Here is a 101,683-nt window from a genome sequence, read left to right as displayed (position 1 = left end):
TGAAGCGCGGTCAGCAGCCGATGCATTCGTCCTCCCGCTGACGTCCCGAATTCGAAGTCCGCTTGTCCTTGCGAAAACCTCTCATGCGAACTTGGAATCCAGCGACACCAGGTACCTCGTTATTCTCAGTCGGTCAGGAGCGGTTTGCTGTTCGCTTGAAAAAGCGAACGTCTCAACCAGCGCACCCAAAATCACGACACGTTTCGAGCCGATTGGGGAGAAGAATGGCAAGCGGCTGTTAGGTCACTCATACGCGAAAAATTCCACAAGACAAAACGGCGGGTTGGTCTAAGGGGCGTCGTCATGGTCGAATGCGGCCTGCGCCATCATCGATCGAAAAGTCATCAGGACAGCACCTGCTGCAGTGGCGCGCAAACGATCACCCGTGCATATAGGCATAAAACCCCGCCGGTTCCATGGCCGTTTTGAGCCTCGTTCCATGCGGACATGCAAGGTGGCAGCATTGATGTATCGGTTGAATGACATGTTGCGCCGGGAAACAATCCGTGAAGGGTCGCATGACAGGTCATACCCGGGTCGGCAATAACCAAAACCATGCGCCATCATGTCTTGCGTAGCGCGAAATATGCGCCGCAGAAAGCCATCGCTGTGCCAAGGCCGAGCACGGCGAGCCCGGCGACGAGGCTTGCAAGCGTCGGCACCGCGGTTGGCGCCGAGGCGGCCTGTCCCGCACTCGCCAGAAACAGCACGGCGATGGCGATCAGGAATTGCCGCAGCCGTTGCTGAATGCGGCCCGAGGGTGCGCTGTGCATCAGCGTCGCGACAAAATAGCTGCCGGAGAAGCCCGCCGTTGCCACCAGCCACCAGGCAATCGCGGCGCCCGCCGGCATGAAGTCTTTTGAATCGGTACGCCAGAGGCCGCCGAGGTCGAAGCCGATCTGCGCCCCGAGCATGTGCACCGCAAGCGCGAGCAATATGCCGGACACCATCGCGCTGCCGAGAATCAAGTGGCGCGGAAAATTAGCCGTTTCAGCCATGAGGGATTTGTAGGGTAGAACCCGCACCACGAGCAAGAAATTGTATGCAGGAAATCGAGCGAAGGATCGCAATCGTGCCGCCGCCCGAAATTTCGCCAGCCGGCCTCGGCTACGCCTACAGGGCATCCCTGATGGGATCGGCGCACCGGTTCAAGCTCGAGGACGATGGAATATCCTGGCAGGTGGGCCGCAGATCGGGGACATGGCGGTATGCGGACATCGCAACGGTGCAGATGTCGTATCGGCCGATGTCGATGCAATCGCGGCGATTCCGCGCCGACATCAAGCATCGCGACGGCGGCCGTATCGTCGTGATGTCCACCACCTGGCAGACGCTGGCGCTGATGGCCGCACAAGATAACAGCTATCGCTCCTTCATCGTCGAACTGCACCGGCGGCTCGGCGAACATGGCGGGCGAGTTTTGCTCGTTGCCGGTCTCAATCCCGTACTTTATTTTGCCGGCGCGGGCGCGCTGGCGTTGCTGGCGGCGGCGTTGGCCGCTCTGCTGGTGCGGGCGCTGGTCACGGGCGAATGGGCAGGCGTGCTGTTCATTGCCGGACTGTCGGCGCTGTTCGGCTGGCAGATCGGCGGCTTCATGCGTCGCAACCGGCCGCGCGCCTACGCCTTCGACGCGTTGCCGCAGGATCTGCTGCCGTGAGAGCCGACGCTAAGCCTCCTTCAGCAGTTTCGGGCTGACGAATTGTGCGAGTTGTCCGCCTCCGAACGCGATGCCATCCCACCTCTCGATGGGAAAATCGATCACCACAAGTCCCGACGTCGGCAGGTTGCGGGTCAGCGCTGCACGCCCGGTTACGGTCCCGCCACCGATCAGGCCGAGGGAGAGTTCGTGCAGGCCGGGATTGTGTCCCACGATCATCAGGCGTTTCGAATTCCGCGCGGCAGCAGAGCGAATGAGCGTCAACAGTTGCGTCGGCTGGGCGCCGTAAAGATCCGGCAAATGCGCTGCAAGCTCTTGCGGCATCTCGTCCGACATCTGTTGCTGGATGATATCCCAGGTCGCGCGCGCCCGCACGGCGGTCGAAACGAATGCGAGATCTGGCAGCAGAGGTTGCTGTCCGGCGAGCCAGGAGCCAAGTTCGGCGGCATCCTTGCGGCCCCGCGCGGCGAGGGGACGATCCCGGTCCCTGCCGCTCGGGGCATCGCTCTCGGTCTTGGCGTGTCGAAGCAGCAACAGGCGGCGCATGACGCGGTCCCGATTCGGCGTTGAAGCATGACCCGGAAGGCGGGATGCAGGTTCCGACTCCTGCGGCTTAATCCACAACCTTGCGTCGGACAAGGTGACGGGGGTAGTGGAGAGGACCCCGCTTCGCCGCAAGCACGGACGCCAATGTCAAATCCAGAACTTCGGAAGGAAACCCGATGACTTCGGAGGGCACAGGTGCGGCCGATGGTCCCGGCGGCACAGAGTCCACCGCTGCTGCGCTGCAACGCGCCGGCCTGACCGTCGATCTCGATGTCGAGGTTTGCGTCGTGGGAGCAGGTCTCGCCGGTCTTACCGTGGCGCTGGAGGCGGCGCGGGCGGGCGCGAACGTCGTCGTGCTCGAGGGACGCCATGTTGGCTGGAATGCGTCCGGCCACCATCTCGGCACGGTGATGCCGGGTTATGCGCTTCCGCTTTCCGATCTGATTGCGCGAGTGGGGTTCGACGACGCCTACGAACTCTGGTCGCTGTCGCGAGCGGGCCTCGACTATGTTCGCACCCATGCCGCCGAGCACGTCATTCCCGGCCTCGGGCTGACTGAAGGCGCGCTTGAAGTATCCAATGTCGATATCGGTGACCGGCTGATCAGCCGCCTGCAAATGCTGGCTGAAGATTTCGCGACCGAGGTGGAGGGATGGCAGGTCGATCGCGTCCGCGACACCCTGCGCACCGGCCGGTATTTTCATGCGGTGCATTATCCGCGCGCTTTCCAGATCGACGGGCGCAAATACGTTCATGGCCTTGCGGAGCTTGCGCGCAACGCCGGCGCGCGCATCTTCGAGGACACGCCGGTGGTCAGTATCGATCCGTTCGGGATTCGTAAGCGCATCGTCACGCCGAAGGCCCGGCTGCGGGCATCCCACCTCGTGCTTGCCGGTAATATCCATCTCGGAGATGCGTTGCGGCGATTGTCCGGTACGCTGGTGCCGGTCTGGCGCCATGCCGCCGTCACCGCTCCGCTGGGCGCGCGGCTCGCCGAGGCTGTGACGTTTCAGGGCTCCGTCGTCGATACCGACGGGATCGACCATTTCCGGATTGTCGGCGGCGACAGGCTGATGTGGGCCAGCCCGGAAACCACCTGGGATGCGCAATCCGAGCGCCAGACCGGGGCAATCTGCAGACGCATCCGCACGATCTTTCCGCAGCTCGGCGCGGTGGAGATCGCGAAGGTCTTCTCCGGCGCGATCGGACAGACCGTGCACGGCATGCCGCAGATCGGCCGTCTGTTGCCCGGACTGTGGGTCGCGAGCGGTTTCGGCCGGCAGGGATTGAGTACGTCTGCGATGGCGGGGCAACTGATCGCCGGCGGCATGCTGGAAGGCGACGACCGCTGGAGACTGTTTTCACCATTCGAACTGGTATGGGCTGGCGGAAACATCGGACGTGCCGCCGGCTACGCCATCGGCCTGGCGGAGCGGACGCGCTCCGCTGCTGCCGGCTCGCTGGCGCGCTATCGGGAACGCTCGCGCATCAGGGCGAGAGAGAAAGAGACCAGACTCGCCGAGGCCAACCGTCGAGCGGGAGCGCGCCCGCCGCGCTCCGCCGCTCGCCAGCCGCAGCCGGAGCGCCTCGAGGAAACGGCCGATACTCCCTCCCCATGACAGGAAAGGGTTGGAGTGGGGTCATGCTCGGATCACGCCGGTTTGCGCGACGCGCGCAAGAGTGCGGCCATGGCAATCGACCGTTCCGCCCGGGGGAGGTGAGGCGGCTCGCAGGAAAGTGAGTAAATTCCCGGCGTGTCAGTGTGGTTTCGGGGCAGGTGAACCCGTATTTGGTCCATTGACCCGGTTTGATTGTCACGGAGGTAAGGTAGCCATGATCGACCGCCGTATCCTGCTCGCATCCACCGCCGGTCTCGCGGGCCTGCTCGGCTTTCGCTGGTTGCGCGGAGAGCCCGCCCGCGCCGAGACAAAACCCGCCCAAAAGTTCGAAATCGAAAAGACCGACGCTGAATGGCGGACGCAACTCACGCCGCAACAGTACCGCATCCTGCGTCAGCACGGCACCGAGCCGCCTTTCACCAGCCCGCTGCTCAAGGAGCATCGCAAGGGCATCTTCGGGTGCGCCGGCTGCGACCTTCCACTCTATTCGTCGGAAACGAAATTCGAAAGCGGCACCGGCTGGCCGAGCTTCTGGAAGCCGCTGGACAACGCAGTCGGCGAAACGCGGGATACGACGTTCGGGATGGCCCGCACCGAGATCCACTGCCGCCGCTGCGGCGGGCATCTCGGCCATGTCTTCGACGACGGCCCGAAGCCGACCGGCCTGCGCTACTGCATGGATGGGCTGGCGCTGGTCTTCCACCCGGCATCGCCGTCGGCGACGTAGCGATCTACCAAAAGTCGCTCGAAAATACTGCGATCCCCCGGCAAGAGTTGCCCCGCCGGGCAAGAATGCCCCGGTTCACGGACCGGCGCTTTTTGTTTAAAGAGCTGAAATAGCTCGATTATTTCAGTTGGCATGGAGCTTGCGACGTCGTTTCCGACTGCGGCCGTGGTTTTGGCTGACCTCCGGCGGGGCCGCCCGGATCGAGTTGGAGACGATGTCATGGGTATTTTCGACGCATTGAATACGTCTGTCGGTGGTTTGCAGGCGCAATCCTTTGCGCTGCAAAACATCTCCGGCAACATCGCGAACGCCCAGACCACCGGCTACAAGGGCATCGCCACTGCCTTCAGCGATCTGATCCCCGACTCGACCACCCCGAACCGTCAGGTCGCCGGCGGCGTGACGGCCTATTCGGTCGCGACCATCAGCAGCCAGGGAACGGTATCGGCCTCGACGGTCGGCACTTACATGGCGATCACCGGCGACGGTTTCTTCAATGTCCAGTCGCCGACGGGGCGGGTGGACAACCAGCCGGTGTTTTCGGGTGTGACCTACTACACACGGCGCGGCGATTTCCAGGTCGATGCCAACGGCAACCTCGTCAACAGCGCCGGCTACTACCTGATGGGCGTGCCGGTCGATCCCAAGACCGGCAATCCGCTGGGCAATGTGCCGCAGGTGCTGCAGTTCCAGAACAACTTCGTTCCCGCGCAGGCCACGACGACGCTGCAATACGCCGCCAATCTTCCGGCCGTGCCGACGACGCTTGCGAGTTCGACTGCGACCGCCGGCACCATCACCGCGGCCGGCGGATTGAATCCGTCCGACTTCTCTACGAATTTCAATCCGCTTGTGGTCGGCACGCCCGCGCCGCCCTATACCGACAGTACCACCACCGGTTCTGCGGCGACCAACCAGCAGACGCCGCCGGTCGCGATCACGAGTGCGACGCTGCTGTCCGGCACGGCGCCGAGCAACTCGCTGCCCACCGGTTTCGCGGTCGGCGATACCATCACCGTCGATGGCACTACGATCACATTCACTACCGCTGCAACAGGTTTGCAGGATGCCACCCACGTCCGCATCGACGACACGGTCGGCGATCTTCTGGGCAAGATCGGCGCGATTACTGGACAGGCTCCGACGATCGATGCCAGCACCGGCGCGATCACGCTGCATACCGGCACCGCGCAGAACCTCTCGGTGACGAGCGCCTCCGCCGGCTGGACGGCGATGGGTTTTGGCGCCACCACCAATATCGCGCGCGGCGGCGGCGGCACACCCGGCGCGGGTGTCGTGATTGCCAACGATCAGACCGTCTTCCAGCAGCAATCGATCAGCGGCGGCGCGGTCACAGTCTATGATGCGACCGGCACCGCGGTGAACCTGCAATTGCGCTGGGCCAAGTCCGACAGCGCCTCGCTGGGCGCCGGTCATTCCGATACCTGGAACCTGTTCTACCAGGCCAATCCGAACGCCACCAACACGCAGGCGGCATGGATTAACGTCGGCACCAATTTCACCTTCGGCACCAACGGCCAGCTGTCGAGCCCGGCCGGGTCGTCCATCACCATTCCCAACGTCAGTGTCGGAACTCAGTCGCTCGGCAACCTCTCGCTGAATTTCGGCTCCGGTGGCCTGACCCAGTATGCCAGCAGCGGCGGCAACGCCACCGTCAACGCGATCAACCAGAACGGCTACGCCGCCGGCCAGTTGCAGTCGGTCGCCGTCAATAATGACGGCGTCGTGGTCGGCACCTTCTCGAACGGGCAGAACCTCTCCCTCGCGCAGGTGTCTCTGTCTCACTTCAACGGCACCAACTACCTCAAGGCGCTCGACGGTGGCGCATATGCAGTGACCGACGAGTCCGGACCTGCGATCGCGGGCGCGGCCGGACACATCAGCGGCTCCTCGCTCGAGGGCTCCAACACCGACATCGCCGACGAGTTCACCAAGCTGATCGTGACCCAGCAGGCCTACTCGGCGAACACCAAGGTCATCACCACGGCGAACAGCATGGTCCAGGATCTCCTGAACGTGCTGCGCTAGAGCGCGATCCCTGAAAAGTGGATTGATCCTTTTTCGAGGCGGGCAATAAGATGAGTTTGAGTTCGGCCCTCTCCATCGCGATGTCAGGCCTGCGTGCCAATCAGGCGGCGCTCTCGATCGTCTCGGGCAATGTCGCCAATGCGAACACGCCCGGCTACGTCTCGCAGACGCTGGTGCAGGACGAGATCATCACCGGCAGCACCGGCGCCGGTGTTCGTGTCATCGGCGTCAACCGCACGCTCGATACCTACGTGCAGTCACAGTTGCGCACGGAGAACGCCGGCGGCGCCTATGCCGACCAGATCGCGAACGTGCTCGGCCAGTTACAGAATGTCTATGGAACGCCCGGCAACGACGGAACACTGGAAGCGGCCTACAATAACTTCACATCGGCGTTGCAGGCGCTGTCCGCGAGTTCGGGCAACACGGCGGCGCAATCCTCGGTGCTGAACACCGCGCAGGCGCTGGCGCAGCAGCTCAACGCCACCACCAGCGGCATCCAGACGCTGCGCTCCAACGCCGAGCAGGACCTCTCGGTATCGGTGTCGCAGGCGAACGCGGCGATGCAACAGATCGCTGCGATCAATCAGAAGCTGCAGGGCATGACCGCCCAGGATCCGGCCGCCGCGACGCTGATGGATCAGCGCGACAGCGCGGTCGACCAGCTCTCCCGATTGATGGACATCCGCGCCGTCACCGACGGCTCCAATCAGACGTCGGTGTTCACGACCTCAGGAATCCAGCTTGTCGGCGGCGTGCAGGCTTCGACGCTGTCGTTCAATGCGCAGTCGTCGCTCACCGCGAATTCGCAATGGAACGCCGATCCGGGCAAGTCGAGCGTCGGCACCATCATGTGCCAGCTTCCGAACGGCGCCAAGATCGACATGATCGCCTCGCAAGGCATCAATTCCGGCCAGATCGCAGCCGACGTGCAGTTGCGCGACAAGACGCTGGTGCAGGCGCAGAACCAGATCGACCAGATGGCGGCGACGCTCGCCAGCGCGCTGTCCGATGTTACGACCGGCGGCACGCCGGTCGCCGGTCCTCCATCGGGTTTCGACCTTGATCTGTCGAACGCGCTGCCGGGCAACTCCTTCAACGTCACTTACACCGACTCGAGCAACGTATCTCATACAGTAACTGTCGTGCGGGTGGACGATCCCACGGCGCTGCCGATACCGAACACGGCCTCGAATCCGAACGACAAGGTGATCGGCGTCAATTTCTCGGGTGGGCTCGGTTCGATCGTGGCGCAATTGAATGCGCAAGTCGGCAGCACGGCGCATCTGACGTTTTCCGCGTCGGGCTCGCAGTTGCGCGTCACCGGCGACGGCTCGGGTGTCTCCACCGTGACAGCGGCCTCGACCACAACCACGGCGCAATCGCTGACCTCGGGCAATCCGCAACTGCCGTTCTTCACCGACCGCGCCGCGCTCTATACCGGCGCGATCTCCGGCACGGCATCGCAGATCACGGGGCTGGCCGGGCGCATCCAGGTCAATGCTGCGCTGCTTGCCGATCCCTCGAAACTCACGGTCTACAGCACTTCGCCGGTGACGCCCGCCGGCGACACCACACGCTCCGACTTTCTCTTCAACCAACTCACCTCGGCGACGTTCAGCTACGCGCCGAATACCGGCCTCGGGTCCACGGCTTCGCCCTTCAAGGGCACGCTGCCCGCGTTCCTGCAGCAGTTCGTCAGCGTGCAGAGCAGCGCGGCAACGACGGCGAAGCAGGTGGCGCAGGGTCAGGATATCGTCGTCAATACGTTGCAGGAGAAATTCAACGCCAAAGCGGGCGTGAACATCGACACCGAGATGACAAACCTGATCGCGCTGCAGAATTCCTACGCGGCGAACGCGCATGTGATGTCGGTGGTGCAGACCATGATGCAGACTCTGCTGCAGGCTCAAGTGTAACGTGTAAGGGCGGTTCGCATGGCGATCAACGGCATCAGCTTCGGCAACACCATCCTCGGCAGTTCGGTCCAGAATCTCAAGGCGCAGATGGCCGATCTGCAGAACCAGCTCACGAGCGGAAAGAAGTCGACGACCTATTCGGGCATGGGCGCCAACGAAGGGTTTGCGATCGCGGCGCGCGCGCAACTGTCGAACATCGCCGCGTATACCGATACGATGACCAAGATCAACACCAACATCGGGGTCGCCAATACCGCATTGCAGGCGCTGTCCGATATCGGTACGCAGTTACAGAACGCGGCAAACAGCGGATCGCAGGCGCTGAACAGCACCGGCCAAACCGCGGGTCAGCAGACCGCGGTGGCCGAGTTCTCGTCGGTCGTCGGCATCCTGAATACGCAGGCCGGCGACCGCTACATCTTTTCCGGCAGCACGATCTACACCCAGCCGGTCGCTTCGTCTGACCTGATCCTGAACGGCAACGGAGCAGGGCAGGCCGGCTTGAAGCAGGTCATCTCAGAACGCAACCAGGCCGACCTTGGCGCGAGCGGCCTCGGCCGCCTTGTTGTTTCCTCGCCGACCGCGACATCGGTGTCGGTTGCGGAGGATGCGTCGCCCTCGATCTATGGCATGAAGCTCAGCAACGTCACCTCGACGCTGACGGGCGCGACAGTCACCAACACGCCGGCGACGGTCAACCTCGCGACCAATCCGGCGGACGGCGACACCTTCAATTTCACTTTCCTGCAACCGGACGGCAGCAGCACGACCGTTCAATTGACGGCGACGACAACGGTGCCGGCGCCGGCGGGATCGTTCGAGATCGGTGGCTCCGCCGCGGCGACCGCCACCAACCTGAATGCGGCGCTGACCGCCGCGGAGGCGACCGCGTCTCCTTACGGCGCGCAGTTGACCGGCGTCAGCTCGACGAGCGCGGCGGGCGTCACGATCACGCCGGCGCAAGCCTCCATCGACCTCGCCGCCAATCCGGCCGACGGCGATACGGTGAGCTTCACCTTCAACCTGCCGGACGGGACCAGCGAGACCGTGAAACTGACGGCGTCAAGCGCGGTGCCGACGCCGGCCGGCAGCTTCGCGATCGGCGCGACACCTGCGGCGACCGCAGCCAACCTCAACACTGCCCTGACAAGCTCGATCGGAACACTGGCCAAGACGTCGCTGGTTGCGGCCTCCGCCATCCGCGCGACCCATGATTTCTTCGACCAGCCGCCGCAGCGCGTCGACCTCACGCCGCCGGCGACGCTCGCCACGGCAACGGCCGCGGTGAACGGCACGGCTGCGAACACCGTGCAATGGTATACGGGCGATGCAGGTACGGGCTCGGCACGCGCGACCTCGACGGTAAGGGTGGATCCGTCGGTGACGGTTCAATACGGCATCCGCGCCAACGAGGATGCTATCCGTTCGCTGATGGAATCGGTTGCGCTGCTCGCGGCTGTGACGACATCGCCGACCGATCCGAACGGTGCGGGGCAGATCTCGGCGCTCAATTCGCGCGTGGCGCAGAATCTGACCGTCACGCCCGGCAAGCAGAACATCCAGGACATCCAGTCCGATCTCGCCAATGCGCAGACGGTGATGAAGGACGCCACCGCGAGACAGAAACTGACGCAGGCGACGATGCAGAACATCGTCGATCAGGCCGAAAACGTTTCCACCGACGAGGTCGCGAGCCAGTTGCTGGCGCTGCAGACCGATCTGCAAGCCTCCTACCAGACCACCGCGATGCTGTCGCAACTCAGCCTGGTGAAATTCCTCTGACAGCGGCAGTCTCTGCTAGCACGAGGGCGACGCGCGGTCGCGAAGTACCGGCAATAATCGTTCCAAAACCGGCTGCGTTACGCTAATCAGTCGCCTGCGATAGGCGGGGAATTCGGCCGCGCTCCCGCGCCTGGCTCTCGGGCTGGCGGGCAGGATACCGCCAATCATGTCATTAGCCGGCCGGGATGCGGATGCCAGCGATGGCCCGCGCGCGGCGAGGAAGACCATTTCATGCTCAGTTTCGATATTTCACGCGCGTCCAGTCGCCGCGCTGCGTCGCGCGTGAGGCGCGGTGCGCTCGAAGGCGTGCCGCCGCGCGCGTGCAGGGTGTTATCGGCATGACCAAGGCGCGGCCCGACACGCCGCCGGACGCCGGCGAGACGCTCGATCCGGATGACTGGGACGCACTGCGCGCGCAGGGGCACCGGATGCTCGACGATATGTTCGATTACATCGCCGGCGTCCGCGAGCGCCCGGTGTGGCGGCCGATTCCTGCGGACGTGCGCGCGCGTTTTCGCGAGGAGTTGCCGCGGGCAGGGGGCGACCTCGACGAAATCTATCGGGAATTTTCCGACTACATCGCGCCCTACGCCCCCGGCAATATTCACCCCGGCTTCATGGGATGGGTGAACGGGGGAGGCACCGCTGTCGGAATGCTTGCCGAAATGCTGGCTGCGGGCCTGAACGCCAATCTCGGCGGCCGGGATCACATTCCGGTCGAGGTTGAGCGCCAGATCGTTCTGTGGATGCGGCAGATGTTCGGATTTCCCGATACCGCGAGCGGCATCTTCGTCACGGGAACGTCGATGGCGAACCTGATGGGGATCCTGGTGGCGCGCTCGGCGCGGCTCGGACCGTCCGTGCGCGAGCGGGGGCTGCCTGACCGCGGCGGGGGTCTCACCGCCTATACGTCGGTTGTGACGCACGGCTGCGTGGCGCAGGCCATGGACCTTGCCGGATTCGGCACCGACGCCCTGCGGCGGATTCCGGTCGATCGGTGCCATCACATCGAGATCGATGCGCTACGCGCGCAGGTCAGGGCCGATCGCGCGGCGGGTCTTGCGCCGTTTCTGGTGATCGGTTCGGCCGGCACCGTCGACATCGGCGCGATCGACGATCTGGCGGCGTTGCATGCGTTGTGCCGCGAGGAGAATCTGTGGCTGCATGTCGATGGCGCATACGGCGCGCTCGGCGTGCTGTCGCCGGAGATCGCGCCGCGTCTCGCCGGTCTCGAAAGCACCGACTCTATCGCTTTCGACTTTCACAAATGGGGACAAGTGCCTTATGACGCTGGCTTTCTCCTCGTTCGCGACGGCGAGCAGCACCGCCGGACCTTCGCGGCGCCTGCGGCCTATCTGCGCCGGGAGACGCGCGGCCTCGCGGCCGGCTCGCCCTGGCCCTGCGATTACGGACCCGACATGTCGCGCGGCTTCCGCGCGCTGAAGACTTGGTTCACATTGAAGGCCTACGGCACTGAAAAGCTTGGCGAGATGATCGCCCGCACCTGCGCGCTGGCGCGCTATCTGGAAACGAAGATCGCCGCCGAGCCGAAGCTCGAACTGCTTGCGCCGGTGCAACTCAACATCGTGTGTTTCCGCTATCGCGCCACTGACGCCGACCGGGTCAACGCGGAGATCGTCGCGTCGCTGCACGAGTCGGGGATCGCGGCGCCGTCCGCCACCATGCTCGACGGCCGGCTGGCGATCCGCGCGGCGATCGTCAACCATCGCACGGGAATGCGCGATATCGACGTCCTGGTGGCGGCTGTGCTTGAATTCGGCGCGCGCGAAACCGAAGCTCGCACATCTGGAAGCTGAGGCGATCCGCTCGCGGCGCGAGAACTACGCCGATCGCTTCTGCATGGCGTCCGGGCGGGTTGCCGTGGCCTCGCTCATCTCCATCAGCTTCTTTTCGTAGGCGATCAGCTTCTTGACTTCCTTGAGCGCCTTGTAGAGGTCGCCGTTGAGGATGTCGTTGTTGATGCCCTCGATGATCGGCCACGCGCCCGGCATGGTCGTGATGACGTCGCGCAACAGGCTGAAATAGGTGCCGTGGTTGATCTGCGGCTCCGGCGACAGATACATCAGTTGCACCGAGAGGTAGACCAGCTTGGCGGGCGTATCCGCCGTCTCGGGCGTCAGGATGTCCTTCTCGCGAAGGATCGGAATCTTGTCGCCGTCGATCAGAAGGCGCGCGCGTTGATCCGTGTTGGTGACGACACAGGCGCCGATGATGATGCGTTCATGCGGCTTCAGTTCGACTTTCAGCGCCATGGCGGTTTTCCTGCCTTGAAAAGGAGCGTTTCCGGAATGGACGGTAGCCCCGTTCGCCGCGCAAAAATGTGGCGGACGGCCGAGACGCAGCGAGCATCGCGGTACGCTCTTGCCGCGATCCTTTCCCATTGTAGTTAACGATTGGTAAATGGCCCTTGCGGCCTTCGCTGCCAGATTCGTCTAAGCCACGGCTATGACGTCGCAATCCGGCCGCGCGCCTGCACCTGGAAAGGCTTGCGAGTCCGCTATTGGCTTCATGCTTTCTTAGAGTCTTCACATCACTGTGGCGCCTCGTCCGAAGGAATAACTTCGGCGTATGTGCGTCAGTGTATTCACACCAGAAAGGTATGAAAAAATGTCCGATATCGTTCTCTCCGCATCGGTCCGCCAGAATCTGCTCTCCCTCCAGTCCACCGCCGATCTGCTCTCGACCACGCAGAACCGCCTTGCCACCGGCAACAAGGTCAACTCGGCGCTCGACAATCCGACCAACTTCTTCACCGCGCAGGGCCTTAACAACCGCGCCAGCGACATCAACAACCTGCTCGACTCGATCGGCAACGGCGTGCAGGTGCTCCAGGCCGCCAACACCGGCATCACCTCGCTGCAGAAGCTGGTCGACACCGCTAAGTCGATCGCCAACCAGGCGCTGCAGGCGACCACGGGCTATTCCACCAAGTCGCAGGGCACCACCGCCGCCATCACCGGCGCGACGGCTGACAACCTGCTCGGACCGGGTGGCGCTCCGACCGATGCGGCCGCTGCCGCTGGTACTGTCGTCAACAACAGCCTGACATCGCCTGCTCCGATCACCGCGGCGACAACGTTGTCCGGTGGCACCAATACTGACTCGGTTGCGACGGACTTCGTTGCCGGCGACACCATCGTCGTCAACGGTACCACGATCAATTTCGTGGCTTCGGGCGCCACGGGCAACGACCTCAACATCACCGATACCGTCGGCGATGTGATCAGCAAGATCAATTCGATCACTGGCGGTACGTCGACGATCTCCGGCGGTGCGATCACGCTTCACACCGGTACAGCGAGCGACCTGACCGTGAGCGGTACCGGTCTTGCCAAGCTTGGTCTCAGCGCCGGTACCACTGCGCGCACAGCCGGCGCTCCGGCCGCGCTGGAAGGCAAGACGCTGACCATCGCTGCGACCGATGGCGGCACCGCGACCAGCATCACCTTCGGTGCCAGCGGCGTTCACACCCTCGACCAGTTGAACACGGCGCTCGCCGCGAACAACCTGACGGCGTCGATCAGCTCGGCCGGCGCGCTAACCTTCACCACCACCAACGATCACGCCCATGCGACGATCGGTGCGTTTGGTGGTACGGCGGTTGCTGCTGGTGCGGGCCTGTTCGGCGCATCCGTCACCGTCAGTGCGCCGGTGGAAGACGCCAACGCGCAGAACAACCGCGCCACGCTGATCGACCAGTACAATGCGGTGATCGACCAGATCAAAACCACCGCCCAGGATTCGTCCTTCAACGGCGTCAACTTGCTCAACGGCGACCAGCTCAAGCTGGTGTTCAACGAGACCGGCAAGTCCACCCTGACCATTCAGGGCGTGACCTTCGATCCGGCTGGTCTCGGCCTGGCGTCGCTGACGAAGGGCACCGACTTCCTGGACAACGCCTCGACCAACAGCGTTCTGACCTCGCTCAACAACGCATCCGGGACGCTGCGCTCGCAGGCTTCGACCTTCGGCTCGAACCTGTCGATCGTGCAGATCCGTCAGGACTTCTCGAAGAACCTGATCAACGTGTTGCAGACCGGCTCGTCGAACCTGACGCTCGCCGACACCAACGAGGAAGCGGCGAACAGCCAGGCGCTGTCCACCCGCCAGTCGATCGCGGTGTCCGCCTTGGCGTTGGCCAACCAGTCGCAGCAGAGCGTGCTGCAGCTGCTCCGCTGATCCAGCGACATCATCAAACGACGGAAACGGCGGGGGAAACCCCGCCGTTTTTGCATTCGCTGATACCAAAACCTTGCACTGAGGCGTCGTGTCAGCGACGGTCGGCAAGCCATTGATGGAGCAAGCTAGAACCGTTGCGAGACGCGATTTCGAATTTTCGATCCCGTACCGAGCATACTGCGCTAAAGTATTCGGCTGCCTTACGTTTTGTCACCCGACTTCAGGTAGCGCATTCAGATGCACCAAACGGAGGCGAAGGCCCGCGGGGATGATCGGTTAATCTCCTGTTAACCATAAATTAAAACGTCTCGTTCACCTTTCCGGCCAGGAAACGGCGCTCGCCCCGGAGTCGGCGACCGTCCACGGTATGGAAGGGCCAGACATGACCGACATCGTTCTTTCGGCATCCGTTCGCCAGAATCTGCTCTCGCTGCAGTCAACAGCCGACCTGCTGGCCAGAACACAGAACCGGCTCTCCACCGGCAAGAAGGTCAACACGGCGCTCGACAACCCGACCAACTATTTCACCGCTGCCGCACTCGACAACCGCGCCAACGACATCAGCAGCCTGCTCGATGGCATCGGCAACGGCGTGCAGGTGCTGCAGGCCGCCAACACCGGGCTGACGTCGCTGCAGAAACTGGTCGACACCGCCAAATCGGTCGCCAATCAGGTTCTGCAATCCCAGGTCGGCTATTCGCAGAAATCGTCGGTCGACAGTCTGCCTGTCACAGGCGCCACCGCGCTGGACCTGAGGGGCACCACGGCATTTACGAGTGCCGCAGCCACGCCCGGCACCGCCCTGAAGACCGGCACTGCCAATGCCCTCGCAACCGGTGCGACCCTCATCAGCGCGCTGACCAATGGTGCGGTCGCGACGCCGACCGGCCCGGTGGCCGGCGACAGTTTTTCCGTCAACGGCAAGACCATCACATTCGCCGCCTCCGGCGCGGCAACAACCGATCCAAGCGGCAACGTCACCATCGGCATCGATCAGACCCTGAGCGCGCTGGTAGGCGTGATCGATACTCTGCACGGCAATACCGCCGCAGCGTCGGCGGTCGACGGAAGCGGCCAGATCGCGCTCAATACCGGCATCGCTCAAGATCTGACGCTGACGGACTCCACGCCGGCTGGCGTGCTCGCAAAGCTCGGCTTGACCGCTGGGACGACGGCGCGCGGCGGCGGCGCGGGAAACCTCGATGGCAAGACGTTGACGATTGGATCGACCGGCGGCGGCGTCGCCACCACCATCACGTTCGGCGACGGCACCAACGGAACCGTCCGAACCCTTAATGACCTGAACGCGCAGCTTGCCCCCAATAATCTTCAGGCCACCATCAACTCGGCGGGTGTGATCACGATCTCGACCACAAATGAAGCCGCCGCTTCGACCATCGGGGCGATCGGCGGGACGGCGGCCGGCGCAGGCTATGCCTTCAACGGCCTTGTCGCGGCAGCGCCCGTGCAGGATGCCGGAGTCCAGGCGTCACGCGCCGGCCTCGTCAATCAGTACAACAACATCATTCAGCAGATTAACACGACCGCGCAGGACTCGTCCTTCAACGGCATCAACCTGCTCAACGGCGACACGCTGAAGCTGATCTTCAACGAAACCGGAAAATCCGTCCTCACCATCAACGGCTCCAACATGAATGCAGCCGGTCTCGGGTTGTCGACCTTGTCGGTGGGCATTGACTTCCTGGACAACGGTTCGGCCAACAAAGTGATCGCGAGCCTCGATACCGCGTCCAGTACGCTGCGCGCACAAGCCTCGACGCTCGGCTCGAACCTGTCGATTGTGCAGATCCGCCAGGATTTCTCGAAGAACCTGATCAACGTGCTGCAGACCGGCTCCTCGAACCTGACGCTTGCCGACACCAACGAGGAGGCTGCGAACAGCCAGGCGCTGGCCACCCGCCAGTCGATCGCGGTGTCCGCGCTTGCACTGGCGAACCAGTCGCAGCAGAGCGTGTTGCAACTGCTCCGGTGATGGCGGAGCTTTCGGCGTAGCGGCAGTCTCAGGGGACGACGAGGCAGCGCTGCATCCATAGTGCGGCGGCGACGCAGGCTGCTGCATCTGCCTGCCATTTTTTAGACGCATATGAAAACGCGGGGTAACCTATTTTAAAGGCGGTGCTGCTAGATATGAGCGGCGCCGAAGTCCCCGCGCTCGCTGTTTCCCCGAGGTTCTGAATGTCGAACGCTGCTCAAGCCTACGCCCGGACGGCTCATACCTCGTCTTCCCCACGCGAAATCGAAGCCCAGGCATTGCTAAAGGCGGCGCGGCAGCTTCAGGAAATCCACGACAATTGGAGCGGCCCGGACAAGAACATGCACAGCGCGCTGCTGTTCAACCGCCGCCTTTGGTCGATCTTCATGAGCGCGGCGGATAGCGGCAACAACCAGCAGCCGCTGGAGGTTCGTCAGAACATCGCCAATATCGGCGTCTTCGTGATGAAGCAGACGGTCGATATGCAGATCAATCCCGATCCCGCTAAACTGAAGCCGCTGATCGACATCAACTGCAATATCGCGGCAGGCCTGTCAGGGCGGGCATAACGCCGAGCGTCAATGACGGAGCCGTGGCATGGCCGACGTCTTCAGCATTCTGGCATCGAACTACACGACGGTCGGTCAGAACGTCAATCTGAACACCGGGAAGTACGTCAACGTCGATCCCAAGGCGTTTGAAGGCACCTGGAGCGGCAAGTACGCCAACCAGAAGCCATTCTCGGTGACGGTCTCGAACGTCAACGGTTTCCGCGCCAAGGCCAAGTATCAGTACGGCAGCACCGTCAAGTATCAGGACGTCCTGATCAAGAACAACGCGTTCCGGGTCGGTGATTCAAAATTCACGCTGACAAAGGCCGGCACCGCGCAGGTCAACACCGTCATGACGAATCCGGTGACGGGTGCGAGCACGCTCGAAACGGCCTATGTCCATCAGAACTGATCGTCGTGGGGTCACGCCCGCCGGTCGGTGGCCATCGACTGTTGGCGTTCGGCTTTCACCATGTCGAGCGTGCGAAAATAGGCGCGGCGCCGTAGCATTGCCTCGTCGGGGAATTGCTTCACGACCAGACTGGTTCGATTGTCGACGACCTGGTAGACCATCGAGGCGGCATCCCGATCGACGATCACCTGATGCGACAGCGTATCGCTCAAAGCCTGCGGCTGGTTCCGGACGCGCGCACTCACGTCCGCCGCCGTGACGCTCTGGCTCGGCGGAAGTTGAGTCGCCACCGCGTCGACAGCCGCGCTGGGTGCCGGCGCAACGGCAGGCGCTGCAACCGGTGCACCAACCGGCTTGATACTAAAATCCGTGCCCATGGTCGCCTCCTAAGGCTACCTTCGAGTCAAATCCCAACCCCCTTTTGATCGCAAGTCTAGCGGCCGTCTCTCAACGTTGCGTTAGAGAACGTGGTGAACGCGCCGGTTCCATGTCTGCGCTGGTTTGATTCAAATGCGCGGAATTTTCGGCCCCGCATGCCGCGCAGCGCGTCAGCGGTGCGCTGCTGATCCGGAGCCGTCGCGACGGCGGCATGGATGACGGCCCCGCTTTGCGAAGCGGGTCTTCGATTCCGCATCGCACTTGGGAGCGAGCCGGTCGATCGCCGGAGGCTACAGCGAGCGGCTGACCGCGATCGGGCTTGTATGCTGACGCGGTGGCGCGCTGCGCTGTCCGCTCGCCGTGTAGGTTTGCGGTATGGTGCGGCGCTGCGCCTCGGCGCTGACCCCGCGCACGATGCCTTCGGAAACTGCATGCGCCGTCGCAAGCACCGTCAGGTTCACTTGCAGTATCGCGCGGAACATCTCGTGGTGGCGTTGCAGGGCGGCGAGCAACTCCGGTGTCGATCGCGTCATGTAGGCCTGGCTGCCCTTGAACTGGCTGATCGCGCCGGCGTAGCGGCGCGACAACTCGCTTTTCTGCTTCTCGAGCGATATGCCCTCGCGAATCTTGCCTGCGCGCACCAGTTCGGTTTCTCGCTCGATGACGGCGAGCAGCGCATTCATGATGTCGAGCATGCCGTCGGCAAGCCTGCGTGCGTCGGCTGGCGTGGCTGCGGGCGGCAGGGCAGGGGACGCCTGCGTCCCCTCGGATCTCGGCGTCATTCGGCCTCCTTCGGCGCAGGCTTGGCTTCGCTGGCCTGTTGCATGATGAGAGCACGGAACACCGCGTCGGACACACCGACGCCGCCGGCCTTGGCGAATGATTTGGAGTACTGCTCGGTCAGCATCGAACGCCACACCCCGGTGCCCGGCGTGTCGCCGAAAGGACCTTCCCCCTTCAGGCCGGCGGTCATCTGCGAGAACATCGAATTGAGGAACATCGCCTCGAAGTCCTGCGACGTCGTCGTGGCTTTTTGAATGGCCTGCGGAGAAACTTTCTCAAGCGCCTGCTGGAGCTGCGGGTCGGGGCGGCCGTTCAGCATCGGCATCACTGCCTTGCGCGGCATGCTGCGATAGGCGCTTGTGATCAGGCTGCTGTCGATCTGAGACTGCATCACATCACCTCGATATCGGCTTCGATCGCGCCGGCCGCCTTGATCGCCTGCAGAATGCCGATCAGATCGCGTGGTCCGATGCCGAGGCCGTTGAGGCCGTCGACCAGTTCCTGAAGCGACACGCCGTTCTTGACCAGCGCAAGTTTCTTGCCGTCCTCGCTGACGCCGACGGCGCTGCGCGGCGTCACCACCGTGCGTCCGCGTGACAGCGGATTGGGTTGGCTGACCTGCGGACTCTCGGAGATCGATACGGTGAGGTTGCCTTGCGCCACCGCGACGGTAGCGACGCGGACGTCGCGTCCCATCACGATGATGCCGGAGCGCTCATCAATGATGATTTTTGCCGCGATGTCGGGTTCGACCTGCAACTGTTCGATCTCCGTCAAAAGCGCAACGACGTTGCCCTTGAATTCCGACGGGATGGAAAGCTGTACGGTGGAGGGATCGATCGGCTCGGCGGTCTTCGTGCCAAGGAAATCATTGACCGCGGCGGCGATGCGCTTGGCGGTGGTGAAGTCGGCATTGCGCAGCGCCAGCCGGACGTTCGGCATCCTGTTCAGCGCGAATTCGATCTCGCGCTCGACGATGGCGCCGTTGGCGATGCGTCCGTTGGTCGGCACGCCCTTGGTGACGCTGGCGGCGGCTCCTTCCGCCGAGAAACCGCCGATCGCGAGCGAGCCCTGGGCCACCGCATAGACGTTGCCGTCGGCGCCGAGCAGCGGCGTGACGAGGAGAGTGCCGCCTTGCAGGCTCTTGGCGTCGCCCATCGCCGACACGGTCACGTCCATGCGCGTGCCCTGGGTGGCAAAGGCCGGCAGGTTGCCGGTCACCATCACGGCGGCGACGTTGCCGGTGCGGATAGTCGCGCCGCGGATGTTGACTCCCATGCGTTCCAGCATCGCCTGCAGCGACTGCTTGGTGAAGGGAATGTTGTTGAGCGTGTCGCCGGTGCCATTGAGGCCGACGACCAGACCGTAACCGATCAACTGGTTCTGGCGCACGCCTTCGATGTTCGCGAGGTCCTTGATCCGCGAGGTCGCGTGCGCAGGCGTGCCCAGCGGCGCCAGCGCGACAACCGCCGCGGTGACGATCCGGACAATTTTTGAAATACCGACGCCAGGCATCCTCTGCTCCCCGCTGAGGGTTCGGTGCGGAGTGCCGCCACTCCCATGACGGCACTCCGCTGTTAACCATGCGAAGTCCATGCCACCGCCGCGCCGGTCTCATGATGTTGATATCTTTGGATGATCGGCGCCGCAGCGGGACGGGGTGCCAGGGAAGGCGGCGACGAAGTTGCCGTGACCGGGCAGTTTTTGCCGGGTGTTCACGCTTCGTTAACCATAACGGTCCACGGTTCCGTCGTCGGCGTTATTTGTGGCGTGACACTCCGCCCGGTGGCAGTCAGACTCGCGCGCGCCGGCTTAAGTTGTTCGTTCTCATCACAACTCTGTGAGCATGCGATGCGAATTTATGGCCCCAACGGAACGACGTCTGCGTCGCAAGGCACGACGGCGCGGCGGAGCGGCGGCAGCGAATTCTCCTTACCGGATCCGACCGCGGCCACGGAGAACCGCGCCGCCACGGCGCCTAAGCCTGCGGCGACCATCGATGCGCTTCTGGCATTGCAGGGCATCGAGGAGGATCCTGCGGAGCGGCGCAAGCGCTCTGTGCAGCGGGGCAGGAGCGCTCTCGATGTGCTCGATGACCTCAAGATTGCACTTTTGTCCGGTAATTTCGATCCTTCGACAGTGACGCGGCTGCGCACCGCTGCGGCCGATCTGAAATCGTCTTCGGGCGACGCCGGTCTCGATGCGGTGTTGTCGGAAATCGAACTGCGCGTCGAGGTCGAACTTGCCAAGGCCGGTCATTACTGAAAGCCGCAGCGTGCGGTGGTAATGGCGATACCTCGATTATTGTCTCGGCTGGGACTGAGGCTCTTACAGACAATCGTACACGGCGGCGGAGGTGCGCCGGGCCGGTTCCGGTTCCATACCCCGGAAGTCCTCTAATCGGGGGACGAAATGACGGGATTCCGTTCCGGAGTTACGGTCTTTCGACGCGACGATATTGTCTGTCACAAAAGGCCGCTATATAAGCTCGGCCCCAGCCGGCCGGTCCGGCCGCGGCCGAATCGTCCGGCGCTTTGCACGACCATGGAATGCATTTGGAAAAGCTGAAAAATTACAGGCCATCCGAAAAAGAGCCGTTCATGAACGAGCGCCAGCGCGAATATTTTCGCGCCAAGCTGCTGGCATGGAAGGACGAAATCCTTCGTGAATCGAAGGTTACGCTGCAGACGCTTCAGGAAGAGAACGTCAATCATCCTGATCTTGCCGATCGCGCGTCATCGGAAACCGACCGGGCCATCGAGCTGCGGGCCCGCGACCGGCAGCGCAAGCTGATTTCCAAGATCGACGCCGCTTTGCAGCGGATCGAAGACAACACCTACGGTTATTGCGAGGAGACCGGCGAGCCGATTTCGCTGAAGCGGCTTGAGGCGCGGCCGATCGCGACCCTTTCGGTCGAGGCCCAGGAACGTCACGAAAAGCGGGAAAAGATCTATCGGGACGAGTAGGCCGAAGGGTCGTCGGCTTGGGAACCGGAAACAAGCCGATCCCGCCCTGATGCCATCAAAGCCGTAAGCTCCCCGAACGGCGCGACAAGGGAATGGCCCGCGCCGGGGCTGCATTTTCTGTCAGCACCGCTCGCTTATCCGACACGCGCAGCGCTAACCGCTACAACGCCGCCGCTTGAATCAGGCGAACCTTCGCAGAGCGGCGGCCCAAGGCCGCCGCAGCCGCATCGGGACGCCGCCGTGAGGCGGCGGATCGTCGTCGTCCTCGCCGCCGAGACGGCGCAGCGCCGCGAGGATGTCGGCGAGTCGGATCGTGTGATCCATGCCAGGGACATCGCGCAGCGCTGGACAGGATTCGACGGCGAACATGTCGGATGCCCAGGACGACAGGATGATCCGCTTCTCCTGCGCGTTGAGTTTGTTATCGCTCAGAACGTCATCCGGAGACGCGTAGTGCGCAGCCGGATGAAACAAGGGATCGAGATAGCCGGTATTGGTGTTGGCGTTCGTCATGGTGACCTCCCTTCGCGCTCCTTTCCTCGGGATGGCTTTCCAGGATGTTCGGGCGACGGAACGGACCGCCGCCCGTGATCGTCATTGCGTGTTGATCGCGATGCGCTTGATGCCTGCGCGCGGGTTTTCGGACTTCTGCAGCGAGACGGTCAGGACTCCATTCTTGAAAGAAGCCTGGGCCTTGTCCTCATCGACATTATCGAGAGGAATTTGCCGCTCGAAAGAGCCGTAGTAGCGCTCGGAAAAGTACTTGCCTCCGTCTTTATCCTCTTTGTGCTCGCTCTTCTTCTCGCCGCGGATGGTCAGCACGCCGTTGGCGATTTCGATCTGCACGTCCTTCTCCGTCATGCCAGGCAGTTCGGCAGAGACCGTCAGCGTTTTTTCCGTATCGTTAAGCTCGATCTTGGGCCAGCTGAAGCGGCCTTCCATGAGCGGGGTCTGACCGGAGTCGAAGTTGCGGAAGACGTCGTCGAACAGCCGATTCATCTCGCGATGCAATGTCAGGAACGGGTCGAGACTGCCGCGTGCCGGGGCAAGTTCCTGACTTCTCGACCAGGGAATAAGATCACGGATTGCCATGGTTTTCTCCTTCCTCATGTGGAATATGGAACGCGGGCCTGCTTCTGCGCGGCCGCGTTCCGCTGAACCTCGATCGGGCGTCAGGCCGCTTTCTTCTGCCCGATCTTCGAGGAGGAAAACGCTCCGGTGGCGATGTTGATCCGACGCGGCTTCATTGCTTCCGGCACTTCGCGAAGGAGATCGATGACCAGCAAGCCGTCGCGGAACGAAGCCTCTTTCACCTGCACGTAATCTGCCAGGTTGAACACGCGCCGGAACGGACGTGCGGCGATGCCCGGTACAAATACTCGTGAGCGGCGCCTTCCGGCTTTCTGCCCTCGATGGTGAGCGTGTTCTGCTCGGCCGTCACGGTGATGTCATCGACGCCAAAGCCTGCAACGGCGAGGCTGATCCGGTAGTGGTCTTCGCCGAAACGCTCGATGTTGTACGGGGGATAGTTGTCCTCATAGCCAAGTCCTCCAAAGAGCAAGATGGATACGAAGGGAGCACCAGAGGGAGGCTTCGGGTATGATCGCCGACTCCGATCCCAGGGCCCTTGCCGGACCCGTACGTTAAGGCGTCCGGCACACCGCCGTAGCGGTGAAAAACGACTTAGAAAAACCAAAAGCCGTTTCAAGAGGGCGACGAATAAAAAATTTCTGCGACGTCGGGGCTTGCCCGGCGCCAAGAAACTAAAATTCCCCAAGTCTCACGGATGTTCTTCGCTTCGCGCCACCACCCTTGTCGGACTTATCGAAACATCATCCGCTGCTCGTCGGTCAGCCCGGCCAGTACCTGGCTGGCGTGGCTGTAGCCCGCCGCGACCATCTCGTCGAAACGGCTCCAGTCCAGCAGGCGGCCATCGGGCACACGCGGCTGGAACAACAGGTCGGTGAACTTTCCCATTTCCTTCTGCTTCGAAACCGAGGTGATGAATGACGATCGCAGCATCGTCTCCGGCACGCTCGGCAGGCGGTAGCGCCGCTTCGCGCGCGGCCTCAGTCTGTCGCGCAGCAGCGCGAGCGTTCCCGGCATGCAGTCGATATCGAACACCTGCTCGCGGTTGACCGAGAGATCGACGCCGATGATGCGGCCGGCGCCGAGCCGGGCCATCACGTCCGCCGGGAAATTGTTGAACGTGCTGCCGTCATACATCATGTGTCCGCCAACGAAGACCGGCGGCAACGCGCCCGGAATCGCATAGCTCGCGCCGACATTGCGGGTGAGGTCGCCGCGCGACAGCACCGCTTCGCGGCCGATGGAAAAATCCGACGCCATCGTGAAGAAGGTGATCCAGCTATCCTCGCTGTCGATTGCATCCCGGCCGGTGGCGTCGCGTACGGCTTGCGTCATTGCGCTGCGCGTCCGCGCGCCCTTGATCAGCGAAACCAGCGGGATGAAATTGTAGTCGCCTGTTACGTTGCCCCGTGGATGTTCGAGGAACGCCTTGCGGACGGCGGCTGCGACCTCGTCCGCGTTGCGGCCCAGCGCAAGCACCAGACCCATGACCGCACCGATCGAACTGCCGCCGAGCATGTCGACGGGAATGCCGGCTTCTTCCAGGGCCTTGATGACACCGACATGGGCAAAGCCGCGCGCACCGCCGCCCGACAGCACCAGTCCGATGCCGCGCCCCGAGATGATGCGGGCGATGCGCGCCATGTCGCGGGGTGACTGCGGGCGGAGATGGAAGTGCCGCGCAGCCGGCCGCGCATCCAGCCATCGCGCCGTGCCGGTCGGAATTCTGGTATCCGCTTCATGCAGCAGGATCAGCGTCTGGCGCGCGATCGAGATGGGAGCTGCGGACGACAGGCAGGCCTGCTCGACTTCGGACAGGCCGGGATCGCGCTCGGCGGCGGCAAGCAGCAGGATCTCGTCGGCATGGCGCAGGCAGAACCGGGTCCAGTTGGTATCCCCACCGTCGGCCGCAAGATAGACCGCGCGGCTCCGCGCCTCGATCTCGTCGATATAAGCGGCAAGCGCATCGTGGCGTCGTCCGACCTGGTGGATGGGGGCGGCACCGAAGCGTGCGGCGATCTCGTCTGCGGTAACCACCGTCGCCGGCTGTGCTCGTCCGGCTTGCGCGTCGCGCAGGCGTTGGGCGAATTCGACCGCGTCCAGTCCCGGCGTGATCGGGAGGATGCAGACGTTCACCGGAACCATGGGCGGCCGACGCTCGCGCTCATGGTGACGGAATCGCCGGATCACGATCCGCATCATCGACATCTCGATGTCGGGATCCTGCGCGATGGTACGCTCGATCATCGCGCGCGTCACCTTGACAAGCAGGGTATCGCGCACCGCCACGATGGTCGCCGAACGCGGCTCGCCGGTGAACAATGCGAGTTCGCCGATGGTTTCACCGCGTCCGATCTCGCCCAGAATTTTCCGCGTGCCGGACTCGGTTTCGGAAAAGGCGTGCAGTCGTCCGGACAGGACGAAGTAGACGTCATCGCTGATGTCGCCCTGGCGCAACAGCGTTGCGCCGGAGGCGAGATCGACATAGACGGCCTCGGACTGGATGGTTCGCAGGATCCCGGCGTTACCGGATCCGAAGTAGTTGCGAAGCACGGTCTGGAGCAGCGCCTCGCGTTGCTGAAGATCGGGATCGGGTTTCGGCGTCAAACCGCAACTCCTTGCCGGCACATGCCGTCGCGAATTCAGGCCGATCGAGCATAGTTTCTGAAAGCCGCCGGATGAACGAAATTCTTGTCGCAGCCCGCCTCATCGTCGGCTGGGTGGCGAACCCGCGTTCCGATGGAACGCATGTGGCCAATGCGCGACGACATCGATTCTAATCACGCCCGACCCGGCCGGGGAATCCGGGAGCGATGGGGCTGTCGCCGCTGAGGCCGCTCGGCACGGCGCCGGTGCCGATGGTTCCGGGTCGCGATGTGTTTGGTACCCCTGGCTGGTTGACAACGCTGGTGTTGAGGCGGGGCGAGGGGGTTGGAGTCACGACTGTTGCCGATGGCATCTGTCCGTGGATGTGCATGCGGACTTTGCGGTGACGCGCCTGCGCCGCGTCCGAAATCACGCTCAAAGATATGACAAGGACGATCAGGATACGAACGAGCGATGACATGGAAGGCTCCGGCGATTGCGCACGATGTCGTGGGTACGTGGTGTCATCGACATAGGTATTGTCAATGCCTGCGGGCAGACCGGTTTCATGAATTTTTATCAAGAAGATGGCGGATTGGTCGACATGCGCGAAACGATAACGGCCTCCGGCAGGGGAGCTACCGGAGGCCGCAAGGCCGGACGATGCGCAGCATCGCCGGGTCGTCGCCGCCTCGCGCCTGGGGTTCGCGAAACGGCGGGGAGCTCGTGAAAGTCTAGCGGCGTGGATTTGACATTCGCTATTTCCCTTACCGCTAGAACGGCAGCAGCACGTCCATGACCTGCTGGCCATAGCGCGGCTGCTGCACGTCGCTGATCTGACCGCGACCGCCATAGGAAATGCGGGCCTGCGCGATCTTGCTGGAGTCGATGGTGTTGTCGCTCTGGATATCCTCGGGACGGACGATGCCGGCCACGATCAGTTCGCGGATTTCAAAATTGACGCGGATTTCCTGCTTGCCTTCGACCACGAGGTTGCCGTTGGGCAGCACTTGCGTGACCACCGCGGCGACGCTGGTCTGGAGATTCTCCTGGCGCTGCACCGAGCCTTTGCCGTCGCTGGACGCTGTGGAATCCGTGGTCAGAAGGCGGCCCGGCAGGATCGAGGTTGCCGGATTTTTGATGACCTTGCTGCCGATGAAATCCGTGATGCCGGAGTCTTCCTTGCTGGAGCGGCTGCGCTGGGTCTCGTTGGCGATGTTGGCCTTGTCGGTGAAATTCACGGTGACGGTCAGGAGATCGCCGACGCGCGCAGCGCGCTGGTCCTTGAAGAACGCGCGAGAACCGTTTCGCCACAGTGAGTTGGCGTTGTAAGACACCGTCTCGGGCTTCGGCATCGGCATCTGCACTGGCTTGTAGCCCGGCTGTGTCGTCGGATTGTCGATCGCGGTCAATTTGGGTGACTCGCCGATCTGCGAAAGCCGATCGATGGATGAACAACCGCTGGCGAGGCCGGCCGCGGCCAATAGCGTGCCGGCGAGAGCGAGGCGGTTGATGTTCGCGGACTTCAACATGAACGTTACTCGGATCCTGGAGATACAGATGCGCCGTCGCGGACGAAATCAGGAGAGGACGCGCCAGCCATCCCCGGCGCTTCGGCGACCGGTGCGGCGCTCGCGAGCCTGCGCGGGACGACAGGCGCAACTGGAGAAGCCGACACCTGGCCGCGCCCGACCACGAGACCCGACACGGTGCGTTTCGATTGGAGATTGACGACACTCACGACGTCACCTTCGGTGCCGGCCTCGGTCGCCTTGCCTCGCACGGTGAGATAGATTCCCGCAGCCTGATAGATCAGGGTCACGGCCTGGTCGCGCTGCACCAGGTCTGGCTTGGTGAGGTCGGCGCCATGCAGCGCCTGACCGGCGCGCATCTGCCGCCGCATCTGCATCCCGATGACACGGTCGCGGTTCGCGGCATCGTTGCCGACCTCGGCTTTGGGGCGACGCTCCATCACGACATCAGAGAACTTCAGCAGCGTGTTGCGGTCGACGTCGCGGGCAAGCACCGGGGTCTCGATGGTCTCGATGGCAGTGCCGGTGAAGCGGAGACGGGCGGGGGGAGCGCCTGAGCCGTTGCCGATCTCGAGAGTGACGTCGAAACGTCCGTTGCGCGGGTCGAACCGCGTCACGACCGGAGTAACGGCGCCGTCGTTCGCCGCATCGAGATGGATCGTTCGAAGGTCCTTGTCGAAAGCCAGCGACAGATTTTTGGCGTCGCCGAGCCCGTTGCGGTGCTCGAGCGCCACGGCGATCTGCAGTTCGATGTCGTCGGCATCGAGGGTGCGCGCGAGCCGCGTCACCGAGACGTTGCGAATGCCGTGAGCATCGACGCCGATCACCTGATGCGCACGGAGGGCGTCGAGCACCTGCGTTGCCGCCAGGGTGCCGGTGGTGCCGGGCTCGGGCGCGCGATAGATCGCGATTTGCGCAGCGCTGCCGGCATTGTCGATGACGTCGCCGATCCGCACCACATCGCCGGTGACCTTGACGTCGGCGCGCAGCAAGGGAAGGGGAACGGCGGCCGCGGTCTGGATCACGCTCGCCAGCGTGGTGTGCGGCGGAGCTTCGTTCGCGGCCAGCGCCGGAGCGGATGCCGCCATCAGCGTCACGGCGAGGAGAGACGAGCGGATGGCCATGGTCAGCCTCCCTAGCGGAACAACGCGGCTGCGGATTGCAGCATCTGATCGGCGGCGCTGATGACCTTGGCGTTCATCTCGTAGGCGCGCTGCGCGGCGATCAGATCGGAGATTTCGGAAACCACCTCGACGTTGGCCTGTTCGAGGTTCGACTGCTGCATGTCGCCGTAACCGTCGATGTTGGCGACGCCATCCTGCGGCGGCCCGGAGGCCGGCGTCTCGGTGAAGTTGTTGTCGCCGACGGGTTGCAGCCCGGCCTTGTTGACGAAGCGGGTCAGGCCGATCTGGCCGAGCACCGTCGGTGTCGTCGAGCCCGGCAGCGTCACCGACACCTGACCCTGCGCGTTGATGGTGATGCCGGACGAATTCTGTGGGATCGTGATCGTCGGCTGCACGGGGTTGCCCTGTGCGTTGACGATGCGGCCCTGGTTGTCCATCTGGAAGGTGCCGTCGCGCGTGTATTGGTAGGTGCCGTCCGGCATCTGGATCTTGAAGAAACCTTCGCCCCGGATGGCGATGTCGAGATCGTTGCCGGTCATCGAGAGTGTGCCCTGGCTCATCAGCCGCGGCGTGCCGACGGTCTTGACGCCGCCACCGAGATCGATGCCTACGGGAAGGATCGTGCCCTGATCGGAGGCCTGCGCGCCGACGCGGCGGACGTGATCGTAGATCAGGTCTTGAAACGCGGCCCGCTGTTTCTTGTAGCCGGTGGTGCGCAGGTTCGCGATGTTGTTGGAGATGACCTGAACGTTCAGCTCCTGAGCCGCCATTCCGGTCGCTGCGGTATAGAGGGCGCGCATAATCTCTTTCCTTATGCCGGAACGTCGGCAAGCTTTTCGATAGCCGATCGCTGCAGCTCGCTTTGCTGCTGCAGCAGCGTCGCCATCTGCGTGTAGGCGCGGGACACTTCGACCATGCGGCTCATTTCGCTCACCGCGCTGACGTTGGAGCGCTCGATGAAGCCCTGGCGGACCCGCGCCTTGGTGTCGGGTTGGGCAATGTTGCCTTCGCCCGCGGCGTAGAGGTTGGAACCTTCCTTGAGCAGCTTTTGCGCCTGCGCGAACGAAACCAGTCGCAGCTTGCCGCGGATCGAGTCGGCCGCGTTGTTGGTGCCCTCGATCACCGTCACGGTGCCGTCGTCGGATATCGCGATGTCGTGGTCGGTCTGCTGGAACGTGATTGGCCCGCTGGTGCCGAGCACCTGATTGCCCGAGGCCGTCACCAGTTGCCCCTGCGCGTTGATCTGCAGCCCGCCGTCGCGGGTATAGCGTTCGCCACCCGGCGTCTGCACCACCAGGAACGCCTTGCCGTCGATGGCGACATCGAGGGGGTTTTTGGTCTGCTCGGCGGGTCCGCCGGCGAAGTCATGGAAGGTGGCGCGATCCTGCACGAAGCTGAGGCGGCGGTCGCCGCCGACGAAGTTGTCTTCGTGGGCGACCGGCATCAGGTATTCCTCGAACAGCGAGCGGTCGGCCTTGTAACCGTTGGTGTTGACGTTCGCGACGTTGTTCGCAACGACATCCATCTGCCGTTCGAGCATCATCTGCCGCGATAGTCCGATGAGAAGCGTATTCTCCATCGGTGGTTCTCCCCTCGAAGATCCGCGTCAGGCCCTCCCAGGCATCGGCGGATCGTTTCCGACCTTCAAGCTCTCCCAAGCCCTGCGGTCGTCCAGGGATGTAGCGAAAGCCGTGCCATGTCTGAAAATTGCGTATTTTCAATTCGTTATGAAAACGAACGGGCGCCGGCAGGTCGGCAATAAGATCTTGTTGACCATAACGGCCCGGCAAAATCTTCCTACCGCATGGTTAAAAGAAAGAAACCATTAACCATTGCGAACCTAGTGTTAACGCCTGTGGGGCGCGCCGTGCGCCGGGGCACCGTTTCGCGTCGTTAGCCTGCCCGGCGGCATCGGACAAACCCTCTCAACGGGCGAACTGACGATGGCAGAAAAAGATCAGGCCGAGAAAGCGGCAGCCGAAGGCGACGCACCGCCCGCTTCCAAGAAAAAGAAATTGATCCTGATCGCCGCGGCCGTTGCGGTGCTTTGCCTCGCGGGCGGAGGCGGCGCCTGGTTCTTCTTCTTTCACGGTCACGGCGACGAACAGCACGCGGAAGCGCCGCCGCCGAAGCCGCCGGCTTTCATCGAAGTCCCCGATATGCTGGTCAACCTGGTCGGGGCGCCGGGCGAGCGCGTGCAATATCTCAAGGTGAAGGTGGTTCTCGAGGTCAAGGACGAGCCGCAGGTCGAGAAGATCAAGCCGGCGCTGCCGCGGGTCACCGATCTGTTTCAGACCTACATGCGCGAGTTGCGCCCCAGCGACCTCAACGGTTCGGCCGGGCTGTTTCGACTCAAGGAAGAACTGACCAGGCGGGTCAACACGGCGATCGCGCCCAGTCATGTCAGTGCCGTGCTGTTCAAGGAAGTCGTCATCCAGTGACGGAACGAGGGCAGGGGCATGGCGGACGATAACGATCAGTTGGACCAGGATGCGATCGCAGCCCAATGGGAGGCGTCGCTTGGCTCGGAAGACCCCGAGGAGGCCGCGAAGTCGGCTGCCGCCAATGAACTCACGGAGACGATGGCGGAACAGTGGGCCGCCATGGTCGAGGACGGAGGCCGCAATTTCGGCAACGCCAAGAACGGCGGTGAACGGGTCCTCTCGCAGGAGGAAATCGACAGCCTGCTCGGCTTCAGTGTTGGCGAGATCAACGTCGACGACAGCTCCGGCATCCGCGCGATCATCGACTCGGCGATGGTGTCTTACGAGCGTCTGCCGATGCTGGAGATCGTGTTCGATCGCCTGGTGCGGCTGATGACGACATCCCTGCGCAATTTCACCTCCGACAACGTGGAGGTCTCGCTCGACCGCATCACCTCGGTCCGGTTCGGCGACTACATGAACTCGATTCCCTTGCCCGCGGTGCTCAGCGTGTTCAAGGCGGAGGAGTGGGAGAACTTCGGGCTGGCGATGGTCGATTCCAGCCTGATCTACTCCATGATCGACGTGCTGCTCGGCGGCCGCCGCGGCCAGACTTCGCTCCGGATCGAGGGCCGGCCCTACACGACGATCGAGACCAATCTGGTGAAGCGGCTGGTCGAGGTGGTGCTGGCGGACGCCGAGCAGGCGTTCCGGCCGCTGTCGCCGGTGTCGTTCACGATCGATCGGCTCGAAACCAATCCGCGTTTCGCGACGATCACCCGCCCGGCCAACGCCGCGATCCTGGTCCGGCTCCGCATCGATATGGAAGACCGCGGCGGCTACATCGAACTGCTGCTGCCCTATGCCACCATCGAACCGATCCGCAACGTGCTGTTGCAGATGTTCATGGGTGAAAAGTTCGGCCGCGATCCGATCTGGGAAAGCCACCTCGCCACCGAGATCGCGCAGGCGCAGATCGCCGTCGATGCGGTGCTGTACGAGGCCGAGATCCCGCTCAAGCAGCTCATGACCCTGAAGGTCGGCGACACGCTGCCGCTGGACATGCGTCCCGATGCGTCGGTGGCGGTGCGGTGCGGCAGCGTCACGCTGACGGAAGGCCGCATGGGACGCGTCGGCGACCGCGTCGCCATTCGCGTATCAAGACACTTGCGCAAACCGAACACGACCTTTGCCATGTTCGAGAGAGCGGACGAACAGACCAAGATGATGGAGGCCCAATGAACCACTCTTTCGGACTAGCGATCGAGAGTCTTGTCGCGGTTCTTCTCGTCTTGACAATCGGTTATTGCATGCTGCTGAACAAGCGGCTGAAGCGGCTGAGGGCGGATGAGCAGTCGCTCAAGGCGACCATCGGCGAATTGATCACAGCGACGGAGATCGCGGAGCGCGCCATCGGCGGGCTGAAGCACACCGTGCGCGACGTCAATGACAATCTCGGCAATCAGATCGTCTCGGCCACAGAACTGTCGCGGCAGTTGGCGAAGCAACTGGCGGAGGGTGACGCGGTCGTGCGGCGGCTGACCCGGATCGCGCTCGCGGCGCGTCCCGCGACGGCTGCGGAACCGGAGCCCGCGCCCAGCGATGCCCGCTCGGTCGCAGCCGCGGCGCGGGCATTTTCCGAACGTAGAAGGGCAAGCGGCATCGCTGCATGAATGCTTTCAGGGACATCCGGGTTATTCCTGTCGTCGTGGTTGCGATCTTCGGCCTCGCGGTGCTCAAGATCGCGGGCCTCGTGGTCGATGGTGGTTACGTCTTCGACGACCAGCCGAATTCGACCCACCGGTCATGGGCACAGGAGAACCTGAACTTTCCGGGGGCGACTTCCTACGCCGGCGACGTCACGGGCTCGGTCGAGACGAAGAAAAAGGAGGACCCCGGCAAGGAGGGGGGTGCCGAAAAGACCGAAAAGAAAGAACCTGACGGACAACCTAAGCCGGCAGACGGCGCGCCGGGACTGTCGAAGGCCGGCGTTGTCACCATTCCCGAGCCCGGGCAGTCGGTGTCGCCGTCCGAACGCGCGATCCTCGAGCGGCTTCAGAGCCGGCGCCAGGAACTCGAAGCACGCGCACGGGAAATCGACATTCGCGAGAGCCTACTGAAGTCCGCTGAAAAGCGCATCGAGGGCCGCGTCGAGGAGATGAAGGGCATCGAGTCACGGATCGCAACCGCCACCGACCAGAAGAACGAGGCCGAAGCCGCCCGCTTCAAGGGACTGGTGACGATGTACGAGAACATGAAGCCGAAGGACGCCGCCAAGGTGTTCGACCGACTGGAAATGTCGGTACTGTTCGAACTCGCGTCGAAGATCGCGCCGCGCAAGATGTCGGACATTCTCGGTCAGATGTCGCCTGCGGCTGCCGAACGGTTGACGGTCGAGATGGCGCGCCGTGCCAGCGGCGGCGATGCCACCACCGCGGACGCCGATCTTCCGAAGATCGAGGGCAAGCCAACACCGCAGAATCCCAATTAATATCCTTGTTTAATAGGGCCTTAATTCCACAATTCTAGAGTTCGTCTGATCGGCGTGCAGCCGCCGGTCAGGAGTTGACAGCGTTTTTCAGCGAAGCATGTCCTCGGGCTTGACCGAGGGATGACGGTTCGCGTGAAGGAAACGCGTCAAAGCAACAATCAGGCTTCGCTTCAAAAGCGAAGTTCTGGAGTCGAGAGACGATCTGGAATGGCGCGGACGACTGCCGCTGAATGTTGGTCGCAAGCGCGCTCTCGCGCGTGGCGGCTTTCGCGCGGCTGCATTCCGGTGCTCGCAACCGCGTTGCTGCTGCTCGCGCTGGCTTTTCCCGATGCGAGCCGCGCACAGGCCATCAGAGGCGAGGCGAGCTTTGCGGCGGCGAAAGGTTATGCCCGGCTCGTGCTCAAGCTCGACGACGACGTCGATTCCGAAGTGACGGTTGCCGGCACCATCCTTGTGATCCGCTTCAACCGGCCGGTCGACATTCCCGTCGACAAGCTGTCGGAGGCGGTGCCGGATTATGTCGGTTCAGCGCGTCGCGATCCGGATGGTCTGGCCATTCGCCTGGCGCTGGCACGCAAGGTCTCCGTCAACACGATGACGGCGGGCGAGCGCGTGTTCATCGACCTGATGCCCGATGGCTGGAAGGGTCCGCCGCCGGGTCTGCCGCAGGAGGTGGTTCGCGACCTTGCCGAGCGCGCTCGCGCTGCTGAGCGCGCGCTGCGCGAAGAACGCACCTTGGAGGCGTCGAAGAAACGCCCGCCGGTTCGCGTACGTGCTTCGGTGCAGCCGACCTTCGTGCGCTACGTTTTCGAACTGCCGGACGGAGCCGGTGTGTCGTCCGCCCTCAACGAGCAGAAACTCGCGCTGCTGTTCAAGCCGGCGCTGACTTTCGATCTCGCGGACGCCAAGCTGGTGGCGCCCGCCAACGTCGCCTCGATCGCGCAGAAGATGGAAAGCGGCGGCTCGCGGATCGAGATAAAACTGATCGGCGATGTCGACGTGCATTCGTTCCGCGAAGAGAAAAACTACATCGTCGATATCGGCTTCCATCAGACCGGCAATACTCTGTCGGCGGCGCTTGCCGAAGCGCAGTCGGGCAAAGCGGACGCGGGACAGCCGACAGACGCCGCTGCCACGTCCGAAAAGCCTGCCGGGATTCCGCCGCCGACGTCGGAGACGATTGCCGAACAGGCCGGGCTGACGGTCGGGCCGCCCCCGTCCGACGCTAAACCGGCCGCGGCCGCGAAAACGCCCGAACCTTCGCCGGCCGCCGCACCCGATCAGCCTGTGGCCGATCAACATGCGCCTGAGAAGCCCGCAACTGAAAAGCAGGCCACCGTCGAAACACCGCCCGCGCCAGCGGTCAAGACGGCCACGGCGGTAACGCCGGCGAAGCAGGCGCCGGGCGGAGACAATCCCGCCGTGCAGGGACCGCTGGTCGCATCAGAAAAACCGACGGCGTCGCCGCCGCCGTCGTCCATTAAGGGGAGCGCGAACGACGCCGTGACGCTGAGCGCGGTGCGGCGCAGCGACGGCTTTCGTCTGATGTTCGGTTTCGACCGTCCGACACCTGCCGCGCTGTTTCGCCGCGCTGATGCGGTGTGGCTGGTGTTCGACTCGGAGAAGTCGGTCGACGTCGACGCGATCCGGAAAGAGGGCGGATCGCTCATCACCGACATCGACCGTCGTCCCGTGGAGAACGGGCAGGCGATCCGCATCCGTTTGACCCGTCCGCAACTGGTATCGATCTCGGCCGGCGAGCCCGACGGTCTCGCACCCGTCGCGCCGGGGCAGCGCTGGATGGTGACGTTCGCCGATGCCGTGCAGAAGCCGTCGCGTGCGCTGACCGCGCAGCGCAATGTCGTCGATCGCAATCATGCGAGTGTCACCGTGCCGCTGGCTGGCACCGGCATGCTGCACCGGATCGTCGATCCCGACTCTGGCGACGCGCTGATGGTTGTCACCGCGCTTCCGCCCGCGCAGGGTTTTGTCAGGCATCAGGAGTTCGTGGAGTTCTCGCTGCGCGAGTCGACCCATGGCGTGGTCGTCGAGCCGAAGGCCGATGATATCGCCGTCGAGGTTGCGCCCGACAAGGTTACGGTGACCCGGCCCGGCGGTCTCACTTTGTCGGCGGCCAACTCCGGTCCCGAGCGCGCGACGACCGCGGCGCGGCCGATCTTCGATGTCGAGACATGGCAAAAGGACAGCAACGCGAATTTCTTCCAGCGGCTCGACGAACTGGTCGACGCGGCGTCGGCCGCAGGTAATGATGACGCGCGGACCGCGGCGCGGATCGATCTCGCTCGATTCTATATGGCGCGCGGCTTCTATTACGAAGCCAAGGCTGTCCTCGACCTGGCATTGTCCGAGCAGAATCCCGGACAGGAAGATCCGGTGCTGCTGATCGTGCATTCGGTCGCGAGTTCGCTGACGAATTATACAGCGGCGGCAACGCGCGATCTCGCAAATCCGGCGATCGGCGCCAACTACGATTCCCAGCTCTGGAAAGCGCTCGCGCTCGCGCGGCAGCGCAAATGGGCCGAGGCGCGCGAAAAATTCAAGAACGCCCAGTTCGCTATCTCCGCGTTGCCGCTCGGGCTGCAGCGCCCGATCGTCGCCGATGCGATGCGGGCATCGCTCGAGGTCGGCGACTATTCGGGCGCTGCCGCGCGCAGCAGCGACCTCGACGCCATCGGCATTCCCGACGAGATGAAGCCCAACGTCACGGTCATGCGCGGGCGGCTGTCTGAAGCGTTGGGGCGCGACAAGGACGCGCTTGCCCAATACGAGGAGGCGATGGCCTCGGCGGATCGCGAAGCCGCGACTGAGGCGCAGATCCACGACATCGCGCTGCGGCAGAAGCGCGCCGAAATCAAGCCGGAGGAGGCGCTGCGCGATCTCGAAACACTATCGGTGACGTGGCGCGGCGATCGGCTGGAGGTGCAGACGCTGAAAATGCTGATGGCGCTCTACACCGACGCGGGCCGTTATCCCGAAGCGCTGGCGGTTGCGAAGACCGCCACCAAACTCGAGCCGGATTTCGTTGTGTCGCGCCAGATTCAGGACAGTGCCTCGGCGCTGTTCGCCGAGCTTTTCCTCGGCACCAAAGGCGACAACCTTCCACCTGTCGATGCGCTGGCGATGTTCTACGACTATCGCGATTTGACGCCGATCGGCCGGCGCGGCGACGAAATGATCCGTCGGCTTGCCGATCGCCTTGTCGGCGTCGATCTTCTCGACCAGGCGGCAGATCTCCTGCAATATCAGGTCGATCATCGGCTGGAAGGCGCGGCGCGCGCGCAGGTCGCCGCACGGCTCGCGATGATCTACCTGATGAACCGCAAGCCGGACCGTGCGATCGCCGCCCTTCGCACCACGCGCATCGCCGATCTCGCCGGAGAATTGCGGCAGCAACGTTTGCTGCTCGAGGCGCGCGCGCAGAGCGACATCGGCCGGCGCGATCTCGCACTCGACATCATCTCCAATCTCACCGGGCGTGAGGCGATCCGCCTGCGGTCGGACATCTACTGGGCGTCGCGGCGCTGGCGCGATGCGTCCGAGCAGATCGAACTCTATTACGGCGACCGCTGGCGCGATTTCAAGCCGCTCACCTCGAGCGAGAAGAGCGACATCATCCGCGCGGTGATCGGCTATGCGCTTGCCGAGGATGCATTGGGGCTGGCGCGGTTCCGAGAAAAGTATGCGCCGCTGATGAGCGGCGCTGCCGACAAGATCGCTTTCGATACCGCGAGCAAGCCTGCCTCCGACAACAGCGCCGAATTCGAGCAGATCGCTAGGATGGCGGCGAAGGTTGACACGCTCGACGGCTTCCTGCGCGAAATGAAATCGCGCTTTCCCGACATGACGGGAAGGGCGCCGCTGCCGCCGGAAGCTGCGAAGACGGATTCCTCTCCGACCGGTGCGCTGCCGCAGGTTGTCGGACTGAAGAACGTCGAGGCGTCGCGCTGAGGGGACTCGCGACCTGCGGCCTGGACCGCGTCGTTGCCTAGAGCCTTCCGCTTCAAATGGAATCAGAAGCGAGACTCTTTGATTTTGAATGGAAGCGTTTTCTTCACGCGAACCGTTATCCATCCTTCGCGGGTCAAGCCCGAGGACATGCTTCGCTCGAAAACGCCATAGCCGACAGTTCCGCGTGTCGACGATATCAAAAAAGGCCGGCGATCGTTCCAACACCAGATCCGACATGAACTGGCTGTGAGAGTTCGATCAGAACCCACAGCAATTCTGCACATGGAATAGCAAGACCCGGGTTGTTCTTGCCCGGAGATCGCCGAGGATATGCCCGGATATTGACATCATGGGATATCGATATATACATCTGGATATATCCATAGGATTATATACAGATACATATATCCATAGGATATGGCCGTGGAGGGGGGCACCCCCAGGGCGTCGTTTAATGGTTCGTTTGGGCCTCTCGCGTCGAGCGGGAGCGTCCGACAGTGCGAACGGCTGGGCGGTGAGTCAGGGACTGAGGGGACTCTCTCTTCGAGTGCTTGCGTATAGCGGATCCGAGAACCTGCCCTACCAAGCAACTTGGAGGTTTGAGATGAAATTGATGAAGAGCCTTTTTTTCGGCTCGGCGGCGGGTCTGGCCGTCATAAGCGGGGCACAGGCTGCCGATCTTCCGTTGAAGGCCAAAGCGGTCGAATACGTGAAGATCTGCTCGCTGTATGGCGCGGGCTTCTACTACATCCCCGGCACCGACACCTGCATCAAGCTCGGCGGCTATCTTCGTAGCGATCTTGGTGTCAACACCAACGCGATCTTCGGCGGCAACACCTCGGGTCCCGCCGGCGCGCAGAACCGCTTCAGCAACGCTTTCACCTGGCGCTCGCGTGCAGACCTGACCATCGATACCCGCACCGCCACCGAATACGGTGTGGTCCGCACCTACATGGAGACGGCCTTTTCGTGGACGTCAGGCGGCTATGCCGGTTCAGCTACCGGTGCGACGACATATAACGCTGCTCCGGCAGGCGCGAGCGGCAACGGCGCTGTTTCCGGCGGCCAGCTCGGCGTGTACTTCGCCTTCATCCAGTTCGCCGGCTTCACCATGGGTAAGGCCGTCTCGCAGTTCAGCGCTCCCTGGACGGAGTTTCCGGGCAAAAACATCTACACGGGTCTGGTCGGTGGTGGTGGCACGAACACGGGCGTGAACCAGTTCACCTATACGGCGGAGTTCGGCAACGGCGTGTCGGCCTCGGTCGGCGTGCAGGATCCGAGCGCGTACTATCAGCCTGGCATTTTCAACCTCGCTACTGCGACGCAGAGCAACTTCGGCTATGGCGCCAGCGCCTATGGTGGGACCACCGTTCCTGACATCGTCGGCCAGCTCCGCATCGATCAGGCCTGGGGCTTGTTCCAGGCGTCGGTCGCGGCGCACGACAACAATCCCGCTTACTATGGCGCCACGCAAAATACTGGCGGCCCTGGAGACAAGTGGGGCTGGGCCGGTCAGCTCGCTTTGTCGATCAAGAACATCCCGACCGGGCCGGGTGACACGATCAACATTCAGGGCGTCTACACCAACGGTGCGACCCGTTACAACATCCAGGATCAGGCCTCCCCGGCGAGCGCTGCCACGATCTATTCCGGCGTGACCGGCGTCGGATATGGCTTTGCGCCGGATTCGGTGTATGGCCCGGGCGGCTCGCTCCAGCTGGTTTCGACATGGGGCATCCACGGCGGTTTCAACCACAACTGGAACCCGTACTGGAGCAGTTCGGTTTTCGGCGGCTACGCATCGGTTCGGTACACCGGCGCGGCCAAAGCTGCGATGTGTGGCCTCGGCGGGACGGTTTTTACCGCGCTCGGCGCGGGGGTCACCACCTGCAACCCGGACTACAACATCGGTCAGGCTGGTGCGAACCTCCGCTGGACTCCGGTCAAGAACCTGACCTTCACAACGGAAGCGGTTTATACCATGTTGGATCAGAAGTACGCCGGCGTGGCGGCTCTTGCTGCCAACACCGGCGTTGCCAAGCCGGCGGGCAACTATGCCCTGAAGGATCAGGACACGTGGACCGTCATGTTACGCGCGCAGCGCAACTGGTAAAACGGATCATCTGACGACATCCCGAACCCCCGGCAGAAAACTGCCGGGGTTTCGTCTTGCCGGCGTCCTGGAAGTGGCTTCCGGTTCGCGTGAAGAAAATGCGTCAAACTTAGACATCCTGAGTGAGTACCCTTGCTCAACTCCCGTAGCTCTGCACCAGGCTGCCTGCCACCAGCGACCAGCCGTCGACCAGCACGAAGAAGATCAGCTTGAACGGCAGCGACACCACGACCGGCGGCAGCATCATCATGCCCATCGACATCAGGACCGATGCCACGACGAGGTCGATAATGAGGAACGGCAGGAACAGCAGGAATCCGATCTCGAAGGCGCGCTTCAGTTCGGAGATCATGAAGGCCGGCATCAGGATCCGCAGCGACAGGTCCGCCGGCGTCGCTGGCGGCGGCTCGCCCGACAAATCCATGAACAGCTTGAGGTCCTTCTCGCGCACGTTCTTCTGCATGAAGCCGCGCAAGGGGACAGACGCACGCTGCAGCGCGTCCTCCACGGTGATCTCGTTCGCGATCAACGGCTTGATGCCGTCGTCATAGGATTTCTGCAGCGTCGGTCCCATCACGAATGCCGTGAGAAACATCGCCAGCGCAATGATGACAGTGTTGGGCGGCGCGGTCGCGGTGCCGAGCGCCGTTCGCAGCAACGACAGCACGACCACGATGCGCGTGAACGACGTCATCATGATCAGGATCGACGGTGCGATCGACAGCACGGTGAGCAGTGCGATCAGCTGGATCGCACGCTCGGTCACGCCGCCGTTGCCGGCGCCGCCGAGATTGATGCTGATATCCTGCGCGAACGCCGGACCTGCGAGTGATCCGGCGGCTATCAGAACGAGAAGGAATAAAACTCTACGCGGGTGGGCCGCCGGCCTCACGAAGGCGACTTTGGGCGCCCGAGCAGCGACGCCATCTCGTCTTCAAGGTGCTCGAAGCCGGACTTCGAACCGGGTGGGGGGACTGGTGCCGCCGCTACAGGCGGCTCGCTGCGCGAAGCGGGAGCGGCCGAACTTTCCACGGTGCGCGGACGGGGCGGCGGCTCGGGGACAACCGGAGGCGCGACTGCCGCGGGCTTGCCGTCGTTGGCTGGACGGCGGAGCGCGGCTTCGAGACGCTGCGCCATCTCGGCAAGATTTTGATCCGCGTTCGACGCAGGTGGCGGCGATGCGGGGGGCGACGGCGGTGGTGGCGGGGGCGGCGGGAACGTCGGCCGCTCGACAGGCCGCGGAGGCGATGCGCTCGCGGGTTCGGCTGGGCGAACGGGTGGACGCGGCGGCATCGTGGGCTCGCTGCGCGCGGGGCGGGTGCCGCGAATGTCGGTCCGGCTCATGGGTTCGGGCGTGAAGCCCGCCAAGGGATCATTGCGGCGCTCGGGGGTGGCCGGACGTCGCGCCGGATCGGGGAAGGGGGAACGCAGGACCGGTCGCGCCGGCTCCGGCATCTCCTCGGGATGATCGAGAGGATCCGAATGCGGGCCATCGGACTCCGCCCAGCCTGTTTCGGCCAGCGGCGGCAGGCGCGGCAGCGACGGCTCGTTGCCGGGAGAAGGACGTTGCGGAATCTGATCACGGCCCGGCGCGCGAACGATGTTGGGTTCCACGACAATATCGGACGGTCCGCCGATCATCAGCAGGTGTTCGACGTTGTCGCGGCGGACCAGGACGAGCCGTCGGCGCCCATCCACCGCGGCGGCATCGATGACCGCCAGGCGGGGCATCCGTCCGCGATTGGCGGTGGTGCCGAGCCGGTTTCCCGCAAATCGCCGCACCAGCCAGGCGGTCCCGGCGATCAGCGCCAGGACCACAATGAATGCGATGACGAATGTAATGGCCTGCATTTCTGTGTCCCTGACAGAAAGCGCCTTTATTACAGCTTCGGATCGTCGAATGCCTTTCGGCACCCTCCCGTGACGACCGAGCCTTGGCCCAATCTGTTAACCCCGTCCGGCAAAAGCTGCCGCTGACGTCCTTAATAACCTATGAATCGACCAGACCAAAACAACTTCTGAGCATCAGGCGTTCCGGTTAATGCGGGTGGTTAACGCAGCGTTCCTGGCAAAATCGCCCGGTCTGGATCAAAAACGTCCTCGGCCTGGGAAGTAGAGGCTCGATTCCGATCGCGCTCCCGCTGTTCTTAACCGACTGTTAACCATAAAGGCGGCAAATTCTGCCTACCCTCGGCGGCGCGTCGTCCTCGGGGGCGGAGCGGGAGGTCGCCGTGCCCATCAACGATATTTCCGCGCTCGCGGCACTTCGCACCCGGATGCAATGGCATCAGGAGCGTCAGCGCGTTCTCGCCGAAAACATCGCCAATTCCGATACGCCCAATTTCAAGCCGCGCGATCTCATCGAGCCGAAGTTCGACGCCCAGGGCCGCAACGCGTCCTCCGGAGCGACGCTGGCGATGATGAGCACGACCTCCGGCCTGAATATCTCGGGTTCGGGCCCGGCTTCGAACTTCGACCAGAATCGTCATGCCGGTTTTCAGACCCGTCCCGCAGGGAACGCGGTCAGTTTGGAGGACCAGATGCTCAAGGTATCGGCCAACCAGATGGACTACGCCGCCGCAACCTCGCTCTACAGCCGCAGCCTTCGGCTGCTGAAGATGGCGGTCGGCAAGGCATGATGCAGAACTGAAGGGAAGGACACCGCAGCATGGCAGACAACGGCGCCGACTTCATGCGATCGATGGGCATCGCGACATCCGGTCTGCGGGCGCAGGCCGGGCGGATGCGGGTGATCTCGGAAAACATCGCCAACGCTGATTCCACCGCGCAGACGCCGGGGGGCGATCCCTATCGGCGCAAGGTGCCGACCTTTTCATCGGCGCTCGATCGTGCGCTCGATGCGAAAGTGGTGACGCTTGGCCGGGTGAAGCCCGACATGTCGTCGTTCCGCGTCAAGTACGAGCCGGGCAATCCGGCTGCCGACGCCAGCGGCAACGTCAAATATCCCAACGTCAACTCGCTGGTCGAAATGACCGACATGCGCGACGCGCAACGGTCATACGAGGCGAACGTCAACATCATCAGCGCGACGCGCCGGATGATCCAGCGCACGCTCGATATCCTCAAGTCCTGATCGGAGACCTGACCATGGCATCACCCACAGTCGCAGCAAACGCCTATGCGAGCCTCGCAAAAATGATGGGCTCCGGCGCCGCCGCCGGCAAGGCTCCGGAGGGCGACGGCCCGTCGTTCAGTGCCGTGCTCAAGGATGCGATCGGCAGCGTGATGGAATCGGGTCGGAAGTCCGATGCGCAGACGGTGGCGATGGCGTCGGGCAAGGCAAACCTGATGGATGTGGTGACCGCCGTGGCGGATACCGACGTCGCGGTGTCGACGCTGGTCTCGGTGCGCGACCGTGTCATCCAGTCCTACGAAGACATCATGAGAATGCCGATCTGATCGCATGGATGTCGCTTCAATTCAAGTTGTCGTTCGGGGGCGCGCAAGCGACGAACGCCTAGCGTTCGCGCCGGAAGCGCGAGCCCTGAATCCATAGCTGAAGCGGGAAGAATGAATTTCGGGGCGTCTGAAGGCCGCACGTCCCAGCATGAAGAACAAAGTACATGGGAGATGGCAATGACCGGCGCTGAAACACTGGATATCGCGCGCGATGCGATCTGGACCATCGTTCTGGTCTCGGCGCCTCTGCTCGGCGTCGGCCTGATCGTCGGCGTCGCCATTTCGCTGATACAGGCGTTGACGCAGATCCAGGAGCAGACACTGGTGTTCGTGCCGAAGATCCTGGCCATTTTCGTAACGCTGGTGCTGGCGCTGCCGTTCATGGCCGATGCGCTGCACGCCGAAATGATACGGATTTCGTCGCGAATCATCGGCGGTTGATGCACAAGATCGCTGGGGTGGATGCGGTATCGCGATCCGCTCGCTGCAAGTTCCCGACGAGAATGTCGGGATAGCACCTCAAGGGCATCATGCGTATCGATATCTCGCTTCTGCCCGCTCTTGGCGCCGCCTTCATGCTGGTGTTTGCCCGCATCGGCGCGATGGTGATGCTGTTGCCGGGCTTCGGCGAGGTCTTCATTCCGGTCCGGGTCAAGCTCGCCATCGCCCTGCTTCTGACTCTCATTATCCTGCCGCTGCATCGTGCCGCCTATCACGTCGACCTGCAGTCGGCCGCGCCGCTGGCGGTCCTGCTGGTGCATGAGATCATCATCGGCGTGGTGCTGGGTGCCACTGCGCGCGTCACGCTCGCGGCGCTGCAGGTCGCGGGCTCGATCATTGCGCAGCAACTGGGGCTTGGATTCGTTACGTCGATCGATCCGACCCAGGGGCAGCAAGGCGCACTGATGGGCAACTTCCTGACGCTGCTTGGCATCGCGATTCTGTTCGCGACCGACACACACTATCTGGTCATCACCGCGCTGAACGAGAGCTACAGGATTTTCTCGCCGGGCGAACTGATGCCGAGCGGCGACGTGGCGGCGCTGGCCACGCGGGCCTTCGCTGCTGCTTTCAAGATCGGCCTGCAACTGTCGGCGCCGTTTCTGGTTTTCGGGCTGGTTTTCAATATCGGGCTGGGCGTGCTGGCGCGGCTGATGCCGCAGATGCAGGTCTATTTCATCGGCGTGCCGCTCTCGATTCTCATCGGCTTCATGATTCTCGCCGCCGTGCTGGTGTCCATGATGGGGACCTACATGGATTATTTTATCGGCGTGATGCGCGATCTGACGTTGTCGAACTAGTGTGGTGGTTCAGAAGTTCGCTTCATTGCCCAATCGAGTCCGTCAAGCGAACTTCCGAACCTAAACCACACTAGAATCATAAAGTTACTAGTGCCCCTTTGATTCCGAAGTTCGCATCAAAGGTTGCTGCAAGGGTATGCGAACTTCGGAATCGGGACACTAGTGGAGTGAATTTGACATTCGCTACCCACTTTGCAGCGAACCTGTCAGGCGAATGTCAAATTCAAAACTCCACTAGAAACCTGATAGTTGCTAGTGGTCCTTTGATTCTAACATTTGCAAGAACTCCCTGCGGCAACAGGATGCAAATGTTAGAATTGGACCACTAGTGTGGTGGTTCAGAAGTTCGCTCTCAGTGTCTCTGCGAGTCCGTCAAGCCAACTTCTGAACCCAAACCACACTAGAATCATAAAGTTGGTAGTGTCCCTTTGATTCCGAAATTCGCATCAAAGGTTGTTGCGAGCGTATGCGAACTTCGGAATCGGGACACTAGGACGCAGCGACGATGGCCGACGAGAGCGACGATACCGAAAAGACAGAAGACCCGACGCAAAAACGTCTCGACGACGCGATCGAGCGCGGCGACGTCGTCAAGAGCCAGGAGGTCAATACCTGGTTCGTGATCGCCGGCGCGACGCTGGTGCTGTCGACCTTCGCGGGCTCCGTCGGCGGCGGATTCGAGATGCCGCTGCGCAACCTGATCGCCAACTCCTGGCAGATCCGGACCGACGGCCCTGGTCTGCTGGCGCTGGCCGTGCAGATCGAATACGTGCTTGTCGCCGCGCTCGGCGTGCCGCTGCTGATGCTGGTGCTGGCCGCCGTTGCCGGCAATATCGTCCAGCACCGCTTCGTCTGGTCAGGGGAGGCGCTGAAGCCGAAGCTCAGCAAGATTTCGGTGGTGTCCGGCGCCAAGCGGATTTTCGGCAAGCAGGCGGCCGCGAACTTCGCCAAGGGACTTTTCAAGGTGCTGGCGCTCGGCGCGGTCATGACGGCGGTGTTGTGGCCCGAGCGCTCGCGGCTCGACGCCATGGTGCGGCTCGATCCGAACGCCATCCTCGGCACCACCAGAACCCTGACTCTGCAATTGCTCGGGGCGGTGGTCGGGATGCTCGCGCTGGTCGCGATCGCAGACTACCTGCTGCAGTACCGGCAGTGGTTCGAACGGCAGAAGATGTCGCTGCGGGAGATCAAGGAGGAATTCAAGCAGTCGGAAGGCGATCCGCACATCAAGGCCCGGATCAGGCAGTTGCGGGCCGTGCGCATGAAGAAGCGCATGATGGCCGCGGTGCCGAAGGCCTCGGTCATCATCACCAACCCGACGCACTATTCTGTCGCGCTGTCCTACGAGCGCGGCATGTCGGCGCCGGTCTGTGTGGCCAAGGGCATGGACAACATCGCGCTCAAGATCAGGGAAATCGCCCGCGAACACGACATTCCGATCGTCGAAAACGTGCCGCTGGCCCGCGCGCTGTATGCCACCGTCAAGGTCGATGACGAGATACCGGCGGAGCACTATCACGCGGTCGCCGAAATCATCGGTTATGTCATGGGCCTGAAGCGCGGCTTTGCGGGGCGCCGCGCGTGATGCCGGCTTAGGATGTCCGGAATAGGGTATCCGGACGGGGAAAATGGCGGGAAATGAGCCCATGAGGTGCTTGCGCTGCCGGGTCCGATTCAGGCACTCAGGGCCCGGCGCACGCGTATTCCGCGCCCGCTGTGACAGGCCCCGCCGGATGCCATGACCTCCAATCACGATATCGATTCGCCGCAGGTCGCGCAGGAACCGGCGCGGCGGAGCGGCAGCATCCTGCTGGTCCTGCTGGTCGCGGGCGCAATCGTCGCGGCCGCCGTGGGATTCATGACGCTCGGTCATGCCAACGCCCAGCCTTATATTCTGGCACTGCTGGCGCTACTGGCGATGGTCGGCCTGTTCACGCTGTTCGCATTCGCGGCCGGCATCGTCCGCTTCGCCGATCGCACTGCCGATGATCCACTGATGCGCCCGGTCGTCGATCACGCCTTCGACGGCGTCGCGATCACCGACGCCGGCGGGCACATCGTTTATGCCAACTCTGCCTATCTCACCCTGACGGGCGCCACCTCGATGCAGGATGTGCGGCCGGTGGAGCGCGTCTTCATCGGCAACCCGGACGTTTCCGAGGCGGTGTTCCGTCTGCTGAAGGCCGCGCGCGAAGGCAAGCGCCAGCAGGAAGAGGTGCGCGTCGCCGCCGCCGATGGCGAGCACGGTCGCTGGCTGCGGCTGCGGGTCCGCCCGCTCGGACAGGCGAAGAGACAGTCCCGACATGCGGTGTGGTCGATTGCCGACATCACCCGCGACCGCGAGCGGCAGGAAGACGTCTTCCAGGAGTTGCGCCATGCGATCGAATATCTTGATCATGCGCCATGCGGTTTCTTTTCGGTCAATCCGTCGGGCGATCTCGCCTACGTCAACGCGACGCTGGCCAACTGGCTGGATCACGATCTTGCGGAGATCGGTTCGGGCGGCCTGAAACTCACCGATGTCGTCTCCGGCGACGGCGCGGCTTTGCTGACGTCGATCGTCGCGGCGCCCGGCGAAGTCAAAACCGAAGTTTTCGATGTCGACCTGCGGATGCGCAACGGCAAGACCATGCCTGCGCGCCTTTATCACAAGCTGGCGTTCGGCGCCGACGGCGTGCCCGGTCCCTCCCGGACGCTGGTGATCAGCCGCGCCCGTGACGAGCGCGTGGATCCGCAGCGCGCGGCGGAAGTGCGCTTCATGCGCTTCTTCGATCATACGCCGATGGCGATCGCGACCGTCGACAAGTCCGGCGCTGTGGGTCGAGCCAACGCGCGCTTCGCGAAGCTTGCGCAAAGTCTCAGCTCTGACGGCGCGACGGCCAAATCGATTCTTGCCGCGGTCAACGAGCGCGATCGCAGTCAGTTGAGCGCGGCCATTCATGCCGCGGCGGACGGGCAGGGAGATATTCCGCCGGTGGAGTTGATGCTCGTCGGCGCGCGCGAGCGCTGGGGGCAGTTTTTCGTCACTGCGGTGGAGGACGACGATCGCGACGCTGAGGCGGCGATCGTGTACGTGCTGGAGACGACCGAGCGACGAACGCTGGAAAACCAGATCAATCAGTCGCAGAAGATGGAATCGGTCGGCCAGCTTGCCGGCGGCATCGCGCATGATTTCAACAATGTGCTGTCCGCGATCATGATGGCCAACGACTTCCTGCTGAATGCGCACAAACCGACCGATCCGTCGTTCCAGGACATCATGCAGATCAAGCAGAACGCCAACCGCGCCGCGGCGCTGGTGCGGCAGCTTCTGGCGTTCTCGCGTCGGCAGACCTTGCAGCCGAAGGTGCTCGATCTCGGCGACACCCTGAGCGACATCGGCATGCTGCTCAAGCGCCTGATCGGCGAGAAAGTCACGTTCCCTGGAGTCGTGCATGGGCGCGACCTGTGGCCGGTCAAGGCTGACGTCTCGCAGTTTGAGCAGGTGATCGTCAACCTCGTGGTCAACGCACGGGACGCCATGCCGAACGGCGGCAAGCTCGCGATCCGCACCGCCAATGTCGCGGCGGCTGAGGTCGCGACGTTCGGCCACAAGGGAATGCCGGCCGCCGATTACGTGCTGGTCGAGGTCAGCGACACCGGGACCGGCATCCCGCCCGACATCGTCGATAAAATCTTTGAGCCGTTTTTTTCCACCAAGGAGGTGGGCAAGGGCACGGGGCTCGGACTGTCGACGGTCTACGGGATCGTCAAGCAAACCGGCGGCTTCATCTACGTCGATTCCAGGGCGGGCGAGGGGACCACGTTCCGCATCTTCCTGCCGCGGCATCATCCCGAGACGGATGCCCGGCCCGAAGCCGCAGCCGGCGGGTCTTCAAGGGACTCGTCCACTCCGGCCAAGCCTACGTCCGGCGACCTGACCGGGCAGGGCACCATTCTGCTGGTCGAGGACGAAGACGGCCTGCGTTCGCTGAATGCGCGCGGTCTGCGCTCACGCGGTTACAGCGTCATCGAGGCCGCCAATGGCATCGAGGCGCTGGAGGCATTCGACGAGAAGAACGGCGCCGTCGATCTCGTCGTCTCGGATGTGGTGATGCCGGAGATGGACGGCCCCGCGCTATTGCGCGAAATGCGCAAGCGCAACCCCGATCTCAAGATCATCTTCGTGTCGGGCTATGCCGAAGAAGCGTTCGACAAGAGTCTGCCGGAGAACGAGCAGTTCGCCTTCCTCGCAAAACCCTTCGCGCTCAGCGCGCTGGTTGCGAAGGTCAAGGAGACGATGGCGTCGACGTAATATGGACCTTCTCGCTTCTGATGGAATCAGAAGCGAGGCTCTAGCCGCCCGATCCGTCGCGGCCGTTCCAGCGAAGTGGAGTCGTTCCGGGCTGTGCGCCGTCAGGATGGGTCTGCGCTGGGACCGCGCGGGCGCGGTGGCGTTCTTCATGATAGAGCGCGGGGCGGTATTTGGCCCGCACTTCGGACATCGTCGCTCCGCGCCAGGCCGCCAGCAGGATCCGCGCGGAGCGTTCGTCGAGCAGGTCGTAGAGCCGCGACAGCCGATACACCGCGATGACGGACGTGCCGATGGCCGGATCGAGAAACAGTAGAATCTGCTGGTAGATTTTCGAGGACATGCCGATGACCTTGACGGCGCAGGCGAGCGGTTCGCCTCCCGGATCCTTCACCACTCGTTCGGCGGTCCGGGCGGGAAGGATAAGCGTCTCGCCGAGTTCGGTCACGAAGTTGTCGACGTCGGATGCAAATGCGGCCATGTGAAGGGTCTCGATCGCCCGCGCGGCCCGCGACGGATGGATGCGCGGCGACGGCCGCAGCGGCGCGGTCGCCAGATTCTGCAGGATCAGGGCGCGGTCCCTGGCGTTCGCGGCGAAGAACATCTGGCTGATTTCGGAGCCGTCGCGAGGCTCCATCGACAGTGTCGCGATAGCCTGGGGCTTTGTCTCCGCAGCCGGCGAAAAGGCCGGCGGCGAGGGCGGCGCAGTTTTGGTCGCTCGCGGCTGAGCGGCCGCATGAAGCCGGAGCTTGTTCATGATCGCCGCCGGTGTCTGAGGATAGATCGACAGGCGGGCGCGCACCGCGGCACGGGTGGCGTCGTCGACCTGATCGATCAGGCGCGAGGTGAGCTCGACGAAGTGTTGCTCCTCCTCGGCGGTGTGCGCGGCAGTCTGCACGTACAGGTCGGTCAGAACCCGCAGCAGAGTCGGACGGATGTCGACGCCTTCCCTGCGGGACAGCGTCAACAATCCGTCGAAGCCGGGAAACATCTGAAGTGAAGTCATGTCGGCGCAGGGCTTGCTGAGAACGATTGGTCTCAATCTAGCGAGCCGGCTTTAACAGGCCGTTAACCATGGCCGGTTCTAAATCCCGGCGCGGCGCTGCCGAAATCGGTCTGGCGCCGGACGAGGAGACACTGGGGATGGGCACCGTTATCGCGTTTCCGGCCGATGCGGCTTCGCGGCCGGGATCAACGATGGATCGCGCGGCGGACCGCGCGATGGGCGTCGTTGTGATTCTGCCGGTCATCCGCATCGACCGTGACAGTGAGGAAACCAGCGGGGGACACGGTCCCGAGGAGGGCACGGCGCCGGGGCGCCGTCGTCGCCGTCGCGCTCGATCCTGATCATTCGGATAGACGCCGATGCCGGGGAATCCGCTGGAGCGTTTTCGAGCGAAGCGGATCGCGGTTCGCTTTAAGAAAACGCGTCAAATAAAAGGACTGCAGCCCGGTTTTGATCGCGTCAATGCCGGAACGGCTCCCGCGACGCCAGCAGGTTCATTACTCCCGCGGCTCATTTCCCTGATAGTTCTCGGCACCACGCTGGCGGCATGCAGCGGCGGAGACTTCGGCCGCGTTCGCCAGGACGTCCGCAATGACGACATGCATCGCTGGATGGGCGCGGAAGCGACCGGCAGCATCGGCCGACCGCCGTCGCGATTCCAGTTGACCGATACCGAGCGGATGTTGCGCGATCTCGCCTATCCTCTGGTCGAGCCTCCGCATTCGCGGCCGGCCTGGAAGAGCGTGTTCGGTGACTATGACCCGTTCGCACCGCCGTGGCGGCAGAAACCCGCATTTGACCGCAGCGCCTACGGCCGGCAGTTGATTGATGAGCCGCACCGGTCCCACGCATCGCGCTACGCGCAACTGATCGATGACGTCCGCGACGATATCACGCGCTTCGATCCGTTCTTCAACACCGCGCGGCAAGTCTTTGATCTCGATAGCAAACGCAAGGCGAGTCTGAATCTCGTGGCTGACCTGTCGCGACGCGAGCGTTCGGACGCCGTCGCGCGGATGGAAGAGAACACCCTGATCGTGCAGTGGGTGCAGCAGTGCCTGGAGCAACGGATCGCGTCCTATAGATGGGCGCTCGAGCATCTGGTTATTCAAGCGCCGGATGGCGTGGCGGCCGATGCCGATCGTCTGATAGGACAGCTTGCGGCGCTGACGGCCAACCCTCCGGTCACCGCCGCGCCGGTGGTTGGCCGCGCCCTGCGCACGCGGGGATAGATCCGGCGTCATTCGCGGGCATAGCCGTTCGAACAACGGCGTCGCTTTCGCTCGCCTATGACCCGCGCATCCCTCTCTCTTCAAGGAGGATGGATTGCCGGCCAAGTCCGGCAATGACGATCGAGATGTTCACCTGGAGCATGCAACGATCCAGCGATCGCCGTCGCCTACCGCTTCGCTTCAGGCTTCACCATGGGCGGTTCGGTCTGCAGCCGACACGTCGCGGCGGCGAGAGAGGCCTTCACCTGCTCCATCATGCCGGGCTCCGGCGCCAGGGCCTTCAGCACGATCAACCCTGTCGTCGAGGGCGAATCGATGATGAGCCGATCCGCCGCCGTGACGTCCTCCTCCTCGGGCAATTCCGCGTGCTGGGCTTCGGTCATCAGGTTGAGTTCGATCACCTTGCGTCCGGCGGAACGGTCGTTGATGGCGTAATAGGCGACGTCGCTGCGGGTGTAGAACGACACCGAGGTGTAGGCCTGGCTTACCGGCACTGTCAGCTTGATCGATCCGCCGGACAGGTCGTAGCGGCAGACCGCGACGGCAAAGGCCGGATCCATGAACGGCATCGGCGAAACGCCGGGATCGGCCGGCGGCAGCGGGGTCACCGCGTTCACCTTGGTCATCGCCATCAGCCGCGAATAGGCGTCCTGCGAGGCGATCCGCGGCAGCGCCAGCACGCTGACGAGATGCACGACGCCGCCAAGCAGGATGCCACCGACCACAGCAAGCAGCACGCGGATCATGAACACCCTCCAGTCGTGACGGAGGGCATCGGCGCGTCGCGCTGGGTTCGCGTCGCGACCCCAACAGGCGTGTCGTAGAGACGAAGCATCAGCACGTAGCGCTCGATGCCGCCGGTCGGCAGCCAGTTGCCGGCACGCGCCCGCGCGGCCACGTTCACCGCAAACGAGCCGTCGGAATTCCGCACGATCTCCTCGCTGGTGAAGCCGTAGCGTTGCAGCGAGTTGGCCACCAGATGGCCCTTCCGGTCGTAGAGCGTCAGCGTCCAGAACCGTGCCGCCGGGGTCACGCCGCTGACAATGACGTCGCAGCGGCCATCGAGCGGTTGCTTGTCGTCGGAAGTGGCCGCGAGGAACGCAATGCCGTCGCCGGTTCCGATCGGCAATTCGCCGCTACGCGCAATCGCGGCGCGCGAATAGGGATCGATGTCGGCGGATCCGCTTCTTGGCCTTGCGGTCCACGCGCCGATGGTAAGCGTGCCCAGGTCCGTGCCGCGCGTTGCGGTGATCCAGGTGGCTCCGAGTCCGACCGCGGTGGCAAGCCCGAACGCCAGCAAGGTGATCAAAATCAGCCGCACGGGTCGGCGCTCCGGTTTCGACGTTCGCAAACGATCGCTCGGCTCCTTTGATGCGAACTGCAGAATCAAAGGTGCGTAATGATATTAGGCTTCCGGTCCGGTTTCGAGTTGAAGTTCCAAGTTGAAGGTCACGGAGCCTTTCCGCCTCATGAAGAGGCGGGGCTCCGTTTCAACAATGTGCTGTCCGCACGCGAACCGGTCTTCCGTCCCGGGTCAAGCCCGGAGATATGTGTTTCGCTCGAAAACGATTGGCCATGGGAGCATGCGTCAGTTCTTGCGTGGCGCGGGGGCCGTCCGACCGCCGGACGTCGCGGCTGCCAGGCTTTCGGAAAACGCCGCGGCGCCGGACGAATAGGCAGCAGGCGAGGCGGAGGGAGCCGCCGAGGTTTTTCCGATCGTCTTGGCCGTCTCATCCAGCATCTTTTCCACACGTACCAGAATCTCGGCCCCCCGCTTGGTCAGGATGGGCGGCGGCGCGGGACTTGCGTTGTCGTCGCCTGCGACTTTGGCGCTGTCGGCTGCGGTCGGCTTCGCCGGCGCAGCGACACCAGGGATGTCCTTGATTTCGACGCCGCGATGCGCGGCCGTCATGATGTCATGCCAGGTCTGGGCAGGCAGCGCGCCGCCGGTCAGGCGGTTGGTCGGCGAGTAGTCGTCGTTGCCGTACCAGACGCCGCACACGAAGTTGCCGGTGTAGCCGACGAACCAGGCGTCACGATAGGCGTTGGTGGTGCCGGTCTTGCCCGCCGCCGGAATGCCGTCGAGGATGGCACGGCGTGCGGTGCCTTCGCTGACGACGTGGCTCATCATGCCGGCCATGTCGGAGGCGACCGACGCTGGAATGATCTGGCGCGGCTTGGGGCCGTCACGGTCGTAGCGCCAGACCAGATCGCCTGCGCCGGTGCGGACTTCCAGAACCGCATGCGGCGTAACCGCCCTGCCTTTGTTCGGAAACGCCACATAGGCGACGGCGTGCTCGAGCACGTTGACCTCGTCGGCGCCGATCGGCAGCGAGGGCGTGTCCGGCAGCGGCGTGACGATGCCGAACTTGCGGGCGACCGCGACAATCTTGGCGCGTCCGGCCTTGGCCGGGTTCTTCTCGCCCTTGCCGAGCGCGATGGAAAGCTTCACCGGCACCACATTGATCGAGCGCGTCAGCGCCTGGGTCAACGTCACCGTGCCGGAATAGGAATGTCCGTAGTTCTGCGGACACCAGTTGCCGATGCAGACGGGGCCGTCGACGATCGTGGATGTCGGCTTGAAGCCGTTGAGCAGCGCGGTGGTGTAGACATAAGGCTTGAACGACGATCCGGGCTGGCGCATGGCGTCGGTCGCGCGATTGAACTGACTGGCGCCGTAATCGCGGCCGCCGACCATCGCGCGCACGCCGCCGTCGAGATCGGCGACCACGGTTGCGGCCTGGGTCGCGTGATAGTCGCGGCCGAACTGCCGCAACTGGTTCTCGATCGCTTCCTCCGCCGCGTGCTGCACGTTCATGTCGATGGCGGTGCGCACCACGAACACGCGCTCTGTATAGGAGCGCGGAAACGTATCGACCAGCTTGCGCATCTCGTCGAACGCCCAGTCGAGATAATAGTTCGGCGAGTTCTCGTCGCGGCGGTCGACCGCGGTGGCGGGATTGCGCCGCGCGCCAAACACCTGGCCCTCGGTCATGAAGCCGGCGTCGACGAGATTGTCGAGCACCTGGTTGGCGCGGGCGCGGGCGGCGGGCAGGTTAATGTGCGGCGCGTATTTGGTCGGCGCCTTGAACAGGCCGGCGAGCATCGCGGCTTCGGCGAGATTGACGTCACGCACCGACTTGTTGAAGTAGAAATGCGCCGCACCGTCGACGCCGAAAGTGCCGCCGCCCATATAGGCGCGGTCGAGATACAGCTTCAGGATCTCGTTCTTGGTCAGGCGGGTTTCCAGCCAGATCGCGAGGAAGGCTTCGTTGACCTTGCGCTCGATGGTGCGCTCGTTGGAGAGGAACAGGTTCTTCGCAAGCTGCTGGGTGATCGAGGAACCGCCCTGCCGCACGCCTCCGGCCTGCGCGTTGGTGACCAGCGCGCGGAAGGTGCCGCCGACGTCGATGCCGAAGTGATCGTAGAAGCGGCGGTCCTCGGTCGCGAGCGTCGCCTTGATCAGGTTGTCAGGAAATTCCTCGAGCGGAATCGAATCGTTGTGCTTGATGCCGCGGCTGCCGATCGGATTGCCATAGCGGTCGAGGAACGTCACCGCGAGATCGGATTTCTTCAGCCAGTCCTCATCGGCGGTCTCGCGGAACGCCGGCTGCGCCAGCGCCAGCAGGACGATGAGCCCGCCGAGGCCGAGCGTCGCAGCTTCCGATAAAGGCTCGATGAACACCCAGCGTTTCCAGCGGCCGACATAGAAGCGGTCCATGTAGGTGGAGAAGCGTTCATACAGTTCGCGCGCGCCGACCGCCGACGAGAACAGCGTTGAATCGACACGTGCGTCGAAATCCAGCAGGAAATGCCGGATTCGTTTTTTCCAATCGGAGGGCAGGATATTTCGCACTAAGGGCCTGTGACCGATCTGCGGCGCGGCGGCGACCCGTCCGGCGCCGTCGGCACGTCATGCAAGAGTGTTGCGGCAAACCCAAGGCACATCAAACCCAACGGATGGAACATCATCCGCGTGCTCGGGAAAGCGTTTCTTTCTATCCGAGCAGAGGTGATAAACCAATGGCCGGCTGCGCGTTCGGACACACGGCCCAGCGCAGGTGAAGCCGCTTGCGCTGGACACAGCCACGCCCCATAGACATTGCGATTTCTGAAATTACGATTTTCACTAGAAGAAGCGAAGCATGACGCAACGATCCTCGCGCTCGTCGGAACAGGCCGGATTCTTCTGGAAGACCAAGACCTTGGAAGAGATGTCCGACGCCGAATGGGAAAGCCTGTGCGATGGTTGCGCGCGCTGCTGCCTGGAAAAGCTCGAGGACGAAGACACCGGCGACATTTATTTCACCCATGTCTCCTGCCGGCTGCTGGATGCCGGGCTCTGCGCCTGCAAGGATTATGCGAACCGCTCCGAGCAGGTTCCGGACTGCGTCCGCCTGACGCCGGAAAACGTTCGCAGCCTGAACTGGTTGCCGCCGAGCTGCGGTTACCGGCTGGTCGCGGAGGGACGCGATCTCTATTGGTGGCATCCGCTGATTTCCGGTGACCGTAACACGGTGCACGAGGCGGGGGTCTCGGTGCGGGGCCGGGTGCGCGGGACCGAGAACGAGATTCCCGATTCCGAGCTCGAGAATCATATCGTTCAGTGGCCGATCCGGTTGTCCAAACTGGCCCGGCTGAAGAATCGGCCGCGAAGCTGATGACTTATCCATCACATGTTTGCGATTGAGCATCTGCAAATGCTATTCGGCCGCCGACCACGCTGTCCGAACCCGACAGCGCGCGTTATAATGTCGTTATAGACAATATAAGATGACGCAGCCTTTCGCCCTCCGTCCGTCTCTCTCGCCATTTCAGCTGAAAATTTTGTTTCCCGCACATGAACAAGCTCGATCCGTCCGGTCGGGATCCGTCCTTTCCGCAGAATTCAGCCGGTGACAACCCCCGCGAAGTCGCGGCGGGTCCGGCTGCCGGCGATTCCGATGCGCCGCCGATCTCGCCTTCCGTTCCACTGAGCCGGAGCGAAGTCCGCACCATTCTGGTCAGCCTGATGCTGACCATGTTCCTGGCGGCGCTCGACCAGACCATCGTCGCGACCGCGCTGCCCACCATCGGCCGCCAGTTCCACGACGTCACGACGCTGTCGTGGATCATCACGGCATATCTGCTGGCCTCGACCGCGGTCGCGCCGGTGTTCGGCACGCTGAGCGACATCTATGGCCGTCGCGCCATGATCATCACCGCGCTCAGTCTCTTCATTGCGGGATCGGTGCTTTGCGCGCTGGCGCCCAATATCGCGACGCTGGTCATCGCGCGCGGTGTGCAGGGTCTCGGCGGCGGCGGCATCCTGCCGGTGGTGCAGACCGTAATCTCCGATGTGGTGACGCCGCGCGAGCGCGGCCAGTATCAGGCCTATTTCAGCGGCGTGTGGACCGCGGCGGGCATCGCCGGCCCGGTCCTGGGAGGGGTGTTCGCCGAGCACCTGCATTGGTCGATGATCTTCTGGATCAACCTGCCTCTGGGCATCGTCTCGCTGGCGATGCTGCTGCCGAAGATGGAAAAAATCCCGGTGTTCCATCGCCGCCGCAAGGTGGATTGGACAGGCGGAGCGCTGCTGATGGCCTCCGCCGTGGTGTTCATGCTGGTGCTGACCTGGGGCGGCAACCGCTTCGCCTGGCTGTCGCCGGCGATCGCCGCCATGCTTTGCGCCTCGCTCGTGCTTGCCGCCGGTTTCGTCTGGCACGCGCGCACGACGCCGGAACCGTTCCTGCCGCTGTCGCTGATCGGCGGCCCGGTGGTCCCTTACGCCATTGCCGCCGGTGCCTTCGCGCTCGGCGCCATCATCGGGATCACCGTGCATCTGCCGCTGTACTATCAGGTGGTCCATCACCTCAGCGCCAGCGAATCGGGACTGGCGCTGATTCCGATAGCAGCGATTTCGACCGGCGGCGCCGCGCTTGCCGGCCGCACCATGACGCACGCGGTCCACTACAAGCGGGTCGCGATTATCGGGACCGGGTTCGCCGCGGTCATCGCCGCGATCCTGGCGGTGGTCGCGATGCCGCTATGGCCGCTGCTGACGCTGCTCTCGCTGTTCGCTTTCGGGCTTGGAACCACGTTTCCCGTCAGCGTGGTGGCGCTGCAGAACGCGGTGGCGCGGCCGCAGATCGGCACCGTCACCGGCGCGATGAATTTCTTTCGGGCGCTGGCCTCGTCATTCACCGTCGCCGCCTTCGCCGCCATCCTGCTGATGATGCTGGGTTCGGATATCTCGATCAGCCAGGAGGGCGGTCATCCGTTCCACGCGATCTCCGCATCCGATCTCACCACGGCGTTCCACTATGTGTTTGCCGCCGCCGCAGCGATGCTGGCGGGTACGGCACTGCTGCTGATGCGAATGGAGGAGCGGCCGCTTGCAGGACCGGCGGCATGATCGGTGCCGGTGGAATTCGTCAACGGATTTAAGCATTCGTTGAGGGTATCGCTTAAGGGTCTGTGCAATCATTCGCCTATAGGTTGCCGTTTCCTGGCCCGCGCGGAAATCCGCGCATCCATCGATCGGAGTTGGCAATGCGTTTCATTGCAAAGCTTGCGTCGGCCTTTTTGCGCGACGAGTCCGGTGCAACTTCGATTGAGTATGCGATAATCGCCGGCAGCCTCAGCATCGTCATCCTGATGGCGGTCACCGGCATCGGCCGGACTCTCAACGAGTGGTTTGTCGGGGTGAACGACGCGTTGAAGTAAGGCGGCACAGGAGCGGTAAATATTCCTAGGAAAATATACCTTGACAGCGTGACGCTGCCGAAGTATGTTTTCGGCATGCTCCAGAGTTGCGCCAAGAGATAACGGCGTCGTTCACACTCTCCGTTCGAGCCCCACACCACCGCCGCCGGGCAGGATCCGTCTGAGGATCACGTATCGCACTGACCCCGCATGCATTTGCAGGAACATCGCTAGCGATCTGGCGTTGCTTCAACCCATGCAAGAGCACGCGATCCGCGTGGATCGCTGGGGAAGCAGAGAGATGTGGATGGCAACCAACGAGGATGATCGGATCGTGGAAACTCCGACCGAGGCGCGACAGGGCGAGCCTGGCCCCTCCGTCTTTATGCTTCTCGCCATCAGTACTGGCCTTGCCGTGCTGATCCTGGGCGGAACCTGGTTGGTATTTTTCCGCTAGAGCTTTTTCGCTTCTGGACGACGAAGTGTGATGCGGTTTTCCACCCGCATCCATTTCGAATATTGGAATGGCACGTTCATGATTTTGGATCGATCGATCCAAAATCATCCTGCAGTGTATTCGGCTTCCGGCGATTGTCGGGAGGGCCGGGTTCGGCAGTGACGATTTCGCGACGAGGGGCTTTTCGACATCCATGGCTGTGAGGCGAATTGCCAGACCGGGACGAAAACCGGCGGCGACTCGCGTTGCGTCGCGAACGAAGACATCTCCGGCCGGAACCGTAAAGCGAATCGCCTCGAAAAAAACGTCATCCCCTGCGGCGAAAAAAGCGATGCGGCCGGCGGCTCGCAAGACGTCGCTGGCGCAAGCAGACGGGGCCGCGAAAACCGTCAAACAAGGTCACGCCGCCGCGAAGCCCGGCAAAATCGCAGCCGCGGCCGCGCGCAAGGCGACGATGGCCGCCACCACGCGCTTCATCGATGACAAGACGCCGATTGCTGTCGATGAGCGCGACGAAGCGGCAAAAGCCGGAGTGAGCAGGCAACGCGCGCGGCGCGCGGCCGCCCGGCGCAAGGATGAGCCCAGTCCGCGCGTCAAGCGCACGGCGGTCGAGCGGATCGATGATCCACCGCCCGCGAGCGGCGCGATGCTGATCGAACGGGTGACGCGCGCGATCGAGCGCGAACTGTCGCTGATCGAGGTCATTGTCGGCGGCAGTCATCTGAAGCCGCAGCAGCGCACCGAAGCGGAACGTCGCGCGCGCACGCTTGCGAGTCTCGCGCGCACGCTCGGCGAAGTGACGCGGCTGCGCGCCAGTGAGGAGAAGGTGAAGCCCGCCGATGACGACGCCGTGCCCCGCGATCTCGACGAGTTCCGGCGCGCGCTTTCGCGCCGACTGGAGCAAGTGGTCGCTGCGCCAGCGGCAACTCCTGCTCCAGAGCATGAGTGAGGCGGAACTCGGATTTCTCGCCCGGCAGTGGGATATTTTCGCGCACGACCATCAGCGTCCGCCGCAACTTGCGCCCAACGGAGCGCCATGGCTGATCTGGCTGATGATCGGCGGGCGCGGCGCTGGCAAGACTCGCGCCGGGGCCGAATGGATTCGCGCGCAGGCGCTCGGGCTGCCGCCGTTCGCGAATGAAGCGGTGTCGCGCATCGCGCTGGTCGGGGAAACCGAACATGACGCGCGCGAGGTGATGATCGAAGGCGTTTCCGGCTTGCTCGCTGTGCATGCCGCCCACGAGCGGCCGTCATGGTCGCCGTCGCGCAAGCGGCTGGAATGGAATAACGGCGCGGTGGCGCAGGTTTTTTCCGCCGACGATCCCGAAAGCCTGCGCGGACCGCAATTCGGCTGCGCCTGGTCCGACGAAATGGCGAAGTGGCGTTACGCGGAGGCGGCGTTCGACATGCTGCAGTTCGGTTTGCGGTTGGGATCGCAGCCGCGCCAGCTGATCACCACGACGCCGCGGTCGACCGCGCTTCTGAAACGCCTGATGGCGGATGCGGCGAGCGTGGTCACGCGCGCGCCGACGCAGGCCAACGCCTTCAACTTGGCGCCGACCTTTCTGCAAGGCGTGATGGCGCGCTACGCCGGAACGCGGCTCGGGCGTCAGGAGCTTGACGGCGAGATCATCGAGGATCGTCCCGATGCGCTGTGGTCGCGCGCGCTGCTTGAGAAATGTCGCGTGCGCGAAGCGCCGCCGATGCAGCGTATCGTGGTCGCAGTCGATCCGCCCGCGACCTCCGGCAAGCGCGCCGACGCCTGCGGCATCGTCGCGGTGGGGTTGGCGGAAGGCGGCATCGTTTATGTGATCGCCGACGAAACGGTAGCGGGCGCGACGCCGGCACTGTGGGCGGCGAAGGCGATCGCGCTGTGGCGGCGGTGCGAGGCTGATGCGCTGGTGGCGGAAGTCAACCAGGGCGGCGACATGGTGAAGGCCGTGATCGCGGAGGTGGATGCCGCGGTGCCCGTTATTCCGGTGCGCGCGACGCGCGGCAAGTGGCTGCGCGCCGAACCGGTGGCGACGCTCTACGAACAAGGCCGCGTCCGGCACGCCGGCAGCTTCGCCGCGCTGGAAGATGAAATGTGCGACTTTGCCTTGTCGGGCTTGTCGTCCGGGCGCTCGCCGGACCGGCTCGATGCGCTGGTGTGGGCGGTGACGTCGCTGGCGCTCGCGCCGCGCGCGCAGCCGCGGGTGAGGGGATTGTGAGAGAGAGCTTCCGCTTCCCACTGTCGGGAAGAGGTGAAGAAAGGGTCGTTGATGTTCGATCGTTTTAAAGCCTTTTTGATTCCGCCCGAGACGAAAGCCAGCCGCACGGCGAAACTGCTTGCCTTCGAGAGCGGCGGCCGCGCGCGGTGGACGCCGCGCGACTATGCGGCGCTGGCGCGCGAGGGTTATCTCAACAACGCCATCGTGCATCGCGCCGTGCGGCTGATCGCGGAGAACGTGGCCTCGTGCAGCTACCTCGTATTCGAAGGCGCGCAGGAGCGTGAAGCGCATCCGCTGTCGCTGCTGTTGTCGCGGCCGAACCCGCGGCAGGACGGCGGCGCGTTTCTCGAGATGCTGGTGTCGCATCTTCTGCTGTCCGGCAATGCTTATATCGAGGCGGTCGCGCTCGACGGCGCGGTGCGCGAACTGTTTGCGCTGCGGCCCGATCGCATGAAGGTGGTGCCCGGCGTCGATGGCTGGGCGGAGGCGTATGAATATGCAGTCGGCGGTCGCAGCATCCGCTTCGATCAGGCATCGTCAGCCGTGCCGCCGATCCTGCACCTGACGTTCTTCCATCCACTCGACGATCATTACGGCCTCGCGCCGATCGAACCGGCGGCGGTGGCGATCGATACTCACAACGCCGGATCGGCCTGGAACAAGGCGCTGCTCGACAACGCCGCGCGGCCCTCCGGCGCGCTGGTCTATTCCGGCCCCGAAGGCGCGGTGCTCTCGGATTCGCAGTTCGACCGGCTGAAGAGAGAACTCACTGACACTTATCAGGGTGCGGTGAACGCGGGACGGCCGCTGCTGCTCGAAGGCGGGCTCGACTGGAAGGCGATGTCGCTGACGCCGAAGGACATGGATTTCCTGGAAGCGAAGCATACCGCCGCGCGCGAGATCGCGCTCGCCTTCGGCGTGCCGCCGATGGTGCTCGGCATTCCCGGCGACAACACCTACGCGAATTTCCAGGAAGCCAACCGCTGCTTCTTCCGCCAGACCGTGCTGCCGCTGGCGTCGCGCATCGGTAACGCGTTCGCGCAGTGGCTGTCGCCGCAGTTCGGTGAAACCATCCGCATCGTGGTGGACGCCGACAGGATCGACGCGCTCGCCGCCGATCGGGCAGCATTGTGGGAGCGCGTCAGCAACGCGGCGTTTCTCACGCTTAACGAAAAGCGCGAGGCGGTCGGCTATGCGCCGATCGAGGGTGGTGATCGGCTGGAGTAGGGGCGCGCTCAACTCGTCTGGCGCTCGCGTATCAATTCAATTTCTCCGGACGATTTTCATGACCGAGCACGAATCTGCGTGGCTCGCGCATCAGCGCGCGCGGCGGCAATCTGGGCCCGCCGCTTGATCCGCCGCGGGAAAGTCTGCCGTCGATGCGCCCGTTCGACGGGCAGGGTTGGATCAATGCCTATCGCACCATCTATAATGAGCCCAATCTTTTCGGCGAGCCGATGTGGCGGCCGGATAACGGCACGGTTGCGGCTGCCGAGATCGATGGAAAGCTATATTTCGGGGTGAACTCCGGGACGCCGGGATATGGTGCGGCCGATCGTTTTGAGGCTGATGGGTGGAGGTGGAGCCTCGTCAACAAATATCCGGGGACTGTGGAAACTGGTAACATTGGAAAAGCGCCGAACAACTCACTCTACCATGCTGAGGCGACAATTTTGATGAGAGCGGCTAGAGACAATGGTGGGTCGCTCGCCGGCAGGACAATTACGGTCGAGGTCGATAGGGAAGTCTGTTGGAACTGCGGTGAGGTTCTTCCGCTGCTCGGAATGGAGTTGGGAAATCCTGCCGTGACTTATGTGGAGCGGCCAACGGGAATAACGAGTGTCATGACAAACGGCAGATGGCTCGTTTGGAGACGTAGATGAAGAAAACCACGAATTTTCCTGGCTGTGACTGGCATAGCTGGCCTTCCCCGGACGACCTTGAGCGGTTTGCTCGGGCGCCCAAAGGGCAGGAATGGCCGTATCGCGGAGGCAACGATAACTGGGGTTTGGCGGCCGCCGGTCTCTGTAGCACAGATCATCTGCCTGCGTCGGAGCAAGTTACTGTAAATCTGTCAATGACTGGCAATCCCGATCTCGGTGTCACACTTCTTTATCGAAAATGGGACGGGCGTATCCGGCGCAAACAGACATATAATTCCAAAGGCGACCTCCGTCGTCTCGGCGAGTTCGTGCGGTCGCTGCATGGCGATCCGTTGTCGGTCGGACTGTTCGTGCCGTTCCCTGTCGCCTGGAAAGCGGTGAAGGAATTCATCGAGACCGACGGCGAGTTGCCGACCAGCATCGAATGGATCGCAGATAGCGATCTGCCGCCGGAGACGTTCCCCGATCCGTAGCTTAGGTCTTGACCCGGTCGGACCTGACTCGCGTTTCACCCCTGCGAACTCTTTTGATGAAGACGATGGATTGGCTGGATCAAGTCCGGTCATGACGTCCGCCATGGGTTCATGCGATGTCCGACCTGATCCGCATCTTCGCAGAGCGCGGCGACCTCGCGCATCTCGCGCTGTTTCTGTGGGCGAGCGCGGCCAGCGCGGGTCTTTTGTTCGCGCTGCGTGAACTGTCGGCCGCCTCGCGCCGCTTCGACGATTTCGTCCGTGAACTGCAGCGGTTCAATCGCAAGGCGCAACGCCGCGCCTTAACCTTCGACAAGGATCAGGATTGATGGACAACCTTCACAGCATGCTGCGCTCGTTCAGCACCGAGACCAAATCCTCGCGGGATCATCTCACCGTGTTCCGTGAATTCCTCGCCCATCTCGATCGCGCGCAGCGCAAGGCGCCGGCTGGGAAATCGTCGCGTCCGAGGCCGGCGGCGCGGCGCAAGCCGGCGAAACGCAGCCGCAAGAGCTGAGCATCGCCAAGTAGCGTCCGCCACAAGCGCGCGCGGCGGGTACCACACGTCGTTTCGAATTTCATCAATCCGTTCCTCCGCTCATTCCGCGAGGTCGATCATGCACGCCCCGTTGTCATCCGTGTCGCGTCTGTCGTTTTCCGGCGACGGCGCGGTGGAAGGCTATGCCAGTCTGTTCGGCGAGATCGACCAGGCGCGCGACATGATGATGCCCGGCGCGTTCGCGCAGACCTTGAAGGCGAAAGGCTTGCGCAGGATCCCGATGCTGTTCCAGCACGATCCGAGTGAGCCGGTCGGCATCTGGCTCGAACTGCGCGAGGATTTTCGCGGGCTGTGGGCGCGGGGAAAGTTGATCCCCGACGTGGCGCGGGCGCGCGAACTGCTGGCGCTGGTCGAGGCCGGCGCGGTGGACGGCCTGTCGATCGGCTACCGCACCGTGCGCGGCCGGATCGAGCCGCGCACGCGCGTGCGCAAACTCTATCAGGTCGACCTGTGGGAGATTTCCATCGTCACCTTCCCGCTGCTGGCGGGAGCGCGTGTCCGCGCCGTGAAGCAGGCGACGCCCCCGTCGCCGCGCTCGCGCGAGCGGACACAGGCCGAGCGCGGCTGGCGGAGCATGACGGAGGCCGCGGATGAACCGGCGCCGCGGCTCCGCCCGCGCCCGGCGGTGGCGTCGCTGCGCGGCAGGGAATCGCGGCGCGCGGCGCTGCACGGCGCGCTGCGCGCGCAGATCGCGGGAGCACGCTGATGTCAAATCATGAAAGCCTATTCGAAGCCACCCAGCGCGCGCGCTGGATGCGGCCCGATGCCTACCGATGGATCCGGCCGGACGCGGCGCGCTTTCTCGTTCCCGGCAACGATCCTCGTGAGGTCTATCCGGCGCTCGCGCGAAAATACAGTCCGAGCCAGCCGCGCGTCCCCGCCGGCAATCCGGACGGCGGGCAGTGGGCGGACGGCGGCGGCGGTCTCGAACGGATTCAATACCGCCCGAACAAGCGACCGATCGACCTGCTGGAAGAGCGCGATCTTGGCGGCCACGCCATCGAAAGACATGTTGGACGGAGCGACGCGTCTCTTTTGAACGCCGTTAACGGCGCGACCGGCTACTATCGCCGGGTTGGCGCCTTGGCGGACGGTTTGAGAGAAGGTTCCTTTCCCTCGCTGGAAGCGGCAAACAAGCTGGTCAATTCGACGATTGCGCGAAATCCGGACAAGGTCGATAAAGTCGTCAACGGGCTTTCAGGGAAGGAGGACCTTGACGCTGTATTCGGCTCGCCGACCGGGAGCGAGGCCTATGCGGCGACCGAGCGCTCGCAGCCTTATATCAGGGAGACCTACGGTGTACGGGTGGTGATCGTGCGTGACCGGAGGAGTGAGAAGGGCTACAGGGTTGAGACCGCATTTCCCCGGAATGAATAGAGCAGACCATGGCAAAGTATAAAATCCAAGTCTACGTTGAGGGCGTTGAGGCATATCTGTCGTGGCCTGACGAGCACGAATACTGGCTGGTACGGAAGTTTCTTGGAGAGCTCGACGGTCTGGAATCGCAGCGCCGGCAGGATCCCAGCCATATCGAATGGTATGATCTGACCCAGGAGCAGCTCGACAAGCTGATGGAATTCAGCAAGGAGCTGCGCGCGAAACGCGGGGGCCGGTAGATGCGGCGCTCGCACGGCTGGTTTCGATAGAGTATTCCCGACCAACCCTGATCGCAGGCGATAAAAGCCATGACATCCCGATATAGTGTCGAAGTTTATTTGCTCACGATGGTGTCTGTACGGTGTTGCAGTAGCGGCGCGAGGCCGAGTTCAAGGATGGCGTCGCCTTCCTGCGCCGCCTGGTCGGTAAGCCCGTGGTCCCGACGAAGCGCTATCCCGATCAAGACTTTTACTACCTCGAGACCGAGGATCAGTTCGTGGCCCTGATGAAGTTCATGCGCGCGCAGGAAGTGAAGCGACCTGACTGACGCTGGAGCATGATCCCGGCCATATCGAGAGAGCGCCGCTGGACGCGGCGTTCACCCGGCTGATGCCGATATCTCTCACCGCTTGTACGCCAGCGCCAGCGACAGGCCAGCGATGACGCCGACGCAGATCGCCGCGCCGCCGGCCGCCATGCCCCAGTTCAGGAAATAAAGCGCGATCGACAGCAGCGATTTTTCGGTGCTGCCGCCCAGCATCATGAAGGATATCGCGAACGCCGCCAGCAGCACTGCGCAGGCGCCGATCCAGAATTGTGCCGGGCCGCGTCGCGACGGCTCCATCGCATACCACGCGCTGGCTGCGGCGGCGACGGCGAGAGTTATCCAGACAAAGATCAGAAAGCGCATGGTTTCGCCTCGACGGTGCTCTCGTTGCGGGAAGCCATTCTAGAGCCATTTCCGTCCCGATGAAATCGGAACGGGACTCCAGATTCTTGTTGTGACGCGGTTTCTTCACGCGAACCAGTATCCATCCTCGGGTCAAGCCCGAGGACATGCTTCGCTCCAAAACGCTCTGGCGCAGTGTCACGCAAGTCTTGGGCGACAAAGCCATGAAACCACGACCACCGAGGAGAATGTGAATGGACTTCGATATCACCGACACCGCACTGGAACACAAATCCGGCGTCGCCGTCCGCGGCGACTATGACGACTTCCGCATCACCTTCGAGGAATTCAAGGCGGCCAATGACGAGCGCCTGGCGCGGCTGGAGAAGAAGCGCGGCGACGTGCTGCTGGAAGATAAGGTCGACCGCATCAATGCCGCGCTCGACGCGCAGCACAAGCGCATGGACGAACTGGCGCTGAAGCACGCCCGTCCGGCGCTCGAAGGCCGCGGCCGCATCGCTGGCGATGCGGCGTCGCGCGAGCACAAAAGCGCATTCGAGGCCTATGTGCGCGGCGGTGAGGTGGGCGCCCTGCGTGGCCTGGAGACCAAGGCGATGTCGGGCGGATCCAACCCCGACGGCGGCTATCTGGTGCCGGTCGAACTGGAGCAGGCCATCGGCGAGCGGCTGGCGGCGATCTCGCCGATCCGCGCGCTCGCATCGGTGCGCACCATCTCGGGCAACGTCTACAAAAAGCCGTTCATGACGGCGGGACCCGCCACCGGCTGGGTCGGGGAGACGGATTCGCGAACGCAAACCACGTCGCCGACGCTGGATGCCTTGAGCTTCCCGGCGATGGAGCTTTACGCCATGCCCGCGGCGACCGCGACGCTGCTCGATGACAGCGCCGTCAACATCGACGAGTGGATCGCGCAGGAGGTCGAACTGACCTTCGCGGTGCAGGAAGGCGCGGCCTTCGTCAACGGCGACGGCACCAACAAGCCGAAGGGCTTCCTGCAATCCGACACCGTGGCCAACGGTTCATGGGTGTGGGGCAAGCTCGGCTATGTCCCCAGCGGTCTCGCCGGCGGGTTCGCGACGTCGAACCCCTCCGATGCGCTGGTCGATCTGGTGTATGCGTTGAAGGCCGGCTATCGCCAGAACGCCGCCTTCGTAATGAACCGCAAGACGCAGGCCGCGATCCGCAAGTTCAAGGATACCGGTGGCTCGTATCTGTGGCAGCCGCCGTCGCTGGCGGGCGGGCGCGCGTCGCTGATGACGTTCCCGCTGGTCGAGGCCGAGGACATGCCGGATGTCGCGACGAATTCGCTGTCGATCGCGTTCGGCGACTTCCGTCGCGGCTACCTTGTGGTGGACCGCGCCGGTGTGCGCGTGCTGCGCGACCCTTACTCCGCGAAACCCTACGTGCTGTTCTACACCACCAAGCGCGTCGGCGGCGGCGTGCAGGACTTCGACGCCATCAAGCTGATGAAGTTCGCGGCGAGCTGAGCTGGCCGATAGTAAGCCGAATAAAAGGTGGTCATGGCCGGACAGAAGCGTGAAGCGGGTTTTCGCGCCAGATGATCCGGCCATCCTTCTTTCAAAGAAGAATGGATGCGCGGGGTCCCAAGAGTGGGAGACGGCGCTTCGCGCCTATGCCCGCGCATGACGGAAAATTCAACGGCGTGTTTCCAGCACGCCGTTTCGCTTTCCAACGCGTGTCGTTCCTCTAGGATATACTTTTATGCCATCGCATCATGACGCCTGGCTGCGCCATCAGCAATCGCGGTGGCTGCGGCCGGATGTGGCCCGCTGGGCTCGTCCCGACGCAGTGCGATTTTTTCCGCCTGGCGTAGATGTCGCCAAAGCGTTTCCCGCGCTGGCGCGCAAATTCAATCCGGACCAGCCGCGCGTGCCGGCCGGCAGCCCGGATGGCGGTCAGTGGACGGACGACGGCGCAGGAGGAGGCAGTCTCGGCCTCTTTCAGATCACGCCGCGCGACAACACGATCGATGGTGTGCAACTTGCTGGCGATTTGCCGCCGGGCATGAGTCACAACCAGGGCCCGCCGCTGGACGAGCCGCCGGAGATTCCGAAGCAGCGGCCAACAACCAGCGTCGAAAGAACGAAATATCTTCGCGCGGCGGCAGGCTGGTTGGCGAGAAACAGCGGGCCGGTCTCGGTTGCCTATGTCGGCATGATGAATAATGTAGAATGGCTCAAAGACTATCACGCCCTCATTCAGGCTGCGCGCGACGAGCCGAAAACGTTAGAAGAGTTGCAGCAGGGTGTCGGTCAGTCTCGGCCAGGTTACGACGATCATCACATCGTCGAGCAGACTTGGGCCGAACGGTTTGGCTTTGTGCGTAGTGAAATCGATGATCCGTCCAATATTGTCAGCATCCCGCGCTTGACGCATTATCGGATCACGGGTTGGTATGGGACGCCGAACGTTGGTTTCAACGGCCTCTCGCCAAGAGAATATCTGCGCGATAAGAGTTGGGAAGACCGTCGACGAGTCGGCCTCGACGCGTTGGTGATGTTCGAGGTTCTCAAGCCATGATTTTCAGGAAAGTCAGCCTCGATGCGATACCCGCCGATCAACTGGTCGGTCGATTTGCGGCAATCACTGCCGCGCAGGATGACGCGCTTCTCGGCCACGAACTCACAAAATTCAATCGTCTCTTTGATCGAATGATGGAAGTCTCGGAAGAATTGAAGCGGCGTCCGGGCGATCAACGGCGCGCGCTGATGGCGCTTTACAGCCATCCCAACATGCAGGTCCAGCTGCAGGCAGCCAAGCTCACGCTTGCTGTTGCGCCCGACGAGGCTCGCCGGAAAATTGAGGCTATTGCATCTTCGCGATGGTTGCCGCAGTCCGGCGATGCAGGCATGTGCTTGATTAACCTCGATCGTGGAATTTTTAAGCCGACCTAGCGCACGGCCTCGTCCAGCTTCGCCACGCGACTATCTCGGCGGCAAGAATTGGGATGAACAAATGAGCGTCGGCCTGGATGCTCTTCGGAACGAGGGGGTGCTGAAATGAACCGTCGTTCAACAGACCGAACAGCCACGATCGAAACGCTGGTCAAACAGTTCTTGTCGGTTGCGCTCGCCCAGTATGATGCGATCTATGTCCTGGACAATGAGAAATATAGTCGCCTCTATGCCCAGATGCAGAAAATTCGCGATGAGCTTAAGCAAAGGGAGGGAGATCAGCGCCGGGCTCTCCTACCATTGCTCGCCCATTCGAATGTGCAAGTGAAATTGATGGCGGCCAATACGTTATTGGCTGTCGACCCGCATTCTGCTCGAAAGGCCCTTGAGGACGTGCGGGAGTCCGGCGTGCCTCCTCAATGCGCGGATGCGTCAGGTATGATCCGTGCTTTGGATGACGGTTCTTTTATTCCGAAATGAGCTAAATCCCCGCACCCCAACTCCTCGCCGTTTTCAAAATCCAGTCGCGGTAGAGTGCGAGCGGCGTGACGCCGGTGAGGCCACCGCAGCCTGACGCGTTGTTCGGCCCCGTCGACCAGCTCACGATGCCGATGACAACGCCGCCGCTGGAATCGAGAAACGCCGGCGCGCCGGAATCGCCGGTGCAGGCGCCGAGTCCGGCTCGTGTGTTGTTTGTTGAAGGATCGACCAGGCGGATCTGCAGGGTGCCGGGTCGTCCGGTGACGGCCAGACTTGCGGCGCGCGCCACGCCGCCGCTGCGGCCGTCGCCGGCGACCGCGACGCCCATGCCGACGACGGTGAGACGCATTCCGACAGTGACCGGCATCAGCGCGCCGCCGAGCGCGGCGGGCTGCGCGGCAAGCGGGGACGCGAGTTGCAGCAGCGCGACATCGGCAGTTGCGCGATGCGCGAGCAGGCTCTGCATGTCGAACTGCGGATGAACGGCGGTGCGCCGGATATCGAGCAGGCGCGGCGGCTGGCTCTTGTAGTCGACTATCTTGGTGGTGGTCCCGGGCGCGATGCAGTGCGCCGCGGTGAGAACGACATCGCGCGCGATCAGCGTGCCGGTGCAGGAGTTGCCGTGCGAGCCGACGATGGTGACGACCGCGCTCGCCGCCGCAGGCGAGGGCGCGCCGCCGCCGCCGACCATGGCGAAAGCGGGCTGCGTTAGCGTCAGGGCTGCCACAACCGCAACCAGGCGAATGAATTGCTGAATCATGCGGCGATGTGAGCCACCGCATCGCGTCTCTGTCAACATATGCATCGTCACAGCGAGGATATCCGATGCCGTCGATACTTCTGAGCGGACCCGCGGTCGAACCGTGGTCGGTCGCGGAGGTCAAGAGCTTCCTGCGTGCTGAAAATGATGACGACGACACCGTGATTGCCTCGCTGCTTGCGGCTGCGCGCAGTCACGTCGAAGCCATGACGCGCTCCGCCCTGATCGCGCAGACCTGGCGTTTCGTGCTGGACCAGTGGCCGAAGGACGGCCGCATCAAGCCGGGCAGGGGGCCGCTACGGGCGCTGGCCGCGGCGCGCGTCTACGATTCCGCGGGCAATGCCTCGGTCATCGATGCCGAAACATTCGTCCTCGATAAAACGGCCGGCGTGATCGCGCCATCGGCGTGGGGCCTGCCGGCACCGGGACGCGCGAGCGCCGGCATCGAACTCGATGTCGAGATCGGCTTCGGCACCGCCGCGACCGACGTGCCGGACGCGCTGCGCCATGCGGTGCGGACGCTGGTGGCGCACTGGTACGAGAATCGCGGCCTGATCGCGATCGGCCAGAGCGTGGCGATGATGCCGGCCAGCGTCAGCGCCATGATCGCGAGCTATCGCGTGCCCGCGCTCTGATCGCACTTCTTGAAAGGACATCGCAATGACCAGCGCCAATTCAGCGCTTCGCGTCGCCGTGCACGATGCGCTTGCCGCCGACAGCGGGCTTCATGCGGCACTCGGCGGCAAGCGGGTCTATGACGAGCCGCCGCGCGGCGCGCTGCTGCCTTACGTCTCGATCGGCGAGGCCCGAGTCACCGACGCGTCCGTCGATGACGGGCCGACCCAGGAGCACCAGATCACGCTGCATGCGCGTTCGCGCCAGGGCGGACAAAGCGAGGCTCACACGATCGCCGGAGCGGTGCTTCAGGCGCTCGACGATGCGCCGCTGACGCTGACGGGCTTTCGGCTGGTCAACTTCCGCTTCGCGGTTGCGGATATCCGGCGTGAGTCGGACGGCCGCACCTATCACGCGCAGGTGCGATTCCGCGCCGTGACCGAACCGACAACCTAGAATCAAGGAGCCGTCATGGGCGCACAAAAGGGCAAGGACCTGTTGTTGAAGATGAGCGACGGCGCGAGCTTCGTCACGGTGGCGGGATTGCGCAGCCGCAGGATCGCGTTCAACGCCGAGATCGTCGATATCACCAACGCGGAGTCGACCGATCGCTGGCGCGAACTGTTGGCTGGCGCCGGCGTCAAGCGCGCCTCGCTGTCGGGACGCGGCCTGTTCAAGGATGCGGCATCGGACGCGCTGGTGCGGCAGGCGTTCTTCAACGGCGCGATCAACGATTGCCAGGTCGTGGTGCCGGATTTCGGCACCATCGAAGGCCCGTTCCAGATCGCCAGCCTCGAATTCGCCGGCGAGCACAATGGCGAGGTGACCTTCGACGTCGCACTCGAATCCGCCGGTGCGCTGGCGTTTACGGCGATGTGAGCTTTTACCCTTCCCTCGAGGGGGAGGGTCGGTGAAGCACAAGCGAAGCGGTGTGCGAACCGGGGTGGGGTGAGGGTACAGAGTCACTCCACTCCGCTCGTCGTTTCACTCCAAGTGACCCTCCCCCTTGAGGGCAGGGTGGAGAAAAAGGAGATTCTATGCCGAACAGACATCGTGGTGAGATCGCCGCCGAGCTCGGCGGGCGGCAGCGCACGCTGGTGCTGACACTCGGTGCGTTGGCGGAGCTGGAATCCGCATTTGGCGCCGACGACCTGGTGGCGCTCGCGGAGCGTTTCAGTTCGGGACGGCCGTCGGCGCGCGATCTGACCCGCATCATCGCTGCGGGGTTGCGCGGCGCGGGCGAAGCCATCACCGACGACGAGGTTGCGGTCATGACCGTCGACGGCGGAGTGGCCGGCTTCGTCAAAATCGCGGCCGATCTGATCGCGGCGACCTTCGATGACGGCGCCACGCGGTGAAACCGTTTCCATGGGCGGAAGCGATGGGCTTCGGCTTCGGCGTGTTGCGCCTTGCGCCGGATGCCTTCTGGCGGATGACGCCGCGCGAACTGGCGCAGGCGATCCGCGCGGTGCGCGGGCCTTCCGTTCCGCCGCTGGCGCGGGCCGATCTCGACGATTTGCTGGCGCGGTTTCCCGATACGCCGCGCAAGGGAGGACACAATGACCGACGACACGAGCTTTGAAGACGCATCGAGTACGCTGGACAACCTTAACGCCAAGACCCAGGCGCTCACCATCAGCGCGGGCGGCTTTGCCCGCGCGATGACGCAGGCGTTCTCGTCGTCGGTCATTGGCGGCAAGCAGTTCGATGACGTTCTGAAAACGCTGGCGTTGCGCGTCTCGAGTCTGGCGGTAACCGCCGCGTTCAAGCCGCTGACGGCGAGCCTGACCAGCGGCATCTCCAGCCTGTTCTCGGGACTCACTGGCAGCATCGGCGCGAGCGGCGTGCAGGCCAACGCGCTCGGCGCCATCAAGCCGTTCGCATCCGGCGGCGTGATCGGCGCGCCGAGCTACTTTCCGATGATGGACGGCGGCGTCGGTCTAGCGGGCGAGGCGGGTCCGGAGGCGATCATGCCGCTCGCGCGCGGTCCCGACGGCCGGCTCGGCGTTTCCGGCAGCGGCGGCGGCAACAGCATCACGATTCAGATCGCTACGCCCGATCTCGATAGCTTCCGTCGCTCCGAGAATTACGTCACCGGCCAGATCGCGCGCGCGGTGGCGCGGGGCCAGCGGAGTTTGTGAAGACGTTAAGCGTGGCACCATCGCTTCACGTCATGCCCGGCCTCGTGCCGGGCATTCACATCTAGATGCGACCGACGAAAAAGACGTAGATGGCCGGATAAGCCCGGCCATGGCGAAAAGGGTTCGTCATGACCAGTTTTCACGAAGTCCTGTTTCCGCTCGATGTCGCGCTGAAGAGCGCGGGTGGGCCGGAACGGCGCACCGATATCGTGAGCTTCGGCTCGGGCCGCGAGGCGCGCAACGCACGCTGGGCACAGTCGCGGCGGCGCTATGACGCTGGCTACGGCGTCAGGACACTGGATGCCTTGCAGGCGGTCGTTGCGTTCTTCGAGGAGCGTCGCGGCCGGCTCTACGGCTTTCGCTGGCGCGACCGGTTGGATTGCTGCTCGGCAATGACGGGCATCGCGATCTCGCCGCTCGATCAGGTCATCGGCATCGGCGACAGCGCGACGGCGTCGTTTCAGTTGATCAAGACATATGGCGGTGCGTACGCGCCCTACGCGCGCGCGATCGCCAAGCCGGTCAGCGGCAGCGTGCGCGTCGCAGTCGCCGACGAGGAAGTCGCGGCGGGCTCCGCGTTCACCTGCGATGCAACGACGGGCGTCGTCACGTTCGCCGCCGGACATATTCCACCGGCGGGGGTCGCCATTACCGCGGGATTCAATTTCGACGTACCGGTGCGGTTCGATACCGACTACCTCGAGGTCGATCTCGCGACTTTCGCCGCCGGCGCCATTCCGAAAATCCCGCTGGTGGAGATCCGCCCGTGAGAAACATTCCCTCCGCGCTTCAGGCAAAACTCGATTCCGGCGCAACCACGCTGGCACGTTGCTGGATCGTGACGCGGCGCGACGGCGTCGTACTCGGCTTCACCGATCACGATTGCGATCTGGTGGTGGGCGGCGTCATCTGTCGCGCTGGAACCGGTTTCACGGCGTCGGAAGCGACCAGCCGGTTCGATCTTTCGGTCGACGGCTCCGAAATCTCCGGCGCGTTTTCCGATGACGTGCTCAGCGAAGCCGATCTCGCCGCCGGACGTTACGACGCCGCCGAGGTCGCGACCTGGCTGGTGGACTGGAGCGATGTCGCGCTGAAAGTCCTGATCGCGTGCGGCTCGCTGGGCGAGGTCCGCCGCGAGGGGGCGGCGTTCACCGCGGAACTGCGCGGACTTGCGGATGCGCTGGCGCAGGACAGTGGGCGTCTGTTCACGGCACGTTGCGGCGTCGATCTCGGCGACGGCAAATGCCGCGTCGATCTGACCAACTCGACTTTTCGCCGCAGCGGTGCGGTGACCGCAATCAAAGGAACGTCGCTGGTCACGGTCTCAGGTCTCGAAGGTCTTGCCGACGGCTGGTTCACAGCGGGGCGCGTGGTGTGGACGACCGGCGCCAATGCCGGCATTGCGGTCGAGGTGAAACAACATCACATCGCCGCGGGCGAGGTGCGGCTGTCGCTGTGGCAGGCGATGGCCGAGCCGATCGCGGTCGGCGACGGTTTTGCGATTTCCGCCGGCTGCGACAAGAGTTTCGCGACCTGTCGCGATCGCTTCGCCAACACCTCCAATTTTCGCGGCTTTCCGCAGATTCCCGGCAACGATTTCATCGTGAGCTATCCGTTGCCCGGCTCGCCGGACAATGGCAGCGGTACCAAGGCGGGCTACGGGGGCGGCTCGTGACTTCCCCGCATACGACCCGCGCCGCCATCGTCGCGGAAGCCCGCGCCTGGATCGGCACGCCCTATTGCCATCAGGCCTCGCTCAAGGGCGTCGGCTGCGACTGCCTTGGCCTGGTGCGCGGCGTCTGGCGCAACTGCATCGGCGACGAGCCGGAAACGCCGCCGCCCTATGCGCCGGACTGGGCCGAAGCGAAGGGCGACGAGACGCTGGCGGCTGCGGCGCTGCGTCATCTCATGCCTGTCGCGGCCGACGGTTTCGGGGCGGGCGACGTGTTGCTGTTCCGCTGGCGCGAGGGGTTCGTCGCCAAGCATGTCGCGATCGCTTCCAGCGAGCGCACCATGATTCATGCGCACGACGGCGCGGCCGTCTGCGAGATCGCTCTCGCGCCGTGGTGGCGGCGTCGGCTGGCTTACGCGTTTCGTTTTCCGGGAGTGTCCGTCTGATGGCAGCGCTGGTTCTATCCGTCGCGGGCGGCGCTGCCGGCGCGCTGTTCGGCCCGGCCGGTGCGATCGCGGGCCGTATCGCCGGCGCGCTGGTCGGCAACGTCGTCGACCGCAAGCTGTTCGGCCCCGGCAACCAGAACGTGGTCGGCCCGCGGCTCGCCGATCTCGACGTGATGGCTTCGACCGAAGGCGCGCCGATCCCGCGCGTCTACGGCCGCGCGCGGCTGTCAGGCCAGGTGATCTGGGCGACGCAACTCGAGGAGGTCGTCAGCAGCCGAACAAGCTCGTCGTCCGGCGGCAAGGGCGGACTGTTCAGCGGCCCCACCACGACCACCACCACCTATAGCTATTTCGCCAATTTCGCGGTCGGCCTTTGCGAAGGCGTGATCGGACGGGTCGGACGGATCTGGGCCGATGGACGCCCGCTCGATCTCCACGGATTGACGATCCGTGTTCATCGCGGCACCGAGGACCAGGCCCCGGACGATCTGATCGTCGCCAGGGAAGGCGCAGGCAACGCGCCGGCCTATCGCGGGCTCGCCTATGTCGTGTTCGAGCGGCTGGCGCTGGCGAATTTCGGCAACCGCATTCCGCAGCTCTCGTTCGAGATTATCCGCCCCATCGGCCAGCTCGAACGGATGGCGCGCGCGGTGACGCTGATTCCCGGCACCAGCGAATTCGGTTACGAGCCGTCCGCTGTGGTGCGCTCGCTCGGCCCCGGTCAGTCCGCGCCGGAAAACCGTCATGTGTCGAATGCCGAATCCGATGTGGTCGCGGCGCTCGACGATCTGCAAGGGGTATGTCCCAACCTCGAACGCGTGGCTGTCGTTGTTGCATGGTTCGGGTCGGATCTTCGCGCCGGAAGCTGCATTGTCCGCCCCGGCGTCGACAGCGCAAGCAAGGTCACGCGCGGCGGCGACTGGTCGGTGGCCGGCGTGACGCGGGGAAGCGCCTATGTGGTGTCGCAGGTCGATGGCCGTCCGGCCTTCGGCGGTACGCCATCCGACGACAGCGTGAGGCACCTGATCGCAGAGTTGAAGGCGCGCGGCCTCAAGGTCACGTTCTATCCCTTCGTCATGATGGATATCCCAGCCGGCAACGGCTTCAGCGATCCATGGAGCGGAGCATCGTCGCAGCCGGCCTATCCCTGGCGCGGCCGCATCACCTGCGATCCTGCACCGGGGCGGGCGGGCTCGCCGCAAGGCGCGCCAGCGGCGGCGACGCAGGTCAACAACTTCTTCTCCGGCGGAAGCTGGAATTATCGCAACATGATCCTGCACTATGCGAACCTGGCGGTTTCCGCCGGCGGCGTCCACGCCTTCATGATCGGATCGGAGTTGCGGTCGCTGACGCGCGTGCGCTCCGGCAGCGGCGTCTATCCCGCCGTCGATGCGCTGACTGCGCTCGCGGCGGACGTCAAGGCCATAGTCGGAGGATCGACGATCGTGACCTATGGCGCGGACTGGACCGAATACGGCGCGGATGTGGTCACGCCGGATGCGTCGGAGGTTCGCTTTCCGCTCGATCCGCTGTGGGCATCGAGCGCGATCGATGTCGTCGGCATCGATTACTACGCGCCGCTGGCCGACTGGCGCGACGAGGCAGGGCATCTCGACTCGAGCATCGCCGCTTCGACCTATGACGTCGGCTATCTCGCAGGCAACGTCTATAGCGGCGAGGGGTTCGATTGGTACTATGCCGATGACGTCGCGCGCGCCGCGCAAGACCGCACGCCGATCACCGACGGCCTCGCCAAGCCGTGGACCTTCCGCGTCAAGGACATCAGGTCATGGTGGTCGTCGGCGCATCACGAGCGCATCAGTGGCGTTGAACTTGCAAGCCCGACTGCATGGCTGCCGCAAGGTAAGCCGATCTGGTTCACCGAGGTCGGCTGTCCGGCGGTCGACAAGGGCGCCAACCAGCCGAGCGTGTTTCCCGATCCCAAATCGTCGGAAAACAACCTGCCGTATTTCTCCGGCGGCGATCGCGACGATCTGATCCAGCGCCGCTATCTGCAAGCGTTTCTCGGCAAGTTCGATCCCGCGTTCGGCGCGGCGGATGCGGACAATCCGGTCTCTCAGGTCTATGGCGGCCGCATGATCGATGCGTCGGCGATCCATCTGTGGACCTGGGATGCGCGGCCCTATCCAGCATTTCCCGCCGCGACCGAAGTCTGGAGCGACGGGCCGAACTGGCAGACCGGACACTGGCTCACCGGACGACTCGGCGCCGCGCCGATGGACGCGCTGGTTGCGTCGCTCCTCGCCGATTGCGGTGTCGCCGGTGTCGACACTTCGGCGCTGCGCGAGGCTTGCGATGGCTACGTGATCGACCGGCCGATGTCGCCGCGCGCGATGATCGAACCGCTTGCCGGCGCCTATGCCTTTGATGCGACCGCCGCCGACGGCACGTTGCGTTTCCTTTCGCGCGGCGGCGCGCCGGTTGCCGAATTCGCGGAGGAAGACCTGGTGCTCCCCGAGGACGGCGCTCCGGCGCGACTGACTCGCGCGCAGGAAACCGAGCTGCCGCGCGAGGCCGGTTTCGGTTTTACCGACGGCACCGTGGACTACAGGCGCTCTGCGGTGACGTCGCGACGGCTCGCAGGCGGCTCGAACCGCAGCGTTCACTCCGACCTTGCAGTCGTCAGCGACGATGCCGCGATGGCGCGGCGGGCCGAGATCTGGCTGCAAGATCTGTGGGCCGGCCGAGAAAGTGCCGCGTTTTCGCTCGGCCCGCAATGCCTGTCGCTGACGGCGGGTGACGTGATCGCGGTGACGATCAACGGACGGCGGCGGCTGTTCGAAATCAGCGGAACCGTCGATGCCGAAGCGCGGCAGGTGACCGGGCGCAGCATCGATCCCGAGGTGTTTTCGGTGCCGCTGTCGACACCGCGGCCGACGCGGCCTGCAATGCCGGCCGCGCTCGGGCCGGTTGAAGCCGATGTGCTCGATCTGCCGACCATCGAATCGTCGGAGCCGCCGATCCTGACGCGGCTCGCCGTCTTCGCCAGCCCCTGGCCGACGTCGGTGACGGTATGGACCTCGCCGGACGGCGCGAGCTTTCAACCGTCCGCGGTGGTATCGGCGCCGGCGACATCGGGCGAAACGCTGGACCCGCTGCCGGCGGGACCCTCGAACCGGTGGGACTGCGGCAACGTCTTTCGCGTGCGGCTCTATGGCGGCGCCCTGACGTCGCTCTCCGATGCCCGCGTGCTGGCGGGCGCCAATGCGGCCGCCATGCAGAACACCGATGGCAACTGGGAAGTTCTGCAGTTCGCCAATGCGGAACTGGTGGACGAGGGCACTTATAAAGTATCGCGCCTGCTGCGCGGGCAGGCCGGCAGCGAATACGCCGTTGCCGACGTGTTGCCGGCGGGCGCGCGGTTCGTCCTGCTCGATACGCATCTTACGCCACTGGCGCGCGGATTGAACGCGCTGGGCCGGCCGATCCTGGTGCGGCTCGCCGCCGCCGGACGAAACCACGACGACCCGACCGCGGTCGCACTGACGGTGACGCCGCAAGCCACCGCGTTGCTGCCGCTGTCGCCGGTGCATGTGAAGGCGTCGCGGGAGAGCGGCGGTGTCCGCATCTCCTGGATACGCAGAACGCGCCTCGATGGCGACGGCTGGGGCGTCGAGGTGCCGCTCGGCGAGGATAGCGAAGCCTACACGCTCGATATCTTCTCGGGCGACGCGATCGTGCGCAGCATTGCGTGCAGCGCGTCCGAGGCGTTCTACGCCAACGCGGACGAAATCGCGGATTTCAGTGTCGCGCAAACCAGCCTGCACATTCGCGTCGCGCAAATGTCGGCGACCGTCGGCGCCGGACATCCTGCTGAACTCACTCTCACCCTTTGAGTTGCCATGACAGACACACCGAATCTCGGACTGCCGTATATCGACGGCAGCCAGGCGCAGAAGCACGTCACCCATAACGAGGCGCTGCGCATTCTCGACGCCGTGGTCCAGATCGGCGTGCTCGATCGGACGCACGCCACACCGCCCTCCAGTCCGGCGGACGGCGACCGGCATGTGGTCGCAAGCAGCGCGACCGGCGTGTGGAGCGGAAAAGACAGCACCATCGCGACATGGCAGGACGGCGCCTGGGCATTCCTCACGCCGAAGACGGGATGGTGTATCTGGTCAGCGGCTGACAGCGGCCTGTTCGTGTTCGACGGCACGGCCTGGCAAAGCGCGGGCGGCACGGCGTCGCTCGATAACCTGGCGCATCTCGGCGTCAACATGGCGGCGAGCAGTCCCAATCTGCTGTCGGTTGCTTCCAACGCGGCGCTGTTCGCCGCCATCGATGCTGCCGATGGCGGCACCGGCGACATGCGGGTTCAGCTCTCGAAAGAAGGCTCGGCCAATACGGCGTCGGTGTTCTTCTCGGATAACTTCTCAGGGCGCGCGGAATTCGGCCTCGTCGGCGCCGACGCATTCAAGCTCAAGGTGTCGCCGGACGGATCGAGCTGGATCGAAGCGTTCACGATCGATCAGAATTCCGGCAACCTCGCGCTGCCCCGCGGGCTGTCGTTGACCGGCGTCATTTCGCCGGCGCAGATCACCGCCGATCAGAACAACTATAACCCCACCGGTCTTGCGGCGGCGGCGGTGCTGCAAATCAATGCGAACGCGGCGCGCAACATTTCGGGCCTGGCCAGCGGAGCGGAAGGGCGCTGCCTCGCCATCATCAATGTCGGAAGCCAGCCCGTGACGCTGCTGGACGAAAGCGCATCGTCGTCGGCATCGAACCGCTTTTCCCTCGGAAGCAACCTGACGATCGCGGCAAAGCGGGCCGCGATCCTGCGTTACGACGGCACCGCCGCGCGCTGGCAGGCGATCGCGGGCGGGGCAGGCGCTTCGGGTGGCGGCGACATGCTGTCGACAAACAACCTGAGCGACCTCGCGAGCGCCGCGACAGCGCGCAGCAACCTCGGCCTAACCGCCATTGCAACTGCAGATGTGGGGCAAGTCCCTGGCATCGCAACGAACACCGATGCAGCGGCTGGCGATGTCGGCGAGGAGAAAATCGCGAGCCTGGCTATCGCAAGCGAAACGCCATTGACGAACGCCACCGCAAAAACAATCGTGTCCTTGACCCTTACCCCCGGCGACTGGGATATCTCAGGCTGGGTCGGTTTCGACCCGGGCGGCACGGTCGTGGCGACGGCCTTCAGGGCAGGGATCAACACCTCCACGAATGCTATGCCATCAAATGACAGCGGAAGAATATCTATTCTCGGGGTCAAGACCCCGGGCGGAGGCGACACCGCCGCCTCGTTGTTAACGATCCCGGTAAGCCGCGTCAGCATCGCCAGCAGTACGACTTACTATCTTGTCGCTCGCGCTGACTGGTCCACTTCGACGATATCTGCCTGGGGAGCTATCCGGGCGCGCCGTATGCGGTAGCATCTCCCTCAAATATCAAAAAGGACCCAGCCAATGCCCAACGCAGCCCTCAAGGCGGCGCGCGAACCCGCGTCGATTCGATACAAGAACCCCGGCGCCATGTGGGGCGGCAAGCATGCCAACACATGGGGCGCCGTCTCCGATGTCGTCCTGAAGGACGGACAGGCCAACCATATCGCCGTCTTCCCGGATTTCGTTCATGGCGCTGCGGCGCAGTTCGCGCTGTGGAAGGTCAGCTACTGCAACATGTCGCTGGCGGCGGCGATAAGAAAATGGTCCGGCCACAATTCGTCGGCCGCTTATATGGCCTTCCTCGGCAGGCATGTCGGCATAACCGCGCAAACCTGGATCACGCCTGCGCTGCTCGCCTCTCCAAAAGGCCTCGCGCTGATGCAGGCGCAAGCGCAGTGGGAAGCGGGCAAGCCGTATCCCATGACCGACGCCGAGTGGCGTCAGGCGCAGGCCTTGGTTTTTCCCGACGCCTGACGGTTTCAGGCAATCGCAACATCACTGGAGACAAGACATGACATCGGATTCGGTGTGGCAGATCGTGCGCTATCTGCTGATCGCCGCCGGCAGCTTCGCTACCGGCAAGGGATGGGTCACCTCCGACCAAGTGACCAGCATCATCGGCGCGGTCGGCACGCTCTTCACAGTGGCATGGGGCCTCTACGTCAAGGCCGGCACCAAAGCGGTCCCGTCGGTGGCGGCCGCGCGTCCCGACGTGCCGACCGTCAGCGCCGCGACCGGCGCGGTTAAGTAAGTCCACGAACAACAGGAGTTCTCATGCGAAAGCTCGTCGTCGCGACAGCGCTCGTCTCCGGTCTGGCGCTGGCAGGCTGCCAGACCGTCTCGCTGCCGTCCTTGAATCTGAACACGGCTGTTGCCCGCAACACGGTCTACGGCATCGAAAACGCCTATGGTGTCGCGGTGAACGCCGCCAATGCCTACAAGGCGCTGCCGCTTTGCAGGACCGGCACCCTGCCGGGCGCGACAAACATTTGCGCAAGGCGGTCGGTGATCCAACGGTTGCAGGCTGCGATGCTCAAGGCGCACCTCGCCGTCAACAATCTCGTAGCCCTGCAGAAGGCCTATCCGTCCGTCGATATCACCAATGCGCTCTCGGCGGCGCAGTCGGCGCTGGTCGCCGTCCAGCAGATCCTCGCATCGGGAGCACAGTAACATGGTCACAGCAGCAGAAATCGAGGCTGGCCTTGCGGTCGCCGAAGCCATCGTCGAAGCCATCGTCAAGGTCGCGCCGGCGATCGAGCAGGGCGTGGTCTCGTCGATCCCCTATGTTCAGGCCATTGCCGGCCTGATCGGCGGCAGCAACGCCACCCCCGATGAGATCGATGCGGTGCTGGAGCGGATCAACGCGGCGGCCGACGAGTTTCTAAGTCCGCTGCCGCCGGACGACGGCTCGACCACAACCTGACGCCGCCGCGCAGGAACTGGCCGGAAAAGAGGGACAACGCGCAGGCGCCGCACGGAAATATGACATGAGCGGGGTTTCGCCGTTCATTTGCCATTCACGCGGCGGCGGTTCATCTTGACGGCTGGAATCAGCGGAGCTTGCCTTGCGCCTTCTCGTTGTCGAAGACGATCCCGATCTCAATCGTCAGCTCACGACCGCGCTGACCGACGCCGGCTACGTCGTCGATCGTGCGTTCGACGGTGAGGAGGGGCATTTCCTTGGCGACAGCGAGCCCTATGACGCCGTCGTGCTGGATATCGGACTGCCGAAGATGGACGGCATTTCGGTGCTGGAGTCGTGGCGCCGTCAGGGGCGCACCATGCCGGTCCTGATCCTTACCGCGCGCGACCGCTGGAGCGACAAGGTGCAGGGGTTCGACGCCGGCGCCGACGACTATGTCGCCAAACCTTTCCACCTCGAGGAAATCCTGGCCCGGATCCGCGCGCTGCTGCGCCGGAGCGCCGGCCATGCCCAGTCGGAGCTGACCTGCGGGCCGGTGACGCTGGATACCCGCACCGGCCGCGTCAGCGTCGGCGGCAATCCGATCAAGATGACCTCGCATGAATACCGGCTGCTCGCCTATCTCATGCACCATACCGGGCGGGTGGTCTCCCGCACCGAACTGGTCGAGCATCTCTACGATCAGGACTTCGATCGCGATTCCAACACCATCGAGGTCTTTGTCGGCCGCATTCGCAAGAAGCTGGATGTCGATATCATCCAGACGGTGCGCGGGCTCGGCTACCTGCTGACACCGCCGGCAGATGCGCGCTAGGGAATTTCTGACCCGTCGCTCGAATTCGCTCGCAACGCGGCTGTTCCTGTCCGCGACCGCCTGGGTGGTGATCGTTCTGTTCATCACCGGGGTGATTTTATCGTCGGTCTATCGCTCGGCGTCCGAGCGCGCCTTCGATCGTCGCCTCAATCTTTATCTTCGTACGCTGATCGCCGAAGTGGCGACGCCCGACGAGCCTGCCGATCGCCAATTCCAGTCGCTCGGCGAGCCGTTGTTCGATCTGCCGCTGTCGGGCTGGTACTGGGAGATCGTCCGCACCGATCCGGACAAGAAGGAGATCCGCGCATCGCGCTCGCTATGGGACAAGAAGCTGCCCAAGCTGGAGGATCAGGGCATCGAGCTTTCTTCGTCGGGGGTTCGCGTCGGATATGTCGACGGCCCCGAGGGGCAGACCCTGCGCATGGCGGAGAGGCCGGTGGATCTCGGCGCCGACGGCAAATTCCGCGTCACGGTGGCCGGGGATGCCACCGAGATTTTCGACGAAACGCGGAGCTTCGATTATTACCTCGGCGGCACCTTTGCCGCGCTCACGATCGGGTTGCTCTTGACCACGATCTTTCAGGTGCGGTTCGGTCTCGCGCCGCTGAAGCGCATTTCGGACGCCATCGCCGACATCCGGTCCGGCCGCGCCGAACGGCTCCAGGGCGGATTTCCGGTCGAGATCGCGCCGCTTGCCCGCGAGACCAATGCGCTCATCGATGCCAACCGGGAGATCGTCGAGCGCGCGCGCACCCATGTCGGCAATCTCGCGCACGCGGTCAAGACGCCGCTCTCGGTCATCGTCAACGAGGCTAACGCGCACCAACGCGACCCGTTCGCCGCGAAGGTGCTCGAACAGGCCGAGGTGATGCGCAACCAGGTCGCCCATCATCTGGAGCGCGCCCGCATCGCCGCGCGGCTTACCGTCGTTGCCACGGTGACCGATGTTCCGCCCGTCATCGAATCGCTGCGCCGGACCATGGAGAAGATTCATCGCGACCGCGGCGTCGCCATCGACGTCGAAGCCAGCGCCGGGGCGAAATTCCGCGGCGAACGCCAGGACCTCGAGGAAATGGCCGGCAACCTCGTCGACAACGCCTGCAAGTGGGCACGGTCGCGGGTCTTCATCGGGGCTTCCATTCGGCAGCCTTCCGGAACGGAGCCGGCATGGCTGCGCATCATCGTGGACGACGACGGCCGGGGACTGTCTGGCGACGAGCGGATGCAGGCCTCGCAGCGCGGCCGCCGCCTCGACGAGACCCAGCCCGGATCGGGACTCGGGCTGTCGATCGTCACAGAACTCGCCGCGCTTTATGGCGGCAGTCTGAGCCTGGGCGCGTCACCGTTCGGCGGTCTGCGGGCCGAGCTGGTGCTGCCCGCAGCATGACGCATGGATCCGCCACCGGACGAAGAGGCGGCCGTATCGCCGCAGTCCCGCCCGAATTGCCGGGTCCTGTGCGGCCGGACGCAAAATCTTCCCGGCGGGTGGGCGCCGGAGGGGTCATGAGCAAGACAAATACGGTGTTGATTGTCGCTGCGGCGGCGCTCGCTCTCGGCGGCTGCGACGTGACGAGTTCCGGTGGCCCCGAGGGCTCGGGCTTGTTTACGGGTGCATTCGCTGTCCAGACAGGAGGGACGGGCGATGCGGCGCGCGACCGAGCGGTGATGGCTGCGACCGAGGCGGCGCTCGGCGGGCTGATCGGGCCCAAACTCGACTCGGCGCTGGATGATGACGACCGCCGTCTGGCCTATCAGGCTCAGATGGACGCCCTCGAGCGAGGCGCGCCGGGCGCGCCGATTGCGTGGCGCAATCCGGATTCCGGCCGCCATGGCAATATCGTCGCAGGCCCCGCATACAGGGTGAAGAGCGCGACGTGCCGCGGCTACTCCCACACCGTGACGATCGGCGGCCAGCTCGAAACCGTGCGCAAAACCGCCTGCCGGAGCGGCGACGGCAAATGGGCCGCGGTCGGCTGATCCGGCTGCGAGGCCGTATTAAAAGCCGTGCCTATCTTTTTGTTGGAGCACGCTCTTTCCGAGATGTGGGTGTGACCCGTGACGGCAGAAGCGAAGCTTTCTGTTTGGTTCGATGGGTCTTCCTTGCGAAAAGCGGTATCCGTGTTCGGGTCAAGTCCGAGGACATTATTATTCGCTCAATTCGCTCAAAAGACGCTCCGGCCTTCCTCAACGCATCCTTAATACCGCTCCTGCTATGACATGCCACGGGCCCATCCGGCGCCCGCGCGATCGTTCGCGTCAAGATTTACAGGCATGGACCAGGCCTCGATCGAACGGCTGAGGAATTATCTCGCACAGCTCCCGGCGAAGTCGCAGGCGTTGCTGATGCGGGAGTTCGAGCGTGCCGTCGAGCGCGATGAAGATGCCGCAGTCGCCAGCTTCGTGCTCAATGAACTTCGCAGGATCGCCCGCGGGTCGGCTGACAGCGTACAGCCGCGGCGAGAGGATCCGGCCCGACTTCTGTTTCGGCCGCTCGAGCCGTTTCTCATCGAGGGGGACTCTGTGCCGCGCCCCGGTCAGATCCGGCGCACATCGCTCATGCCGGTCTGGCAATGGCTCGCGCGGGACGGCGCGCCGGACGCCGTGCGAGCGTTCGAGGCCGCGCTCGCAGCCGAAACCGCATCGGCGTCCGATATCGAAGCCGCAGCGTGGACCTTGCAGACAGCCGCCGCAGCCGCCATCCAGCGGGTTGTCGATGGCAACGACCGTCAGCGGACGCTCGGCCGCATCGGCGCCCCCAGCGTTGCTGAAGATTTCGCTTCCATCGGAGCGGTTCTGAACGCCCGCGAGGCCCTCGACACTCTCATTATCCGGTTGCCGAGTTTCATGCGGGCCTTCGGAGATTCCCAGATTGCCCTTCTGATGCCCGCGCTCAATGTTCCTTCCCTGCTGACTCCGCTTGCCGCACCGTTCGCGCTGTCCCTGGTGATGCAGCGGCTTTCCGCATCGTGGCAGGTCATCCGCCTGGCGATCAAGTTCGCCGGCGCGGACGACGAATTCCGGGTGGCGGCGACGCCCTATGGGGCGGCGGTCACGCTGGTGCTCGAGGATTTGTCGCGGACAGCGGCCGAACTGCATGACGATATCCGGCGGGGGCGTTTCGAAAACGTGTCCGAGCATCTGAAGACTGTGCATGACGGCATTCGGGGCATGCGGACCGAACTCGACATCCGCAACGATTCAAACTGGGGCCGCCAACTCGCAGCGCTCAGGGTCGGTATTTCCAACGGTCTGCAATCGGAAATCGACGACGTCCCCGGCCGGGTGCGGCGTCTGCTCCGCCAGCGGCCCGATAAGGATATTCCGCCCGGCGCGCGGATCGACCCGACAGAGGTCGAGGAAACCGCCGCACTGATCGATTTCGTCGCGGTGTGTCGGACCTACGCCAGCGAACTCGCCATCAATGAAGTCACGATGCGCACCTATTCGGATTTGCAGCAATATGTCGAGCGGGCCGCCCAAACGCTGGTGGAATCGCTCCGCAATGGCGATGAGCGCGCCCGCCCATTCCGGCAGCAGCAGGTCAAGGCGACGATTCGCTTCTGCGAGGTTCTGTTCGGCCATGATTATTCATCGCTGATGAGCCGGGCGGCCGAGAACGCATTGGCGGCGGAACCCAAGTCGTCGCGGGCCGGCTAGTCCCGTCAAGGCGCGTGACGCAGCTTTTGCCGATCGCGCCCTAGAATCAGAGGGTTGCAGGGGTCTGCTGCCAATTGTGCCGCAATTGTCAATTGCGTCCCCTGTCCAGTCGTGATGTAACCCGGCCATCGGACCGGCCGTTTCCTGCGCCGGGCCATCGGAATGCTGATGAGATGACGCTGTGGTTTGTGTTCGCGCTGATGACCGCCGGGGCGGTCTTTGCGGTGCTGTGGCCGCTTGGTCGTTCGGCGAGGTCGCAGACGTCAGGCGGCAGCGAGACCACCGTCTACCGGGATCAACTTGCGGAAGTCGGGCGTGATGCCGCTGCCGGCCTGATCGGCGCGCCGGAGGCTGCTGCGGCTCGGGTCGAGATCGGCCGACGACTCCTGGAGGCCGTCGACGCCGAAGAAGATGATCAGCCGCAGGCCTCCAGGCTCTGGCCGCGGCGTCTGGTTGCGGTCGGAGCGCTGGCCGGCATACCGCTGCTGGCGCTCGCGATCTATCTTCCGCTCGGATCGCCGCGACTGCCAGATTTTCCGCTTGCCGAGCGCGTTCAATCAGCCGACGCATCGCAATCGCTCGAGAACCTGGTGGCGCAGGTCGAATCGCATCTGGAAAAGCATCCCACCGATGGTCGCGGCTGGACCGTGCTGGCGCCGGTGCTCGCAAAACTGGGTCGCTTCGACGACGCTGCGCGCGCCTATCGCAATGTGATCGCCTATACCGGTGAGACGGCGCAGCTCCACGCCGATCTCGGCGCGGCGATCGCAGGGGCCGCCAACGGCATCGTCACCGCTGATGCGAAAAGCGAGTTCGAGCGCGCGGTCGCGCTCGATCCCAAGGATGCAAAGGCGCGGTTTTTCCTCGGAATGGCGGCGGAGCAGGACGGCCGGACCGCCGACGCCGTCACGATATGGAAGGCTCTCTTGGTCGATGCGCCTGCGGATGCGCAATGGCGCGTCGCGGTGAAGGAGGCGCTGGCGCAGGTCGGCGACGGTGCGCCGCGTCCGACGGAAGAAGCGGTGGCCGCGGCGAGCGACATGAACGATGCGGATCGTTCCGCGATGATCCACAAAATGGTCGATCGGCTTGCCGCGCGCCTGAAGCAGGACGGCAACGACGTCGAGGGATGGCTGCGTCTGGCTCGCGCCTATATGGTGCTCAAGGAGCCGGAGAAGTCGCGCGTCGTGCGCGACGACGCTCGCCGCGCGCTCGAACGGAATGAAGCAGGTTTGCGCCAGCTCAACGAAGGGCTCAAGGCGCTCGGGATAGACGGATGACCAAGATGTTCGCTTTCCGCGCAGGTGAAACAGCATGACTCGCAAGCAGCGGCGGTTGACGATGATCGGCGGAGCCCTCGTGGTGCTCGGAATCGCGGCGGCGCTGGTGCTGAATGCGCTGCGCGACTCCATCGTGTTCTTCTCGACGCCGGTGATGGTCGAGGAACACCATATCAAGCCCGGTCAGCGCTTCCGGCTGGGCGGGCTGGTGGAGACGGGCTCGCTGGTCCGCGGCGACAATCTCGCGGTCACGTTCAAGGTATCCGACGGCAGCGCGACGCTTCCGGTTGCCTACAAGGGCATCCTTCCCGATCTGTTCCGCGAGGGGCAGGGCGTGGTCGCCGAGGGCGCGCTCGACAGTTCGGGTGTATTCCGCGCCGACACCGTGCTGGCAAAGCACGACGAGACCTACATGCCGAAGGAGGTCGCGGACGCCCTGAAGAAGCAGGGCCACTGGAAAGACGACTACGGCGAGCAGGCGTCGGGCAAGCCGGGTGAGCAGGCCTCCGGCAAACAGGGGGTTTCGCAATGATCGCCGAGGCTGGGCATTATGCGCTGGTGCTGGCGCTTGGTCTTGCGCTGATCCAGTCCACCATTCCAATCATCGGCGCGCGACTGCACGACGGAGCGCTGATGAACGTCGCGCGCTCGACCGCGCTGGCGCAACTGGTGTTCGTCGGCGCATCCTTCCTCGCGCTGGTGTCGCTGCACGTCATGTCCGACTTCTCGGTCGTCAACGTGTTCCAGAATTCCCATTCGCTGAAGCCGATGATCTACAAGATCACCGGCGTCTGGGGCAATCACGAAGGCTCCATGCTGCTGTGGGTGACGATCCTCGCGCTGTTCGGGGGACTGGTCGCCGCGTTCGGCAATAACCTCCCGCTGTCGCTGCGCGCGCATGTGCTGGCGGTGCAGGCCTGGGTCGCGACCGCCTTCTATCTGTTCATCCTGCTGACATCCAATCCGTTCATGCGGATCGCCAATCCGCCGCTGGAAGGCCGCGATCTCAATCCGGTGCTGCAGGATATCGGGCTCGCGGTGCATCCGCCGATGCTGTATCTCGGCTATGTCGGATTCTCGATCTCGTTCTCCTTCGCCGTCGCCGCGCTGATCGAAGGCCGCATCGATGCCGCCTGGGCGCGCTGGGTGCGGCCATGGACGCTGATGGCGTGGATCTTCCTGACGCTCGGAATCGCGATGGGGTCGTACTGGGCCTATTACGAACTCGGCTGGGGCGGCTGGTGGTTCTGGGATCCGGTCGAGAACGCATCGCTGATGCCGTGGCTGGCCGGAACGGCGCTGCTGCATTCTTCCGTTGTGATGGAAAAGCGCAACGCGCTCAGGGTGTGGACCATCCTGCTCGCGATCCTGACCTTCTCGCTGTCGCTGCTCGGCACCTTCCTGGTGCGATCCGGCGTGCTGACGTCGGTCCATGCCTTCGCCACCGATCCGACGCGCGGCGTCTTCATCCTCCTGATCCTGTGCACCTTCATCGGCGGTAGCCTGTCCCTGTATATCTGGCGCGCCTCCGCTTTGAAGCAGGGCGGGCTGTTCGCGCCGATCTCGCGCGAGGGCGCGCTCGTGCTCAACAACCTGTTCCTGACCACGGCCTGCGCCACCGTCTTCGTCGGCACGCTGTATCCGCTGGCGCTCGAGGTCATCACCGGCAACAGGATCTCGGTCGGTGCGCCGTTCTTCAATCTGACATTCGCTCCCTTGTTCGTGCCGCTATTGATCGCGGTACCGTTCGGCCCATTGCTGGCGTGGAAGCGCGGTGATCTGGCCGGCGCCTCGCAACGCTTGATGGCGGCCGGAATCGGCAGCGTGATCGCGGTGGCCGTGCTGTGGGCATGGACGCGCGGCGGCAGCACCTTCGCGCCGCTCGCGATCGGACTGGCGGTGTTCGTGATTCTTGGCGCGCTCTGCGATCTCGCCGAGCGCATCAACCTGTTTCGTGCATCGTTGCCGGTATCGTTTCGCCGCGCCAAGGGCCTGCCGCGCTCGGCCTGGGGCACCGTCTTCGCTCACGCCGGCCTCGGCGTGGCGCTGATCGGCATCGTCTGCGAAACCACCTGGAACACCGAATTCATCGCGTCGATGAAGCCGAACGACGTGGCGCAGGTCGGCGGCTACAGCCTGACCTTCGAGGGAACGTCGCAGCGGCAGCAGTCCAATTATCGCGAACAGACTGCGCGCTTCACCGTGAGCAAAGGCGGCGAGCCGATCGCGGTGATGACGCCCTCGAAGCGCAACTTCACAACGCGCGCGGCGTCGACCACGGAAGCAGCTCTGCTGACGCGAGGCGTAAGCCAGCTCTACATTTCGTTGGGAGATACCGCCGCCGATGGCTCGATCGCGGTGCGCATCTATCACAAGCCGATGGTGCTGCTGATCTGGTTGGGGCCGGTTCTGATGGCCTTCGGCGGCGTGCTGTCGCTGTCCGACCGTCGCCTGCGGGTTGGCGCGCCGAAACCGGCGAAGGCTCTCCGCGCCCTTCAGCCCGCGGAGTAGGGCTGTGTACGAGGTGATGCAAGGAATGTCGCCGTCTCCGCTTTCGCGGGGACGCCTCAGTGCGGGTGGAAAGTTCGCGCGCATAATTGGCATTCTTCTTCTCCTCGCGCTCACAATGGCGTCTCCCGCCCGTGCGGTGCAGCCCGATGAGATCATGTCCAATCCCGCCCAGGAGGCGCGCGCGCGCGACCTGTCGCGCGAATTGCGCTGCATGGTGTGCCAGAACCAGTCGATCGACGACTCCTCGGCACCGCTGGCGCGCGACCTTCGTCTGCTGGTGCGTGAGCGCATCGCAAAGGGCGACACTGACCAACAGGTGCTGGACTTTCTGGTCGCCCGTTACGGTGACTTCGTGCTGCTGAAGCCGCCCTTCGAGAAGAGCACGTTGCCCCTCTGGCTGCTGACCCCGCTGGTTCTGCTGGGCGGCGGACTCGCTCTCTGGGGATATAGCCGGCGGCGTTCGAAGGCTATGCAGGCGGCCGCGGATGCGCCGCCGCGACTGAGCGAGGAAGAAGAGGCGCGGCTCGCGAAGCTGATGGCCACGGAACCTTCCAGAGGTGAACCGGTCTGACTGGTCGCATCGTTTTCAGCGAACCGTCCTTTTACGAGTGCGACCGGCTTCCCAGTTTGCCGCTTCACCGCGAAGCGGTGGCCTTCGCTCAAAAACGTGATGCGTGCGCCAAACAGCCGCACGAGGCGTTTGCCATTGTTACCAAACATTAATTTCCCGGCCAGCGCGCTGTAAGGCGCAAATCCCCATCTTCAGGGCATGAAGTGTTTGCCTTCGGCACCATATCAATCTGCTTCTGGAGACCCCGCATGACCGCCAGGCCCGACCACACGCCGCCTTCTCCGTTCAAGCCCGCCCGCCGCTTTGGGGCCGCCGCGCGCAAGGTCGCGCTGCTGGCGTCCGTTGGCGCCGGCCTGGGTCTGGCCGCCTACGGATTCAGTCCGCCGGCGAACAAAGGTGATCTCTTCACCAGTCCCGCCTATGCGCAGGTCAACAATGACGTGAGCAAGGTGGCCCAGCCGATCGGCTTTGCCGACATCGTGGAGCGGGTGAAGCCGTCGGTGATTTCGGTGAAGGTTCGCATGAAGGACAAGGTTGCCAGCGGCGACGAGGATCTCGATTCGCCGTTCCGGCCTGGTTCGCCGATGGAACGGTTCTTTCGCCGCTTCGGCGGACCGGACGGCCTGCCGCCGGGCTTGCGCGGTCGGCATGGTCATGGCGTCGTGACCGGCCAGGGCTCCGGCTTTTTCATCTCGGCCGACGGCTATGCCGTGACCAACAACCACGTCGTGGACGGCGCCGACAAGGTCGAAGTCACGACCGACGACGGCAAGACCTACACTGCCAAGGTGATCGGCACCGACCCTCGCACCGACGTTGCCCTGATCAAGGTCGAGGGCGGTTCGAATTTCCCGTTCGCGAAGCTGTCGGATGACAAGGCGCGGATCGGCGACTGGGTGCTCGCGGTCGGCAATCCGTTCGGCCTCGGCGGCACCGTGACGGCGGGCATCGTGTCGGCCAGCGGCCGCGACATCGGCAATGGTCCCTATGACGATTTCATCCAGATCGACGCGCCCGTGAACAAGGGTAACTCCGGTGGTCCGGCGTTCAACATGAAGGGTGACGTGATCGGGGTGAACACCGCGATCTATTCGCCGTCCGGCGGCAGCGTCGGGATCGCGTTTTCGATTCCGGCCAATACGGTCAAGAACGTCGTCGCGCAGCTCAAGGACAAGGGCTCGGTGAGCCGCGGATGGATCGGTGTCCAGATCCAGCCGGTGACCGCGGACATCGCCGACAGTCTCGGCCTCAAGAAAGCCGAGGGCGCACTGGTGGCTGAGCCGCAGGCCGACAGTCCGGCGGCGAAGGCCGGCATCCGGTCCGGCGACGTGATCACGGCGGTCAACGGCGCAACCGTCAAGGATGCGCGCGAACTGGCCCGGACCATCGGCGGGCTGGCGCCGGGGACGTCGATCAAGCTGAACGTCCTGCACAACGGTACGGACAAGGTCGTCAACCTGACGCTCGGTACCCTTCCCAATACCGTTGAAGCGAAAGCCGATCTGAACGACGAGGGTCACGGATCGCTGCACGGCAGCGACGTTCCCAGGCTCGGCATGACGGTCGCTCCGGCAGCGTCGGTTGCGGGCGCTGGCACCTCTGGCGTCGTCGTCGTCGATGTCGATCCGAAGAGCGCGGCTGCCGATCGTGGCTTCAAGGAAGGTGATGTGATCCTCGAGGTTGGAGGAAAGAGCGTCTCCAGTTCGGCCGACGTGCGCGATGCGATCAAGGCGGCGCGCACGGACAAAAAGAACAGTGTTCTGATGCGGGTTCGCTCGGGCGACACGGCGCGTTTCGTGGCGGTTCCGATCGCGAAGGGCTAGGGCGTGAGCCCGACCCCAAGGCTGCGCCGGATCGAAGACATGCGTGAACCTTGCAAGAATTGAACCTCGCAAGAAAGAGGACAAGAGATGGGAAGCGTCGCCGGCATTAGTCGCCCCCGCTGACGGCACTTTCCGGGGGGCGGGCCAAAAGCCCGTCCCCTTGAGCCACCTTCCGATGGAAACAGCCCCCCTTCGTCGGAAGGACTAGGGCGGTGGAGTTGCCCCAAGCTCCACCGCCCACTTTTTCCCGGATTGCGGGGCGTATCTCGCCGCCTTGCGCGCGGGCGAGGGGCGCGCCATGGTGATGGAAAGACAACATCTTGGGCAGCCCCAGCAACCAGATGCGCCTGCTGATCATCGAAGACGATCGCGAGTCCGCGGACTATCTCGTGAAGGCGTTTCGCGAGGTCGGTCACGTCGCAGAGCTTGCCGGCGACGGCGAGGAGGGACTTTCGCTTGCCGACGGCGGGGACTACGACGTGCTGGTGATCGACCGCATGTTGCCGAAACGCGACGGTCTCTCCGTGATCGGCTCCCTGCGCGACAAGGGCAACCGGACACCGGTGCTCATCCTCTCCGCGCTCGGCCAGGTCGATGATCGCATCAAGGGTCTGCGCGCCGGGGGTGACGACTATCTGCCGAAACCCTACTCATTCGCCGAACTGTTGGCGCGGGTGGAAGTCCTGTCGCGTCGCCAGGGCGGTCGCGAGGAGACCGTCTATCGTGTCGGCGATCTCGAACTCGACCGCCTGTCGCATCGTGTCGCGCGGGGCGAGGAAGAACTGACGCTGCAGCCGCGCGAGTTTCGCTTGCTCGAATACCTCATGAAGCATGCGGGACAAGTCGTGACCCGGACCATGCTGCTGGAGAACGTCTGGGATTATCACTTCGATCCGCAGACCAACGTCATCGACGTGCATATTTCGCGGCTGCGCTCCAAGATCGACAAGGGGTTCGAGCGGCCGCTGCTTCATACCATTCGCGGCGCAGGTTACATGATCCGCGATGACATACGGTAACGCCGGTGACGGCGTTCGGTAAGCTGTTCCGCACCACGGCGTTTCGGCTGACGCTGGTCTATCTGCTGCTGTTCGCGCTGTTTGCGGCTTCTCTCCTCGGATATTTCGCCTGGAATACCCGCCGCCTGATCACCGATCAGATCACGGCGACGGTGGGCGAGGAAATCGGCTTGCTCACCGGTGTCTTCAACCGGCGCGGTTTGCGCGGCCTTGTCTTCGCGATCGAGAATCGCGCATTGCGGCCGGGCTCCAATCTCTACCTGGTGACGACCCCCGCCGGACTGGCGGTCGCCGGCAATGTCGGCTCGCTTCAGCCTGGCGTCATGGAGACCACCGGCTGGAGCGAGACCGAGTACCGCCGGCTCGACGAGCAGGACAAGACCGATCATCTCGCATTGGTCAATGTGACGGAGCTGTCCAATGGATTCCGCCTGCTGATCGGCCGTGACCTCGAGGAGCGTCATCGCATCTTCGGTGTCGTGGCTTCCGCCGCGCAGTGGTCGCTGCTGATCGTTGTGATCCTCGGGCTTGGCGGCGGCATCTTCGTGGCGCGCCGCGTGCTGCACCGGATCGATGCGATGACCGGAACAACCCAGCGCATCATGGCCGGCGACCTCGGCGGACGGCTTCCGGTCGGCCGCTCAGGCGATGAACTCGACCGGCTCGCGGAGAACCTCAATGCGATGCTCGAACGCATTGAAGCGCTGATGAACGGGCTGAAGGAAGTCTCCGACAACATAGCCCACGACCTGAAGACGCCGCTGACGCGGCTGCGCAATCGCGCCGAACAAGCGCTCGCGAACTCCGGCGAGGGGAACTATCGCGCCGCGTTGGAACAGACCATCGAGGAGTCCGATGGCCTGATCCGGACCTTCAACGCGCTCCTGATGATCGCGCGGGCGGAATCGGGACAGGCCCGCGACAACATGGCGGATTTTGACGCCGCTGACGTCGCGCAGGGCATCCACGAGCTCTACGAGCCGCTGGCCGAAGACAACGGGTTGAGGCTCAGCGTGCGATCCGAGCCAGCGCCGGTGCATGGCAATCGCGAACTCATAAGCCAGGCGCTCGCAAACCTTGTCGAGAATGCGATCAAATACGGCCAGCCAAAAGCCGCCGCGCAGCCGCTCGGTGCGGACGCGAGCGCCGCCGACAGGACCATCCTGATCGAAGCCCGCCGTGACGGCGACCGCATCATTCTTGCGGTGACAGATCACGGCTGCGGGATTCCCGAACCCAACCGCAAGCATGCCGTCGAACGCTTCGTGCGGCTCGAAACCAGCCGGACCCTGCCGGGGTCCGGGCTCGGCCTCAGCCTGGCGTCGGCGGTGGCCACGCTGCATGGCGGCGATCTGACGCTCGATGATGCGCATCCCGGCTTGCGCGCGACGCTGTCGATCCCGGCGCGAAGCGGTGAGGGGCTTGCGGCTCCGACGCCGGACGTGCAACAGATTGGCGCATGATTTCATCCGCGAAGGCCGACGCGGACCGGGCCTGTCTGGCGGCGCGTCTTGCGGACGGACCGAAGGTGTTCGCGCCCGCCGAAGCCGAACGCCGTGTTGAGGACTGGCTGTCCGACCTGACGCCCGAGCGATCCGGCGCAATGCGGGCTTTGACCGCAGCATTTCCCCTGGTCCAGGCCATCCTGCTCGGCGTTGCGGAGTCGTCACCCTACCTTTTCGACCTGATGCGCGCCGATCCGGACCGGACGCTGCGTCTGTTTCACGGCGAGCCCGAAGGCCATCTCGCGCGGCTGATCGCAGAGATGTCGGCAGCAGCGGAGTCTGGCGACGAAGCCGAGGCCATGCGGCGGCTTCGCGCCGTGAAGGCGGAGGGAGCGCTTTTGATCGCGCTGTGCGACATCGGGGGGGTCTGGCCGGTGATGCAAGTCACGGCGGGATTGACTGACATCGCCGGTGCCGCTGTCCGGAGCGCGCTGCGCTTCCTGTTGCGGCAGGAGACGGCGCGGGGCCGCCTGCAGCCTGCCGACATCCAGCGGCCCGAAGAAAACAGCGGCCTCGTCGTGCTCGCAATGGGCAAAATGGGTGCGGGCGAACTCAACTATTCCAGCGACATCGATCTGATCGTGTTTTTCGATCTCGCCGCGCCGACGCTTGCGCCCGGGATCGAGCCGCAGCCGTTCTTCGTGCGCGTTACGCAGTCGCTGGCCCGCATGTTGCAGCAGAGGACCGGCGACGGCTACGTCTTCCGGGTCGATCTGCGCTTGCGGCCGGATCCCGCCTCGACACAGGTCGCCGTCTCGACCGCCGCCGCGCTCGACTATTACGAGCGGGAAGGGCGGACGTGGGAGCGTGCCGCCATGATCAAGGCGCGGCCCTGCGCCGGCGATCGCAAGGCCGGCGACACCATGATCGCGGACATATCGCCCTTTGTCTGGCGCAAGCATCTCGATTTCGCAGCCCTTGCCGACGTTCATGACATGAAGCGGCAGATGCAGACCTTTCGCGGGCAGAGCGAGATTGCGGTTGAAGGCCACAACGTCAAGATCGGTCGCGGCGGCATCCGCGAGATCGAGTTCTTCGCACAGACCCAGCAGTTGATCGCCGGCGGACGACATCCCGAATTGCGAGTGCGTCCGACGCTGGAGGCGCTGAACATTCTTGCCTCGAGCAACTGGATCACGGAACAGGCACGGGACGAAATGACCGCCGCCTATCTGTTTTTGCGCAAGGTCGAGCATCGGGTCCAGATGATGGCAGATGAGCAGACGCATACGTTGCCTGCCGATGCCGAGGCGATGGAACGGTTCGCACGCTTTCTCGGGTTTGACGATCGGGCGGGCTTTGCCGCCGAATTGCTTGTGCACCTGAATTGTGTGCAGGGGCACTACAGCCGGCTGTTCGAAGGCGATCCGGCGGGCACCGCGAAGTTGCCGTCGGTGGACTACAATTCCGGACCTGAGGATGCGCGGCTTCTCGATCATCTGTCGAAGCTCGGCTTCAGGCAGCCGAGAATGGTCGCCGGCACCATCCAGCAATGGATGGCGGGTGGATACCGGGTCCTCAAGGTCGAGGCGACACGCGCCGCCTTCGAGGCGTTCGTGCCAACGCTGATCGACGGCCTGGCGCGCGCGGAAGAGCCGGACAGCGCAGTGATGGCATTCGATCGGTTCCTGCAGGCGCTGCAGCGCGGTGGCCGGCTGATCTCGCTGCTCAGCCAGAACAGGGACCTCGTTGCGCTGGTCGCGCTCGTGCTCGGAGCGGCGCCGCGGCTCGCCGACATGCTGGCGCGCCGGCCCCAGATCATGGACGGGCTGATCGATCCGCGTTTCTTCGGCGCCATGCCCGATCGGCAGGAACTGTCTGCGCGGCTGGCGGCTACGCTCGCGGATGCCGATTCCTACGAGGAATTTCTCGACCGGATGCGGTTGTTCGGCCAGGAAAGCCTGTTTCTGATCGGCACCCGCATCCTGTCCGGCACCGTGTCGGCGCGGCAGGCGGGGCACGTGTTCGCTGACGTGGCCGAGGGCATCGTCGACACCGTGCATGGCCTGGTGAAGGACCAGTTTTCCGGTCAGCACGGCCGGATCGCGGGACAGGAGACCGCGATCGTCGCGATGGGCAAGCTCGGTAGCCGCGAAATGACCGCGTCGTCCGATCTCGACCTGATCCTGCTGTATGACTTTGATTCCGAGCATCCGGACTCGGACGGAGCGCGGTCGCTGCACGGCGCGCAATATTTCGCGCGCTTCACCCAACGCCTCATCAGCGCGTTCACCACGCGGACCAACTACGGCATCCTCTATGAAGTGGATATGCGGCTGCGTCCTTCCGGGCGCGCCGGCCCCGTCGCGTCGCATATCGAGTCGTTCGCCGACTACCAGGAGCACGAAGCCTGGACCTGGGAGCACATGGCACTCACGCGTGCGCGGGTGATCTCGTCGTCGCCGGCGTTTTGCGCCCGGATCGAGCGCGTCATCCGGACCATTCTGACGCGGAGGCGTGATGCCCGCCTCATCGCCAGCGATGTTGCGGAAATGCGCCGCGCGATCGCGCTGGAAAAAGGCGAACAGGACATTTGGGACCTGAAACATGCCGCCGGCGGCATGGTCGATATCGATTTCATCGCGCAGTATCTTCAACTCGTCCATGCGGCGGACAAGCCGGACATTCTCAGCGTCAATACCCAGCAGGCGCTCGACAACGCGCAGCGGCTGGGTGTCCTGTCGTTGCCGGATGCGGAAATTCTGCGGCCCGCGGCGCGGCTCTATCACGACCTCACGCAAATCCTGCGGCTCTGCGTCAGCGACAAATTCAAGCCCGAAACAGCGGGCGACGATCTGCTGCCGGTGATGGCGCGGGCCGGGGATGCTCCCGACTTCTCGGCGCTCGAAGCACGCGTCCGCGATACCCAGGCAGATGTGCGCGGCGTATTTCTCAGACTGATGGAAGGCCGGTCCTGAAGCCGCATTGGGTTTGGTCCATCGTCATTGCAAGCGAACCACCCTGACGTGTTTACTTGACGCGAACCGGGGATCCATCCCGGGTCAAGCCCAAGGACATGCTTCGACTGAAAACGCCTTAGCCCCTACGCAAAAGGAGGTGGACTGAACTCCAAGCGCATCTTGCGTTATGCGGCGACACTCGCTGCCGGTTGCTCCTGGCCGCCGTGAAGGGGCAGGGTGATGCGGACCACGGTCCCCGTTCCGGGCTTTGAACGAAGTCGCATCGACCCGCCGTGCAGGTTGACAAGCGACTTGGCGATCGCGAGCCCAAGGCCGGATCCCGCATGGGTTTTGGTCAACTGGCTTTCGACCTGTTCGAAGGGTTTGCCAAGCCTGCACAACGCGTGTGAATCGATGCCGATCCCGGTGTCGGCAATCGTCAGGGCAATGGAATTCTCGATCATCTGACTTCGCACAAGGACTCGTCCGCCGTCGGGCGTGAACTTCACCGCGTTTGAGAGCAGATTGACGATGATCTGCTTGACTGCGCGACGGTCGGCGACGATGGAAATGTCGTCGTCGGTCCTGACGTCGAATATCAGATTCTTGTCAGTCGCACGGCCTGTGACGACCCGCAGTGATTCCGTCAGAGTCCCGGAGAGATCGAGCGGCTCCATGTCGAGTTTCATGCGACCCGCCTCGATCTTGGACATATCCAGGATGTCGTTGATGACTTCGAGCAGATACTGACCGCTGGTCAGGATGTCGTGGCAGTATTCGTTGTACTTCGTCGAGCCGAGCGTTCCGAAGATGCCGTTGCTCATGATCTCGGAAAATCCGATGATCGCATTAAGTGGCGTTCGCAACTCGTGGCTCATGTTGGCCAGGAATTTCGATTTTGCTCGGTTGGCGTCCTCGGCGCGATCCTTCTCCTCCGCGTATTTCCGGGCGAGGTCAGCGAGTTCGATCGCCTGTTGCTCGAGCGTCGCCTGCGTCCGTTTGAGATCGATGACGGTCGCCCGCAGCCGGAGATCGTTTTCGACGAGCTTCTGCTCGTGCTCCTTGATCCGGGTGATGTCGGTGCCGACCGACACATAGCCGCCGTCCTTGGTACGGCGCTCGCTGATATGAAGCCAGTTGCCGTTATCCAGTTGCGCTTCGAATGTCCGCGCGCCGGGATTGGCCGTGCCGGTCTCGGGCTGTCTTGCTCTGATTTCGTGCATGCGGCCGACCTCGATCACGGTCTCGTAGGCCGTGCCGGGCGCGACCGCGCTGTCGGGGAGTTTGTGCAGGCGCTGGAAGTGGGAATTGCAAAGTACCAGGCGATCGTCGGCGTCCCATAGCACAAAGGCTTCCGGGATGGTTTCGATGGCGTCGCGCAGCCGCAGATCGGCTTCGACGGTTTTCTCGGCGAGGCTTTTCTGTTCGGTGATGTCGACGGCAATGCCGATCAGGTGAGCGCCTCTGCCACCGGCGCCTTGACCGAGTTCGCAACGCACGCGCAGCCAGATCCAGTGTCCGTCGCTGTGCTGCATCCGGAAACTCTGGTCGATATGACCGATCTTTCCCGCGATGAGTTGGTCCGCGATTTCAAACAGGTCGATATCGTCGGAATTGACCAGCGAACTGACCTCGCCGAAGGTGAGCAGGTCGTTGCGGCTTTCCAGGCCGAGCATGGTGAACATCGATTGCGACCAGAAGATCCGCCCGCGCGATAGATCCCAGTCCCAGAGGCCGCAGCGGCCACGGTTGAGCGCGGTATCGATCCGGCCGCGGACCGCATCGTTGATGAGATCGCCCTCGCGCGCGCGCGTGGATTGCCAGTGAAAGGCAAAGCCCAGGATCAGGACCACGAACCCGGTCGTTGCCGACAGCGTGATCGACAGCGCCGTATCCGGGCGCCAGATCGAATCGGTCTTTTCCTGGATGACAGTGACCTGGCCCAGCAACGATCTGACGACGCGCTGGGTCGCGAACGCGCTGCTGCCATCCAGAAGGACGATATCGGTGATGCTCGCAGGCGAGGTGCCGCGCAACGCGGGCGACTGCGCGGTGCTGACGAGTTCAAGAATTCGGCTGGTCTCGCCAGGCGCGATCTCGAGCGGGACGCGCGCGAGAACACGCTGATCGGCGCCTGTGACGATGATATAGCGGCCGGGCGCGATCGCCCACGAGGGAATGAGTTCAGGCAACAGATTCTGAAGGCGTTCGACGGAGGCGGGGCGATCCTGGCGGATCACTCCGACATGCTCAAGCCGCTCGGCCAGCAGATCGCCGAGCGCGAGCAGATCGTGTTTCGTCATTGCCTGCTTTTGCCGGGTCTGATCGATGACCTGCACCAGGGCGCCGATACATATCGTAACCAGGAACGCGATGATCAGCGCGGGGACGGCGCGGCGAAGCACGGGCTCGGCGACCAATAGCCTGCGGTAGGCAGGTTTTGCGATCGATTGCGCCAATCCCTTGATCGAATCGGATTGAGCGCAAGCGCTCGCCGCCTGAGCGTGCGCCATGCCTTAGGCCCCCGTGAAAATTTCCCTACTTCCGATCCGTAAGAGCAGCCCCGCCCCTTCGAATCGCAGCGATTTGAATCCACTTTTCCGACGCTGTCGAGAGTCAACGATTCCTTAATGCGAAATAAATTTGTCCAATGGAGATTTCATGAGGGCTTCGAGGCTGTCCTTTGTGAGTCCGAAACGAGAACATGGGCTTGTAACAGCGATCAGATTCCGCGGGACGGTTCGGCGTGACTGATGACGCGCTTGACGCTCGGGAAGGCGCGTCGCAACGCCCGTTCGATCTCGTCGACCTGGTCATGCACCCTGGCGACGCTCATCGACGGTGCGGCGCGGCAATGGAAGTTGACGATCTCGCCCGCATCGGTGTTCCGGACCCGCACGTTGTGAATGTCATGGATCGCACCGCCCGCGGCGAAGCCGGACAGGGCTTTACCGATGACGTCGACCCGCGCAGGGGCGGCGTCCGTTCCGAGCGGAAGCTCCGGCTCCAGCGGCTCGATGTGCGTGTCCACCTCGACATCCGCGCCGAATGCGTGGCGGATGTCGTGCTCCAGCCGGTGCGCGATCGCATGGGCGTCCACCAGCGCCATGTCGCCATCGACCTCGAGGTCAATGCTGACCGTCAGTTTGTCTCCGAGATCGTGCACGGTGACGTGGTGAATAGCGAGCCCCGAATTGCGGGCGATGACCATTATGCGCTCGCGGACGCTTTCATTGTCGTGCGCAACCGGTATCGCGGTGAACGTCAGATCGGCATCGCCGAGAGCGGCGGCCACGGCGTCCTGCGCCTGCTGCTTGATGGCGTCGATGCGGTCGATCGGATAGGTTCGCGGCACCTTGGCGATCACGTCGACGAAGTGCCGGGGACCGACCATCCGGACCCGCAAACGCTCGATATCGATGACGCCCGGCAATGTTCTGATCGCGGCGCCGGCCCGCTCGGCAGCGCCTTCCGGCGCGCGATCCAGCAGCGTTTCCACGGTGGCACGTCCGAGCCGCAAACCCAGCACCGAGATCAGCAGGGCGACGCCGATCGCAGCCGCGGCATCCCCCCACGCGAAGCCCAGCCCGGACAGCGCCAGCCCGATGATGACGGCGACCGATCCGAGGACGTCGGAAGCAAAGTGCAGGGCGTCGGCTTCCAGCGCCTGACTGCGGGTATCAAGCGCAGTCCGGTGCAGCGCACGGGCACGCCAGAAATTGACGGCGATGTCGACCGCCAGCACGACGAACGGAATGGCGGAGAGCGTCGGCGGTGGCACCCCATCGCGCAAGTGGGCGTAGGCCTGCACCACGATGCCGCCTGCAAGGACGTAGAGAAGGGCGATGACGCCAAGGGCCGAAAGGCTTTCGATCTTGCCGTGGCCGTAGTGATGCTCGTCATCGGCGGGCCGGTCGGAAATCCGCACCACGATCCAGGTTGCGACCGTAGCGACGAGATCGACCGAACTGTGCAGCGCCTCGGAAATCAGTGCCAGACTTCCGATCGCTACGCCGACCACGAACTTGACCGCCGCCATGCTGGCGCTGGCGGCTATCGAAATGGCGGCGACCCGTGTTTTGGAATTGGGAGCGAGACCTGACATCCGCGGAGGTTTAGCAGTCCGCCTTCACGGATAAAAGCGCGCGGACGGAGCAATGCCACTCATTCCCGGGCCCGACTTTCCTCGTTGCGAATTGTTCCGATTTCAAATGTGCCTATACGGCCAGCCGACGCTCATCAGGGTCTTGATCCACTGCGGCAAACCAGGCGATCGTCGCAGCAACCCCGAGGCCGGCACACGTTGCCACGGCATCGACCAGGAAATCCTCAAGCCGCGCATGGCGGCCGGGCGCCCATAGTTGCATGAGCTCGAGCAGACCTACCAGCATGACGGACACGGGCGCGACAAGCAGGCGCCGATGCGGAAACGCAAGGCCGACGGCGACGCCAACCAGGACGAAGGCAAGGGCGTGTTCACCGTCCTGCCCAAGCGGGGAGTGCGGGCGATAGCGGGGCGGCCCGAGCGTCGCGAACACGACCGCCGCGATCAGGACGAAGGCGCCCAAGCGGAAGAGATTCCTCATCGCCAGCGCATAGCATGGTTTGCCTTCGCGAAAAGGGCGGCAAGGACCTGCCTCACTCCGATTTGTGCCGGGCAGACGGCCGGACGCGGCAAAGGGCGCTCGAAGTAAGCTGTTATAAATCCCATAAGGTGTGTTTTTTTGGCTGGATTTCGAAATATTGTTTTCCGGGCCGAATCAACAGACAGGATCGATGATGGCAACCCAGATGACGAAATCACAGCTCGTTGAGAAAGTCTCGGCTCAGGCCGGATTATCGAAGAAGGACGTGAAGGGCGTTCTCGAGGCGCTTGCGACCACAGGCTACAAGGAGCTCAAGAAGACCGGCACCTTCCTGCTGCCGGGCTTTGCGAAGTTCGTGGTTATCAAGAAGCCGGCCACCAAGGCGCGCAAGGGCACCAACCCGTTCACCGGCGAGCCGATGACCTTCAAGGCG

At 63.8% G+C, this 101,683-nt stretch carries 100 protein-coding genes and 1 pseudogene (1 of these 101 running past the window's edge); 74 read left to right on the top strand and 27 right to left on the bottom strand.

Annotated features, from left to right (window positions below; genetic code table 11):
- Nucleotides 1-563 precede the first annotated feature (563 nt).
- Nucleotides 564-998: a hypothetical protein gene (locus ACS3WB_RS07225; RefSeq protein ID WP_438274885.1), complete on the bottom strand. Its 435-nt coding sequence runs from the start codon at nt 996-998 to the stop codon at nt 564-566.
- Between the two features lie 44 nt (nt 999-1,042).
- On the opposite strand from ACS3WB_RS07225, the gene ACS3WB_RS07220 reads away from it, so the two are divergent.
- Nucleotides 1,043-1,657: a hypothetical protein gene (locus tag ACS3WB_RS07220; protein WP_438274884.1), complete on the top strand. Its 615-nt coding sequence runs from the start codon at nt 1,043-1,045 to the stop codon at nt 1,655-1,657.
- A gap of 9 nt (nt 1,658-1,666) precedes the next feature.
- Here ACS3WB_RS07220 and ACS3WB_RS07215 read toward each other — a convergent pair whose 3' ends face one another.
- Nucleotides 1,667-2,203, bottom strand: coding sequence for a SixA phosphatase family protein (locus tag ACS3WB_RS07215; protein WP_438274883.1), 537 nt, complete (start codon nt 2,201-2,203; stop codon nt 1,667-1,669).
- A gap of 176 nt (nt 2,204-2,379) precedes the next feature.
- Between ACS3WB_RS07215 and ACS3WB_RS07210 the strand changes: the two genes are divergently transcribed.
- The 6 genes from ACS3WB_RS07210 to ACS3WB_RS07185 all read left to right on the top strand — a co-directional run bounded on the left by ACS3WB_RS07210 (nt 2,380) and on the right by ACS3WB_RS07185 (nt 12,116).
- Nucleotides 2,380-3,822, top strand: a complete 1,443-nt coding sequence (locus ACS3WB_RS07210; protein WP_438274882.1) for an NAD(P)/FAD-dependent oxidoreductase — start codon at nt 2,380-2,382, stop codon at nt 3,820-3,822.
- Between the two features lie 214 nt (nt 3,823-4,036).
- A complete protein-coding gene (gene msrB / locus ACS3WB_RS07205) occupies nt 4,037-4,549 on the top strand; it encodes a peptide-methionine (R)-S-oxide reductase MsrB (protein WP_438274881.1) in 513 nt (170 codons plus the stop codon).
- Nucleotides 4,550-4,768: 219 nt separating this feature from the next.
- Nucleotides 4,769-6,598 carry a flagellar hook-basal body complex protein gene (locus tag ACS3WB_RS07200; protein ID WP_438274880.1) on the top strand — a complete coding sequence of 610 codons (1,830 nt, stop codon included), beginning with the start codon at nt 4,769-4,771 and terminating at the stop codon, nt 6,596-6,598.
- A gap of 50 nt (nt 6,599-6,648) precedes the next feature.
- Nucleotides 6,649-8,517, top strand: a complete 1,869-nt coding sequence (gene flgK, locus ACS3WB_RS07195) for a flagellar hook-associated protein FlgK (RefSeq protein WP_438274879.1) — start codon at nt 6,649-6,651, stop codon at nt 8,515-8,517.
- Between the two features lie 18 nt (nt 8,518-8,535).
- On the top strand, nt 8,536-10,299 hold the full coding sequence (locus tag ACS3WB_RS07190) for a flagellar biosynthesis protein FlgL (protein ID WP_438274878.1): 1,764 nt from the start codon (nt 8,536-8,538) through the stop codon (nt 10,297-10,299).
- A 338-nt stretch (nt 10,300-10,637) separates the two neighbouring features.
- Nucleotides 10,638-12,116, top strand: a complete 1,479-nt coding sequence (locus ACS3WB_RS07185; protein ID WP_438274877.1) for a pyridoxal phosphate-dependent decarboxylase family protein — start codon at nt 10,638-10,640, stop codon at nt 12,114-12,116.
- A 24-nt stretch (nt 12,117-12,140) separates the two neighbouring features.
- On the opposite strand, the gene flbT is transcribed toward ACS3WB_RS07185, so the two are convergent.
- Nucleotides 12,141-12,572: a flagellar biosynthesis repressor FlbT gene (flbT, locus tag ACS3WB_RS07180; RefSeq protein WP_438274876.1), complete on the bottom strand. Its 432-nt coding sequence runs from the start codon at nt 12,570-12,572 to the stop codon at nt 12,141-12,143.
- 355 nt (nt 12,573-12,927) lie between these two features.
- On the opposite strand from flbT, the gene ACS3WB_RS07175 reads away from it, so the two are divergent.
- The 4 genes from ACS3WB_RS07175 (at nt 12,928) to ACS3WB_RS07160 (ending at nt 17,455) form a co-directional block, all read left to right on the top strand.
- Nucleotides 12,928-14,499, top strand: a complete 1,572-nt coding sequence (locus ACS3WB_RS07175) for a flagellin (RefSeq protein WP_438274875.1) — start codon at nt 12,928-12,930, stop codon at nt 14,497-14,499.
- Between the two features lie 382 nt (nt 14,500-14,881).
- The gene (locus ACS3WB_RS07170; RefSeq protein WP_438274874.1) at nt 14,882-16,492 is read left to right on the top strand and encodes a flagellin; all 1,611 of its coding nucleotides are present in this window, start codon (nt 14,882-14,884) and stop codon (nt 16,490-16,492) included.
- Between the two features lie 203 nt (nt 16,493-16,695).
- Nucleotides 16,696-17,061: a flagellar biosynthesis regulator FlaF gene (gene flaF, locus ACS3WB_RS07165; RefSeq protein ID WP_438274873.1), complete on the top strand. Its 366-nt coding sequence runs from the start codon at nt 16,696-16,698 to the stop codon at nt 17,059-17,061.
- Nucleotides 17,062-17,089: 28 nt separating this feature from the next.
- On the top strand, nt 17,090-17,455 hold the full coding sequence (locus ACS3WB_RS07160) for a hypothetical protein (RefSeq protein WP_438274872.1): 366 nt from the start codon (nt 17,090-17,092) through the stop codon (nt 17,453-17,455).
- Between the two features lie 11 nt (nt 17,456-17,466).
- Here ACS3WB_RS07160 and ACS3WB_RS07155 read toward each other — a convergent pair whose 3' ends face one another.
- From ACS3WB_RS07155 to ACS3WB_RS07140, 4 genes are all read right to left on the bottom strand, one after another.
- A complete protein-coding gene (locus ACS3WB_RS07155) occupies nt 17,467-17,832 on the bottom strand; it encodes a hypothetical protein (RefSeq protein WP_438274871.1) in 366 nt (121 codons plus the stop codon).
- A 291-nt stretch (nt 17,833-18,123) separates the two neighbouring features.
- Nucleotides 18,124-18,615: a hypothetical protein gene (locus tag ACS3WB_RS07150; protein ID WP_438274870.1), complete on the bottom strand. Its 492-nt coding sequence runs from the start codon at nt 18,613-18,615 to the stop codon at nt 18,124-18,126.
- On the bottom strand, nt 18,612-18,959 hold the full coding sequence (gene flgJ, locus ACS3WB_RS07145) for a flagellar assembly peptidoglycan hydrolase FlgJ (RefSeq protein WP_438274869.1): 348 nt from the start codon (nt 18,957-18,959) through the stop codon (nt 18,612-18,614). The genes ACS3WB_RS07150 and flgJ overlap by 4 nt, the downstream gene beginning before the upstream one ends.
- Before the next feature lie 47 nt (nt 18,960-19,006).
- On the bottom strand, nt 19,007-20,131 hold the full coding sequence (locus tag ACS3WB_RS07140; protein ID WP_438274868.1) for a flagellar basal body P-ring protein FlgI: 1,125 nt from the start codon (nt 20,129-20,131) through the stop codon (nt 19,007-19,009).
- Between the two features lie 336 nt (nt 20,132-20,467).
- On the opposite strand from ACS3WB_RS07140, the gene ACS3WB_RS07135 reads away from it, so the two are divergent.
- Together ACS3WB_RS07135 and dksA are read left to right on the top strand one after the other, a co-directional pair.
- Entirely contained in the window at nt 20,468-20,881 is a 414-nt protein-coding gene (locus ACS3WB_RS07135) for a flagellar assembly protein FliX (RefSeq protein WP_438274867.1), read from the top strand.
- Nucleotides 20,882-21,216: 335 nt separating this feature from the next.
- Entirely contained in the window at nt 21,217-21,582 is a 366-nt protein-coding gene (dksA, locus tag ACS3WB_RS07130) for an RNA polymerase-binding protein DksA (protein ID WP_292618427.1), read from the top strand.
- A 180-nt stretch (nt 21,583-21,762) separates the two neighbouring features.
- Here the strand turns inward: dksA and ACS3WB_RS07125 are convergent, their stop codons facing one another.
- The 9 genes and pseudogenes from ACS3WB_RS07125 to flgF all read right to left on the bottom strand — a co-directional run bounded on the left by ACS3WB_RS07125 (nt 21,763) and on the right by flgF (nt 29,492).
- Nucleotides 21,763-22,095 carry a hypothetical protein gene (locus tag ACS3WB_RS07125; RefSeq protein WP_438274866.1) on the bottom strand — a complete coding sequence of 111 codons (333 nt, stop codon included), beginning with the start codon at nt 22,093-22,095 and terminating at the stop codon, nt 21,763-21,765.
- A gap of 81 nt (nt 22,096-22,176) precedes the next feature.
- Nucleotides 22,177-22,674, bottom strand: coding sequence for an Hsp20/alpha crystallin family protein (locus tag ACS3WB_RS07120; protein WP_438274865.1), 498 nt, complete (start codon nt 22,672-22,674; stop codon nt 22,177-22,179).
- An 80-nt stretch (nt 22,675-22,754) separates the two neighbouring features.
- A pseudogene (locus ACS3WB_RS07115) lies at nt 22,755-23,023 on the bottom strand (Hsp20 family protein).
- A gap of 380 nt (nt 23,024-23,403) precedes the next feature.
- Nucleotides 23,404-25,278 carry a patatin-like phospholipase family protein gene (locus tag ACS3WB_RS07110; protein WP_438274864.1) on the bottom strand — a complete coding sequence of 625 codons (1,875 nt, stop codon included), beginning with the start codon at nt 25,276-25,278 and terminating at the stop codon, nt 23,404-23,406.
- A 169-nt stretch (nt 25,279-25,447) separates the two neighbouring features.
- Nucleotides 25,448-25,738, bottom strand: coding sequence for a hypothetical protein (locus ACS3WB_RS07105; RefSeq protein WP_438274863.1), 291 nt, complete (start codon nt 25,736-25,738; stop codon nt 25,448-25,450).
- Between the two features lie 292 nt (nt 25,739-26,030).
- Nucleotides 26,031-26,789 (bottom strand): flagellar basal body L-ring protein FlgH, encoded by a 759-nt coding sequence (gene flgH / locus ACS3WB_RS07100; protein WP_438274862.1) that lies wholly within the window; start codon nt 26,787-26,789, stop codon nt 26,031-26,033.
- A gap of 5 nt (nt 26,790-26,794) precedes the next feature.
- Nucleotides 26,795-27,913: a flagellar basal body P-ring formation chaperone FlgA gene (gene flgA / locus ACS3WB_RS07095; RefSeq protein WP_438274861.1), complete on the bottom strand. Its 1,119-nt coding sequence runs from the start codon at nt 27,911-27,913 to the stop codon at nt 26,795-26,797.
- 11 nt (nt 27,914-27,924) lie between these two features.
- Nucleotides 27,925-28,713, bottom strand: coding sequence for a flagellar basal-body rod protein FlgG (flgG, locus tag ACS3WB_RS07090; RefSeq protein ID WP_438274860.1), 789 nt, complete (start codon nt 28,711-28,713; stop codon nt 27,925-27,927).
- Between the two features lie 11 nt (nt 28,714-28,724).
- Nucleotides 28,725-29,492 (bottom strand): flagellar basal-body rod protein FlgF, encoded by a 768-nt coding sequence (gene flgF / locus ACS3WB_RS07085; protein WP_438274859.1) that lies wholly within the window; start codon nt 29,490-29,492, stop codon nt 28,725-28,727.
- Between the two features lie 364 nt (nt 29,493-29,856).
- Between flgF and fliL the strand changes: the two genes are divergently transcribed.
- The 6 genes from fliL to ACS3WB_RS07055 all read left to right on the top strand — a co-directional run bounded on the left by fliL (nt 29,857) and on the right by ACS3WB_RS07055 (nt 38,909).
- The gene (gene fliL / locus ACS3WB_RS07080; protein ID WP_438274858.1) at nt 29,857-30,354 is read left to right on the top strand and encodes a flagellar basal body-associated protein FliL; all 498 of its coding nucleotides are present in this window, start codon (nt 29,857-29,859) and stop codon (nt 30,352-30,354) included.
- An 18-nt stretch (nt 30,355-30,372) separates the two neighbouring features.
- Nucleotides 30,373-31,578 (top strand): flagellar motor switch protein FliM, encoded by a 1,206-nt coding sequence (gene fliM, locus ACS3WB_RS07075; RefSeq protein ID WP_438274857.1) that lies wholly within the window; start codon nt 30,373-30,375, stop codon nt 31,576-31,578.
- A complete protein-coding gene (locus tag ACS3WB_RS07070; protein ID WP_438274856.1) occupies nt 31,575-32,009 on the top strand; it encodes a DUF6468 domain-containing protein in 435 nt (144 codons plus the stop codon). The genes fliM and ACS3WB_RS07070 overlap by 4 nt, the downstream gene beginning before the upstream one ends.
- Nucleotides 32,006-32,827 carry a MotE family protein gene (locus ACS3WB_RS07065; RefSeq protein ID WP_438274855.1) on the top strand — a complete coding sequence of 274 codons (822 nt, stop codon included), beginning with the start codon at nt 32,006-32,008 and terminating at the stop codon, nt 32,825-32,827. Before ACS3WB_RS07070 ends, ACS3WB_RS07065 begins: the two co-directional genes overlap by 4 nt.
- Nucleotides 32,828-33,034: 207 nt before the next feature.
- Complete coding sequence (locus ACS3WB_RS07060; protein WP_438274854.1) at nt 33,035-36,796, top strand: tetratricopeptide repeat protein; 3,762 nt, start codon at nt 33,035-33,037, stop codon at nt 36,794-36,796.
- A 604-nt stretch (nt 36,797-37,400) separates the two neighbouring features.
- On the top strand, nt 37,401-38,909 hold the full coding sequence (locus ACS3WB_RS07055) for a porin (RefSeq protein WP_438274853.1): 1,509 nt from the start codon (nt 37,401-37,403) through the stop codon (nt 38,907-38,909).
- Nucleotides 38,910-39,045: 136 nt separating this feature from the next.
- Here ACS3WB_RS07055 and fliP read toward each other — a convergent pair whose 3' ends face one another.
- Together fliP and ACS3WB_RS07045 are read right to left on the bottom strand one after the other, a co-directional pair.
- Nucleotides 39,046-39,801, bottom strand: coding sequence for a flagellar type III secretion system pore protein FliP (gene fliP, locus ACS3WB_RS07050; protein ID WP_438274852.1), 756 nt, complete (start codon nt 39,799-39,801; stop codon nt 39,046-39,048).
- Complete coding sequence (locus ACS3WB_RS07045; protein ID WP_438274851.1) at nt 39,798-40,760, bottom strand: flagellar biosynthetic protein FliO; 963 nt, start codon at nt 40,758-40,760, stop codon at nt 39,798-39,800. Before ACS3WB_RS07045 ends, fliP begins: the two co-directional genes overlap by 4 nt.
- 380 nt (nt 40,761-41,140) lie before the next feature.
- Here ACS3WB_RS07045 and flgB point away from each other — a divergent pair, with 380 nt between their 5' ends.
- The 7 genes from flgB (at nt 41,141) to cckA (ending at nt 47,924) form a co-directional block, all read left to right on the top strand.
- On the top strand, nt 41,141-41,548 hold the full coding sequence (gene flgB, locus ACS3WB_RS07040) for a flagellar basal body rod protein FlgB (protein ID WP_438274850.1): 408 nt from the start codon (nt 41,141-41,143) through the stop codon (nt 41,546-41,548).
- 29 nt (nt 41,549-41,577) lie between these two features.
- Complete coding sequence (gene flgC, locus ACS3WB_RS07035; RefSeq protein WP_438274849.1) at nt 41,578-42,003, top strand: flagellar basal body rod protein FlgC; 426 nt, start codon at nt 41,578-41,580, stop codon at nt 42,001-42,003.
- 14 nt (nt 42,004-42,017) lie between these two features.
- Entirely contained in the window at nt 42,018-42,329 is a 312-nt protein-coding gene (gene fliE / locus ACS3WB_RS07030) for a flagellar hook-basal body complex protein FliE (protein ID WP_438274848.1), read from the top strand.
- Nucleotides 42,330-42,506: 177 nt separating this feature from the next.
- Nucleotides 42,507-42,770, top strand: a complete 264-nt coding sequence (gene fliQ, locus ACS3WB_RS07025; RefSeq protein WP_438274847.1) for a flagellar biosynthesis protein FliQ — start codon at nt 42,507-42,509, stop codon at nt 42,768-42,770.
- 89 nt (nt 42,771-42,859) lie between these two features.
- A complete protein-coding gene (fliR, locus tag ACS3WB_RS07020) occupies nt 42,860-43,630 on the top strand; it encodes a flagellar biosynthetic protein FliR (RefSeq protein WP_438274846.1) in 771 nt (256 codons plus the stop codon).
- Between the two features lie 505 nt (nt 43,631-44,135).
- A complete protein-coding gene (flhB, locus tag ACS3WB_RS07015; protein WP_438274845.1) occupies nt 44,136-45,215 on the top strand; it encodes a flagellar biosynthesis protein FlhB in 1,080 nt (359 codons plus the stop codon).
- 153 nt (nt 45,216-45,368) lie between these two features.
- Nucleotides 45,369-47,924 carry a cell cycle histidine kinase CckA gene (gene cckA / locus ACS3WB_RS07010; RefSeq protein ID WP_438274844.1) on the top strand — a complete coding sequence of 852 codons (2,556 nt, stop codon included), beginning with the start codon at nt 45,369-45,371 and terminating at the stop codon, nt 47,922-47,924.
- Between the two features lie 40 nt (nt 47,925-47,964).
- Here cckA and ACS3WB_RS07005 read toward each other — a convergent pair whose 3' ends face one another.
- Nucleotides 47,965-48,927: a DUF2336 domain-containing protein gene (locus tag ACS3WB_RS07005; RefSeq protein ID WP_438274843.1), complete on the bottom strand. Its 963-nt coding sequence runs from the start codon at nt 48,925-48,927 to the stop codon at nt 47,965-47,967.
- Nucleotides 48,928-49,064: 137 nt separating this feature from the next.
- On the opposite strand from ACS3WB_RS07005, the gene ACS3WB_RS07000 reads away from it, so the two are divergent.
- Nucleotides 49,065-49,268 (top strand): hypothetical protein, encoded by a 204-nt coding sequence (locus ACS3WB_RS07000; RefSeq protein WP_438274893.1) that lies wholly within the window; start codon nt 49,065-49,067, stop codon nt 49,266-49,268.
- Between the two features lie 18 nt (nt 49,269-49,286).
- Nucleotides 49,287-50,159: a hypothetical protein gene (locus ACS3WB_RS06995; RefSeq protein WP_438274842.1), complete on the top strand. Its 873-nt coding sequence runs from the start codon at nt 49,287-49,289 to the stop codon at nt 50,157-50,159.
- A 167-nt stretch (nt 50,160-50,326) separates the two neighbouring features.
- On the opposite strand, the gene ACS3WB_RS06990 is transcribed toward ACS3WB_RS06995, so the two are convergent.
- The 3 genes from ACS3WB_RS06990 to ACS3WB_RS06980 all read right to left on the bottom strand — a co-directional run bounded on the left by ACS3WB_RS06990 (nt 50,327) and on the right by ACS3WB_RS06980 (nt 54,015).
- Entirely contained in the window at nt 50,327-50,905 is a 579-nt protein-coding gene (locus ACS3WB_RS06990; protein WP_438274841.1) for a DUF1254 domain-containing protein, read from the bottom strand.
- Complete coding sequence (locus ACS3WB_RS06985) at nt 50,902-51,480, bottom strand: DUF1214 domain-containing protein (protein WP_438274840.1); 579 nt, start codon at nt 51,478-51,480, stop codon at nt 50,902-50,904. The genes ACS3WB_RS06990 and ACS3WB_RS06985 overlap by 4 nt, the downstream gene beginning before the upstream one ends.
- Before the next feature lie 267 nt (nt 51,481-51,747).
- Nucleotides 51,748-54,015 carry a transglycosylase domain-containing protein gene (locus ACS3WB_RS06980; protein ID WP_438274839.1) on the bottom strand — a complete coding sequence of 756 codons (2,268 nt, stop codon included), beginning with the start codon at nt 54,013-54,015 and terminating at the stop codon, nt 51,748-51,750.
- Nucleotides 54,016-54,304: 289 nt separating this feature from the next.
- Here ACS3WB_RS06980 and ACS3WB_RS06975 point away from each other — a divergent pair, with 289 nt between their 5' ends.
- From ACS3WB_RS06975 to ACS3WB_RS06910, 14 genes are all read left to right on the top strand, one after another.
- The gene (locus tag ACS3WB_RS06975) at nt 54,305-54,820 is read left to right on the top strand and encodes a YcgN family cysteine cluster protein (RefSeq protein WP_438274838.1); all 516 of its coding nucleotides are present in this window, start codon (nt 54,305-54,307) and stop codon (nt 54,818-54,820) included.
- Nucleotides 54,821-54,999: 179 nt separating this feature from the next.
- A complete protein-coding gene (locus tag ACS3WB_RS06970; protein ID WP_438274837.1) occupies nt 55,000-56,553 on the top strand; it encodes an MDR family MFS transporter in 1,554 nt (517 codons plus the stop codon).
- A gap of 137 nt (nt 56,554-56,690) precedes the next feature.
- A complete protein-coding gene (locus tag ACS3WB_RS06965) occupies nt 56,691-56,864 on the top strand; it encodes a Flp family type IVb pilin (RefSeq protein WP_438274836.1) in 174 nt (57 codons plus the stop codon).
- Nucleotides 56,865-57,150: 286 nt separating this feature from the next.
- Nucleotides 57,151-57,300 carry a hypothetical protein gene (locus ACS3WB_RS06960; RefSeq protein ID WP_438274835.1) on the top strand — a complete coding sequence of 50 codons (150 nt, stop codon included), beginning with the start codon at nt 57,151-57,153 and terminating at the stop codon, nt 57,298-57,300.
- 331 nt (nt 57,301-57,631) lie between these two features.
- The gene (locus tag ACS3WB_RS06955; protein WP_438274834.1) at nt 57,632-58,249 is read left to right on the top strand and encodes a hypothetical protein; all 618 of its coding nucleotides are present in this window, start codon (nt 57,632-57,634) and stop codon (nt 58,247-58,249) included.
- Complete coding sequence (locus tag ACS3WB_RS06950; RefSeq protein ID WP_438274892.1) at nt 58,242-59,510, top strand: DNA-packaging protein; 1,269 nt, start codon at nt 58,242-58,244, stop codon at nt 59,508-59,510. Before ACS3WB_RS06955 ends, ACS3WB_RS06950 begins: the two co-directional genes overlap by 8 nt.
- Nucleotides 59,511-59,561: 51 nt before the next feature.
- Nucleotides 59,562-60,737, top strand: coding sequence for a phage portal protein (locus ACS3WB_RS06945; protein WP_438274833.1), 1,176 nt, complete (start codon nt 59,562-59,564; stop codon nt 60,735-60,737).
- A 152-nt stretch (nt 60,738-60,889) separates the two neighbouring features.
- The gene (locus tag ACS3WB_RS06940) at nt 60,890-61,393 is read left to right on the top strand and encodes a hypothetical protein (RefSeq protein WP_438274832.1); all 504 of its coding nucleotides are present in this window, start codon (nt 60,890-60,892) and stop codon (nt 61,391-61,393) included.
- Between the two features lie 194 nt (nt 61,394-61,587).
- Nucleotides 61,588-61,866, top strand: coding sequence for an Imm1 family immunity protein (locus ACS3WB_RS06935; RefSeq protein WP_438274831.1), 279 nt, complete (start codon nt 61,588-61,590; stop codon nt 61,864-61,866).
- 116 nt (nt 61,867-61,982) lie between these two features.
- On the top strand, nt 61,983-62,195 hold the full coding sequence (locus ACS3WB_RS06930; protein WP_319796865.1) for a hypothetical protein: 213 nt from the start codon (nt 61,983-61,985) through the stop codon (nt 62,193-62,195).
- On the top strand, nt 62,195-62,383 hold the full coding sequence (locus tag ACS3WB_RS06925; RefSeq protein WP_438274830.1) for a hypothetical protein: 189 nt from the start codon (nt 62,195-62,197) through the stop codon (nt 62,381-62,383). Before ACS3WB_RS06930 ends, ACS3WB_RS06925 begins: the two co-directional genes overlap by 1 nt.
- 100 nt (nt 62,384-62,483) lie before the next feature.
- Nucleotides 62,484-63,131 (top strand): HK97 family phage prohead protease, encoded by a 648-nt coding sequence (locus ACS3WB_RS06920; RefSeq protein WP_438274829.1) that lies wholly within the window; start codon nt 62,484-62,486, stop codon nt 63,129-63,131.
- Nucleotides 63,131-63,802, top strand: a complete 672-nt coding sequence (locus ACS3WB_RS06915) for an RNase A-like domain-containing protein (RefSeq protein ID WP_438274828.1) — start codon at nt 63,131-63,133, stop codon at nt 63,800-63,802. The genes ACS3WB_RS06920 and ACS3WB_RS06915 overlap by 1 nt, the downstream gene beginning before the upstream one ends.
- Before the next feature lie 8 nt (nt 63,803-63,810).
- Nucleotides 63,811-64,041: a hypothetical protein gene (locus ACS3WB_RS06910; RefSeq protein ID WP_438274827.1), complete on the top strand. Its 231-nt coding sequence runs from the start codon at nt 63,811-63,813 to the stop codon at nt 64,039-64,041.
- Between the two features lie 383 nt (nt 64,042-64,424).
- Here ACS3WB_RS06910 and ACS3WB_RS06905 read toward each other — a convergent pair whose 3' ends face one another.
- Entirely contained in the window at nt 64,425-64,712 is a 288-nt protein-coding gene (locus ACS3WB_RS06905) for a hypothetical protein (protein ID WP_438274826.1), read from the bottom strand.
- A 233-nt stretch (nt 64,713-64,945) separates the two neighbouring features.
- Between ACS3WB_RS06905 and ACS3WB_RS06900 the strand changes: the two genes are divergently transcribed.
- The 4 genes from ACS3WB_RS06900 (at nt 64,946) to ACS3WB_RS06885 (ending at nt 68,107) form a co-directional block, all read left to right on the top strand.
- Nucleotides 64,946-66,199: a phage major capsid protein gene (locus ACS3WB_RS06900; RefSeq protein WP_438274825.1), complete on the top strand. Its 1,254-nt coding sequence runs from the start codon at nt 64,946-64,948 to the stop codon at nt 66,197-66,199.
- Nucleotides 66,200-66,521: 322 nt separating this feature from the next.
- Nucleotides 66,522-67,253 carry a hypothetical protein gene (locus ACS3WB_RS06895; protein ID WP_438274824.1) on the top strand — a complete coding sequence of 244 codons (732 nt, stop codon included), beginning with the start codon at nt 66,522-66,524 and terminating at the stop codon, nt 67,251-67,253.
- Complete coding sequence (locus ACS3WB_RS06890; protein WP_438274823.1) at nt 67,250-67,627, top strand: DUF2019 domain-containing protein; 378 nt, start codon at nt 67,250-67,252, stop codon at nt 67,625-67,627. The genes ACS3WB_RS06895 and ACS3WB_RS06890 overlap by 4 nt, the downstream gene beginning before the upstream one ends.
- Nucleotides 67,628-67,732: 105 nt before the next feature.
- Nucleotides 67,733-68,107, top strand: coding sequence for a DUF2019 domain-containing protein (locus ACS3WB_RS06885; RefSeq protein ID WP_438274822.1), 375 nt, complete (start codon nt 67,733-67,735; stop codon nt 68,105-68,107).
- Nucleotide 68,108: 1 nt separating this feature from the next.
- Here ACS3WB_RS06885 and ACS3WB_RS06880 read toward each other — a convergent pair whose 3' ends face one another.
- A complete protein-coding gene (locus ACS3WB_RS06880; protein ID WP_438274891.1) occupies nt 68,109-68,867 on the bottom strand; it encodes a S1 family peptidase in 759 nt (252 codons plus the stop codon).
- Between the two features lie 65 nt (nt 68,868-68,932).
- On the opposite strand from ACS3WB_RS06880, the gene ACS3WB_RS06875 reads away from it, so the two are divergent.
- The 27 genes from ACS3WB_RS06875 (at nt 68,933) to ACS3WB_RS06745 (ending at nt 96,682) form a co-directional block, all read left to right on the top strand.
- Complete coding sequence (locus tag ACS3WB_RS06875; protein ID WP_438274821.1) at nt 68,933-69,502, top strand: head-tail connector protein; 570 nt, start codon at nt 68,933-68,935, stop codon at nt 69,500-69,502.
- Nucleotides 69,503-69,527: 25 nt separating this feature from the next.
- Nucleotides 69,528-69,938 (top strand): DUF3168 domain-containing protein, encoded by a 411-nt coding sequence (locus tag ACS3WB_RS06870; RefSeq protein ID WP_438274820.1) that lies wholly within the window; start codon nt 69,528-69,530, stop codon nt 69,936-69,938.
- A gap of 15 nt (nt 69,939-69,953) precedes the next feature.
- Nucleotides 69,954-70,361: a phage major tail protein, TP901-1 family gene (locus tag ACS3WB_RS06865; protein WP_438274819.1), complete on the top strand. Its 408-nt coding sequence runs from the start codon at nt 69,954-69,956 to the stop codon at nt 70,359-70,361.
- 158 nt (nt 70,362-70,519) lie between these two features.
- Nucleotides 70,520-70,840, top strand: a complete 321-nt coding sequence (locus ACS3WB_RS06860) for a gene transfer agent family protein (protein WP_438274818.1) — start codon at nt 70,520-70,522, stop codon at nt 70,838-70,840.
- A complete protein-coding gene (locus ACS3WB_RS06855) occupies nt 70,837-71,064 on the top strand; it encodes a rcc01693 family protein (RefSeq protein ID WP_438274817.1) in 228 nt (75 codons plus the stop codon). Before ACS3WB_RS06860 ends, ACS3WB_RS06855 begins: the two co-directional genes overlap by 4 nt.
- Nucleotides 71,042-71,623 (top strand): phage tail tape measure protein, encoded by a 582-nt coding sequence (locus ACS3WB_RS06850; RefSeq protein WP_438274816.1) that lies wholly within the window; start codon nt 71,042-71,044, stop codon nt 71,621-71,623. Before ACS3WB_RS06855 ends, ACS3WB_RS06850 begins: the two co-directional genes overlap by 23 nt.
- Nucleotides 71,624-71,751: 128 nt before the next feature.
- Complete coding sequence (locus ACS3WB_RS06845; protein ID WP_438274815.1) at nt 71,752-72,393, top strand: phage distal tail protein, Rcc01695 family; 642 nt, start codon at nt 71,752-71,754, stop codon at nt 72,391-72,393.
- The gene (locus ACS3WB_RS06840) at nt 72,390-73,298 is read left to right on the top strand and encodes a DUF2163 domain-containing protein (protein WP_438274814.1); all 909 of its coding nucleotides are present in this window, start codon (nt 72,390-72,392) and stop codon (nt 73,296-73,298) included. The genes ACS3WB_RS06845 and ACS3WB_RS06840 overlap by 4 nt, the downstream gene beginning before the upstream one ends.
- Complete coding sequence (locus ACS3WB_RS06835) at nt 73,295-73,741, top strand: NlpC/P60 family protein (protein WP_438274813.1); 447 nt, start codon at nt 73,295-73,297, stop codon at nt 73,739-73,741. Before ACS3WB_RS06840 ends, ACS3WB_RS06835 begins: the two co-directional genes overlap by 4 nt.
- Complete coding sequence (locus tag ACS3WB_RS06830; protein WP_438274812.1) at nt 73,741-77,598, top strand: baseplate multidomain protein megatron; 3,858 nt, start codon at nt 73,741-73,743, stop codon at nt 77,596-77,598. Before ACS3WB_RS06835 ends, ACS3WB_RS06830 begins: the two co-directional genes overlap by 1 nt.
- A 6-nt stretch (nt 77,599-77,604) precedes the next feature.
- The gene (locus ACS3WB_RS06825; RefSeq protein ID WP_438274811.1) at nt 77,605-79,149 is read left to right on the top strand and encodes a DUF2793 domain-containing protein; all 1,545 of its coding nucleotides are present in this window, start codon (nt 77,605-77,607) and stop codon (nt 79,147-79,149) included.
- Nucleotides 79,150-79,182: 33 nt separating this feature from the next.
- The gene (locus ACS3WB_RS06820; RefSeq protein ID WP_438274810.1) at nt 79,183-79,635 is read left to right on the top strand and encodes a hypothetical protein; all 453 of its coding nucleotides are present in this window, start codon (nt 79,183-79,185) and stop codon (nt 79,633-79,635) included.
- A 37-nt stretch (nt 79,636-79,672) separates the two neighbouring features.
- Nucleotides 79,673-79,912, top strand: a complete 240-nt coding sequence (locus ACS3WB_RS06815) for a Pam3-gp28 family putative phage holin (RefSeq protein WP_438274809.1) — start codon at nt 79,673-79,675, stop codon at nt 79,910-79,912.
- 23 nt (nt 79,913-79,935) lie between these two features.
- The gene (locus ACS3WB_RS06810) at nt 79,936-80,331 is read left to right on the top strand and encodes a hypothetical protein (protein WP_438274808.1); all 396 of its coding nucleotides are present in this window, start codon (nt 79,936-79,938) and stop codon (nt 80,329-80,331) included.
- 1 nt (nt 80,332) lies between these two features.
- Entirely contained in the window at nt 80,333-80,584 is a 252-nt protein-coding gene (locus tag ACS3WB_RS06805; protein WP_438274807.1) for a hypothetical protein, read from the top strand.
- Nucleotides 80,585-80,726: 142 nt separating this feature from the next.
- Nucleotides 80,727-81,398 (top strand): response regulator transcription factor, encoded by a 672-nt coding sequence (locus ACS3WB_RS06800; protein ID WP_438274806.1) that lies wholly within the window; start codon nt 80,727-80,729, stop codon nt 81,396-81,398.
- Nucleotides 81,388-82,785: an ATP-binding protein gene (locus ACS3WB_RS06795; RefSeq protein WP_438274805.1), complete on the top strand. Its 1,398-nt coding sequence runs from the start codon at nt 81,388-81,390 to the stop codon at nt 82,783-82,785. The genes ACS3WB_RS06800 and ACS3WB_RS06795 overlap by 11 nt, the downstream gene beginning before the upstream one ends.
- Before the next feature lie 116 nt (nt 82,786-82,901).
- A complete protein-coding gene (locus ACS3WB_RS06790; protein WP_438274804.1) occupies nt 82,902-83,375 on the top strand; it encodes an RT0821/Lpp0805 family surface protein in 474 nt (157 codons plus the stop codon).
- Between the two features lie 294 nt (nt 83,376-83,669).
- Nucleotides 83,670-85,055: a hypothetical protein gene (locus ACS3WB_RS06785; protein WP_438274803.1), complete on the top strand. Its 1,386-nt coding sequence runs from the start codon at nt 83,670-83,672 to the stop codon at nt 85,053-85,055.
- A gap of 173 nt (nt 85,056-85,228) precedes the next feature.
- Nucleotides 85,229-86,335 carry a c-type cytochrome biogenesis protein CcmI gene (gene ccmI, locus ACS3WB_RS06780; protein WP_438274802.1) on the top strand — a complete coding sequence of 369 codons (1,107 nt, stop codon included), beginning with the start codon at nt 85,229-85,231 and terminating at the stop codon, nt 86,333-86,335.
- 34 nt (nt 86,336-86,369) lie between these two features.
- Entirely contained in the window at nt 86,370-86,867 is a 498-nt protein-coding gene (gene ccmE, locus ACS3WB_RS06775; protein ID WP_438274801.1) for a cytochrome c maturation protein CcmE, read from the top strand.
- Nucleotides 86,864-88,846: a heme lyase CcmF/NrfE family subunit gene (locus ACS3WB_RS06770; protein WP_438274800.1), complete on the top strand. Its 1,983-nt coding sequence runs from the start codon at nt 86,864-86,866 to the stop codon at nt 88,844-88,846. The genes ccmE and ACS3WB_RS06770 overlap by 4 nt, the downstream gene beginning before the upstream one ends.
- A gap of 25 nt (nt 88,847-88,871) precedes the next feature.
- On the top strand, nt 88,872-89,417 hold the full coding sequence (locus ACS3WB_RS06765) for a cytochrome c-type biogenesis protein (protein WP_438274799.1): 546 nt from the start codon (nt 88,872-88,874) through the stop codon (nt 89,415-89,417).
- A 248-nt stretch (nt 89,418-89,665) separates the two neighbouring features.
- The gene (locus ACS3WB_RS06760; protein WP_438274798.1) at nt 89,666-91,240 is read left to right on the top strand and encodes a Do family serine endopeptidase; all 1,575 of its coding nucleotides are present in this window, start codon (nt 89,666-89,668) and stop codon (nt 91,238-91,240) included.
- Between the two features lie 341 nt (nt 91,241-91,581).
- Nucleotides 91,582-92,259 (top strand): response regulator transcription factor, encoded by a 678-nt coding sequence (locus ACS3WB_RS06755; protein WP_438274890.1) that lies wholly within the window; start codon nt 91,582-91,584, stop codon nt 92,257-92,259.
- 5 nt (nt 92,260-92,264) lie between these two features.
- A complete protein-coding gene (locus ACS3WB_RS06750; RefSeq protein ID WP_438274797.1) occupies nt 92,265-93,722 on the top strand; it encodes a sensor histidine kinase in 1,458 nt (485 codons plus the stop codon).
- Complete coding sequence (locus ACS3WB_RS06745) at nt 93,719-96,682, top strand: bifunctional [glutamine synthetase] adenylyltransferase/[glutamine synthetase]-adenylyl-L-tyrosine phosphorylase (protein WP_438274796.1); 2,964 nt, start codon at nt 93,719-93,721, stop codon at nt 96,680-96,682. The genes ACS3WB_RS06750 and ACS3WB_RS06745 overlap by 4 nt, the downstream gene beginning before the upstream one ends.
- 167 nt (nt 96,683-96,849) lie before the next feature.
- Here the strand turns inward: ACS3WB_RS06745 and ACS3WB_RS06740 are convergent, their stop codons facing one another.
- The 3 genes from ACS3WB_RS06740 to ACS3WB_RS06730 all read right to left on the bottom strand — a co-directional run bounded on the left by ACS3WB_RS06740 (nt 96,850) and on the right by ACS3WB_RS06730 (nt 101,250).
- The gene (locus ACS3WB_RS06740) at nt 96,850-99,177 is read right to left on the bottom strand and encodes a PAS domain-containing sensor histidine kinase (RefSeq protein ID WP_438274795.1); all 2,328 of its coding nucleotides are present in this window, start codon (nt 99,175-99,177) and stop codon (nt 96,850-96,852) included.
- A 209-nt stretch (nt 99,178-99,386) separates the two neighbouring features.
- Nucleotides 99,387-100,769, bottom strand: coding sequence for a cation-efflux pump (locus ACS3WB_RS06735; RefSeq protein ID WP_438274794.1), 1,383 nt, complete (start codon nt 100,767-100,769; stop codon nt 99,387-99,389).
- A 112-nt stretch (nt 100,770-100,881) separates the two neighbouring features.
- Complete coding sequence (locus tag ACS3WB_RS06730) at nt 100,882-101,250, bottom strand: VanZ family protein (protein WP_438274793.1); 369 nt, start codon at nt 101,248-101,250, stop codon at nt 100,882-100,884.
- A gap of 193 nt (nt 101,251-101,443) precedes the next feature.
- Here ACS3WB_RS06730 and ACS3WB_RS06725 point away from each other — a divergent pair, with 193 nt between their 5' ends.
- Nucleotides 101,444-101,683, top strand: partial view of an HU family DNA-binding protein gene (locus ACS3WB_RS06725; protein WP_292612135.1) — the 5' portion only. 60 nt of this gene lie beyond the right edge of the window; only the first 240 of its 300 coding nucleotides appear in the window; the start codon lies at nt 101,444-101,446; its stop codon lies off the right edge, out of view.

Origin of the sequence: Nitrobacter sp., from assembly GCF_051535215.1 — a bacterium.
Lineage (GTDB): Bacteria > Pseudomonadota > Alphaproteobacteria > Rhizobiales > Xanthobacteraceae > Nitrobacter.
The sequence above is the reverse complement of the archived record's forward strand: the minus strand, read 5'-3'. Positions and strand labels throughout refer to the sequence as shown.

Coding starts and splice junctions, on each gene's coding strand:
- ACS3WB_RS07125 (WP_438274866.1), bottom strand. CDS start 22,095: ATGACGAACGCCAACACCAATACCGGCTATCTCGATCCCTTGTTTCAT.
- ACS3WB_RS06955 (WP_438274834.1), top strand. CDS start 57,632: ATGCGGCCGGCGGCTCGCAAGACGTCGCTGGCGCAAGCAGACGGGGCC.
- ACS3WB_RS06930 (WP_319796865.1), top strand. CDS start 61,983: ATGTCCGACCTGATCCGCATCTTCGCAGAGCGCGGCGACCTCGCGCAT.
- ACS3WB_RS07200 (WP_438274880.1), top strand. CDS start 4,769: ATGGGTATTTTCGACGCATTGAATACGTCTGTCGGTGGTTTGCAGGCG.
- ACS3WB_RS06845 (WP_438274815.1), top strand. CDS start 71,752: ATGACCAGTTTTCACGAAGTCCTGTTTCCGCTCGATGTCGCGCTGAAG.
- fliM (WP_438274857.1), top strand. CDS start 30,373: ATGGCGGACGATAACGATCAGTTGGACCAGGATGCGATCGCAGCCCAA.
- ACS3WB_RS06915 (WP_438274828.1), top strand. CDS start 63,131: ATGTCAAATCATGAAAGCCTATTCGAAGCCACCCAGCGCGCGCGCTGG.
- flgF (WP_438274859.1), bottom strand. CDS start 29,492: ATGGAGAATACGCTTCTCATCGGACTATCGCGGCAGATGATGCTCGAA.
- ACS3WB_RS07070 (WP_438274856.1), top strand. CDS start 31,575: ATGAACCACTCTTTCGGACTAGCGATCGAGAGTCTTGTCGCGGTTCTT.
- ACS3WB_RS07005 (WP_438274843.1), bottom strand. CDS start 48,927: ATGACTTCACTTCAGATGTTTCCCGGCTTCGACGGATTGTTGACGCTG.
- ACS3WB_RS07155 (WP_438274871.1), bottom strand. CDS start 17,832: ATGGGCACGGATTTTAGTATCAAGCCGGTTGGTGCACCGGTTGCAGCG.
- ACS3WB_RS07000 (WP_438274893.1), top strand. CDS start 49,065: ATGGGCACCGTTATCGCGTTTCCGGCCGATGCGGCTTCGCGGCCGGGA.
- ACS3WB_RS06905 (WP_438274826.1), bottom strand. CDS start 64,712: ATGCGCTTTCTGATCTTTGTCTGGATAACTCTCGCCGTCGCCGCCGCA.
- ACS3WB_RS06990 (WP_438274841.1), bottom strand. CDS start 50,905: ATGATCCGCGTGCTGCTTGCTGTGGTCGGTGGCATCCTGCTTGGCGGC.
- ACS3WB_RS06815 (WP_438274809.1), top strand. CDS start 79,673: ATGACATCGGATTCGGTGTGGCAGATCGTGCGCTATCTGCTGATCGCC.
- ACS3WB_RS07060 (WP_438274854.1), top strand. CDS start 33,035: ATGGCGCGGACGACTGCCGCTGAATGTTGGTCGCAAGCGCGCTCTCGC.
- ACS3WB_RS06885 (WP_438274822.1), top strand. CDS start 67,733: ATGAACCGTCGTTCAACAGACCGAACAGCCACGATCGAAACGCTGGTC.
- ACS3WB_RS06745 (WP_438274796.1), top strand. CDS start 93,719: ATGATTTCATCCGCGAAGGCCGACGCGGACCGGGCCTGTCTGGCGGCG.
- ACS3WB_RS06810 (WP_438274808.1), top strand. CDS start 79,936: ATGCGAAAGCTCGTCGTCGCGACAGCGCTCGTCTCCGGTCTGGCGCTG.
- ACS3WB_RS06735 (WP_438274794.1), bottom strand. CDS start 100,769: ATGTCAGGTCTCGCTCCCAATTCCAAAACACGGGTCGCCGCCATTTCG.
- ACS3WB_RS06935 (WP_438274831.1), top strand. CDS start 61,588: ATGACTGGCAATCCCGATCTCGGTGTCACACTTCTTTATCGAAAATGG.
- ACS3WB_RS06805 (WP_438274807.1), top strand. CDS start 80,333: ATGGTCACAGCAGCAGAAATCGAGGCTGGCCTTGCGGTCGCCGAAGCC.
- ACS3WB_RS07215 (WP_438274883.1), bottom strand. CDS start 2,203: ATGCGCCGCCTGTTGCTGCTTCGACACGCCAAGACCGAGAGCGATGCC.
- ACS3WB_RS06875 (WP_438274821.1), top strand. CDS start 68,933: ATGCCGTCGATACTTCTGAGCGGACCCGCGGTCGAACCGTGGTCGGTC.
- flaF (WP_438274873.1), top strand. CDS start 16,696: ATGTCGAACGCTGCTCAAGCCTACGCCCGGACGGCTCATACCTCGTCT.
- ACS3WB_RS06910 (WP_438274827.1), top strand. CDS start 63,811: ATGGCAAAGTATAAAATCCAAGTCTACGTTGAGGGCGTTGAGGCATAT.
- ACS3WB_RS06790 (WP_438274804.1), top strand. CDS start 82,902: ATGAGCAAGACAAATACGGTGTTGATTGTCGCTGCGGCGGCGCTCGCT.
- ACS3WB_RS07135 (WP_438274867.1), top strand. CDS start 20,468: ATGCGAATTTATGGCCCCAACGGAACGACGTCTGCGTCGCAAGGCACG.
- ACS3WB_RS06880 (WP_438274891.1), bottom strand. CDS start 68,867: ATGATTCAGCAATTCATTCGCCTGGTTGCGGTTGTGGCAGCCCTGACG.
- flgG (WP_438274860.1), bottom strand. CDS start 28,713: ATGCGCGCCCTCTATACCGCAGCGACCGGAATGGCGGCTCAGGAGCTG.
- ACS3WB_RS06995 (WP_438274842.1), top strand. CDS start 49,287: ATGCCGGGGAATCCGCTGGAGCGTTTTCGAGCGAAGCGGATCGCGGTT.
- ccmE (WP_438274801.1), top strand. CDS start 86,370: ATGACTCGCAAGCAGCGGCGGTTGACGATGATCGGCGGAGCCCTCGTG.
- ACS3WB_RS06870 (WP_438274820.1), top strand. CDS start 69,528: ATGACCAGCGCCAATTCAGCGCTTCGCGTCGCCGTGCACGATGCGCTT.
- dksA (WP_292618427.1), top strand. CDS start 21,217: ATGAACGAGCGCCAGCGCGAATATTTTCGCGCCAAGCTGCTGGCATGG.
- ACS3WB_RS07120 (WP_438274865.1), bottom strand. CDS start 22,674: ATGGCAATCCGTGATCTTATTCCCTGGTCGAGAAGTCAGGAACTTGCC.
- ACS3WB_RS07160 (WP_438274872.1), top strand. CDS start 17,090: ATGGCCGACGTCTTCAGCATTCTGGCATCGAACTACACGACGGTCGGT.
- fliE (WP_438274848.1), top strand. CDS start 42,018: ATGGCATCACCCACAGTCGCAGCAAACGCCTATGCGAGCCTCGCAAAA.
- ACS3WB_RS07220 (WP_438274884.1), top strand. CDS start 1,043: ATGCAGGAAATCGAGCGAAGGATCGCAATCGTGCCGCCGCCCGAAATT.
- ACS3WB_RS07150 (WP_438274870.1), bottom strand. CDS start 18,615: ATGACGCCGAGATCCGAGGGGACGCAGGCGTCCCCTGCCCTGCCGCCC.
- ACS3WB_RS06940 (WP_438274832.1), top strand. CDS start 60,890: ATGCGCCCGTTCGACGGGCAGGGTTGGATCAATGCCTATCGCACCATC.
- ACS3WB_RS07185 (WP_438274877.1), top strand. CDS start 10,638: ATGACCAAGGCGCGGCCCGACACGCCGCCGGACGCCGGCGAGACGCTC.
- ACS3WB_RS07105 (WP_438274863.1), bottom strand. CDS start 25,738: ATGTCATCGCTCGTTCGTATCCTGATCGTCCTTGTCATATCTTTGAGC.
- flgH (WP_438274862.1), bottom strand. CDS start 26,789: ATGTTGAAGTCCGCGAACATCAACCGCCTCGCTCTCGCCGGCACGCTA.
- ACS3WB_RS06900 (WP_438274825.1), top strand. CDS start 64,946: ATGGACTTCGATATCACCGACACCGCACTGGAACACAAATCCGGCGTC.
- ACS3WB_RS06920 (WP_438274829.1), top strand. CDS start 62,484: ATGCACGCCCCGTTGTCATCCGTGTCGCGTCTGTCGTTTTCCGGCGAC.
- ACS3WB_RS06890 (WP_438274823.1), top strand. CDS start 67,250: ATGATTTTCAGGAAAGTCAGCCTCGATGCGATACCCGCCGATCAACTG.
- ACS3WB_RS07210 (WP_438274882.1), top strand. CDS start 2,380: ATGACTTCGGAGGGCACAGGTGCGGCCGATGGTCCCGGCGGCACAGAG.
- ACS3WB_RS07065 (WP_438274855.1), top strand. CDS start 32,006: ATGAATGCTTTCAGGGACATCCGGGTTATTCCTGTCGTCGTGGTTGCG.
- ACS3WB_RS06970 (WP_438274837.1), top strand. CDS start 55,000: ATGAACAAGCTCGATCCGTCCGGTCGGGATCCGTCCTTTCCGCAGAAT.
- flgA (WP_438274861.1), bottom strand. CDS start 27,913: ATGGCCATCCGCTCGTCTCTCCTCGCCGTGACGCTGATGGCGGCATCC.
- fliL (WP_438274858.1), top strand. CDS start 29,857: ATGGCAGAAAAAGATCAGGCCGAGAAAGCGGCAGCCGAAGGCGACGCA.
- ACS3WB_RS06755 (WP_438274890.1), top strand. CDS start 91,582: ATGCGCCTGCTGATCATCGAAGACGATCGCGAGTCCGCGGACTATCTC.
- flgC (WP_438274849.1), top strand. CDS start 41,578: ATGGCAGACAACGGCGCCGACTTCATGCGATCGATGGGCATCGCGACA.
- ACS3WB_RS06865 (WP_438274819.1), top strand. CDS start 69,954: ATGGGCGCACAAAAGGGCAAGGACCTGTTGTTGAAGATGAGCGACGGC.
- fliR (WP_438274846.1), top strand. CDS start 42,860: ATGCGTATCGATATCTCGCTTCTGCCCGCTCTTGGCGCCGCCTTCATG.
- ACS3WB_RS06770 (WP_438274800.1), top strand. CDS start 86,864: ATGATCGCCGAGGCTGGGCATTATGCGCTGGTGCTGGCGCTTGGTCTT.
- ACS3WB_RS06950 (WP_438274892.1), top strand. CDS start 58,242: ATGAGTGAGGCGGAACTCGGATTTCTCGCCCGGCAGTGGGATATTTTC.
- msrB (WP_438274881.1), top strand. CDS start 4,037: ATGATCGACCGCCGTATCCTGCTCGCATCCACCGCCGGTCTCGCGGGC.
- ACS3WB_RS07175 (WP_438274875.1), top strand. CDS start 12,928: ATGTCCGATATCGTTCTCTCCGCATCGGTCCGCCAGAATCTGCTCTCC.
- ACS3WB_RS06945 (WP_438274833.1), top strand. CDS start 59,562: ATGTTCGATCGTTTTAAAGCCTTTTTGATTCCGCCCGAGACGAAAGCC.
- ACS3WB_RS06830 (WP_438274812.1), top strand. CDS start 73,741: ATGGCAGCGCTGGTTCTATCCGTCGCGGGCGGCGCTGCCGGCGCGCTG.
- ACS3WB_RS06965 (WP_438274836.1), top strand. CDS start 56,691: ATGCGTTTCATTGCAAAGCTTGCGTCGGCCTTTTTGCGCGACGAGTCC.
- ACS3WB_RS06765 (WP_438274799.1), top strand. CDS start 88,872: ATGTCGCCGTCTCCGCTTTCGCGGGGACGCCTCAGTGCGGGTGGAAAG.
- ACS3WB_RS06850 (WP_438274816.1), top strand. CDS start 71,042: ATGACCGACGACACGAGCTTTGAAGACGCATCGAGTACGCTGGACAAC.
- ACS3WB_RS06925 (WP_438274830.1), top strand. CDS start 62,195: ATGGACAACCTTCACAGCATGCTGCGCTCGTTCAGCACCGAGACCAAA.
- flgJ (WP_438274869.1), bottom strand. CDS start 18,959: ATGCCGCGCAAGGCAGTGATGCCGATGCTGAACGGCCGCCCCGACCCG.
- ACS3WB_RS06825 (WP_438274811.1), top strand. CDS start 77,605: ATGACAGACACACCGAATCTCGGACTGCCGTATATCGACGGCAGCCAG.
- flbT (WP_438274876.1), bottom strand. CDS start 12,572: ATGGCGCTGAAAGTCGAACTGAAGCCGCATGAACGCATCATCATCGGC.
- fliQ (WP_438274847.1), top strand. CDS start 42,507: ATGACCGGCGCTGAAACACTGGATATCGCGCGCGATGCGATCTGGACC.
- ACS3WB_RS07170 (WP_438274874.1), top strand. CDS start 14,882: ATGACCGACATCGTTCTTTCGGCATCCGTTCGCCAGAATCTGCTCTCG.
- ACS3WB_RS06960 (WP_438274835.1), top strand. CDS start 57,151: ATGGCAACCAACGAGGATGATCGGATCGTGGAAACTCCGACCGAGGCG.
- ACS3WB_RS07055 (WP_438274853.1), top strand. CDS start 37,401: ATGAAATTGATGAAGAGCCTTTTTTTCGGCTCGGCGGCGGGTCTGGCC.
- ACS3WB_RS07225 (WP_438274885.1), bottom strand. CDS start 998: ATGGCTGAAACGGCTAATTTTCCGCGCCACTTGATTCTCGGCAGCGCG.
- cckA (WP_438274844.1), top strand. CDS start 45,369: ATGACCTCCAATCACGATATCGATTCGCCGCAGGTCGCGCAGGAACCG.
- ACS3WB_RS06760 (WP_438274798.1), top strand. CDS start 89,666: ATGACCGCCAGGCCCGACCACACGCCGCCTTCTCCGTTCAAGCCCGCC.
- ACS3WB_RS06730 (WP_438274793.1), bottom strand. CDS start 101,250: ATGAGGAATCTCTTCCGCTTGGGCGCCTTCGTCCTGATCGCGGCGGTC.
- ccmI (WP_438274802.1), top strand. CDS start 85,229: ATGACGCTGTGGTTTGTGTTCGCGCTGATGACCGCCGGGGCGGTCTTT.
- flgK (WP_438274879.1), top strand. CDS start 6,649: ATGAGTTTGAGTTCGGCCCTCTCCATCGCGATGTCAGGCCTGCGTGCC.
- ACS3WB_RS07190 (WP_438274878.1), top strand. CDS start 8,536: ATGGCGATCAACGGCATCAGCTTCGGCAACACCATCCTCGGCAGTTCG.
- ACS3WB_RS07140 (WP_438274868.1), bottom strand. CDS start 20,131: ATGCCTGGCGTCGGTATTTCAAAAATTGTCCGGATCGTCACCGCGGCG.
- ACS3WB_RS06795 (WP_438274805.1), top strand. CDS start 81,388: ATGCGCGCTAGGGAATTTCTGACCCGTCGCTCGAATTCGCTCGCAACG.
- ACS3WB_RS06785 (WP_438274803.1), top strand. CDS start 83,670: ATGGACCAGGCCTCGATCGAACGGCTGAGGAATTATCTCGCACAGCTC.
- flhB (WP_438274845.1), top strand. CDS start 44,136: ATGGCCGACGAGAGCGACGATACCGAAAAGACAGAAGACCCGACGCAA.
- ACS3WB_RS06975 (WP_438274838.1), top strand. CDS start 54,305: ATGACGCAACGATCCTCGCGCTCGTCGGAACAGGCCGGATTCTTCTGG.
- ACS3WB_RS07045 (WP_438274851.1), bottom strand. CDS start 40,760: ATGCAGGCCATTACATTCGTCATCGCATTCATTGTGGTCCTGGCGCTG.
- ACS3WB_RS06820 (WP_438274810.1), top strand. CDS start 79,183: ATGCCCAACGCAGCCCTCAAGGCGGCGCGCGAACCCGCGTCGATTCGA.
- ACS3WB_RS06740 (WP_438274795.1), bottom strand. CDS start 99,177: ATGGCGCACGCTCAGGCGGCGAGCGCTTGCGCTCAATCCGATTCGATC.
- ACS3WB_RS06860 (WP_438274818.1), top strand. CDS start 70,520: ATGCCGAACAGACATCGTGGTGAGATCGCCGCCGAGCTCGGCGGGCGG.